Genomic DNA, 104,238 nt, shown 5'->3' on the forward strand with positions numbered 1-104,238 from the left:
CGCCTTCCCTTTCCCAGCGCTCGACGGACAAGCGCGCAATCTCCTCAAGAGGCGTGAATGTGACGTCGCCGAAATCCGCGAAGGTGCGGGATGGGTCGAGAAGAATAGAGGGTGCATCATCGGGGCCGAGGGGCTTCACCTCGGGCTCGGGATAATCGTTGAGCTTCATCGCCTTCACGACGGCGTCATAGAGCTCCTTGATCGCGACGTCCTTGCCGGACGAGAAGTGGTAGGTTCCGTTGCCCTTGCCGTCAGCGGCCTGCACCACGACCTTGGCGAGGTCGCCAGCGAAGCAGAAATCGCGGCGGGCTGGAGTGACGAAGCACTTCTTTCCCTCGGCAAGGCGGCCGTAAAAGATTGGGAGCGGTCCGGAAACGTTGCGCGGTCCGATAACATTGGCGAGTCGAAAGGTCACCCAGTCGACCCCCGAAAACTGGACGTAATGCTCACCGGCCGTCTTCGAGATGGCGTAGCTCGAATTCACGGGGTTGATCGGATGATCGAGCTGGATCGGCTGCTGAAGCGGTTTGGTTCCATAGCACAACGCCGTCTGGAAATAGATCAGGCGGCCTACCTTGTGGGTCTTACAGGACTTGGCGACATTGGCGCCGCCGACTGCGTTGACGAAGGCATCGGTCTCCCAGTCTTCCGGGTCCTTGTAGGATGCCGCCGTATGAACAACGACGTCCGGCTTGAACTCGGAAAAGAGCTGGTCAAGCAGCTTTCCATCCGTGATCGACCCTTCAACCTGGGTCAATCCGTCCTTGTCGAGCAGGTTGTCGCGACGCCCCGTCGCAAAGTTGTCTAGCGACATCACAGTATCGCCGCGCTCGAGGAACATGTCCGCTGCTGTCGAGCCCACTTGGCCCGAGCCACCGGTAATGAAGACCTTCATGGTAAAGTCCCTATGATATCTGAAGTTATTGAGCGGCGACCTGTGCAGGCTCGATCTCGTCGAGCATGCGCCGATAGTCGGTCGCGCGATCATGGAAGAGCTGATGCCAGAGCTCGAGGCTCATCAGCCCCCAGGTCTTGCGTGAGAAGCGCTCGGCCTTGTCGAAATTGGCAAGGATCGCATCCGAATTGAAGAACTCGCGGTGCCGGTTCTTCTGGGTAGAGAAGACGTCCGAGACCATATCCTTCAGTTCTCCGGAGAACCACTCGTTCAGCGGGACTGGAAAGCCCATCTTGTCACGCCGCTGGGCGAGTTCCTGCGGTAAGTCACCCCCGAAGGTAGACTTGATGAAATGCTTCATCTGGCCGCCCTTGAATTTGATGTCCGCCGGAATTGTCGCCGCGAACTCAACGACTGAGTGATCCAGCAGAGGCACGCGCGACTCCAGGCCGTGCGCCATCGACATCCGATCCTCGACCTGCAGCAACGCAGGCAGCAGGCATTTGAAGTCGAAATGCGTCATGGAGTCGAAATAGGCTTCCTTCTTCACATTTCGCTCTGAATTGAAGATGGCCTGGAAACGCGAGAACACCCCCGCCCGATCCAGCGCCGACCAGTCGACCTCGTCGGCCATATCGGCAGAGCGGTCGATCAGCCGGAAATAGCGCTCGTCGAGCGGGCCGAACAGCCCCTTGGAGAAGAGCTGCCGGATCAACGGCTTGTATTCCTGGAGCACCGTCAGGTGCGGAATGATCGATTCGGGCGTAACGACAAAGTTGCCATTCTTCTGGGTCCCGTCGATCGACGCCTTCAGGGCCTGTTCGAGATAAGCTATCAGGTATCTTGCATAGCCCCCGAAGATCTCGTCCCCGCCCTGCCCGCCGAGCACCACCTTGACATGCCGCGCAGCCAATCCTGACACCATATACTGCGGGAACGATCCTGGTCCGCCTACCGGTGTGTCGAGGTGATAGAGAACCTTGGAAATGTTGTCTCGAAAGTCTTTCGCCGTGATTTCGATCTGATGGAGTTCGATCCCACCGTCCCGGCAGGCCGACTCGGCATAGGAGCTTTCGTCATAACCGGGGAACTCGGTGAACTTGCCATGAAACCCGATACGACCAGAAGCCTCCTCCCGTCCCGCCAGGATGCCGATCAAACTTGAATCGATACCACCCGAGATATAGGCGCCGACCGGCACATCCGAGCGCAGATGAACGTTGACGGAATCGGTCAGCCGACTCCGCATTTCCTCACCGAACCAGCGCGGCGTATGGTCCCAGTCGACGTCGTAATGCACATCCCAATAGCGGAAGACACGCAACTCACCGTTCTCCACCGTCAGAGCGTGGCCAGGCAGCAGCGTGTGGATGTGTTTGAACAGCGTCTTTTCGCCGATCGTGTACTGGAAGGTCATGTACTCGGCCAGTGCGTCCGCCTCGGTCGCAATCTCCGGCAACAGTGGCAGCAACGCCTTCATTTCCGAGGCGAAATACAGGGTACCCTCGATCACCGCATAGTAAAATGGCTTGATGCCGAAGCGGTCGCGCGCCGCGAAAAAGCGCTCGCCGTCCCACAGCCCGAAGGCGAACATGCCGCGCAGATGAGTCAGGCAGTCTACGCCCCACTTCGCATAGGCCGCCAGGACGGTTTCCGTGTCCGAGGACGAGCGGAAGTCCCAGCCCGACTTCAGCTCCGCCATCAGCTCGACGTAGTTATAAATCTCGCCGTTGAAGGTGATGACCGCGCCATTGCCGCCGATCATCGGCTGGCGGCCGCCGGGCGACAGGTCGATGATGGCGAGCCGGCGATGGGCGAGTCCGCAGACATCGCCCGGCGCCTGCCAAACGCCCTGCCCGTCCGGACCGCGATGCGCGATCAGGTGGCTCATGGTCGCGAGCGCATTACCAAGCTTAGCGACAGGCTGGCGAACCAGCGACACCGCTCCTGCAATTCCGCACATGGCAAACCTTCTGAAACTTCTCCGGACCGAGGGTGAACCTCGTTTCCCGAAACCAGGGGCACAAGCTACTGGCTGAACGCAGACGGCCTTTATCAGGAGTACCGCCAGTTGTCAGCATTGTGTGGACCCCCCTCAGAGGGTCGCGCCCGTGCGTTCCCCCCACAAGCCGAGATTCACGATGCGCCAAAGCGTGAAGTCGAGCGGACGATCGCCGTCCAGCATTTCCTTCGCTAGCGCCCGCACCCCTGTCGCATTCATCAGCCCGGGGTAGCGCGACAGTGTCTTCTCGATCCCGTCTTCAACCAGACCACGCAGTGGCCCCCGGAACCAGATTTGCTCCGGTGTCGCGAAACCGAGCTTGTCGCGCCGCTCGCGCACGGCTTCGGGCAGGATGCCTTTCATCCCCTGGCGCAGAACCCGCTTGGTGTCGCCACCGACGATCTTGTGGTCGTTGCCCAGAGCGAGGCTGAACTCGACCAGCGGATGATCGAGGAAAGGGACACGCGCCTCGATAGAATGCGCCATCGAGTTGCGGTCTTCCCAGTGGAGCAGCATGGCCAGATTGGAACCATAGGTCAGCGTCATGCACAGCGAGCGGAGGTCGGTGACGGCAGGCAGGCCGAGCTCATCCGTGGCGAGCTCAAGCGCCGTCCGCGGATTGCCCTTCTGTCGCAAGGTATCGGTGCCGAGCCAATCATGTTGCGTCAACGCCCGATGCTGCCGGCGCAGCAGGCCTGCTAGCCCCCGCGGTAGCAACGGAACGAGATGATTGCGAATCTGCTCGTAGATGGGGGTGCCGTGATAGCGGTTGCGCTCGATAATCGTCGTCAGCAACTGGCCGAATTGCCGTCGGCGCGTGAGGTCTGCCATGTAGTACGAGAAGCCACTGTGATACCCGGACAACTGCTCGTCAGCCCCTTGCCCGTCAAGCATGACCTTGACGCCGACGCGGCGGGCCTCCTCGAACACGCACCACTGCGCGAAGATCGAAGTTGAACCGAAGGGTTCATCCTGATGCCAGGTGATATCCGAGGCCCGCTGGAACACGTCGTCGGCCTTCGGAAAGATAAAATGCGGCTCAGTATGGGCATGCGCAACGACCGCGTCCATGAACGGCTTCTCATCGACACTCTTCTCAGCATAGCAGGCAGAAACCGTGTTGACCCTCGAACCGCCGGAACCGGAGCCCATCATGCCTGACATCAGACAGACGATCGCAGATGAATCGAGGCCGCCCGATAGGCACGATCCGACCGGAACATCAGACCGCAGATGAAGCTGCACTGAATCCGTCAGCAGTTCGCGGAAGCGCTCCGCGGCCTCGCTCTCCGAAATGGAAAGCTCGCCCGCCGATGCCGGATACCACCGCTGCAATTTGACGGTCACGGTGTCCGAGGCGCTCGCATCGATCATGGCGCACTCGCCGCCGCGCACCTGCGTCACGCCTTCGAACATCGTCTCAGCCGTGTGGTCGGCGATGCCGGAGGCAAGAAAATCGTGCACCCGCGCAATGTTCATGCGGCCGCTCAGCCCTGGCAGGCCGAGCAGCTGCTTGATTTCCGAGGCAAAAGCCGCACCGCGCGGCGTCGTGAACAGGTAGAGCGGCTTGATGCCGTAACGATCACGAGCAGCGAAGAGCGTCTTGTCACGCTCGTCCCATATCAGGAAGGAAAACATGCCACGTAGACGCGGCAAAGCGTCCTCGCCCCAGAGCATATAGGCACGCAACAACACCTCTGAATCCGATTCAGAGACGAAAGCCTCGCCTTTCGCCCGCATCTCTTCGCGCAGCTCGATATAGTTATAGATCTCGCCATTGAACACGAGCCAATAACGGCCCGACGGATCACACATCGGCTGCAATCCAGCATCCGTAACGTCGATGATCGCAAGCCGGCGATGCCCGAGCGCTACGGGGCCAACCCGGCTGGCAAAGGTCGTCCAGCCGCGACCGTCAGGACCACGATGTGCGACAATATCGATCCGTTGGGGGTCCGGCTCAAAGCCAATCGACCCGAAAATCCCACACATCAGCCAACCTCGTCGGTGCAGATCCGGCTACCGGATCCCCGCCAAAAACAACCATTCGTGATGGCTTATATTGATGGTGCCCCGATTGGTCGAGAGGAGCACTGCCTATGGCACGACGCGATGTTGACACGTCGGTGTTGAGCGGCGGGCTCTGGAACACGTCATTGCATCTGATGACCGAGGAACGCGCCTCGGTACGCAGACGCCGGCTGAACAACGCCTCCGCCCTCTCGCGATAAGTGCGCTTGTGGCGCGAAACAGTGGAGCCGGCGGGCAGAAACTGGTGCGGCCTATAGGCCCACTCGAACACTCAGATGGAGATATGCGGGGTGCTGCAACGCGCTGCACTCCCGCACATCGATGACTGTTACGCCACCTTCGCCACCACAGCCGGCTTTTCCCATTCCTCGCCCCAGATCATCACGGCGTGGCCGGGTGAGACCTCGCGGAACTGGCGGACCGGCGGGACGTAGTCGGGCGCACGCACCGGGCTCTTGATCTCGTCGTTCGAGACCGGGCGCTTCTCGAGGCGCCGTGCCGGATCCGGCACCGGCACTGCCGCAAGCAGCCGCTTCGTATAGGGGTGCTGCGGATTGCCGAAGATCGCCTCGCGCGGGCCGATCTCGACGATCTCGCCGAGATACATCACCGCCACCCGGTGGCTGACGCGCTCGACCACCGCCATGTCATGCGAGATGAAGAGATAGCCGAGCTTCATCCGCTCCTGCAGCTCGAGCATGAGGTTGATCACCTGCGCCTTGACCGAGACGTCGAGCGCCGAGACTGATTCATCCGCCACGATCAGCCGCGGCTCGACCGCGAGTGCGCGTGCAATGCAGATGCGCTGGCGCTGGCCGCCCGAGAACTCATGCGGGAAGCGGCTTGCCATATCGGGCTGAAGCCCGACGCGGCGCAGCAGCTCGGCGACCTTGTCGCGGGCCTCCGAGCGGGTCGCGAGCTTGTTGATCAGCAGCGGCTCGGCAATCGCCGCGCCGACATTCATGCGCGGATCGAGGCTGGCGAAGGGGTCCTGGAAGATCATCTGCATGCGCTTGCGCCGGTCGCGCAGGGTCCGCTGGTCGAGCTTCAGCACATCCTCGCCGTCAAGCAGCACCGAGCCGGAGAGCGGCTCGATCAGCCGCATCACCGAACGCCCCGTCGTCGACTTGCCGCAACCGGATTCGCCGACCAGCGCCAGCGTCTCGCCCGCCTGCAGGCTGAAGGAGACGTTCTCGACCGCATGGACCCGGCCCTTGACGCCGCCGAGCAGCCCCGCGCGGATTTCGAAACGGGTGGTGAGCCCGCTGACCTCGAGCACCGGCCGCTCAGCATGAGCCACGGTGTCGGAGGTCTCCGTCGGCACATCGGACAGGCCCGTCGCCCGATCGACGACCGGGAAGCGCATCGGCCGCTTGTGGCCGATCATCGAGCCCAGCTTCGGCACCGCCGAAAGCAACGACCGGGTATAGGGGTGCGTGGCGCGGGCGAAGATGTCCTCGGTGGCGCCGGTCTCCACCGCCTGGCCGTTATACATCACCACCGTGCGGTCGGCGATTTCGGCGACTACGCCCATGTCGTGGGTGATGAAGAGGACGGACATGCCCTCCTCGTCCTGCAGGCTCTTGATAAGCTCGAGGATCTGCGCCTGGATCGTCACGTCGAGCGCTGTCGTCGGCTCGTCCGCGATCAGGAGCTTCGGCTTGCAGGCCAAGGCCATCGCGATCATCACGCGCTGGCGCATGCCGCCGGAGAAGCGGTGCGGGTACTCGTTGAAGCGCGACTTCGCCGCCGGAATACGGACCTTCTCGAGCAGCCGGATCGTCTCGGCCTCGGCCGCACTGCGCGACAGGCCGCGGTGCAGGATCAACGCCTCGGCGATCTGGAAGCCGATGGTCAGCACCGGATTCAGGCTGGTCATCGGCTCCTGGAAGATCATCGCGACTTCATTGCCGCGAATATGGCGCATATCGGCATCGGGCAAGGTCAGCAGTTCCTTGCCGCCGAGCTTGATCGAACCTTCGATCTTGCTCGAGCCGGGCGGTGTCAGCCGCATGATCGAGAGCGCCGTCACGCTCTTGCCGGAGCCTGATTCACCAACGACGGCCACCGTTTCCTTCGGTCCGATATCGAAGGAGACGTCGCGGACCACGGAGCGCCACTGCCCCTCGACACGGAACGAGGTGGTCAGATGCGAAACGGAGAGAATGGGAGAGGTCATGCTGAAGCTTTCCAGTCTTTCCTAGATCACGCGGCGCGGGTCGAGCGCGTCGCGCAAGCCATCGCCAATGAAGTTGATCGAGAGAACGGTGAGGAAGATCGCGGCACCAGGGAACAAGGCCCAGTGCGGAGCGACATCGAGATGATCCTTGGCGTCGAACAGGATCCGCCCCCAGGTCGGGATGTCCGGCGGGAAGCCGAGACCAAGGAAGGACAGGGTCGATTCGGCGATGATCGCGGACGACACCTCGATGGTGCCGGCAACGATGACCGGTCCCATCGCGTTGGGCAGGATGTGGCTGACGACCTGCCGCCATTTCGTCGCGCCCGACGCACGCGCCGCCTCGACGAACTCCTTCTCGCGCAGCGAGAAGAACTGGGCCCGGACCAGGCGGGCGACAGGCATCCAGCGCAACCCGCCGATGACGACGACGATCAGGACGAAGACGCCGCCCTCAAGCCCGAAAACGGCCTTGAGCTGTTCGCGGAACAGATAGATCACCAGCAGCAGCAGCGGCAGCTGCGGCAGCGACAGGAAGAGGTCGGTGACCCACATCAGGAAGGAGTCGACATAGCCGCGCGACATGCCGGCGATCGCCCCGACGACGACGCCGACGAACGTGGCGACCACCATGGCGGCAAGACCGACTGCGAGCGAGATGCGCCCGCCATAGATCATCCGCGCCAGAATATCCTGGCCGAGATCGTCGGTGCCGAACGGATGGCTCCAGGACGGCGTCTGCAGCTGTGCCGCGAAGTCGATATCGTTGATCGCCACAGGCCAGAGCCATGGGCCAATGACGACGCCGAGCACAAGCAGGCCGAGCACGATCGTGCTGATCATTGCCAGGCGGTGTCGGCGGAAGCGGCGCCAGGTCTCGCGCGCTGGCGAGACCGACACGCTCCGCGCCGGCGAGCCGGAAGTCGGCTCAGCGGAAGGAGATACGAGGGTCGAGCCAGCCATAAAGGAGATCCGCAATGAGGTTGAAGAAAACGACGAGGCAGGCGAAGACGAAGGTCACCGCCATGACGACAGGGGTGTCGTTGGCGAGAATCGCCGTGATCAGCAGCGAGCCGATGCCGGGCACACGGAAAATCTGTTCCGTGACGATGGCGCCGCCGAAGACCGCCGGCATCTGCAGCGCGACCAGCGTGACGACCGGGATCAGCGCGTTGCGCGCCACATGCCGGATCGTCACCTTCGTCTCGCTGAGGCCCTTTGCCCGGGCGGTGGTGACATAGTCGAGCCTGACGACGTCGAGCACCGCGGAGCGCACATAGCGCGTATAGGAGGCTGCCTGAAAGAGACCGAGCACCAGGATCGGCATCAGCGCCTGCCGCATCATCTCCCAGTACCAGCGCCAGCCTGTCGCCGCGATATCGGAGCGATAGACGAAGGGCAGCCAGTCCAGCTTGATCGAGAACAGCAGGATGAAGAGCAGGCCGGTGAAGAAGGTCGGCAGCGAGAAACCGACGAAGGCGAGCGTGTTGGCGATCTGGTCGAAGACCGAATAAGGCCGCGTCGCGGCATAGATGCCGACCGGCAGCGCGATCGCAAGCGCCAGCAGCTGCGAGCTGCCAACGACGAAGAGCGTCGTCGGGACCCGCTGCAGGATGAGATCGTCGACATTGATTCGGCTGGCGAAGGAAAAGCCCCAGTCGCCCTGCACCATGGCCGTCAGCCAGCGCACATAGCGCACCATGATCGGATCATCGATCCCGAACTTCGCGCGCAACGCCATTCGGACTTCGGGAGGCACATTGGGATTGGTCGCGAGCTCCTCGAACGGGTCGCCAGGCGCCAGCGCAAGAACCGTAAACAGGATCAGGCTGATGCCTAGAAGGCTCGGAATGGCGATGAGCAATCGCCTTATGAGGTAACTCGCCATGTACAGGTCTCTGTCAGCGTGCGGATCGGGACCGTAAACCGGAACCGAAGGATGCAGGGAGCGACGAAGACGCCCCTGCGATGATCCGGCTCCGGCCGGTCAATGAACGGTCGGTACTCACCCTTAGCGAGAGCGCATTGCGCTTTCGCTAAGGGATTGGCCGCTTCTACTAGCTGCGATACCAGCTCGCCAGTCGCCAGACGTCACTGTCCCAGCCGCTGTATTTCGGCACCAGGTTGTTGGCCGCGGCGGCGACGCGCGTACGCGACAGAAGCGGCAGGATGACGTTGGCCTCGCAGAAGGCCTCATCGACCTTGATCAGCAGCGCGGCGCGCTTGGCTGGGTCGAGCTCTTTCTGCGCAGCCTTGTAGGCGTCGTCCGCTTCCTTGCTGGCGTAGCGCGAGACGTTGCGACCGAGCCACTTGTTCTCCTTGTTGGCGACCTCCCAGGAGGTGAACTGGTTGAGGAAGCGCTCCGGATCCGGCTGCGGCTGCGTCGTGGTGTACATCTCCATGTCGCAGTAGAGCTTGGTGTAGGTGTCGGGGTTGGCGACGTCAGAGGAGAAGAACACGGACGCGGTCACCGACTTCAGTTCGAGATCGATGCCGGCGCGCTGGCAGGCCTGCTTGATGATGGCCTGGGTCTTCTGGCGCGGCGCATTGATCGAGGTCTGGAAGACGTATTTCAGCTTCTTGCCATCCTTCTCGCGGATGCCGTCGGCGCCCTTCTTCCAGCCGGCGTCGTCGAGGACCTTGTTCGCCTTGTCGACGCTGAACTCGTATTTCAGCTTCTTCGATTTGAACATCTTCGGCTCGTTGACGAAGCTCGCCGTCGCGGTGCCGCCGCGGCCATAGATGAATTTCTGGATCGAGTCGCGGTCGATCAGCAGGTTGATCGCCTGGCGCACGGCCGGATCGCTGAGCGTCGGATGCTTGGTCTTGACGCTCGAACGCTCGCCATCGACCTCGGTCCACGGATCCGTCGTGTTGAGGATGATGAACTCGATATTGCCGCTAGGAACCGCCAGCACGCGCCCGCGCCCACCGGTTTCCATGCGCTTGAGGATCTCGTCCTCGACCAGCATGTTCCAGGCATAGTCGAACTCGCCGGTCTGCAGCACGGCGCGCGCCGCCGAGACTGCGTCGCCGCCGCCCTTGACCTCGATCGTGTCGAAATGCGGCTGGTTCTTGACGTGATAATCGGGGTTGCGCTCGCCGGTGACGATGTCACCTGGCTTGAAGTCGACGAACTTGTAGGGGCCGGTGCCGACGGGCTTCAGATTGGCCGGAGCCTCGCGCGACTTGGCCCCCTTGAACTCGCCGAAATGGTGCTTCGGGATGATCAGGCCGGCGACGCCGACGAAGGCATCGGCCCAGAACGGCGTTGCCTCGGCGAAAATGACCTTGACGGAGTGGTCGTCGACCTTCTCGACCTTGATGTCCTTGTAGGAGCCGGTGGTGTAGGCGGCGGTGGCCGGATCGGCAGCATATTCCCAGTTGAAGACGACGTCATCGGCCGTGAACGGCTTGCCGTCATGCCATTTGACGCCCTGCTTCAGTTTCCACGTCACCGACTTGCCGTCGGCCGAGAGACCGCCATTCTCCTTGGAAGGGACTTCGGCAGCGAGGCACGGAATGAGATTGCCTTCGGCATCCCAGCCGGCGAGCGGTTCATAGAAGACGCGCGAGGCCTCCTGGTCCTTGGTGCCAGAGGCGAAATGCGGGTTCAGCAGGGTCGGCGCCTGCCAGAGCAGGATCTTCAGCGGCCCGCCGCCACCGGCCTTGGTCGGCTTGTAATCGTCGACCGGCTGCGCCATCGCGACGCCGTTCCAGGCCAGCATCTGGGTTGCGATCGGTGCGCTCAGTCCCAGCGCCACCATCTTCTGCACGAAGGAGCGCCGCGACAGGCCACCTTCCTTCACATCCGCGATCAAACCTCGCAGGCCGTGTTCGTTCATACATACCCTCCGCCAATCGGCAACCGACAAAACTCCGGAGGTCTTGCGCCCCCTGCTTTTCCCTCAAGCTGCTCCCAGCAAGGCATGTGCCAAAGAGCGCGTCAACCATGCAGCGCAGCGCCTTGCAGTCCCGCTTGGAACTGACTGGACGAGACTCTCCTGGCTTGCTCAAATGCGGAAACACTTAGAAGCGAGATAAAAATGGACAATCGAAACGACCTCTGGCGCCAGGTTGACGCAAGCAAGGAGCGCTTCATCGCGCTGAGCGAACGGGTCTGGGGCATGCCCGAGGTCTGCTATACCGAACAGCGCTCCGTGGCCGAACATGTCGCCGAGCTCCGCCACCAGGGCTTTCGAATCACCGAGAACGTTGCCGACATCCCGACGGCCGTCATCGGCGAGGCCGGAGAAGGCGGCCCGGTCATCGCCTTCCTCGGCGAATATGACGCACTCCCCGGCCTCAGCCAGGAGGCGGGTGTTGCCACGCACCAGCCGCTCGAGGATGGCGGCCATGGTCATGGCTGTGGGCATAACCTGCTCGGCTCCGCCGCACTGCTCGCCGCCACCGCGATGAAGAACTGGCTGGCCGAGAACAAGATCCCGGGGCGCGTGCGCTACTATGGCTGCCCTGCTGAGGAAGGCGGCGCAGCCAAGGCCTTCATGGTTCGCTCGGGTGCCTTCGACGACGCCGATGTTGCGATTTCCTGGCACCCGTCGAGCTTCTGGGAAGTCACCCCTCCCCTCTCGCTCGCCAATACGCGTGCCGATTTCATCTTCACCGGCCGCGCCGCCCATGCTGCGGCCTCGCCCCATCTCGGCCGCAGCGCGCTCGACGCCGTCGAGTTGATGAGTGTCGGCGTCAACTATATGCGCGAGCACATGCCAAGCGACGCGCGCGTGCACTACGCGCTGCTGGATACGGGCGGCATCGCCCCCAACGTCGTGCAGGCGCATGCGCGCGTCCGCTACTCGATTCGCGCGCGCGATTTGCCCGGCATGCTCGAGCTCGTCGAACGCGTCCGCAAGATCGCCGAGGGCGCGGCATTGATGACCGAAACCAAGATGGAGATGCGCATCATCAGCGCCGTCTCGAACGTCGTCGGCAACACCCCGCTCGAGAAGGCGATGCACGACATTCTCGAGGAGCTCGGCGCTCCGCATTTCGACGAGACCGACCGCGCCTTCGCCCGGGATATCCGCTCGACGCTCTCGCCTCAGGAGATCGCGTCCTCCTGGCGCTCGATCGGCCTGCCTGAGACCGAGGCTCCGCTTGCCGATTTCGTCGTCCCGCTCGACGCGCCGCGCAATCCGATGATCGGCTCGACGGATGTCGGCGACGTCAGCTGGGTCGTGCCGACGGTTCAGGCTCACGCGCCAACCGTCGCGATCGGCACGCCTTTCCACACCTGGCAGGTGGTGGCGCAGGGCAAAAGCCCGGCCGCGCACAAGGCCATGGTCCAGGTTGCCAAGGCGATGGCAGCGGCCGGAGCCGCCGTGCTCTCGGACCCTGCCCTGATGGCTGCGGCAAAGGCCGACCTGAAGACCCGCGTCGGCAAGGATGGCTATGTCTCGCCACTGCCGGGGGAAGTGCAGCCGCCGCTGAACATGTCGCGCGGCTGAGACATAAAACAATCCCCAGCCGCCACTGGCGGCTGGGGACAGCTTTCGGTTTCAATTCGCCGCGGCAGCACGCCGCGACGAACGATGACCTCAGAGGACCGGAGCGGCCTGCTGGCCCAGTTCCTCGGCTGAGGGAATACGGCCGTCCTCGAACCAGTAGGCCGCTGCGGCACGCGACATCGCCGCGCCGTCATGGCCGATTCCGTTCACCGTGATCAGCTGCCAGTTGCAGGGCAGCCCGAGCCGGGCCGCCTCGCGCTTGGCGAAGTCGAGCATGAAGTGGGCCCGGCCGTAGCGATGCGGCCCCTGAGCCAGCGCCTCGGCCTGCGATGGCAGGTTCGGATCGGCGGTGGCGATGTCCTGGTCACCGGCGAAAATGATCATCGGATAGGCAAGCCAACGCGCCAGCGCCGCTTGATCCAGCCCGAGCTCACCGAGGCCTTCCGGGAAACTCCTGTCAAGGCAAGGCAATGTGTACCAGCCCGGATTGGAGGCCATCGCCGCCTCGAAGGGTTCCGAGCCTTGCGTCACCAGCATCCGATGGACGAACTGACCGCCGGCCGAATGGCCGAAGATGCGGATCACCGGACGGTCGATGACGCCACCGGCACGCAGCGCCTCGAGCACACGCTGCGGCACGGAATAGAGCCAGGTGTCGCGTGCAGCGATCGCGCCGCCGGCCCCGAGAACGAGCCCGTTATTATAGCCTTCGGCCTGCGGATAATGCTCGTTGGAGAAGGTCGGGGCGACGATCAGGAGGCCGTGCTTCTCCGCAGCATCGATCCAGAAATCGCGGTACTCGTCGCCATTGCGCAGCATGCCGTGCTGCACGACCACTACCGGGTCGTTCGGCTTGTGGCCGGCGGGACGATAGATATTGACCTCGAGCGGCCTGTCGGGATGAAAGCGATCGACGAAAGGCAGAGTGCTGCGGCCGATAGCGGGCGTAAGCGAAGCGGTGGTCATGCGGTCTCCGGGGCCTTGTGCAAATGGCAGGCGGCGCTGCGGCCGGGCGCGATCTCGGTCAGCTTTGGCCGGACCTCACGGCAAACGGGCATCGCGAGCTCGCAGCGCGGGTGGAACGGGCAGCCTGGCGGCGGTGCGAGTGGCGACGGCAACTCGCCCTTCAATGGCTGGAAATCACGCTTGCGCCCGGCCGCCGACGGGATCGCCTTGATCAGGGCCGCGCTATAGGGATGCGCCGGCTCGGCGAAGATGGCAGTGGCAGATCCGATCTCGACGATCCGGCCGAGATACATGATCGCGACCCGGTCGCTGATATGGCGCACCAGCCCAAGATCATGGCTGACGAAGAGATAAGTCAGCCCGTGCCGCTCCCGCACATCCATGAACAGGTTGATGACCTGGGCCTGGATGGACACGTCGAGCGCCGACACCGGTTCGTCGCAGACCAGGAAGTCAGGCTTCACCGCGAGCGCGCGGGCAATGCCGATACGCTGGCGCTGGCCGCCCGAGAACTGGTGCGGATAACGCTCCCGATAGGCGAGATCGAGCCCAACTTCGGTCAGCGCCTGATCGACAGCGGCCTCGATCTCAGCCTTCGGCAGCAGCTTATGGACGCTCAGCGCCTCGCCGACGATCCGGCTGACCTTCATGCGTGGATCAAGCGAGGCGTAGGGGTCCTGGAAGATCATCTGGACCTTGAGCAGGAACTCGAGCCGGTCCTTGCCCTTGAGCCCGGCCACCGGCTTCTGTTCGTAGATGACCTCGCCCGTGCTCGGCTTAAGGATGCCGGTGGCGACACGCGCCAGGGTCGACTTGCCGCAGCCGGACTCACCGACGAGCCCGAGGACTTCACCGCGCTTGACGCTGAGATCGACGCCGTCGACAGCTCGCAGCGCCGGCGGCGCCTTCCCGCGACCGGTCGCCATCAGGATGCGTTCCGCCAGGGTGGGGCTGCGGCGGAAGTGCTTGGTCACACCCTTCAGTTCGAAGACGGGCGCACTCATGCTGCCTCTCCCTGCGGAACCGGGTTATGGCAACGGAAGCTGCGTTCGGCGGTCCCGGTCGGCGTCGGATCCTGCTCCGCGCAGATCGGCTGGACCCGGTTGCAGCGGGGGCGGAATGGGCAGCCGCTCGGGCGCCCATCGATCCGCGGCGCGACGCCGTCGATCTGGTTCAGGCGCTCACCCGGCTCGACCATCGCGGCCGAGGAATTCAGCAGACCAAGCGTATAGGGATGCCGCGGCTGGTCGAGCACGGAGTCGACCGGACCGATCTCGACGACCCGGCCGGCATACATCACGGCGACCCGGTCCGCGAGCTCGGCGACGACCGCGAGATCATGGGTGATCCACAGCACCGCCGTACCGGTTTCACGGCTGAGCTTCTGGACCTCGAACAGGATCTGGCTCTGGATCGTGACGTCGAGCGCCGTGGTCGGCTCGTCGGCGATGATCAGGTCGGGTGCATTCAGCAGTGCGGTCGCGATCGCGACACGCTGGCGCATGCCGCCCGAGAACTCATGCGGGAACTGCTTGAGGCGTGCCTCCGGCGAGGAGATGCCGACACGTGCCAGTGCCTTGGCCGCCTCGCTCAGCGCTTCCGCGCGGCTGCACTGGCGATGCTCCAGGATCGCCTCGCTCATCTGCTCGCCGATGCTGAGCACCGGGTTCAGCGTCATCAGCGGATCCTGGAAGATCATGGCGATGCGATCGCCGCGCAGCTTGCGCAGCCGCTCTTCGGACGCCTCGCGAAGGTTCTCGCCGGCGAAGGTGATCTCGCCCGCAACGATCTCGCCCGGCGGATCGATGAGCTGGACCAGCGAGAAACCGGTCACCGACTTGCCGGAACCGGATTCTCCGACCAGCCCGAGCACCTCGCCGCGCGCGACGCTGAGATCGACGCCATCGACGGCCGGCCAGGCGCCATCGAGCGCGTGGAAGACGGTCCTGAGTCCCCGGACCTCTAGAAGCGGAGCACTCATGAGCGCACGTTGAAGCTGCGGCGCAGGCGGTCGCCGACAAGATTGAGCGACATGATGAGCAGCACCAGCGCGATGCCGGGGAATACTGCGATCCAGTATTCGCCGGAGAGGAGGAATTCGAAGCCGTTGGCGATCAGCAGTCCGAGCGAAGGCTGCGTCACGGGCACGCCGACGCCGAGGAAGGACAGGGTCGCCTCCAGCGTAATTGCGCTCGCAATGCTGATCGAGGCCACCACGAGCACCGAGCCGACCGAGTTCGGCAGGAGATGGGCCAGCATGATATGTCGGGTCGGCAGACCGAAATTCAGCGCCGCCTCGATATATTCCTTGCGACGCTCGACCAGGGCGGCGGCACGCATCAATCGTGCATATTGCGCCCATTGCACCAGCACGATCGCAAAGATCACCTTGTCGACGCCACGGCCGATCGAGGCGAGCAGCACGAGCGCGATCAGGATCGAGGGAAAGCCGAGCATGAAGTCGACGACGCGCATGATCACGGCATCGACCGCGCCGCCGAACTGAGCTGCGAGCAGGCCGGCGGTAATGCCGATGACGAGCGCGCCCGCGGTCGCCGTGAGACCAACCATCAGGCTGGTCCGAAGCCCGTAGAGGATCGCGCTCAGCATGTCGCGACCCTGGGCATCGCTACCAAGCCAGTAGGTGATGCCGGTCATGCCGCTGTCTCCCGGAGCCAGCCGGTTGTCCATCACGCTCAACGAGGCGAGGTCGTGCGGGTTCTGCGGCGCGATGACGGGAGCAAGTACGGCGAGCAGGACAAGGATACCGAGCAGGATCGCGGCGCCGCGCGTCGTCGGCCGGTTCCGGATCCGGCGCAACACCTTCTCGCGCAGGGGCGTATCGGCATAGGCCGGCACGACTGGAGCTTTCGCCGGCGCGCTCATGCCATGTCTCCGGTCAGCTTCACGCGCGGATCGAGCGCGGCATAGAGAATATCGACGAGGAAGTTCACCGTGACGAAGAGCAGCGTCGCCAGCAGCACATAGGCGACGACCACCGGCCGATCGAGCTGGTAGATCGAATCGATCAGGAGCTTGCCCATGCCGGGCCAGGCGAAGACCGTCTCAGTGATGGTGGAGAAGGCGACGAGGCTGCCGAACTCGATGCCGACCACCGTCACGACCGGGATCAGGATGTTGCGCAGCACGTGCCGACCGACGATCCGCTTGCGGCGCACGCCCTTGGCACGGGCATATTTCACATAGTCCTGCGTCATCGTCTCGGTCGTGCCGGCCGCGACGAGGCGGATCATCAGTGCCGTATTAGGGATGGCGAGGTTGAGCGCCGGCAGGATCAGATGCTGCAGCCCGTCCAGCGTGAGCAGGCTGGTCTGTACGCCGAGCACGGAGACGGTCTCGCCGCGGCCGGCCGTCGGCAGCCAGCCAAGCACGACCGCAAAGAGCAGGATCAGCATCATCCCCTTCCAGAAATTCGGAAGGGAATAGCCGAGCACGGTACTCGCCATGATGATCCGTGACGGCCGGCTGTCAGGATCGAGTCCCGCGAACAGCCCGAGTGGCACACCGACCGTGACGGCCAGCGTCATCGCCAGCAGCACCAGTTCGAAGGTCGCGGGCAGACGGGCGAGGATCAGTTCGATCGCGGGCACGCCATGCACGAAGGAGCGCCCGAGATCGCCCTTCAGGGCATTGCCCATGAAGGTGAAATATTGCTGCCAGACTGGCAGGTCGAGGCCGAGCCGCTTGATCAGGGCCGCGCGCTCGGCGGCACTGACCTGTGGCGAGACCAGGAGCTCGATCGGGTCTCCGATGCCATAGACGGCGAAGAAAACCACGACCGAGACCGCGAGCAGAACGATGACGCTCTGGATCAGCCGCTGCAAAACATAGGCGGTCATTGCGTTTGATCGACTCTGCTACGCTTACTGGATGACTGGACTTACTTGGCGACCGGCTTCACCGACATCGCCAGCATGAACTGGTCGGCGCGGCCGGTGACGCTCAGGTCGGACTTGAACGCCCAGATGCCGCTTTCGAAGTGCAGCGGGATGAACGCACCGTCTGCGAGCACCAGCTTGCCGGCTTCCTGCAGCAATTCGGCCCGCTTGGCATCGTCGAGCGTCGTCACGGCAGTGCGGATCACCTTGTCGAACGCGTCGTTCTTGTAACCGCCATAGTTCGAGCCGCCGAGGGTCTTCTCGTCGTTCGGGGTCGGCGGCCACTGACGCAGGAAGGACGCAGCCTCACCGGTGCCGGAACCCCAGCCGCCGAGCGCAACGCTGAATTCCTTCTTGGCGCGGCGCGGGAAATAGATCGCGCGCGTCATCGCATCGACCTCGGTCTTGATGCCGATCTGGGTCAGGTACTGCGCGACAGCCTGGGTGATCTGGCTGTCATTGATATAGCGGTCATTGGTCGAGGACAGCGTCAGCTGGAAGCCCTTGGCATAGCCTGCCTCGGCCATCAGCTTCTTGGCGGCAGCCGGGTCATAGGCCAGCTTCGGCGGGTTCGGCAGCGTGCCGAACATACCGGTCGGCAGGAACTGGTAGGCCGGCTCTGCCGCACCGTCCATGATCCGCTTGACGATCGCGTCACGATCGATAGCGAGCGACATCGCCTTCCGGACGCGGGGGTCCTTGAGCGGGTTCTTGCCGTCTTCGGACTTGACGAAGGGGCTCTGGTCGCGGGCCACGTCGAGCTGAAAATACATCACGCGGGTCGAGGGCGTGACGACATGGCCAAAGCGCTTGTCACCCTTGATGCGGCCAAGGTCGCGCGCCGCGGGATTCTCGATGACGTCGTAGTCACCGGCAAGCAGCCCGGCCAGGCGCGGACCGGCATTGGTCACCGGCAGCAGGCGCACGGTCGCCCAAGGCTCCGCCTTGCCCCAGTAGCTCGGGTTGCGCTCGAGCTCGATCGACGAACCGCGAACATAGGACTTCAGCTTGTAGGGGCCCGTGCCGATGGCGAGGCTGCCGTCATTGAAACCGCTCACGGCCGGCCAGGCGCCGGTCACGCCGCAGTTCTTGGGAACGTCATAGCTGATGGGGCCATGCTCGACGATCGAAGCCGAGAGAATGCTGAGGCTCGAAAGCAGGTTCGGCATCAGCGGTTCGGGGTTGATCGTGTTGATGATCAGCGTGTGGGCGTCGGGCGCCTCGACCGAGGCGAAGTTCCCGGTGATATCGGCGAAGGAATCGGAGACCTTGGTCTCGTTCTTCAGCGTGCGGCAGAACGTGAAGACCACGTCTTCCGCAGTGAAGGGCTTGCCGTTCGAGAAGGTCACGCCCTGGCGCAGCTTGAAGGTCCAGCGGTTCTTGCCGTCATTCTCCCAGGAATTGGCGAGGCTGGGATGGAGCTTCTGCTTCTCGTCCTGACGCACGAGCGAGTCGAAGATGTGCTGGGCCAGCGCATTGTTCGGCGTGAGATCATGGTAATGCGGATCGACAGCTGTCGGTTCCGAAGCCAGCGCGATGCGCAGGGTCTGGGCCCAGGCCGGCGCGGCGCCAAGGCAGGTTCCGGCCAAAGCCGCAACCATTAAGGATTTACGCATGGTCATCTCCGCTCCCAATGTGAACCATTTTGACAGCTTCATTTTCGTTGGGTAGCAAACATGAAAATATTCGAACGTCAATCGGGTGGAGACGCATGTCCCAAGGCTTGAAGCCGACGACCGATCTCTCGAACCGGATCGCCCGGGTCTACCCGTCCTTGAGCAACGGGCATCGGCGTGCGGCCGATTTCGTGCTGCAGCACCCACTCGACGTCGCCACCATGACGATCGAAGGACTGGCTGAAGGCAGCGGGACCTCCAACGCCACCGTCACGCGCTTCGTCCGCGCTCTTGGCTATGGAAACTATGCCGAATTCCGTGCAGCCCTCTCCTCGGCCCTGAAATTCGCGCTCGATCCGGTCGACAGTTTTGCAGGCGCACGCTCGGCCGCGGGCTCGACCTTCGCCACCTTTGTTGACGCCCTTTCCGACCAGTCGGCCAATCTGCAGGCCGCGCGGGACGCCCTCGACGAGGCGACCACGACACGGGCGATCGAGGCGCTGCTCAAGGCGCGCCGCGTCTTCATCGCCGCGTCGGGGGCGAGCCATCATGTCGCATCTTTCCTTGAGGACGGGCTCGCGCTCTATCTCGACGCCGACGTGACCTTCGCGTCCTCACGCGCTGGCCCTGAACGAGCCATTCGCCACATGCTCTCGGCCAGGCCGGACGACCTCGTCGTCGCGATCTCAGTGCCGCGCTATTCGCGCACCACGCTCGACCTCGCCTCCTTCGCGAAGAAGCGGGGGTCGACTTTGCTTGCGCTGACGGACGGCCCCACCTCCCCACTCGCCAACATCGCCGACATCACGCTCTTCGCCCCGGCCCGGAATCGGCTTCTGCCAAATTCGCCGACTGCGATCTTCGCGCTGGCGGACGCCCTGATTACGGCGATCGCCCGCGAGCGACCTGACGCAGTCGAAGCACTGAAGGGCTTGAGCGAAAGCCTGCTCTGGACATTTCACCACTGAGGTGAGCTTGCCATGCCCCCCCGTCAACAGACGGGGTGTAGCAACAAACCCGTGTACCGGCGCCGATCATGGCGCTTCGCGCTACTGAAGGAGCGTCGCAAGACGAATTCAACTGAAGCGAGAGCGATTCAGGCTCTTGCACAGCAGCGCGATGACAGTGCCCCCGCTCTATCGGGTTATGTCACGGTGTATCCGCCGACTTGTCGACAGGTAACCAAGGCAAGAGTCGAACCCGAAGAGGTCGTTCATGGCGCAGGATTTCTGCGCTATTTTGAAAACTATCTGATTCAAAATCTTAAAATTTACGAAGAATTCTCGTCTATCGGCAGAACATTGGCCTTGGCGCAAGAGTGCACAAATTGCTATTCTTCCAATCTGGAATACGCGGAAGACACGGCCTAGCACCGAGACGATCGCGCACTGGATCGAAGCCACGATGGATTGTGGATGAACGACCGGGTGAATGACAAGTACGCAGGCGCTTCCCAGGCGCAGGGCGGAGGAACTGACACGACGGGTGGGGACGGAAAGAAGTGGCGCTGGCCCACCGCATTCCGCAACGCAATCCTGCAACGCTGGAACGCCCTGACCCTCGAACGCCAGTTCCTCCTCACCGCCGCCTTGGCCGTCGGCCTGTCCATGGCTGCTCTCGGCTATTGGGTCGAGAGCCGGATTCGCTCCGGCTGGATTCAAGGCATGGCGGAAACGGGAGCGCTCTATCTCGAGGGATTTCTGGCACCCCATGTGCAGGGGCTGGATGCCTCGAACACATTACCGCAGGAAAGCCGTGAGAAGATCGAGGCCCTGCTGGTTAATACCAGCCTCGGCCGCCACGTCGCGATCATCAAGTTATGGGACCTCAACGGGAACCTGATCTTCAGCACGAGCAAGGTCGTGTCTCACGGGAAGCTGCCGGCGGGCGACATCAAGCGGATCATGGCAGGCAACGTCGTCGTCGACACCGATCTCGACGATGACGGCGATGAGCTCAGGGCTCTGAAGTTAAAGCCAAAGCTGATCGAGATCTATGCGCCGATCTACAGGGAGAAGACCAGGGACATCATCGCGATCGGAGAATTCTACGAGTTCAGCCAGTTCATGAACCGAGAGATCTCCAGCGTCCGATACGCGACATGGTTCCTCATCGCGAATGTCGCCATCGTCATCGTCATCCTGCTACATGTCATCGTCAAACGCGCGAGCCGGATCATCAGTAGCCAGCAGGCTCTTCTCGAGCAGAACCTGGCGCGGGCTGAAGCCCTGGCGAAGCGGAACAATGCGCTCAGGCGGGCAGCGGACCGGGCCAGGCTCAACGCCACCGTTCTCAACGAGACCTATCTTGCCAGCATTGGCGCCGACATCCACGACGGGCCCATCCAACTCCTCAGCCTGATGATGCTGAAGCTGCCCTCTGCAGCAGATCGGGCGAGCGGGACCGTGGCGCCCGCAGCCCATGCTCACGGCGAACTCGAACCCCTGATCCAGCAGGTCCTCTCGGATCTGCGCAACCTGTCGTCAGGGCTGGCACTGCCCGAGGCGGAGAATCTCTCTCTCGCGGAGACCATCCATCTGGCCATTACCCGCCATGAGCAGCAGACAGGCACACATGTGCTTCGCAACATCGCCGAACTGCCCGCACAGGTTCCCGTCGCCATCCGCTTCTGTTCTTACCGGGTCGTGCAGGAGGCGTTGACCAACGCCTATAAACACGCCGGGGGGCGGGGGCAGAAGGTCGAAGCCCGCATTGGCGACGACATGCTCGAGATCTGCGTGTCGGACAGTGGCAGCACCTTGCCCGTCCAGCACCGTGACACGACACTCGCTGGTGGCGGCCTCGGGGTGCGGGGCATGGACAGCCGCATCAAGGCATTGCGAGGCCAACTCACAGTGAGTCGGCTGCCTACAGGTGGAACCGAAGTGCGCGCCACGCTGCCCATGCGATCCTGACGGCGCGATCCCGCCCCTACCGAGGCCTCGCCGGATCACGCGTATCAGATGCCGGAGGAACGAGCCTTTGCGCCGCGATCACAACCTCGAGACGATTCCTGGCATTCAGCTTGTGCATGAGATTGGTCATATAGCCCTTGATAGTCTTCTCGCTCAGCGAGAGGGCCCGGGCGATCTCTCGATTCTGCTTCCCGCACAGGAGAAGCCTCACGATCTGGTCCTCCCGCACACTCAGCCTGGTGCTCTGCGCCGCCCTCTTCTCCAGCGCCTTGCTTTGCAGCGCACCGATCACCTTGGTGGCGAAAGCAGGCGTGATATAGATCTCGCCTCGCCGCGCCGCCTCAATCGCGTCGAAGAGATCATCGGCGGGACTGCCCTTGAGGACGTACCCGCTGGCGCCGGCGTCGAGCGCCTGAATGGCATGGTCGGTACTGGTCGATGCGGTGAACACCACCATTTTCATGTGAGGCGCAGCCTTGGATGCGTCCGAAATCGCCTGGAAGGCATCGCCCGCCATGTTCAGATCGACAATCATCGCGTCAGGCTGGTGAGTTTCCGTGATCGTGGTGATGTGATCAGCAGCGGAACCGGTCGCAACGAGCGAGAATCCACCTTTGCGTTGCAGCAGTGCAACGATCCCTTCGGTCAGAAGCGGGTGGTCGTCTACAACCGCAATCGATATGCCATCCATCGCTGACCTCCCCCAATTCTATGCCGCGACGCTGAGAGCATGCTGGCTCATTTACAGCCTCGTGTAAATGACTTGGTGAACGAAGGGTTAACTTATGTTGTCTTCGCGCCAAACGCTCGCCCAGGAACCGCCGTATGGCTAGATCTTGCACGAATACCTGGTGATTAATGTGATCCAGGTCACAGACCGCACCCGGATTGCGTTGATCGTTCAGTCAAATGGATCAACCCCGCGCCTCGGCATTCCCATTGGCTTGCCGCCATCGTCTCGTGTATCGTATGCAGACATTATCATACAATGCATGGAACCCGGAGAGCCGGCATGGCGCGGAGCGACGAGACAATGCAGTGGATCCGCCAGCTCGATCCATCTGCAGGCCCGCGTTACCTCCAGATCGTCGAACTGATTGCCGAGGCCGTCGCGAACGGCACCCTGCGCCCTGGCGACAGACTCCCACCGCAGCGGCAACTCGCCAAACTTGTTGACGTCGATCTGACGACGGTTACTCGCGCCTATGCAGAGGCAAGACATCGCAATCTGCTCGATGCGGTAACCGGGCGCGGCTCCTTCATCTCGACGCGGAAGGAACAATCGGGTCCGCTCATCGACCTGAGCATGAACATTCCCCCGCCCCCGAAAGGCATACGCCTTGCTGAATTGATGCAGCGCGGTCTCACAGAGGTCCTGTCGCGATCGAGTGCCGATTTGCTGATGACCTATCATGTCGGAGCGGGTTCGCTGGCGGACCGGGCGGCCGGCTGTGCCTGGCTTGAGCCCGTTCTCGGACGGATCGAACCCGCCAGATTGCTCGTCGCCCCCGGCGCGCAGCCGGCGCTCGTGGCACTGGCCAGCCTGCTCGCAAAACCGCGCGAGGCCATCCTGGTCGAGGCCCTCGCCTATCCCGGCCTGCTTGCAGCGGTGAGGCTGGCGGGGCTACGGCCTGTCCCCGTCGCGACGGACGAAGAGGGTCTTCTGCCGGGCGCCCTGGAGCGGGCCATTGATGAATCCGGCGCAAAACTGCTCTGCGTGACGCCGACGATCCAGAATCCGACCACGGCGACGATGCAGCCTGCACGACGCGATGAGATCGTGCGGATCGCGCGGGCAAAACACCTGAGGATCATCGAAGACGATCCTTACAGCCTGCTCGCCGGCGATGCTCCGCCACCGCTGGTCGCCCTCGCTCCGGAGCGGACCTATCATGTCGCGACCCTGTCGAAGGTCCTGACCCCGGGGCTGCGTACCGCCTTCGTCGTCCTGCCACCGGACGAGAACCGTGACGCGCTCGTCGCGATCCTGCGAAGCATTGCACTCATGCCGCCCCCGCTGATGACGGCTCTTGCAACCCATTGGATCCGGATCGGCGCCGCTGGCGACCTGCTCGACGGGGTGCGCCGCGAGGCTGCGGCGCGCCAGGAGCTGGCCCGCTCCATCCTGCCGGCCTCGGCCCGGCATCATCCGAACGGCCTGCATATCTGGCAGCCGCTGCCAGCGCATTGGGATCGTTACCGCCTGGTCGAGGCAGTCCGTCAGGAAGGCCTCGGGGTCACGCCATCGGATGCATTCAGCGTCGAAGGCGAGGCCCCGGACGCGGTCAGGATTTCTCTGGGCGGCGTGCCGGAACGCGGCCGCCTCGCCCATGCCCTGAAGGCGCTGGCCGCAATCATGGGCAATGAGCGCTCGCAGCATCAGGGGATCGTCTGACGAGACCAGGAGCGCGCAGGCACGGCCTCCTCAACGCGCTCCGTTCCTCGGGGTCAGGCCGGCGTCTTCTCACCCTTGGGGCGAGCCAGCCGACCTTCCTCAGCCTTGTGGAAGAACTGTGCTGCGACGAGCCAGCCCTTCAACGGCTGCAGCGGCGGGATGCAGGTCAGCAGGATCAACGGCAAGGTGGTGACGAGATGAACCCAGGCCGGCGGCTCATAGGCCATTTCGAGCCAGAGCGGGAACACCACGGCCGGAATGCAGACAAACATCATTACGAAGAAGGCCGGCCCGTCGGCAGGGTCAGCAAAGGAATAGTCGAGACCGCAGACCTCGCATTTCGGCCGCAGCTTCAGAAAGCCCTCGAACAGGTGCCCCTGTCCGCAACGCGGACACCGTCCGCGCAGGCCGGTCTGGGCAGGCGAGAGGGGTGGCCATTCTTGGTCGGACACGGGAACAACTCCTTGAAGCCAGCTCTGAGCGGCCAACGTCGCCCACTAAATGGCAACAGAGACGTACAATGTCAAGATTGTACGCATACACAGATGGAAAGCGACGGGCCAATCCTCGCGACAGACACATCGCGCCGCCAACAGGCTTCTGCCGCGCGATGGAGCAAGTCTAGAGGCGTTGAAGTCGCGGGTACGGCGCGAGATCGGGACTGACACTACAGCGTGCCTGGGCGGCGAGACGGGTGAGAAGCGAGCGCCGAACGGTTAGCCGCGCCGCGATGCCCCAGCCGGCTTGGCGATCGAAGCAAAATGCAGGTTCACGATTTCGGCTCCGGCACATCGAGCTTCAGCTCGACATGAACCGTATCGCCATCGGCATGCGTGACGCGGAAGCCCAGATCGCTCGCCATCTGTAGCATCGGAACATTATGCGCCAGCACTTCGCCGAAGAGCCGCTGGTAGCCCTGCTCCCGCGCATGCGTGATGATTTCGGTCATGAGGCGATAGCCGAGGCCCCGCCCCTTCATGTCGGAGCGGACGAGGATCGCATATTCCGCCGTCTTGCGCTCCGGGTCGCCCGAGATCCTGACGACGCCGAAGATCGGCCCCACCCCATAGGGCGCACCGGGCTCCCCAGCGACCAGGGCCATTTCCCTGTCATAGTCGATCTGTGACAGCCGGGCCGCCGTTGCATGCGGAAAGATCTTCACCGGTCCCAGGAAGCGCATCCGCAGATCGTCCGGCGTACACAACGCGACCATCTCGGCGAGAGCGCTCTCGTCCTCGGGCCGGATCGGGCGCAGATGGAGCTGCGTGCCGTCGCCGAGTGCGATCTCGCGCTCGAGCTGGTGCGGATAGGCGCTGACCGCCAGTCCAAGACGGCGCCCTTTCTTGCCGGCGATGACGATCCGGGCATCGAGCGCAATGCAGCCTTCGTAGTTGGCGAGAAGCGGGTTGATGTCGAGCTCGATGATCTCGGGCAGCTGCACGACCAGCTCCGACAGGCGAACGAGAATATCGACGACCGGTTCGAGCGGCACGGCGGGAACGTCGCGAAACCCCGCCAGTAACCGCGCAACCCGCGTGCGCGAGATCATGTCGCGCGCCAGGACCGAATTCAGCGGCGGCAACCCGATGGCGCGGTCCCCGATCACCTCCGTCGCGGTGCCGCCGCGTCCGAACAGGATCACGGGACCGAAGGTTTCATCCTGAGCAATGCCGAGGATCAGTTCGTGTGCCTTCGGTCGGGAGATCATGGGCTGGATCGCAAAGCCATCAATCCGCGCCGTGGGTCGAATCCGGCCCACGCGCTCCAGCATCTCGCGCGCCGCAGCCTCGACCTCCACCCTGCTCTTCAGGCCCAGGACGACGCCGCCGACATCGGATTTGTGGATAATGTCATGCGAGAGAATCTTCAGCGCCACCGGAACCGCGATCCCCTCGAAACATGCTCCGGCCTCCTCCGGGGTCGCCGCCAGTTTCGTCTCGACGGTGGGTATCCCGAACAGCCCAAGCAGTTGCTTCGATTCCGGTTCCGTCAGCGACGTGCGTTTCTCGCGCAGGGCTGCCCGGATGAGTTTGCGCGCCGCCTCGACCTGCCTGGGCGCAATCGCGACGCCAGCTGTCGGGGTTTCCAGCAGAAGCTCCTGGTTTCGCCGGAAGGCGGCGAGATGACTGAAGGCCCGGACAGCCTCTTCCGGTGTCGCAAAATTCGGAAGTCCGCCTTCACGCAGATGCGCCCTGGCGGCCTGCGCGAGCGTGCCGCCGAGCCAGCTCGTCATGACGGGAACATGCTTCTGCCGCGCGACAACCCGGGACACGGCACGTGCCGTCTCCGCGCCGTCGGCGACCGCGGAGGGACAGTTGATGACCAGGACGGCATCGCTCTCGCGCTCTTCCAGCAGGGCTTCCAGCGCAGCCGCGTAACGATCTCCCGTGGCGTCGCCCAGGACATCGACGGGGTTCCCGCGCGACCAGCCTTCAGGCAGCACGCTGTCGAGCTTGGCGATCACCGCCGGGCTGAGGGTCGCGACGCGGTTTCCCCGCTCTCCGACGGCATCGACGGCGAGGATGCCGGCGCCGCCGCCATTGGTCAGAATGGTCAGCCGGTCGCCAGTGACGCGAACTCCTTTTGCCAGGATCTCGGCCGCGGCGAAGAGCTCATCGAGTTCGGCCACCCGCAACAGGCCGGCGCGCCGGAAGGCAGCGTCATAGACTGCGTCCGCGCCCGCAAGTGCGCCGGTATGCGACAGCGCCGCCCGCGCTCCGGCGGCACTGCGCCCGGCCTTCACCACGATGACAGGCTTCATGCGCGCCAGCGCCCGGGCTGCCGACATGAACTTGCGGGCGTGGGAGATGTTCTCGATATAGAGCAGCACTGAGCGCGCCGCCGGATCCGTGCCGAGGTAATCGAGCATGTCGCCCGCGTCGACATCGCTGGTGTCGCCGAGCGCAATCGCGTGCGAAAGGCCGATACTGCGCCGGTCAGCCCAGTCGAGCAGCGCCGACATGATGCCGCCGGACTGGCTGACGATGGCGATATGGCCTGGCCGCGGCGTCAGATGCGCAAAGCTCGCATTGATCGCGCGGGCGGAGGAAATCAGGCCGAGGCAGTTCGGCCCGACGATGCGCATCAGATGCGTCTTGGCCGCATCGAGCATCCGTTGCCGCAGCCCATCCGTGGCCGCACTGTCGCCAAAGCCGTTGCTTATCACGATTGCGGCGCGGCAACCACGTTGTCCGAGTTCGGATATCAGCTCGGGAACCGCCGCTGCCGGCGTCGCCAGGACGGCAAGGTCGGGCGTGACCGGGAGCTCTGTTACCGAGCGATAGCTCAACGCCGCGCGGATCGCCGTTTCATGCGGGTTGACCGCCATGATCGGCCCCTTGAACCCCGCGCCATAGAGATTGGCGGCAAGCGTCGCCCCGACCGAACCGGGCTGATTGCTGGCCCCGATCAGGGCGATCGCGCGAGGATTGAAGAGCGCGTCGAAATTCCGAATGCTCATGAGCGGAAACCGGGCTGAACGCGCCCGATCTCAAGCCGGGAGTGGCTCAACCGCGCGTTTGCAGAGTTGAGCCATTTTCCCCGCAACGATCAATGGCACATGAAGAGCGGCACCTTGCTGTTCTTGAGCAGGGACTGCGTCACCCCGCCGAGCAGCCATTCGCGCAGGCGGGAATGGCGATAACCACCCGACACGATGAAGCCGGCACCGAACTCTGCCGCCTCGTCCTGGAGTGCGGTCGCGACGTCGCGCCCCTTGCCGAGCGCCACCGTCTTGACCGTGACGTCGACGCCATGACGCGCGAGATGAGGTGCCAGCTCGACGCCGGGCACCGCGTTGGACAGGTCCTTCTCGCCGGTGACCGAGACGATCTCGACAGCCTTGGCGGCTCGCAGGAACGGCAAGGCATCGGCAACCGCACGCGCCGCGCTCGCCCCGCCGTCCCAGGCGATGACGATGGTCTCTCCGGAGAAGCCGGGATGGCCGGGCGGAACCACCAGGACCGGCCGGCCGCTCTCGAACAGCGCCGTCTCGATCAGGCCGCGGTCGATGGCGAGCGTCGTCGGCTCCGCATCCAGGATTGAGAGGTCGTTGACGCGGGCATGGTCGAGAAAGCGCTGCAGCAGGCTGCTGTAGATCAGTTGAGGGCTCTCCACCGTGCTGACCACGCCGGCAAGATTGGCCGCGAACCGGGCGTCGGAGGCAAGCTTCTGCGCGAGACCGGCGATGCGCCGATTCTCCGACGCAACGATCGCGCCGCTGAAATCATCGATCATCGAATAGGGCACGGAAAACCGGCTTGCCGCCGCCTGAACCGTAAGATGCGCATTCGTCTGCCGCGCCAACGAAAGCCCGTAGCCGACAGCAAGGTTCTCCTCGGTCTGCCCCTCCTCCGTCACCGCCACCAATATGCTCTTGATGCCTTCGATCATGTCATCCTCCAGTACGCGAAAGAACCTCCGCCAGTCCGGCCAAAACGTCCTTGCGCCAGATCAAACCGGACGCGCCCGAAATATGCGCGATTGATCGTGGCCTGCATATCCAAGCGGCAGAAAGGACGGACGACCATCATGCTTTATGTCATCACCCTTCATCTCGCCCGGACGAGCGGCTATCCCGAGGGAAGCCCACGACATGGCTACGAGATCACCGCGCCGCTCGACCCTGACGGACATATCGATGCGGCCGCCTGGCAGGAGCAGCGCGATCTCTGCCGCGTCAGGCGCTTCTCGGCGGGGGAGCCGGATCGTCACGGCTGGCTCCTGCGCCGGGCCGGAGGCGCCGGCGGCGCGACCTGGTTCATCGACTATGACGATTCCGGCAGCGATGACGACGAGGCCGGCTACCGGCTCGACCGGCACCGCTTCGTCGTCGGCGACTATGTCTCTATCCGCGACGGTGACGGCGACTTGCAGCCCTTCCAGATCATTGCCGTGAAACCGAGGGCCCCGGTCAAACCAGTCATCGCCTGAAGGCATCTACGGCATCTGCGCGGTGCCGGTGTGCAGGGGGGCGCCTTGCTCCATATCAATGCGTCCCTGCACACTGGGCTCGATCATAGATGCCACGGATGCGTCGAGATGTGGGGGACATGCGATGACAGCAACGGTGAAAGCGCAGGCGGGCTACGCGAGCATAATGGTGCCGCTGAACCTCGGCGGCGGGGCCGCCGATCGGGTCAAGCTGGCCGCGTCCCTGGCGGATCGTTTCGGCAGCCGGCTGATCGGCATCGCCGCAGAGGACTTCGTTCTCCCCTATGTCGGCGACGGCCTGGCGAGCGTCGACGCGCTCCTGATTGAGGAGAGCAAGCGCGCAGTCTCAGCAGAGCTTGCCCGCGCCGAAGCGATATTCCGCAAGGCCGCCGGCGACATGAAGCACCTCGTCTGGCGCAGCGCCATCGAGACACCGCGAAACTTCGTTCTCGACCAGGCCCGCGCAGCAGATCTCGTGGTGCTGGCGCGCCAAGCCCATCACGATCCCGTCCAGGGAGGGATGAGCCTCTCTCCGGGCGATCTGGTCATGTCGCTTGGCCGGCCGCTCCTCGTCGTACCGCCCGACGTCAGCTATCTCTCCGGCAAGCATATCCTGGTCGCCTGGAAGGATACGCGGGAAGCGCGGCGTGCCGTGCGGGATGCCCTGCCGCTTCTGATGCAGGCGGAATCCGTGACTGTCCTGTCGATCGGCCCGGATGCCGAAGATCAGGGCGCCGAAGACGTGCGCGACTATCTCACCTTGCACGGTGTGGCGGCAAAGGCAGTCCTGCAGACCGACAGTGCCAAGCATGCAGTCAACGAGTTGATCGACTTTGCGACCGAGCACGGCGCCGATCTCATCGTTTCCGGCGCCTATGGCCACAACCGCATGCGGGAATGGATGTTTGGCGGCATGACGCGCGATCTGCTGCAAGCTTCACCGGTCTGCTGCTTGATGTCACATTGAGGCTTTGCCGGCTTCGCAGGCGTCCACCGTCCGCATGACATCCCTGCTCCCATCCGGCTCGCATAGGAGGTTTCGGGGTGCCCCAGTCTCAGGCGGAGGCCCTGACACAGCCCGACAGTGAAAGCTGGGCGGCGCGGACCTCCCGGCTCTATCGCCAGCATCTTGACCTGATTCTGGTCGGCATTGCTTTGGCCGGGCTCATTGCCGGCGGCTGGTTCTGGTGGAGCGGCATGGCGAACTCAGCCAGTCGCGCCTGGACTGTTGCGACCATCCCGGTGCTGCTGGCGCTCATCATACAGATCGTCAGGTCGCTGCGGCGCGGCGATGTCGGTCTCGATATCGTCGCTGCCCTGTCGATGTCGGCGGCGCTGGCCTTCGGCGAAAGCCTGGCCGGCAATGTCGTCGCGCTGATGTATGCCGGCGGCCAGTTGCTCGAGAATTTTGCCCAGGGGCGTGCGCGCCGGGAGATGTCGGCCCTCCTCGGCCGGGTCGCCTTCAATGCCATGCGTTATCGCAGCGAGACACTCGAGGAAGTGCCGATTGCCGCGATCCGCCAGGGCGACCGCCTGCTGATGCGCACCGGGGAGGTGCTGCCGGTCGACGGCCATGTCGCAAGCGGCACCGCCGTGCTCGACCTTTCGGCTTTGACCGGAGAATCCGTGCCGAAGAGCCTGAGCCGCGGCGCCGAGGTGCTCAGCGGAGCAACGCTGCTCGGAGCCCCGTTCGATCTGATCGCGAGCCGGCCGGCGTCCGAGAGCACCTATGCCGGGATCGTCAAGCTGGTGGAACAGGCGCAGGCGAGCAAGGCGCCGATGGCTCGCCTGGCGGACCGTTACGCCATCGGTTTTCTCGTGCTGACCCTCGCGATCGCGGGGGCCGCCTGGCTGCTGAGCAGCGACCCGATCCGCGCCCTGGCAGTCCTCGTCGTGGCGACGCCCTGTCCCTTGATCCTCGCCGTGCCGGTCGCGATCATTTCAGGCATCTCGAAGACCGCGCGGGGCGGCGCACTGGTCAAGGATGGCAGCGTGCTCGAAGCCCTGGCGCGAGTGCGAACAGCCATTCTCGACAAAACCGGTACGCTCACCCAGGGGCGCCCGACGATTACCGAGATCCGCACCTGCAACGGCTTTGCCGCGACGGAGGTACTGACCCTCGCCGCGAGCCTCGATCAGGCCTCCGCCCATGTCGTGGCCATTTCACTGATTCGGGCCGCGTCCGAAGCCGGACTGCCCCTTCTGCCCCCCTCGGATATCTCCGAAACGCCGGGAAAGGGCATCGAGGGACAGGTCGGCACCAGGCGCATCGCACTGGGCGGCGGTTCCTATGTGCGCAGCCGCAGCCGCGGCGGTGATCCGGACGCGCTGGTTGCGGACGCCCCCCCGGACGCTCTGACCGTGGCGGTGGCCGCGGACGGGCTGCTCGCCGGCGTCATTCTGCTTCGCGATCAACTGCGCGACGATGCGCGTTCGACGCTTCAATCGCTCCGCACCGCCGGAATCGAGCGGATCGTGCTGGCTTCCGGAGATCTTGACCAGATTGCCCGGACAGTGGGCGCGGATCTCGGCGTCGATCAGGTTTTGGGAGACCTGACGCCGGAGGGCAAGGTCGCCGTCGTGCGCCGCGAAGCCGAGAGCCGGGCGGTGATGATGGTGGGGGACGGCGTCAACGACGCGCCCGCACTTGCCGCCGCGGATGTTGGGGTCGCGATGGGCGCGCGCGGCGCCGCCGCGTCGTCGCAAGCAGCGGGCGTCGTCTTGCTGGTCGACGAACTGCAACCGCTGGCGAAGGCACTCGCGGTCGCCCGGCGCACGCGCGGCATCGCTCTGCAGAGCGTCTTCGTCGGCCTCGGGCTGTCCCTCGTCGGAATGCTTGTCGCTGCCCTCGGCTATCTTCCCCCGGTGCAGGGAGCCCTGTTCCAGGAAGCGATCGACATCGTGGTCATCCTGAACGCGCTCCGGGCCCTGCGCTAACGCGAAATGCACATCCGTTGAGCGGTTTCCTGGCCGGTGAGGTATTTGCGCGCGCCTCCGCTCCAGCTTCCACGCTGGCCGTCGCGCTCCCCGCGCCAGCTGCCATCTGGTCATGAATGCCAGGTCTTCTGACGCTGCCCCTCGGAATTCAAAACCCAATCCGCCCCCCGCAGCCCCCTTCGTCCAAGACGTGACAGCAATGCTACCCTGGTGCGCTACGCAATCCGCGACTGGCTGCCGTGCTCTAGTCTGGTCCCTCGTGACGCCCGCCCGCCCCCGCCCCGAACTCACCCGGCAGGCAAACCTTTAGCCGGCTCTGCTCCAGGACCGGCAAACCAACATTCGAGCGCGACTTTCCGCGGGTTGTCAGTATCCTGCACGTTCGATGTCATGGCCTACCGGCCGCCGGTGCAGGTCGAGAGTAGACGGAGGCCCATGAGCCCGCTTGATATATTCGCCTGGATTGTCCTCGTCGTGCTCGTTTGCAGCACGGTTTTCGTCATCGTCTTCATGGCCATGCTTCCGGGCATGATCGCCAAGCGACGCAATCATCCCTGGGCCCAGGCGGTGGCCGTCGGCGGCTGGGTGACGCTGTTCCTGGGATTCGTGCTGTGGCCTGCCGTCCTGATCTGGGCCTATGTCGACGTGCCCGCGCGTGCTGACGCGCCCGCGCGCCCGCAGGAGCTCGCCCGATGATCGTCGTCCTGCTCAATGTCTATCTCGCCCTGCTGTTCGTGCTGGTAAAACTCCGGATCGTGCCGTTCAACCTGTTCTGGAAGGTCTCGCCGGTCCTTGTCCTGCTCCTCTTGCTGATCGGCCTGTTCATCCCGATGAACTGGGGCGCGCCGCAAGGCGCGGCGCTGGCCATCCGGCAATCCGTCGCCATCGTCCCTGATGTCGCCGGCGAGGTGATCGACGTCCCTGTCGAGCCGAACACGCCGTTGAAGGCGGGCGCTGTGCTGTTCAAGATCGACCCCGTGCCCTACGAGGCCCAGGTCAAGGCGCTTGGAGCGCAGTTCCAATTGCAGCAGCAGCGCCTGGCTCAGATGACCCAGCTGCAGAGCACGGGGTCCGGCCGCAGCTTCGATGTCGAGCAACGCCAGGCCGAGGTCGACCAGCTCAAGGCGCAACTCGAGGGCGCCAGGTGGAACCTCGAGAAGACGGTGGTTCGAGCTCCGGCCGCCGGTTACGTCACCAATGTCGCGCTGCGGAAGGGCGCACGCGTCGCCAACCTGCCGCTTGCGCCGGTCATGGCCTTCGTCGACACCGCGGAGACGGTCATCGGCGTCGAGATCCAGCAGATCGATGCCCGCTACATTGCGGCCGGCCAGCCGGTCGAACTGACGTTCAAGTTCGCCCCGGGGCAGGTCTTTACCGGCAAGGTCGAGAGCGTGCTGCAGGCGATCTCGACCGGTCAGGTGCAGACATCCGGGGCGGCGGTGACGCCGAAATCCATCCAGGCAGCCCCCTTTGCCGTGCGCGTGAAACTCGACGACCAGGCCTTTGCCGACAAGCTCCCGGCGGGTGCTGCCGGCGATGCCGCCATCTTCACCGATCGCGTCACGGCCGCACATGTCATTCGCAAGGTGCTGCTGCGGCAGATCGCGATCACCAACTACATCAACCCCTTCTGATGCGAACGATCCGGCCCGCGGAGCTCGGCGCGCAACGGCCGCCAGCTCCCCGAGCCGGAGCGTCTCGGGATCACGAGCAACGAGTTGGCCCGATCGGATCGCCCGGCTCGGCTGATCGGTCGGGCGTTCGCCGTCCACATGATCTCGCGGCGGCGCGTTGACGCCGGCTGCTGCCGCCGGCTTTGATGCAGCGACACTATACGACCGGCATCGCCCGCTCACGCGGCGGCGGGTTGTTCATCCACACGAAGGGTTATCCAGATGCCTAGCGGCGGCTCCATCATCACAATCAGCGCCGCGAGGCCCCCCCTTCTTCGGGCCTCCGCGGCCCTCATCCTGCTCGCCGCTCTCGCCGGCTGTACGCAACGCGAGCCCATCGCGGCGAACGAGGGGCCAGGAATCCCGATCCGTACGCCGCAGGAGCGCAGCTATCTCGATCCCGGCCCTGCACCGAGCGAAGGCAGCGGGCCGGCTTATGTGCGCGAGAACCGCCGCTCGCCCAATTTCGGCGATCGTTTCGGGGGCGATGTCCTGTCCCGCGCGCCGTACTGACCCCAGCCATTGCTGAATGATGCGCAGAGCGGCCATGACCGCTCTGCTGCCTGGCCCCGCGACCTGGATGGCTTCTGCATGAGACGGCATGGGATGAGGATCGCTGCTGGGGCACTGGCATTGTTGCTCGCCGGCTGCGCCGGCGACGTGCAGGGCGTGCTGGCGCCGGTTGCGCATGGCGCACCCGACGCCAGCAAGGTCACCATGCTCGTGGCAACGACGCGCTCGCCCGACCCGGATAGCGGCATCCTGTTTTCCGGCGAGCGCGGGGCGAAATCATCCTTCGCCGAGATCACCGTCTCGATCCCGCCCGCGCGCGCCCGGAAGGTTGGCGAGGTCCAATGGCCAAGCCGCCTTCCCGGCGACCCGGAACGCGAATTCGTGACGCTGAAGGTTGACCGTCTCGACCAGCAGGCCGCCTTCGCCCGCTTGCACTCAGCAGCGTTGAAAGCCCCGAAGCGGCGCGTTCTCCTCTTCGTCCATGGCTTCAACAACCGGTTTGAGGATGCGGTCTATCGCTTCGCTCAGATCGTCCACGATTCCGATGCCAATGTCGTGCCGCTGCTCTTCACCTGGCCCTCGCGCGGTTCGCTCTTCGCCTATGGCTACGACCGCGAGAGCACGAATTATTCCCGCCATGCGCTCGAGGCCACGCTGCAGGCGCTGGCGCGCGATCCGGCCGTCGGCGAGGTCTCGATCCTGGCCCATTCCATGGGCAACTGGCTCACGCTCGAATCGCTGCGCCAGATGGCGATCCGCAACGGCCAGATCGCACCGAAGATCGCCAATATCATGCTCGCCTCGCCTGACGTCGATGTCGATGTCTTCCGGACCCAGATCGCCGAGATCGGCAAGAGCCGCGCGAAATTCACCCTCTTCGTCTCGCAAGACGACCGGGCACTGGCGGTTTCCCGCCGGGTCTGGGGCAGCACGGCACGGCTGGGCGCGATCAACCCGGAAGCCGAGCCCTATCGCGACGAACTGGCTGCCGAAGGCATCACCGTGCTCGACCTGACCAAGCTCAGATCGGACGACCGGCTCAACCATGGCAAATTCGCGGAGAGCCCCGAGGTCGTGCGGCTGATCGGGACCCGCCTCGTCGCGGGCCAGTCCATCACCGATTCACGCGTCGGCCTCGGCGACCGCCTGATGGCTGTCACCGCCGGTGCCGCGGCAACGGTTGGAACTGCGGCCGGTCTTGCGATTGCAGCACCGATCGCCATTGTCGACCCCCATACTCGCCGCAATTTCAATGGCCGCATCGAGCAACTCGGAGACTCGATCAGCGACGCGGCGAGCACGACCGGCGAAGTACTGACCACGCCGCTGGTGAACACGGGCCAGAAACAATAGCCGGATCGCGTGCACCAATCTCCAAGCCGCCGAACGCCAATTTCATTCGGCCGCCCGGGCAAGCTGCGACGGCAAGTGCCGCGGAGCACCTGTCAGATCACAGACGGCAACATCGTCGGCTTCGGCAGGTTCACGGTCACCAGCAGGCCCTCCGGCTGGGCCGAAGCGAGGGTGACGTCCCCGCCATGCGCCCGGATGACGTCCCGGGCAATCGTGAGCCCGAGGCCGGTGCCACCGGTCGCACGGCTGCGCGAGCCATCGAGGCGTTGAAACGGAGCGAAGGCACGCTCGATCTGGTCCGGCGCAATCCCTGGCCCGCCATCCCTGAGAACAATGACAAGCGCCTGAGCTTCGTCGCGCAGTTTAACGCTGACCCGCTCTCCATAGCGCAGGCCATTGTCGATGAGGTTTGACAGAGCACGGCGCATCGCCACGGGCTGACATGACAGCTGCGCATGATCGGGGCCGACATAGGTGACATGCCCCCCCATATCCGTGAAATTGTCGCAAAGGCTGATCAGCAGCGAGGCGATATCGACCACGCTGTGCGGCTCGCGCCGGGCATCGTCACTCCCGAAAGCGAGCGACGACTGGATCATGGTTTCCATCTCGGAAATATTGGACAGGACCTCCTGCCGCTGATCCTTGTCGCGCACATACTCCGCCATGAGCCGCAGCCGCGTGAGCGGCGTGCGCAGGTCATGCGAGATGGCCGCGAGCATAGTGGTTCTCTCATCCACGAAATGCGTGAGGCGCGCCTGCATGTCGTTGAAGGCGTGGGCGATCGCGGCATATTCCGGCAGGTCCATGTCACCGATCGGAGTCAGCGCCCGCTCTCGGCCGAGCCGTTCGGCCGCTCCGGCAAGCTGCGTCAGCGGCTTGACCAGGCTGCGCGCCATCCAGATGGATAGCATGCCGACAAACAGCGCCCCGCCGATCAGGTCCGCCGCGTTCCGCACGTAGCGCGCGCTCGCCAGATCGCCGGCGCGCTGCGTCACGATCAGCCAGGACCGATCCGAGAGGCGGACGCCGATCTCGATTTCCGATGCCACGAGCGGATAGTGCTCGACAGAATCCGCGGCGACATTGGTCATGAGCGCCGGCAGGCCGGACAAGAGAACGACACCGGTCCTGACCTGACTGAGCAGGTTGCCGTAGGGCGTGATGTTGACAACGACAGCATCCGCATCGACGCCCAGTTTCTTGCTGATCTGGGCCTGGAGCGTCGCGCTCGATGCAGGCGAAGGACCGCCCGGCGCTGCGGGTTGACCTTCACGGATGACGAAATCGAGCCACTCCTTCGATCTCAGCGAAGACAGCGCCAAATCACGCTGGCTGGCATCAGCCGCCGTCACGGTCCGTTGAGCATCGACTGTCGTATCGACAAGCCACTGCGTGTCGAACAACGCGAAATCCGAGGGTGGCACCAGCGCGCGAAGCGCTTCGCCCAGCAGTTGCGTCCCGATGAAGGTGAGGACCACAACAATGGCGATGCGGGGGGCAAAGCCCACCCGCGACCACAGCCTTACCCTCATGGCGTCGCTTCGGGCGCATCGGCAACCACGTCCGCAGTCATGACATATCCCTCGCTCCGCACGGTCTTGATGAGCAGTGGTTCCTGCGGATTGATCTCGATCTTGCGGCGCAGCCGGCTGATCTGGACGTCGATGCTGCGATCGAAGATCTGGCTTGCCCTGCCATGGGCCAGATCGAGCAGCTGATCACGGCTGAGAACACGCTGCGGATGCTCGACGAATGCCAGAAGCAGATCGAACTCGCCGCTGGTCAGGTCGGTCAGCACATTGTCGGGAGACAGGAAGACGCGGCGTTTCGCATCCAGAGTCCATCCCGCAAACCGAAAGTTCGACCGCACGTGATCGCGCGCAGCGGCGGGAGAGACGCCGGTCCGGCGCAGAACAGCCCGCACCCGCGCCAGAAGCTCCCGCGGGTTGAAAGGCTTCGTCACGTAATCGTCGGCACCGAGTTCGAGCCCGACGACCCGATCCGTATCGGATGTCATCGCCGTCAGCAGGATGATCGGGATGTTGCTCGTGGCACGGACGCGCCGGCAAAGGCTGAGCCCATCCTCTCCCGGCATCATGATATCGAGGACGATGAGGTCGAAGCGCCCTGCTTCCAGGGCTTCGAGCATCTGCGCCCCGGCCTGGGCCTGCGTCACACGCACCCCATGCTCACTCAGGAATCGCGCGAGGATCCTAAGTATCGTGGCGTCGTCATCGACGATGAGGAGATGAGGGCTGTTCGAGCGGGCCACGCGATGAAGCTCCGGCAGAGGAGTACCCTTGGCCTTCCACATGCCCTTTGGGCAAGCATCATTCTGCAACAGTCTGTTGCAAACCGAAATCCCGGCGACATCGCCCCGCGCGCCCGCGGCCCTAGAGATGAGCGTCTCGCGCACGCGTTTTGCGCCATTGGGGTTGATGAATGACGTCGTTGGAGGCGCTTCGGCGCATTTTGTCCGGCCGCGTGGCCCTGGCCGCATCTGCCCTGGCGCTCATCTGCACGACAGTTCCTGGTGATGCCCATGCGCAGAGTCTTTTCGATCGCATGCCAACGATCCCCGGCGATTGGACCATCACCCTGGGTGCTCAGGGCAGGTTTCTCCCCGAATTCGAAGGCGCTAGCCGCTTCCGCTTCGAACCCCTTCCGATCGTCTCCATCCGCCGGGCCGGCAAGGCTGCGCGCTTTCGCGCCCCTCTGGACGGTGCCGGTATTTCGCTGATCGACATCGGCGGCTTCCATGGCGGTCTTGTCGGCAAGTACAAGGGCGGTCGCGACGCTGGCGACTACCCCAGACATTTGCGCGGGCTCGGCGATGTCGACGCGACGATCGAAGCTGGCCTCTTCGCCGAGTTCTGGCCCCGGGATTGGTTCCGGACGCGAATCGAAACGCGCCGTGGTTTCGGCGGGCACAGGGGCTTCGTCGCCGATCTTTCCGCCGATGTCGTCGTTCCCGTCGGCGAACGCTGGACGCTGTCCGGCGGGCCGCGCCTCTCGCTGGCCGACAACAAGGCGACCGCACCGTATTTCGGCGTCGACGCCGCCCAATCGCTGGCTTCCGGGCTTCCCCTCTTCAATGCCAAGGGCGGGCTGCATTCGATCGGCGCCGGCCTGCAGGCGCGCTATCAACTGACGCCGCGATGGGAGGTCCGTGCCTATGTCGAATACGCCCGCCTCAGGGATGATGCGGCATCCAGCCCGCTGGTGACCCGCTATGGATCGCCGGACCAGACGACCGTCGGCCTCGGCGTGAGCTACTCGTTCGACATCAAACTCTGGTGAGGGGATGCCCCTTGGACAGGCGTGGCGAGGGCGCGGCGTATGTGAGGCAGATGGAAGCGCCGGCTCCGGCCGCTAAAGCGTAACGGAGGAAAAGGCATTTACGTTTGCAACGGGCGCAGGGTGGCTGGCAGTGATGATAGAACTGGCGAGCGCGCGAGTGTCGTGCAAATCTCCGGGACCTCGCGATCATACTGCCCCCATTGCAGGCATCTACCGTGCCGGTTCACGCTCCGAGACCAGACAAACCTAGTTTCGCGGGTCGGCGCAGGGGCGTTCTGCGCATTCTATTGCTGGTTGTTGCATCAGCAGCCATTGCAGGCTTGGCTCTGTCCTACAGCACGGTGCGCGACTACGGCTCATTTCGAGCGTCGATACTGACCGGAGCGCCAGGCGGCGCCTATCATTCGCTCGCTTCAGATCTGGCGCAGCTGGCCAGGCGCGACCGAGGGCATCTCGAGGTTATCCCGACGGCGGGTTCGATCGAGAACGCCAAACGCCTGATGGCAGACCAAAAGTCCTGCGCCGAGAAATTTGCCTTCGTTCAGGACGGCACTCCAGTGCCTGCCGAATCCGAACTGGAACTATTGGGGCGCCTGCCCGAGCCGGAGTCGCTGCTTTTTCTGACCCGGCGCGATCGGTCCTTCGGTAGCTTCTCCGACCTACGGGGCGCCTCCATCGGAATAGGCCCCGAGAATTCGGGAACGGCCTATCTCGTGCTCCAGCTGCTCGGCGATCCCGACCTGAAGAAGCTCGACATTCGAACGTCCTATCGCGAGCTCGAGGAGCAGGCTCAGCTTGTGGCGCAGGGCAATCTCGATATTGCCGCCTATGTCATGCGAAATGATGCCGAGTTCCTGCGGACGATCATCGGCCGCTATGATCTGGAAATCATCGAACTCCGAGATTTAAGAGGTTTGACCGACCGCTTTCCATGGCTGACTCTTGGGCGCGTGCCGGCTGGCCGATACGACTTGATGCGCCTGGCCCCTGCGACCGACAAAATGGTGCCGCAGGTCAATACGCTGGTCCTGGCCAACGCGTGCGCGAAGAGAGCTGACCGCATTGAATTGCTGGTGCTCCTGGCGGCTGCGCTTCCGACTTTCGTGCGCAGCAACCCGCCGACCTCGACGAGTTCGGCGACCGCGGTGCCGCTATCGTCCGAAGCGAGGCAGTTCTTTCTGACTGGCGAGCCGGAGTTCGTAGACCGCTATTTTCCGTGGCTCGTGAACCTCATGTCGCCCGCCTATTGGATCTACCTCGTCATGGCCGTTACGGCCCTTTTCAACCTGCTGAAGGGCATCAGCCGCTTTCGTCTTTGGCGACTTGATTCCGCGCGCGAGAAGCTTGAGGCGGAAGCAAGGCTCGTGGCGGGGGAGGCCGTCAGCCATGCGCCAGCACTGCATCCCATCGCGAAGCCCGCCTTGCCGGATGCGGATGAACGTGAAGCGATCAGGGACATGCTGGAGCGCCTGGCCGGGCTGCGCGAGCGGTGTCAGCGCTACGCCAACTCGTTCGCAACGCCGATGGGCGAGGAAATGTTCTATCGCTACCAGCAATTCCTGATCGACCGCACGACTGTCGAACTGAAGGCGCGTCTTGGAACGGGCTCATAACTCGTAGCTGCACCGATGCCAGTGTCTCGTGCCCAACATGTGCGCCGACTATCGCCCCCGACACTGCCCAGCCCCTCTCGTCTGGTCGATGAGATGACACGGCACCGCTCGTTACAGACGTGCTTGTCAGACCGTGCACAAAACCGGCAGCAGGCCAGTTGTTGGATCAGAGGATGGCGGCACCACGTGTTCGATCAGGCGGCGCGACTGGGTGCCTTCTCAGACGGCATGCCATCTTTGATGGCGGCTTTGATTTGGTTCCGCAGCTCAGGCGTATCTTGATGCCCATGCACGGCAACGGCGTGCTGCACCGAGGCCTCCACCAGTTCGCTCTCATTGTCGGCGATGATCGTGACTGAGCAATTCATCTCGCTCGGGAATTCACGGCAGTCGATGAACTTGCGTCCCATAACGTCCTCCCCGATTGGGAGATCAAGCAACCTTCCATCACGTCGAATGAAGGCCGCCTACTTCACGCACAGTACGCTTACGCCCGGGGCCTGGCAAAAAGATCCGGCGCCCGACGATCGGGTGTAGCTGAGATAATCGAAGCCTGCTGATGCGGGAGAATGTCGTTCGCCCCTGTGGGTCTCGACCCTACCAACCCGTTCGCCACTTCAGGCTAGCAGCCAAGGGCGTCACGTCCGGCTGCTATGGACAACGGTTACAGAAATCTTGGAAAATCGTTTAAAATCAATACTTTATGATAATGGCTGGGGCGCCAGGATTCGAACCTGGGAATGGCGGTACCAAAAACCGCTGCCTTACCACTTGGCGACGCCCCAACGCGCTGCTGCGTTCTAGTGTGCGTCGCGCCTCTGCGCAACCGTCGACAAGCGCTTCTCACAGGTGGCTGCATCCGATGCGACAGATCCTTCGGCGAGGCTCTGGAGAAATCCACACAAGAGGTGCTTAGCCCTGTTGCGCTGCGGCGCGACGCTGGCTATAAGCCGGCCACCAGTTGATCGGAGTGTAGCGCAGTCTGGTAGCGCACCACGTTCGGGACGTGGGGGTCGCAGGTTCAAATCCTGCCACTCCGACCAAAATTTCCCGAGATATTTCAAGCCGTTACAGATCAAGCCCTTCGGGGCTTTTTTGTTGCCCGGACCGTTTCAGCGCGGTTTGATCCTCAGGCGGGCCTGCCTTGGCCCGATTAACGCATCCACGACTTCTCCCGGTACAGCGATGGTGTCGCGCGCGAGGCTCCTGTAGTCTCGCCCAAGGACAATGGGGCTCACTCTATGACGCGCTTTTCCCGAATCATCGGAATCATGAGCCTCGCCGTGCTGCTTTCCGGCTGCGACAAATGCGGGGAGCTGATGAAGCTCGATATCTTCGGCCAACCCGTGAAGACATGCTCCGGCAATAATCCGCAAGGCTGAGCGCAGGCCCGTCTGCCTGACGCGAATCGGTGGACTATCGGACCGGATCTTGTATGCGGCCCGATGCTTTCACCTTGTGCGGCTGCATCGGCCTTGCCGAAAACCGCAATCCCCTTTTCGGGCCGATGCCTTCCCGGCCGGCGCCAAAGAAAAAGCCGAGGCAAAGCCCCGGCTCGTTCGTCTCTACCGTTGCAGCGCGTCTCAGCCGCGGCGGCGCAGGAAGGACCAACTGGCCCCGACAAGGCTCGCAGCCAGCGCCATCTTGACCGCATCGCCGAGCAGGAAGGGCTGCACGCCGAAAGTGTAGGCCTTGGCGAAGCCGACACCCGTGGCACCGCTCGCCATCTGCGCCCCGAGCGCGAGCCACAGGCCGCCGAGGCCAAGAATCAGCGCTTCCGCGGCAATGAATCCCGCGATCAGGCGGATCACCGAGGCGCCACGCTCGGCCGCCCAGCCAGCGAAAGCCGCCGCAAGCACGAAGCCGACAAGGAACCCGCCGGTCGGACCGGCAAGATAGAGCAGCCCGGCTGCAACCGGCGGCGTGTTGGTGAAGACCGGCAGCCCGGCAAGGCCATAGGCAATATAGAGTGCGACAGTCGCAGCGCCGAGGCGCGAGCCATAGGCGGCGCCCAGGCCGAGCACCGCCAGCGTCTGCAGGGTCATCGGCACCGGCCAGAACGGCACCTTGATCTTGGCCGCGAGGACGAGCAGCAGGCTGCCGGCCACGGCAAGGGCGACATTGCGCGCCAGCGCGGCGCGACGTCCCGAGACCTGGGGAAGGATCGCGTTGACCAGGGTCGGAGCGGAAAGGGGAAGCAGATCGGCCATGCGCTCTCATCCATTTTTCGAGGGCCGCGCTGCGCAGCCGGTTTTCCGTCTATAGAAAATGCTGCAATGCCCTACAAGGCGCGCGGCGGTGCGCGAAGCGGCAAGGCCGGGGCGCAACCTGCCCCCGTGACGCGACTGGACCAGGCGACGGAACCCGCATGAGCGAAGACATCGAATTCGATCGGAGCGCCACGGCTCCCTCCGGCGACGTGGTTGAACTGTCGCCGCTCGTCCGGCGCATCATCGCCGGAAATAGCGGGCCGATGACCTTTACCGGCACCTGCACCTATATCATCGGCCGGGGCACTGTGGCGGTGCTCGATCCTGGCCCCGACGACCCGGCTCATGTCGCGCGCGTCCTTGCCGCACTCGCTGACGAGAGCGTCAGCCATATCCTTGTCACACACACCCATCGCGATCATTCGCCCGCCGTTCCGGCACTGCAAGCGGCGACAGGCGCCATCGTCGCCGGCTGCCTGCCGCATCGCGCGGCGCGCGAACTGGCGCTTGGCGAGATCAATCCGCTCGATGCCGCGGCCGACCGCGATTATGCCCCCGATCTGCCGATGTATGACCGTGACACGGTCACGGGCCCCGGCTGGACGCTCTCGGCGGTCGAAACGCCGGGGCACACCGCCAATCACCTCGCTTTCGCGCTCGCGGAAGAGACAAGCCTGTTTTCAGGCGACCATGTCATGGCCTGGTCGACGAGCATCGTTGCCCCGCCCGACGGCTCGATGGCGTCCTACATGGCTTCGATCGAAAAACTGCGCGCGATGGAGCACGCCATCTACTGGCCTGGCCATGGCGGGCCGGTGAACGAACCGCAGCGCTTCCTGCGCGCGCTCGTACAGCACCGCCGGCTGCGCGAAGCCGCGATCCTCAACCGCCTCAGGGCTGGCGACGAGCGCATCGCGGAGATGGTGCCACCAATCTATCAGGGCTTGCCGGTCGCATTGCATGGCGCGGCCTCGCTCTCGATCCTCGCCCAACTCGAGGATCTGGTCCTCCACGGCACTGTCATCTGCGACGAGGCACTGCCGATGCTGGCGAGCCGATACAAGCTGGCCCGGACCTGATGCAGCGGCGTCGATTTCTTCGGATCGCATCACGCCGTCGCACATGACCTACCGTGCCTCGACCAGCAGCTCGACCTCTGCAGCAAAGGCGGCGATGCGGGCAGCATTTGCGCCGAGATCGTGGCTTCCGATCCGCGAAGCCGAGCGGATGTCGATGCGGCTGCCGTCGGCACGCGGTCGCACTCGGATCGTGATGTCCTCGGCAAGGCGCAGGATTCGGGTGCGCGCCACCGCCTCGATCCGCCCTGCCCCGCTGCGTCCGCCGGGGCGCGACGCTTCGAGCACCTGCCAGCCCAGTGCAGTGGCGGCCCGGCGCGCGATTGTGAACGCCGTTTCGGCCGGGACCTCCAGCACGATCGGCAGCGTCTTCGGATAGGCTTGGCGCTGGATGCGCCGCTCTCCAGCCGGTACGTCGGGCGGCACCAGGCCGTGGCGCACGGTCAACGCGGCCTGCGAGCGGCTGAAGGTCGGGGGATCATCGATATCGGTCGAGATATCGCTCAATCGCGGCAGCGTCAGCCATTTGAAGCCACCATAGAGCACTGGGGCAAGCATGATGAGCGCAAGCACGAAGGCCTGTGCCGCCATGCCGACCCCGCGATGCCCCACCTGCCAGATCCGCATGAAGGCGAGCACGGCCAGCAGCAACGCCAGCAGAACGAAGCCATAGGCACCGGCGATCGGCGCGAGTCCCTGCGCCGAAGGCTCGCCGAGCCGGGCGACGAGAATGGCCAGCAGCAGCACCGCGACGGAAAACCAGGCCAGCCGCCGGCTCCAGCGTGCGGCGCGCGAGACAGGTTCCTCGAAGACGATGCGACGATGCATGATGATTACGTGGCGGGGTCTGGCACCGAAGGCAAGCCTCGCGGCTCAGCCTGTCGGCAGGCGATAGTCCTTGAACTGCTCGCGCAGCGCGGTCTTCTGGATCTTGCCCGTAGCGGTATGCGGTATCGCCTCGACCAGGACGACATCGTCCGGCAGCCACCATTTTGCGATCTTGCCGGTCATATAGGCCAGCATCTCGTCGCGGCTCGGTGAACGGCCGGGTTTTGGAACGATGACCAGCAGCGGCCTCTCGTCCCATTTGGAATGGGCGACGCCAATCACCGCGGCCTCCGCCACATCGGGATGGCCGACCGCGAGATTTTCGAGATCGATGGACGATATCCACTCGCCGCCCGACTTGATCACATCCTTTGAGCGGTCGGTGATCTGGAGATACCCCGCGGCATCCAGCGTGCCGACATCGCCCGTATCGAAGAAACCGTGCTCGTCGAGGATCGCTTCATCCTCACGCCTGAAATAGGCGCCGGCGACGGACGGTCCGCGCACCTTCAGGCGCCCGAAGGTCTTGCCATCCCAGGGCAGGTCCTGGCCGGCATCGTCGGTGATGCGGAATTCGACGGTAAAGGGCGGATGCCCCTGCTTGACCTTGAGATCGTAGAGCGCATCGCCCTGCAGATGCCCATAGACCGGCTTGATCGAGCAGAACGAGCCGATCGGGCTCATTTCGGTCATGCCCCAGGCATGTGCGACCGTGACGCCATATTTGCGCTCGAATGCTTCCGTCATCGCCCGCGGGCAGGCTGAACCACCGATCACCACACGTTTCAGCGTCGAGAGGCGGGCGTTGGTCGCCTCCAGATGCTGCAGCAGGCCAAGCCAGACCGTCGGCACCGCAGCGGTGCAGGTCACGCCCTCGCCTTCCAGCAATTCGAGCAGCGATGCACCGTCGAGCTTCGCACCCGGCATGACCAGCTTGGCTCCGGTCATCGGCGCGGAATAGGCCAGCGACCAGCTATTGGCATGGAAGAGCGGCACGACCGGCAGCACGCTGTCGCGCGAGGACAACCCGATATAATCCGGCGCCGAGCAGGCCATGGCATGCAGCACGTTCGAGCGGTGCGAATAGAGCACCCCCTTCGGACCGCCGGTGGTGCCGGAGGTGTAGCAGAGCCCGGCGGCGGTGTTCTCGTCGAACTGCTTCCAGGCGAAATCATCATCGGCTTCAGTGAGCCACTCCTCGAAGGCGGCTGCTCCCTTCAGGCTGGTTTGCGGCATATGTGCCGCATCGGTCAGCACGATGTAGCGCTCGATGCTCGGCAGCCTGTCCTGGATCTGCTCGATCAGCGGCACGAAGGTCAGGTCGAGGAATAGCATCCTGTCCTCGGCATGGTTGATGATCCAGGCGATCTGCTCCGGGAACAGCCGCGGATTGACCGTATGAGTGATCGCGCCGATCCCGCTGATCCCGTACCAGAGTTCGAGATGCCGGTCGGTATTCCACGCCAGCGTCGCGACCCGGTCGCCGAGCCGCATCCCTTCCCGCTCGAGGCGCCTGGCCACCCGCAGGGCGCGGCGGCGGATATCGGCATAGGTCGTGCGCCGCAGCGAGCCGTCTTCCACCGCGCGGCTCACGACCTCGCGGGTGCCGTGCTGGACGGCGGCATGGTCGATGATCCGGTGCAGCAGCAGGGGCCAGTCCTGCATCAGGCCAAGCATAGCGTCTCTCCCCACGATCATTCTTGCTGTTGTTGGGAGCAGCATAGACAGGCTGCTCCCCGGCAGGGAAGCAGGAGTTGAGCCGGAGCGGGAATGAAGGGCTCGCCTGGAGCCACGCGATAGTTTAGGGCAGAACTGATAGACCCTGAGAGTTGGAACCGTGTCAGCGCCCGACGCCCTACGCACCGATCCAGACCGCGTCTGGTTCCGCTTCATGCGGTTGCACCAGCGCATGCTCGGCCAGATGACGGCGCGCATCCGTACGCTCGGGCTCTCGATCCCTCAATTCGATCTGCTCTCCACGCTGACCGAGCGCGAAGGCATCAGCCAAAGCGAGCTGGCCGAGCGGCTCTACGTCACCAAGGGCAACGTCTCCGGGCTCGTCGATCGCCTGGTGCAGGCCGGCCTCGTCGAGCGCCGCGCCATCGCGGGCGACCGGCGTTCCTATGCGATGCATCTGACGCCCGAGGGGCGCAGGCTGGCGGAAGCCGGCATCGCGGCGCAACGCAGCTATGTCGCGACCACGCTCGGCAAGCTGCCGGCCGGCGATCTCGCAGATCTCGACCGGCTCGTCCTGGCCTGGCGCGACCTCGCTCGCGCCGCGGACGCCGAATAGCGCCTTTATGTTCGCCGGGTTCGCCTTCGCTGGCGGCGGCAATCGCTGCTACTGGCAGGGTGGCTTCCATGAAACCGTGGCGCCACGCCTCGCGTTGTCGCCGCGCCGGGTCGTCGGTGTCAGCGCCGGCGCCTTCGCGATGCTCTATACGGCACTCGGTCTCGGCCCGACCGTACGCGAGCAGGTCAGGCAAGCCTGTCTCGACCGAACATCCGAAATGGATTGGGCGGCCTTTCGCCGGGGTGGGCGGCTCTTCCCGGTCGGCGAGCTCTATCAGCGCCTCCTCACTCAGCTCTTCACGCCCGAGGCCCTCTCAACCCTGCGGCTGATGAGCGATTTCCGCATCGCGATCTCGCGCCCGCCACGCTTCTGGCCCCTGCCGATCGCCGCGATGCTGGGGATCGGCGCCTATCAGCTCGAAAAGCGCCTCCGCCGGCCGGTCCATCCCACCGCCGGGCGCCGCCTCGGTTTCGTGCCCGATCTTGTCCGGCTCGCCGATTGCGCAACCGCAGAGCAACTGGTCGCGGCCCTGATGGCGAGCGCTGCAGTGCCTCCCTTCATGCCGGCCGGGCTCGTCGGGCAGCGCGCTGCGCTCGACGGCGGGCTGGTCGACAGCGCCCCCGCCTGGGCGCTCGCCGATCTGGAACAGGCCGGCGAACGGACGCTGGTCCTGCTGACGCGCCCCTTCTCCGCGGTGCCGCAGGTGCCGGGCCGGACCTATGCGCGCCCGTCCCGGACCATTCCGGTCTCGCAATTCACGATCCGCGACTGGGAGGGGATCCGCTTCGCCTACGAACTCGGCATCAGTGACGGCGAGAGCTTCCTTCGGCGGATGGAAGTCGAAGCGCGAACCGGCTAGGCATGAGGCTGGTTCCTGCGAACTGGTTCTTGCCAACCGACCGGACGTACCGATGCCTGCGATCGATCTGACCGCCTCCGCGACCGACCTCCGCGAAGCCCTGCTCGCGCGCCGCTTCAGCGCGAGCGACCTGCTCGAGGCCAGCTTCGCCCGCATCGACTCGCTGAACCCATTGCTCAACGCCATCATTGCCCAGGACCGCGAGGCCGCGCGCGCCATGGCGGCAGAATCGGACAGGCGCCTCGCCGATGGCAGCGCCCGCCCGCTTGAAGGGCTGCCGATCACGATCAAGGACGCCTTCGACGTTGCCGGCCTGCCCTCCTCCGGCGGGCTACCCGCCTACAAGGAGCGCATTCCCACCGATGATGCCGCCCCCGTCGCTCGCCTGCGCGCTGCCGGCGCCGTCATTCTGGGCAAGAGCAACGTCCCGGTCTTCTCAGGCGATTTCCAGAGCTACAACCCCATTCACGGCGTCACCAACAACCCCTGGAATGCTGCTTTCTCGCCCGGCGGCTCGTCCGGCGGAGCGGCAACCGCGGTCGCGACCGGCATGTCTGCTTTCGAGCTCGGCTCCGATCTCGGTGGCTCCGCGCGCTGGCCGGCCCATGCCTGCGGCGTCTACGGCCTGAAGACGAGCTGGGGGTTGATCTCGACCTGGGGCCACCTGCCGCCGCCGCCCGAGCGCCGCACACCGCGTAATGCCGACCTTTTGGTCGCCGGACCGATCACGCGCGCGCCCGAGGATCTTGCGCTCATCCTTCCGGTGCTGGCCGGCCCGCGCGATTCCCGAGTCGCGGGCGCCACACTCACCGCTCCTCGGCTGGAAGAGCCCCGCGGCCTGCGTGTCGCACTCTGGGCCGACGATGCTTTCGCTCCGACCGACCGGGAGGTCGGCGCAGTCGTGCATCGGGCCGCGGATCTGCTTGCCGCGCAGGGCGCGATCATCGACGAGACGGCGCGCCCGGCGATCCGCTTCTCCGAAGCCTTCGAGGTCTATGCGCTGCTCAACCATGCCGTCGTCGCCTATGGTCTGCCGCCTAAGGTCAGGGCGCGTATCCAGGCCATGGCATCGCGCTTCAGCACCAACGATCTCTCGCATCAATCGCTGCAAGCGCGCGGCGCGCGCATGACGCCGGGGCTCTACCAGCAGATCTCGCAGCGGCGCATGGCTCTGAAACGGCAATGGGCCCGCTTCTTCCAGTCCTATGACGTCGTGCTCTGCCCACCTGCCCCCGTTGCCGCGATCCCGCATGATCACACGCCGGATATTCACGCGAGGCGCCTTGTCGTGAACGGCGAGCCTCGCCCCTATCTCGATTTCCTGCTCTGGGCCTCGCTCGCGACTGGCGCAGACCTGCCTTCGCTGGTTGCGCCAATCTCGCAGTCGGACGCTGGTCTGCCGCTCGGCGTGCAGATCATTGCGGCGGCCGGCGAAGACCTGACGGCAGTCGCCGTCGGCGGCATGCTGGCAAGGGCGGGCGCAGGATATCGCGTTCCCCCCGGCTCGGCCGGACAATCCTGAGCAGGCGCAACCCGATACGCGCCAGAGTCTGCGTCGATCTGCGTGAAAATCGCTCAGTGCTTGCGCTGATCCCGGTCTATGCTCGCATAAAGGCCGCATAAAAACCTGGAGATTGCGCCATGCTATCCAACCTCGCCGTCCGCGACATTGAGACCCTGGTCCACCCATACACGAACCTGGCGACGCATCGCGAGACCGGCCCGCTGGTGCTGGAAAGCGGCAAGGGCGTCTTCGTCTATGACAGCGCCGGCAAGGAATACATCGAGGGCATGGCCGGGCTCTGGTGCACCGCGCTCGGCTACTCCAACCAGGAGCTGATCGACACGGCGACGGAGCAGATGAAGAAGCTGCCCTTCACGCATATCTTCGGCGGGCGCAGCCATGATCCGGCGATCGAGCTGGCGGAGAAGCTGAAGGAGATCGCACCGGTTCCGATCTCGAAGGTGTTCTACGGCGCCTCCGGCTCCGACGCCAACGACACCCAGGTGAAAATCGTCTGGTACATGAACAATGCCCTTGGCCGGCCGCAGAAGAAGAAGATCATCTCGCGGCTGAAGGGCTATCACGGCGTCACCGTGGCCTCGGCCTCGCTCACCGGCCTGCCCAACAATCATATCGATTTCGACCTGCCGCTGCCGGGCATCCTGCACACCTCCTGCCCGCATCATTATCGCTTCGCCGAGCCTGGCGAGAGCGAGCAGGATTACTCCTCGCGCCTCGCAGCCGAACTGGAGGAGATGATCCTGCGCGAAGGGCCGGACACGGTCGCCGCCTTCATTGCCGAGCCGGTAATGGGCGCTGGCGGCGCGATCACCCCGCCGGATGGCTATTTCGAGAAGATCAACGCCGTTCTCGCCAAATACGACATCCTGTTCATCTCGGATGAGGTCATCACCGGCTTCGGCCGCACCGGCAACATGTTCGGCACCACGACCTATGGCATGAACGTCGACACGATCTCGCTCGCCAAGCAGATCACCTCGGCCTATTTCCCGCTCAGCGCCGTGTTGATGAACGACAAGGTCTACGAGGTCCTCGTCGACCAGAGCCGCAAGATCGGCACCTTCGGCCACGGCAACACCTATGCCGGCCATCCCGTCGGTTGCGCGATCGCGGTCAAGACGCTGGAAATCTATCAGCGCGACAAGATCGTCGAGCACACCCGCAAGGTCTCCCCGACCTTCCTGCGGCGGCTGGAGAAGCTTGCCGAGCATCCGCTGGTCGGCGAAGCGCGCGGCGTCGGTCTGATCGGTGGCGTCGAGATCGTCAAGGACAAGGTGACCAAGGCCCCGTTCGAGACCAAGAAGGGCGTCGGCCCGAAATCGGTCTTCTTCGCGCAGGAAGAGGGCCTGATCACCCGCGCCATGGGCGACCGTGTCGCCTTCTGCCCGCCGCTCGTGATCACCGAGGCCGAGATCGAGGAGATGTTCGACCGCTACGAGCGGGCCCTGAACAAGACGCTCGCCTGGGTCAAGGCCGAAGGCTTGCTCGCGGCCTGAGCCTGCATGCTTAAGGGGAGATTAACCGAAGCGGCGACATGATTGCGATCGAGGCCGAAAAGCCACGAAGAAATCACGATCACGCCGCTTCGTCGTCCCGATCGGACGTCACCTTCCCTGTGTCGACGGCCAGGAACCGCCGGCACCGTGCAACAAGTAAAGTCAGGACCGATGCCTTCCGCCAACAAGCGTCAGACGACGCAACGAAGCGCGAGCTTCCATGATGCCTCGGCCAAAGAGGCCTACGCATCGCACTTCCGCCCGATCGCATTTCGCGCGATCGCCGCGGGAACGAGACGTGCCTCGCCTGCGTCGGACAGGACGGCAGAGAGGAAACCGGCTCATCTTGTGCCGGCCGTTCTCCGCAACGGTTTTGACGATTGACTTGACGACTGCCAGACTGACTTTCGAGACCCTCCATGATTGACCGGCGCAGAGCTCTCCAAACTCTCGCCGGTCTTTTTTTGGCCGGCTTCGGCACTGGCGGCTATGCCTATGCTTGGGAGCCAACCCATCAGCGGGTGACGCACTACCGGTTCACGCCGAATGGCTGGCCCCAGTCAGGCCGCCTCAAACTCGCAATCATCTCGGATCTGCACATTGGCGGGCCGCATATGCCGGTATCGCGTGTGCGCGATATAGTCGCGATGACCAACGAGCTGAAACCGGATCTCGTCCTGCTGCTCGGGGATTTCGTTGCGAGCCGGACGCGCCGCGCCTCCGACCCTCCCTATGCCGAATGGGCTATGGCACTCGCCGCGCTCAAGGCGCCGAGCGGGGTCTACGCCGTACTCGGCAATCACGACTGGTGGCAGGACGAACCGACACAAAGGAACCGCAGCGGGCCGACACAAGCGGGCCTTGCGCTCGAAGCGGCCGGGATCACGGTTCTCGAGAATCGGGCGGTGCGCCTGGAGACCGCTGCAGGTCCGCTCTGGCTTGCCGGCCTCGGCGACCAGATCGCCTTCGTCAAACGGTTGCGCGGACAGAAGAATGGCGTCGACGATCTGCCCGGCACCCTCGCCCAGATCGCTGATGATGGCGCGCCCGTCATCATGCTGGCGCATGAGCCGGATGTCTTCGCCCGGATGCCGGCGCGGGTTGGGCTGACACTGTCAGGCCATACCCATGGCGGACAGGTAAGGCTGTTCGGCTGGTCGCCGATCGTGCCGTCACGCTATGGCAATCGCTACGCCTATGGCCATGTCCGCGAGAACGGGCGCGATCTGGTGGTTTCTGCCGGCCTCGGCACCAGCAAACTGCCGCTCAGGTTCGGAATTCCGCCGGAGGTTGTGCTGGTGGAGCTAGGCTAGGGCATCGGACCGAAAAGTGGAATCCGGTTTTTGGAAAAATCCGATGCTTAAACAAGGAGCTAGATCGCCGCCGCATGCTCGGATGCCCCGAGCATCTTGCTCCGCTCGATCTGAAATGCTGTCAGACCCTGGCCGGGCGAGGCCCGACCAGAACCGGCGGGGGCCGTCAGACCACCACCACCTTGGTGCCGACCGTGACCCGATTATAGAGGTCGATCACGTCGATATTGCGCATCCGGATGCAGCCGGAAGACGCCGAACGGCCAATGGTCTCGGGCTCGTTCGTGCCATGGATGCGGTAGAGCGTGTCCTTGCCGTTCTGGTAGAGATACAGAGCGCGCGCACCGAGCGGGTTGTCCGGACCGCCCTCCATGCCACCGGCGCGGGGCGCCAGATGCGGCCAGCGCTTGATCATCTCGGCCGGTGGGGTCCAGCGCGGCCACTCGGCCTTGCGCTGCATCGTGGCTTCACCCGTCCAGCCGAAGGCTTCGTCGCCGGTCGCGACGGCGTAGCGAATCGCCTTCTTGTTCGGCAGCACGAAGTAGAGAAACTTCTCGACCGTATCGACCTTGATGCTGCCGGGCGGCAGACCGGTCGGGTCCGTGATCTCGTAGGGCAACTGCGTGATCTGGTGCTCGAATTTCGGCACCAGCGCGATGTATTCTGCATCGCGCTCGGACAGTGCGGGAGCATTCACGCTCTTGTATTGGCACGCACCGAGAAGGGTCGACAGCGCCAGGGCAACGATTACGGTCTGTTTCATGCCTACCACCAGCGACGCCGCGAACGCGCCATTTATGATGAATGAAAAGTTAATATTCTATTCCCGCCCCCGGGGTTGGGGCGACGTCGAGACATGCCGCTGCTCTATGCGGCAAACTGACATGGCGCAATGAAGTTCCAGCCGTGATGCGTGTTTCGTCGACTTCGACCGCGACCGTGGTAATCGCGCAACGGCAGTGCAACATGACGCGCGGCGGCAGGCCCCGCAATGAGGGTGAGAACCAGTGACGACGCTTCTGATTACACACCCGGCGAGCCTCCGGCACCTGACTCCGCCCGGCCATCCCGAGCGCCCGGACCGCATCCGCGTCGTCGAGCAAACACTCGAAGATGAACGATTCGCCCATCTCGCCCGGGTCGAGGCTCCGCGCGCCGATCTCGAACTCGTCACGCTCTGCCACCCGCGCCACTTCGCGGAGGCACTGATCGCCGCCTCACCGGCAACGGGACTCGTCGAGATCGAAGCCGACACCACGATGTCGCCCGGCTCGCTGGAGGCTGCGCTGCGCGGCGTCGGCGCAGCCGCCCATGCCGTGGACGAAGTGATGCAGGGCAAGGCGAGAAATGCCTTCTGCGCCACGCGCCCGCCCGGCCACCACGCCGAGAGCGTCAAGGCGATGGGCTTCTGCTTCTTCAATCAGGCTGCCATCGCCGCCCGCCACGCCCAGAAGGCCTATGGCGCGGAGCGCGTCGCGATCATCGACTGGGACGTGCATCACGGCAATGGCACGCAGGAGATCTTCTGGAACGACCCGAGCGTGCTTTACGCCTCAACCCATGAGATGCCGCTCTATCCCGGCACCGGCGCCGCCTCGGAACGTGGCGAGCACGGCACGATCGTCAATGCCCCCCTGCGCGCGGGCGATGGTTCCGACACCTTCCGGGATGCGTTCGAGACTGCGGTATTGCCGCGCGTCGACGCCTTCCAGCCCGACCTCGTGATCATCTCGGCCGGCTTCGATGCGCATTGGCGCGACCCGCTCGCCAATATCAATCTGGTCGAAAGCGATTTCGCCTGGGCAACCCAGAAGCTGATGGCGATTGCAGACCGCCGCGCCGAGGGCCGTGTCGTCTCGATCCTGGAAGGGGGCTACGATCTCGAAGCCCTGTCGAAATCGACCGCAAGCCATGTCCTGGCACTGATGCGAGGCTAAAGCATCAGCCCGAAAAGTGGATTGCGGTTTTCGGGAAAGCCGATGCAAAGACAAAGGGTTAGATCATCGGACTGGATGCGATGTCCGGTCCGATGATCTAGCCGCCCTTGCAAGTCGCCCAGCGGCGACCCAATCCGGGCAGGGCAGGCATCCCCGGGGGCTGCGTTTCGTCGCGCTGATGGCGGAGCCGCTCACTCCAGCGGCTGCGTCTCCGCGATTTCGATGCCGAAGCCGCTCAGGCCCACGAAGGAGCGCGGCGAGGACGCGAGGTTGACGATCGAGGCGACCCCGAGATCGCGCAGGATCTGGGCGCCGAGTCCGACCTCGCGCCATTGCTGCGAGCGCTGGGCGTCGGAACCCTCCTCGACGCTCTTGATCGGCACGCCGGCGGAGCCGTCGCGCAGATAGATCAGCACGCCGCGACCATCCTGCTGGAAGCGCCGGAGCGCGCACTGGATCGACTTCGCGCCTCCGAGCACATCCGCCACGACATTCGCACGATGCAGTCGCGCCGGGACCTTCTCGCCGTCACCGACCTTGCCCATGACGAAGGCAAAATGCTGGGTGTCTTCGAAGGGCGTGACATAGACATGGCCGGTCATCTCGCCGAACTCGGTCTTGACCGGGAAGGAATGCACCCGCTCGACGAGCTTCTCGCGCGCCTGGCGATAAGCGATCAGCTCGGCGACCGTGATCTGCTGCAGCCCGTGCGTCTTGGCGAAGGCGGTGATCTGCGCGCCCTTCATCACGGTGCCATCATCATTGGCGAGCTCGCAGATTACGCCGACCGGCGGCAGATTGGCGAGCTTGCAGAGATCCACCGCCGCTTCGGTATGGCCGGAGCGCATCAGAACGCCGCCATCCTTGGCGATCAACGGAAACACGTGACCGGGCCGCACGAAATCCGTGGCGCCCATATTGCCATTGGCCAGCGCCCGCACGGTATTGTTGCGCTGCTCGGCCGAAATACCGGTGGTCAGCCCGTGCTTGACGTCGACCGTCACCGTGAAGGCCGTGCCGAGCGGTGCGTCGTTTGACGAGACCATCGGGTCGAGCCGGAGCCGCCGCGCCTCGTCAGCCGTCAGCGGCGCGCAGACGATGCCGCAGGTATTGCGGATAATGAAGGCCATCTTCTCCGGCGTGCAGAGCGAGGCCGCGATGATCAGATCGCCCTCGTTCTCGCGGTCATCGTCATCGGTGACGATAACGATCTCGCCGCGGGCGAAGGCTTCGATGGCCTGAGTGACGTTCTGCTGCATGACAGCCTCCCGCGGCCCTTGCAGGCCCAGAAAATCATTGGGGGTGACGGCACCGTTCGTGGCGGCGGCGATGCGCTCGGCACTTTCGCGCGAGATCCAGGCACTCTGATCGTTGCAGAGCGCCGACACGCTGGCCGGCGACAGGCCGACCTGCCGCGCGAAGGCGCTGCGAGCCATGCCATTCTGCCGGAGCCAAGTTTCGAGCTTCATGGCCGCAAGCTAATACGCCCCCGCTTCACTTGCAATGAAGCAGGGAATTAATTTCAGTAACACTGAAATTCACCGAGCAAAGGGCCAGCGCGGCTCGACCACGCCGACCTGGGCGCGATGGCGCAGGAACTGGTCGGCCAGCACGCAGGCGACCATTGCCTCCCCGACCGGCACGGCCCGGATGCCGACGCAGGGGTCATGGCGCCCCTTGGTGAACATATCCGCTTCCCCGCCGGTCCGCGTCACGGTCGCGCGCGTGGCGAGGATCGAGGATGTCGGCTTCACCGCGAAACGGGCGACAATCGGCTGCCCGGTCGAGATGCCACCCAGGATGCCGCCGGCGTGGTTGGAGAGAAAGAGCGGCTTTCCGTCATTGCCGGCCCGCATCTCGTCGGCATTCTCTTCGCCCGAGAGTTCGGCCGCAGCGAACCCCTCGCCGATTTCGACACCCTTGACGGCATTGATGCTCATCAGGGCCGAGGCCAGCTCGGCATCGAGCTTGCCGTAGATCGGCGCGCCCAGGCCGGCAGGAACGCCCTCGGCGACAATCTCCAGCACCGCGCCGATCGAGGATCCGGACTTGCGGATGCCATCGAGATATTCGGCGAAGAAGGCCGCCGCCTTGGCATCCGGGCAGAAGAACGGATTATTGCCGACCTCGTTCCAGTCCCAGTTGTTCCGGTCGATCTTGTGCGGCCCCATCTGCACCAGCGCACCGCGCACGATCATGCCTGGCACGACCTTGCGCGCAATCGCGCCGGCCGCGACCCGCATGGCCGTCTCGCGCGCCGAGGAACGCCCGCCACCGCGATAATCGCGAATGCCGTATTTCACGTCATAGGTGAAGTCGGCGTGGCCGGGCCGGTACTTGTCCTTGATGTCCGAGTAGTCCTTGGAACGCTGGTCGACATTGTCGATCATCAGCCCGATCGAGGTTCCCGTCGTCACCTGCTGGCCGCTCGCCTCATCGGGAAAGACACCGGAGACGATGCGGACCTGATCAGGCTCCTGGCGCTGCGTGGTGAAGCGCGACTGACCGGGCCGGCGGCGATCGAGTTCGAGCTGGATTTCGGCTTCGCTCAGCGGGATCAGAGGCGGGCAGCCATCGACGACGCAGCCGATCGCCGGCCCGTGGCTTTCCCCAAAGGTGGTGACGCGGAAGAGATGGCCGAAGGTGTTATGGGACATGGCAGCCTGACGGGTTTCGCTCCGGGCTCATAAGCCGGATCGCGCCCGCGCGAAACCCCGCTGCGCGCAAACCATGCCCCAACGCCCGCCGCGTCGCGTCCCGCGCTCCGCATCCCCGGCAATGCTGCGCGGCAGCGCAAGTCTTGACAGCCGTCCGATCCGGCGGCTTCTAGGCCCGATGAGACGCAGGCCTGTCACCCAGCCGCGCTCCTGGCGCCCCGGGAGTGTCATCATCGCGGGCGCCTAGCCCCGAACCTTCCGAAGAGGAGCGGGTTCGGGGGGAGTGGCCTCAGGTCGGCCACGACGCCTGCCACGGCGTGCCGTCTCGGACCTGGCACAGCAACCTATCCCGGACGAGGTTCGCGCAGACGGTTTCGCACCGCAAGGCGGCTTGTCCACGGTAGCCCGTCCCGCGCCTCGACATGATGGCCCCGGAGCCGGCGACCGGTCTTTCGCATTCGGAATGCCCAGACCATGTCGAGACAATCCGGCCCCGGCACGCCGGGGTCCGTCAGCCTCGCGCGCGCCCTTTCCAAGCTCGGCTATTGCTCACGCACCCAGGCCGAAGGCCTGATTCTCGGCAGGCGCGTCCGGGTCGATGGGCGTCTTGCCCTGAACCCGAGCCTGCGCCTGGATCTCGCGCGTGCCCGCATCATCGTCGATGGCGAAACGGTCTCGGCCGAACGCCGTGTCTATCTGATGGTCAACAAGCCCCGCGGCGCGCTCACGACCCGGACCGACCCCGAAGGCCGCGCCACGGTCTATTCCTGCCTGGACGGACTGGAGCTACCGTTCGTCGCCCCGGTCGGGCGGCTCGACAAGGCGAGTGAAGGGTTGCTGCTCATGAGCAACGACACGCGCTGGGCGCAGCGCATCCTGGACCCGGCCTCCGGCGTGGAGAAAACCTACCATGTCCAGATCGACACGGTGCCCGACACCGCCTTGATGGTGCGGCTGCGCGCCGGTGCCGTCGACGGCGACGAGGCGCTCTCGACCAAGGCGGCGACGCTCCTGCGCCATGGCCAAAGGAACGCCTGGATCGAAATGGTGATCGACGAGGGCCGCAACCGACAGATCCGGCGCATCGTCGAAGCGGCCGGCGCGCGGGTGCTGCGCCTGGTCCGTGTCGGCATCGGGGCCTTGCCGCTGGGCGAGTTGCCAAAGGGCGCGGTCCGCGCATTGCAGCCTGACGAGATCGCACTACCGCTCGATAATGGCTGCGTCGGCGCTCCGCGACCTTCGGCCGAGGGCCGCCTCGACGGGTAGAACCGCCGGTCAGCTTTGGCCCTAGTGCGCCGCCGCCTTGGCCGGCACCGCCGGCGCCCCCTCCCAGCGCGTATTCGCCGGCAGGTTCTCGCCCTTCATGATCACGGTCAGCAGGCCGATCTGCGCGTAGTCGCCGACATGGGTGTCGTAGAGCACCGTCGCTGCCGCGCCCACACAAACGCCCTTGCCGAGATGCACGCGGCCGACCTTCATGACCCTGTCCTCATAGAGGTGGGTCTGCAGGGCCGAATGCGCGTTGACCGTGCAGTAGTCGCCGACCCTGATGCAGTCGAACTCGGTGATATCGGTCGAGTCGAGCCAGACGCCCTTGCCGTATTTCGCACCGAACAGCATCAGGAACCAGGGCAGGAAAGGCGTGCCGCGCAGATAGTCGAACAGCACCTTGCCGCCCAATCCCCAATAGAGCACGGCGACCGCCTCGGTGCGCATCGCCCAGAACGACCACATCGGCTTCATCACCGGCTTGTAGACGCCCATCAGCAGCCATTTCATCGCGGCGCAGATCAGCGCCTGCGTCACCGCGATCAGGATGGACACGCCCATGAAGCTGAGCGCGAGCCCGCCCCAGTCGCGATCGAAGATCTTCTGCTGCAGCACGAGATCAACCGCGATGGTGCCGAAAGTGATGAACAGCATCGCCGGGAATGAGGTGTGCAGCGCCTCGAAGCCCGCCCGCGCCAGCCTCTTCCCCAGCGACGGCTTGTAGGTCCAATCCGCCCCAAGGTCGACCTTCTGCCGCGTCGGCAGGCGGATCGGCGGCGAGCCGAACCAGGTATCGCCCGGCTGCATCTTCTCATTGGCAGGCGGCTTCGACTTGATGCCGATCAGCACCCGGTCGGGGATCACGGCGCCTGGCGCCACGACCGCATCATTGCCGATGAAGACCTGATCGCCGGTCTTCGTCATGTCGAGACGCATATAGCCGCGGCGCATGTCCTCGTCGCCGAAGACGACCTCGTCGGCGATGAAGTTGCCGGCCCCGATCGCCGTCAGATCGTAGCGACCCGACAGATTGGTCGAGATCTCCGCGCCCTTGCCGATGCTGGCGCCCATCAACCGATACCAGAAGCGCATATAGATCGTCGCGAACAGCGAGGAGAGTGTCTCCAGCGTCACCTCGGTCGCCAGCGCCACCGTCCATTTGCGGGCATAGAAGCCGGAATGGATCGACCACGAGCCCGAGGTCACGCGCGGCAGGATCACCCAGCGCAGGCCGGCCATCAGCAGCACGGTGAAGGCGATGAGGCCCATCGCCGTCGGCCAGGTCAGGATCGGCAGATACCAGAGATAGCTGATATCGGACCATGTCGCGATCTGGTCGTCGATCCTGTCGAAGAGCCAGAAGGCCGGGAAGATCGGCAGCAAGCTGATCGGCGGCAGCACGATCAGCATGAACACGTAGAAAACCGTCATCGCGAAGCGACGGCGCATGCTCGCCTCGGCCTGCGGCGGCAACGCGTCGAGATCGACCATGCCGATCTTCCGGCCAGGCGTGCCGTCCCAGATTTCGGCCGCGCCGACCGTCGTACCGGACGGTATCGCCGTCAGATCGCCAATCTCGGCATGGTCGCCGGTGGTGCTGCCATGACCGAAGACCACGGAGGCGCCAGCGTTCACGTCCCGCCCGATCTTGATCCGGCCCAGGATCAGCTTGTCGCCGATGGCTTCGCCATTGGCGAAAGTGGTCTTCGAGCCGAAGGTCGTGTAGTCGCCGATCTCGATGAGATCGAGCGCACCGGCCTCGTAATCCGAGATGATGACGTCGCGGCCGACCTTGGCACCGAGCAGGCGCCAGTAGAAGCGCATCACCGGCGTACCCTGCAGCCATTTGATATGGACAAGGCCTGCAACGCGCGCGGCGAACCACCAGCGGAAATAATAGACGCCCCAGAGCGGATAGACGCCGGGCTTGGTCCGGCCGAGCACGATCCATTTCAAGGCGATCGAGATCAGGCCGGTGACGATGGTAATCGCGACATAGACGCCGAGCAGGGTGAAGACCTGCGCCGGCAGCGACAGGTCCTCGCCGGAAATCAGCAGATAGGTGACGAAAATTCCGAGCCACTGCGCCGTCGCCAGGCTGATGATGATCGGCAGCGCGGCGGCCTGCGCCAGCCCGCACAGGAAGCGGCGCCGAAAGGAGGGCGGAGTGAAAGAGAGATCCTCGGCCTCCGCGATCCCGCGCCCATCGAGCACCGCCGCCATGCCACGCAACGTACGGGCACCATAGACGTCCTGCAGCGTGATGCCGGCATAGGCAGGGGTTTCGCGCACGATCGAGATGAAGCGCGCGGCCAGCAGCGAATGACCACCGAGATCGACGAAGAAATCGGCCTCGAACGGCAGGCTCGACGCACCCAATACGCGCTTGGCCGCCTCTAGAAGGGCGGCCTCCGTCTCGTTGCGCGGCGGCTCCTGCTCGCCGGCTGCGGCCGGCGCCGTCAGCGGCGCAGCCCTCAGCATCTTGCGGTCGACCTTGCCCGAGACCATGCGCGGCAGCGAGCCGACAGCCTCGAAATGGGCAGGGACCATGTAGGGAGGCAGCTGTTCTCTCAGCGCAGCGCGCAGCACTCCCGCATCGACCGCGACGCCGGGCTCGCTGACCACGAAGGCGACGAGCCGTTCGATGCCGTCATCTTCGCGCAGCACGACCGCCGCCTGGTTCACCCCCGGCTCGTCTGCGAGCTTCGACTCGATCTCGCCGAGTTCGACCCGGAAGCCGCGGATCTTGATCTGGTCGTCGATACGGCCATGGAAGACGATGTTGCCGGCCGCATCGAGGCTGACCGCATCACCGGATCGGTAGAGAATGGGGTCGTCGATCCCACCAAACGGATTGGCGATGAATTTCTCCGCCGTCAGTTCGGGGCGGCCGTGATAGCCCCGGGCAACGCCCGGGCCGCCGATCAGGAGTTCGCCCTGCTGGCCAGGCGGCAGCAATTGCAGCTCTTCGCTGACGACATAGGCGGTATAGTTGGGGATCGGCCGGCCGATGGTCACCACCTCGCCGGGTTTCACCTCGGTCGCGGTCGCCACCACGGTCGCCTCGGTCGGCCCGTAGGTGTTGAGGATGCGCCTTTCCGGCTTCGCCCATTTCTGCACGATCGAGGGCGGGAGCGCCTCGCCGCCGAGCAGGATGAGCCGCAGCGAAGGCACGTCGGAAGGCAGGATACCGAGCAGCGTCGGCACGGTGTCGATCACGGTGACGCCGGCACCGTTCAGGATTGCCGGCAGCTTCTCGGCATCGCCCATCATCTCGGGCGAAGCGACGAACAGCGTCGCGCCGACGAGATAGGGTGTCCAGATTTCCTCCATCGACAGGTCGAAGGCGACCGACGCGCCCTGGAAGACGATGTCGTCTGGCCCCATCCCGTAGAAGGCGTTCCCGGAGCGCAGGAAGTGGCAGATGTTGTGATGGCTGATGACGATCGCCTTCGGCGTCCCCGTCGAGCCCGAGGTATAGATCAGGTAGGCGGGATGATCCTTGCTCAGCCCGGCTGCGCGCGCCGGCAGGAGTGCGCCATCGTCACGCGCCACGAGATCGGCAGGCGACCAGACCGGACGCCCGATCGCGGTCGCCTTGCCCTGCCAGGCGGCGCAGGTCACGAGCCCCTTGGCCTCGGCATCGTTCAGGCAGGTCGCGATGCGATCGACAGGCGCCTCGGCATCGAACGGCACCCAGGCCGCGCCGCTGAGCGTGATCGCGATCTGCGCGACAAGGAGGTCGATGCCGCGCGGCATCCACAGGCCGACCATGCTGCCGGGGCCGACGCCCGACAGGACAAGGCCGCGCGCCTGACTGCGCGCCGCTGCCCAGACCTCGTCATAGCTGAGCCGGCGCTCGGCATCCGTCAGAGCCGGGTGTGCGCCGCGCGCGGCCACTGTCGCAGCGAAGATCTCGCCCAGAACCTCATCGCGGATCAGGTCAGGCCGCTTCTCGCCCGCGATCATGGCGAGCGGGGTGGCGCTCCGGGCGGTCTCGTCCGCCGACAGAATGCTGATGTCGTTCATGGTGCCCCGCTGCGGATCGGCCAGAGCAGCCCCGGCGGCACTCACCCCAAGGCGACCCTGCGGCGAACCGCACCTCTAAAACTGCCCCGGAAACCGTATCGTTCGATCCGGATTCCGGCTGCCTCCCCCCGGCCGAGCATGTCGCTGTTGTGTGCATCCCTGCTAGCACAACACTCCTTAAAGAGCACCCCTGAACCCACGATGAATGTCTGCGACCGAACCTCGCGCTAGACCCAGGAGACGCGTCCGTCCGAGACCATCAGGATCTTGCCCTGCCAGATATCGACCATGGCGGCTTCCCCCGGCGCGACGGCCCCGACAAGCGCGAGCACGGCGCGCGCCACACCGCCATGGCTCACCATCACCGTCTCGCCCGTCAGCCCTTCCAGCACCGGCCTGATCCGCTCGGCCAGCATCCGGTAGCTCTCGCCTTCAGGGGGAACGAAGCCCCATTTGTCGCGCTCGCGCGCCAGCGCCAGCTCGCGCTCGGACTTGCGGACCTCGCGCCAGGTGAACCCTTCCCAGGCGCCGAAGGTCAGCTCGCGCAGGCGCTCATCGATACGGTAGCCCTTGGGCGGCAACCCCAGCCGGTAGCGCAGGATTTCCATGGTCTCGCGCGCCCGCTCCATGGGAGAGGCCACGAAATCGAGCCCCTCATAGCCCTGCACCAGGTTGCGCAGGCGCCCGGCGGCTTCGGCCGCCTGCTCGCGCCCGAGCTCGTTCAGCGGGATGTCCTTCGAACCCTGGAGACGACCCTCCCGGTTCCAGTCGGTTTCGCCGTGACGGACGAGGAAGAGGCGGTGAGAGATCGTGAGCGGCAGCATGCTCCGGCTCATGCACGCTCCGCGCCCGCAGGTCAAAGCGTCAGAGGGGCACAGGGGCATGCGTATTGGCCATGGCAACCTGTCATCGCTTTCTGATGGCAGAGCGCGAGTGCGCTGTGTATAGGCGGCTCTCCGCTTCGGATGGATCCATGTCCCCGGCTCTCACTTTGCCAGACGGTCGCAGGCTTGCCCTCGGCACGACGCCCCTGCTCATGGGCGTCGTCAATGTCACTCCCGATTCCTTCTCGGATGGCGGCATGCTGAAGAGCGCCGACGAGGCGATCGCTCATGCCGAAACGCTGATCGCGGAGGGCGCCGATATCGTCGATATCGGCGGCGAGTCGACCCGGCCAGGCCATGCAGAAGTCGATGCGGAGACCGAGCGTGCCCGGGTCATCCCGGTGATTTCGCGACTCGCCACCCGAACACGCATCCCGATCTCGATCGACAGCTACAAGGCCGAGGTCGCCGAAGCCGCGCTCGGCGCCGGCGCAGCGATCGTCAATGACGTCTGGGGCTGCCAGCGCGAGCCGGCCATTGCCGATGTCGCTGCCCGCTTCGGCGCCCCGATGATCCTGATGCACAACCGCGACAGCATCGATCCCGCGCTTGATATCCTCGACGACGTTCTGCGCTACCTCGAACGCTCCATCGCCATCGCCATCGCAGCCGGCGTGCCACGCGAGCAGATCGTGGTCGACCCGGGAATCGGCTTCGGCAAGACGCCGGCGCAGAACCTCGCGATGATCCGCGACCTCCGCCAGCTCGAACAGCTTGGCTGCGCCATCCTGCTCGGCGCCTCACGCAAGTCGACCATCGGTCTGATCACCGGCCAGAAGGTTCCGGCCGAGCGACTGGCCGGCACGCTGGCAGCCCATCTCTACGGCGTCTCGCAGGGCGCCTCGATCATCCGCGCGCATGACATTCGTCCACATGCCGACGCCTTCAAGGTCTGGACCGCCATCGGAGACGCGCCATGAGCGAGACAGGCAGCATCCTGATCGAGAAGCTCGACATCTATGCCTATCACGGCTGCTTCTCCGAGGAGGAACGGCTCGGCCAGCGCTTCACGCTCGATATTGCGCTGGCGACCAATATCCACGCCTCGGCCATCAGCGACGACCTCGCGGATACGGTCGATTACGGCAAGGTCGTCGCCGTGGTGAAACAGACCTTCACCACCCGCCGCTACAATTTGCTGGAAGCGGCAGCGCGCGCCGTGGCGCAGGCCATCCTGGCCGAGTTCCCGCCGGTCAGCCGTGTCTGGATCACCCTGCGCAAGCCCGCGCCGCCGATTCCGGCAACGCTGGCAGCTGTCGGCATCCGCCTGGACTTCCGGCGTGAAGACTGAGGCCGCTCTCTGCTTCGGCGGCAATCTCGGCGATCCGGTCATTGCCTTCGCCGCCGCGATCGAAGCCCTCGCGCGCCATCCTGCCGTGACCGTGCTGCGGATTTCGTCGGTCTATCGCACCGCGCCCTGGGGCAAGCTCGACCAGCCCGAATTCAAGAACATGGCCGTGATGATCGCAACCGATCTCGCGGCGGCCGACCTGCTCGCCTTCTGTCTGAGGATCGAGCGCGAGCAAGGCCGCGAGCGCAAGGAGCGCTGGGGGCCGCGCACGCTCGATATCGATCTTCTGACTTATGGCGAGGCTATCATCGACGAGCCGGGTCTTCAGGTTCCGCACCCGCGCATCGCCGAGCGCGCGTTCGTCCTGGCGCCGCTCGCGGAAATCGCGCCGACGCTCGTCATCGGCGGCGGGAGTGCGTCCGAGCTGCGCGACGCTCTCGCGAGCGAGGAAGTCAGGCGCGACGATACGGAAACGGCGCGCCTGCGGAACGCCGGCGCCGGCTGAAGCCGGCGCTCCGGATCACTCGCCCTTGTCGAGCGTGATATCGGGGGCAGACGGCACCTTCATGCCGACCACGTGGTAGCCGGCATCGACATGCATGATCTCGCCGGTGATGCCGCGCGACATGTCGGAGACCAGGAAGACTGCTGTCTCGCCGACTTCCTCGATCGTCACGGTGCGACGGAGCGGTGAATTGTACTCGTTCCAGCGCAGGATATAGCGGAAATCGCCGATACCAGAGGCGGCGAGCGTCTTGATCGGCCCAGCCGAGATCGCGTTGACGCGGATCTTCGAGGGACCGAGATCGGCGGCAAGATACTGCACGCTCGATTCCAGCGCCGCCTTCGCCACGCCCATGACGTTGTAATGCGGCATCCATTTCTCGGCGCCGTAATAGGTCAGCGTCAGCATCGAGCCGCCATTGGTCATCAGCTTCTCGGCGCGCTGCGTGACGGCGGTGAAGGAGTAGCAGGAGATCAGGAGCGACTTGGTGAAATTCGCTTCAGTCGTCTCGACATAGCGGCCGGTCAGCTCGTCCTTGTCGGAGAAGGCGATGCAGTGAACGACGAAATCGAGCTTGCCCCAGAGCTTCTCGACCTCGGCGAAGACGGCATCGATCGTCGCCGAGTCGGTGACGTCGCAATGGCCGACAACCTGTCCGCCAAGTTCCTTCGCCAGGGGTTCGACGCGCTTCTTCAGCGCATCGCCCTGATAGGTGAAAGCCAGCTCCGCACCAGCATCGGCCGCAGCCTTGGCAATGCCCCAGGCAATCGAGCGATTGTTCGCGACGCCCATGATGAGGCCCCGCTTGCCCTTCAGGACATTGGCGGTGGAGGAGGCAGCGCTGGATTCGGGCATCGGGGACCTGCGAACTGGACGAAGCGGAAGGTCTCTTAGCCGAGCCAGCGCCTCAACGAAAGGCTCAGTTGCTCGCTTACTCGCTCCGCGCCTTCATCAGCGCCATCAGTTCAGGATCCTTCTCCGGCATCTCGATGTCGATTGCGACGAAGAGATCGCCGTGATGACCCTTCTCGCCCTTCAGCCCTTTGCCGCGCAGGCGAAACTGCTTCGTCGTACCGGTCAGCGGCGGAATCTTCATCTCCACGGCTCCGGTGAGGGTCGGCACATGCAGCGGCCCGCCCAGCACGGCCGTCGCCAGCGGAACCGCCACGCGGGTACGCAGATCATGGCCCTCGATCGTGAAGCGCGGATCGGGCTTGACCTTGATCGTCATCAGCAGGTCGCCAGCCTCGCCCGAGAAGGGATCGGTCTGGCCAAGGCCGCGCAGCCGCATGACCTTGCCGTCCGCAACACCCTCGGGAATCGTGACCTCGACCTCGCGCCCATGCGGCAGCTTCACACGGCGGGTAGCGCCCGTGGCGGCCTCGGCAAGCGAGACGCTCAGCGAAAAGCTCTGCTCCGGCGGTTTCTGGGGCTCATGGCGAGCCCGGCCGCCGCCGCGGCGGGCCGCGTCACCGAAAAGCGAGCCGAAAATATCGGCAGGATCGAAGCCCTGATCGGCCCCGCCACGCCCCGAGGCCGCGCCGCCGCCATGGCCGAAATTGAACTCGAACCCGCCGGCACGCCCGCCCCGACCGGCGCCCATGCCCTCGAAGCCCTGGAATTTCGGCTTGCCGTCGGCGTCGATCTCGCCGCGGTCGAACTGTTTGCGCTTGGTTTCGTCACCCACGATCTCATAGGCGCTGTTGAGCTCCGAGAAGCGGTCCTGCGCCTTGGGATCATCCTGATTGCGGTCGGGATGCAGGTCCTTGGCGCGACGGCGATAGGCTTTCTTGATTTCAGCTTCGCTGGCACCACGGGCGACGCCCAGGACCTGATACGGATCGCGCATGCATGAACCCCACTCTTCGACGAGACGCTGTTTCCCGCGCCCGATACGGCACGCCGGAACAGCTCCGCCCGCTATGTGGGGAGACTGTGGCGGGAATGCAACGTTTTCCTTCCCGGCGCGGCCGCAGGCCGGATCCGGCAGCCTATGCTAGCTCAACCCCTTCCAGGGTTGCGTTTCCTTGACTGCCCATTCTCCACCGGACGGACGGCAGGCCGTGCCCTGAAGCCGAACCGGGCTGGTCTGCGTCTGGACATTGGCGATGAAGGCACGACAAATCTCGTCCGAGCGCAGGAACGGCCCACCGACCGGCGTGAACGATCCCTTCATGCCGCTCTGCGGATTATCCCAGTTGACCGCTGCGCCATTGCCCTGGGGGTCGAGGGCCAGCGCCATCGCCCCATCGGCACGGCGCAGATCCTCGGGACCAAGCTCGGTGGAGAGGGCGCCAAGCACGCTCGGCTTCGTCGTGCCGCGCGCCGGCAGGGTCGAAGTCGTCGTCATCGCCACCTCGTCTTCGGACTTGCTCGACAGGCCGAGGATCGGAAAGGAGACCGAGCAGCCGGCGCTGGCAACGGCGAGCAGCAGCACGGTGGCGACCGCAGCCGGACGCATGGGCGCAGCGCGCCGATCGAGGCTTTGGTTCGCCGCCCGGGCTGGCCTATATAAACTCGCAGTCCAACACCAAATCACAGATTGCGCTCGCCCGACGCTTAACCAGAACTTGCCGAGGATTAGACACGTGGAACGGTTAACGCCGGGTGACTTCACCGAAGTCGATGAACCCTTCGCCCTGTTCGCGAGCTGGCTGGAGGAGGCCGCGCGCTCCGAGCCGAACGACCCCAACGGCATGGCACTCTCGACGGTCGACGCCGAGGGCCTGCCCAATGTCCGCATGGTCCTGCTGAAGGGGCACGACCGCGACGGCTTCGTCTTCTACACCAACACCCAGAGCCAGAAGGGCGAGGAGCTGCTCGGCCAGGGCAAGGCGGCCGCGTTGTTCCACTGGAAGAGCCTGCGCCGACAGGTCCGTATTCGCGGACCCGTATCGATCGTCAGCGACGCCGAGGCCGATGCGTATTTCCAGTCTCGCCCGCGCGACAGCCGCATCGGAGCCTGGGCCTCGCAGCAGTCGCGCCCGCTCGAGAGCCGCTTCGCGCTCGAGAAGGCGGTGGCGAGCTATGCCGCGAAATTCGGTCTCAGCACGATCCCGCGCCCGCCGCACTGGACTGGATTCCGCATCGACCCGGTCTATATCGAGTTCTGGCGCGATGGCGCCTTCCGCCTGCACGACCGTGTGGTCTTCCGCCGTGCCTCGGCCGCCGAGCCGTGGACGCGAACCCGCCTTTACCCCTGAGGATCTGACCGCATGGCCATGCCGAAATTCGACTTCCCCAAGACCGAGGCAGGCAAGCGCCCGGTCATGCTCCTGACCGGAGCGAGCCGCGGGATCGGCCACGCCACGGTGATGCAGTTCGCCATGGCAGGCTGGCGCATCCTGTCGTGCTCGCGCCAGGCCTTCTCGGATAAATGCCCCTGGCCCTCAGGCGCCGACGATCATGTCCAGATCGATCTCGGCGACCCCGAGGACACGATGCGTGGCATAGCCGAGATCAAGAAGCGGCTGGCGGCCGAGGGCGGCAAGCTCAATGCGCTGGTCAACAATGCCGGCATTTCGCCGAAGGGGCCGAAGGGCATGCGCCTGGGCGCTGCCACGACCTCCTTCAATGACTGGCACCAGGTCTTCCAGGTCAACTTCTTCGCGCCGATCATGCTGGCGCGCGGCCTGTTGGACGAGCTGACCGCCGCCAGGGGCACGATCGTCAACGTCACCTCGATCGCCGGCTCCCGCGTCCACCCCTTCGCCGGTGCCGCCTATGCCACCTCGAAGGCGGCGCTCGCCAGCCTGACGCGCGAGATGGCCGCCGATTTCGGCCCGCTCGGCATCCGGGTGAACTCAATTTCGCCCGGCGAGATCGACACTGCCATCCTCTCGCCCGGCACCGAGAAGATCGTCGCGACGCTGCCGCTCGGCCGGCTCGGCAAGACGGAGGAAGTCGCGAAGGCGATCCATTTCCTCTGCACCGACGCCTCGTCCTATGTCACGGGCGCCGAGTTGCACATCAATGGCGGGCAGCACGTGTGAAGAGCCAAAGCGGCCAGGTCATCCGTTTTCCGACGCAGGCCAAGGCGGCGCGCCCAACGCTTGCCGCGTCCCTCGCGGTCTTCCGCGACGGCAAGGTGCTGCTCGCAACCCGCACCAAGCCGCCGGCCGACCAGCTCTGGTCACTCCCCGGCGGCAAGGTCGAAGCAGGCGAGACGCTTGAAGCGGCCGCACTGCGCGAGCTCGAGGAGGAGGTCGGGGTCAAGGCCGCCATTCTCGGCTTCAACCGGCATGTCGAGATTTTCGGGCGTGATGCGGCAGGCTCGGTGACGCATCATTTCGTCATCGCCTCATTCGTCGGCGAATGGATTTCCGGCGAGCCGCAGCCCGGCCCTGAGGCAGGCGCCGTGATGTGGGCCGATCCGCTCAAACTCGGAGGCTTGGCGACGACGCGCGAACTCGGTGACGTGCTGCGGAACGCGCATGCCATCCTGCAGAACGGCGGGCAGCGGCCGTGACCTGCGCCCGGCTCGCGCTCCTGTTCGCCTGGACATTGGCGGTTGCGCCGTTCGGTCACGCCGTTGCACAGGGGCAACGCCAGCAGTCGGCGCCGCAGCCGCCGACCCAGGCCACGCCGCCCCCCGAGGCGCCGCCTCCGCCTTACGAACCGCAACTGCTCGAACTCGCCGAGATCATGGGCTCGCTCGCCTATTTGCGGACCTTGTGCGGCGGCAAGGAAGCCGATGTCTGGCGTGAGCGCATGACTGCGCTGATCGAGGCCGAAGGACGCACGCCACAGCGGCGGGAACGGCTGATGAGTGCTTATAACGGCGGTTTCCGGGCTTATTCGGCGACCCACCGGAGCTGTTCTGGCGGCAGCCAGGAGGCCGCACGGCGACTCGCCGCCGAAGGCGACCGCCTGGCGCGGTCCCTCGCCGGCCGCTATGGCGGATAGGTCACATCGGGACGAAACTGTGTCTTTCTCAAAACTCGCGCGGTCAAATTAACCTTTCTTAAACACCGCGGTAGCGCCAGCCTCCCCTGATGCGTATGAATCTGAGGCAGTCGATCGCCCCGGCGCAGGCCTGATTCTCGGGTACGCGCCGGTCCTTTGTGACCAGCCGCAGAGTCCGTGCCTTCATGTCCATCCGTCCAGACGATCTGCAGCTCGATCCCATGCTCACCGACGAGCCGGGAGATGCACGCCGCGTCGCCTATGGCTATGTCGAGGACGCCTTCAACGAGGCGCAGCAGGACGGGCTCGACAGCGATGCGCTGGCCCACGCCGCTCTCTTCGCGGCCTTTCGCACGCTGGTCGAGACCTATGGCGAAGAAGCCACAGCTGTTTTCGCCGAAACCCTGGCGGAAAAGGTGCGCTGCGGCGCCTTCACGATGGGCACACGGCACTAGATCGCCGTGCGTCCGACCGGACGTACTGTGGCGGCCCATCTCTTTGCCCCGCATCGGATTTCTCCGAAAAGTGGATCCCACTGTCCGGTCTGATGCTCTGGATTTGCCTAGGCGCCGCTAGCGGCCCGGCGGGCATTCTCTGCGCGAGCGAGCAATAATGTTCGCTCCTGCACATTCCTCGTCATCGCCGCCGCGCGCTCGAACTCGGCCTGCGCCTCGCCATGCCGATCGAGCTTGCCGAGCAGATCGGCGCGTACGCTCGGCAGCAGATGGTAGTTTTTCAGCGAAGGTTCCAAGACCAGTCGGTCGACCGCGGCGAGCCCGGCTGCCGGCCCCTCGGCCATGCTGATCGCCACCGCCCGGTTGAGTTCGACAATCGGCGACGGGTTGATCGCGGCCAGCGCACCATAGAGCACGGCGATGCGGACCCAATTCGTCTCTTCCGCGGTGCGCGCCCGCGCATGGCAGGCGGCTAGCTCGGCCTGGAGCAGATAGGGACCGATCACGCCGCCCGTCGCGCGCGCCCGCTCGATCGCCGCAAGACCCCGGCCGATCAGAAGATGGTCCCAGCGTGCGCGGTTCTGGTCGAGCAGCAGGATCGGCTCGCCGCTCGGGCCGACCCTGGCCCTGAGGCGCGACGCCTGGATCTCCATCAGCGCCACGAGTCCATGGACCTCGGGCTCCAGCGGTGCGAGCTCGGCCAGGATGCGCCCCAGCCTGAGTGCTTCTTCGCACAGGGCCGGCCGGATCCAGTCCTCGCCGGCTGTTGCCGCATAGCCCTCGTTGAAGATCAGGTAGACGACCTCGAGCACCGACTCGAGTCTCTCGGCCAAATCCGCGCCATGCGGAACCTCGAAGGGCACTTTGGCGTCGGCAAGCGTCTTCTTCGCCCGCACGATCCGCTGCGCCATGGTTGGCTCAGGCACCAGGAAGGCCCGCGCGATCTCTTCGGTGGTGAGTCCACCGAGCAGTCGCAGCGTCAGTGCAAGGCGCGCCTCCGTCGAGAGAACGGGATGGCAGGCCGTGAAGACAAGCCGCAGCAGATCGTCGCCGACATCGTCATCGAGCGCGGCGTCGAGATCGGGCGTCGTCTCGGTTTCGAGTTGGTGGCCAAGCTCCCGATGCTTGCGGGCGAGAAGCTTGTCGCGGCGAAGGCCGTCGAGGGCGCGGTGCTTGCCCGCCTGCATCAGCCAGGCGCCCGGATTGCGCGGTACGCCCTCTTGCGGCCACTGCTTCAGGGCCGCGACCAGCGCATCCTGCGCCAGTTCCTCGGCGCGCCCGACATCACGGGTGATGCGCGTCAGCCCGGCGATCAGCTTGGGAGCCTCGATTCGCCAGACCGTTTCAATGGTGCGGTGTGCATCGCTCGCCGACATGACTGGCGATACACACCATTTCGTCCCGTGCTGCGCAAGCCGCCCGGTCTGCCGTCAGGCCGCGAGAAAGCGTTCCAGCTCCGGCGCCAACACCGGCAGCGAGACATTGTGCGTCTGCCCCTTCAGCACGGCGTGGCTGGCTCCCGGAACGGAATCGGCCGCAGCCTGCGCCGCCATCCTCAGCGAGCGCGGGCTCTTCTCCCCTGCAAGCAACAGCGTCGGAACTGCGACCTTGGCGAGGCGCTCGGCCGGCACCGTGAAATCGCCCATGATCGTGGTGTCGTAGACCAGCGTATGGGCGACTGCCTTGAGCTTGGACCAGCCCGGCATCAGCCGCATCAGCCAGCCGACAAATGCCGGCATGCCGACGATATCGACCATGAAGAAGCGCACAGCGGCGCTGCGCCGGCCCGCGGCGATCAGCGCCTTGAGCTTGCCGGGGCAGTCCTGCGGCGGCTGCCGGCCCTCCTTGTCAGCGGCGAGATAGGGCGGTTCGTACAGCGCGAGCCGGCGGATCGGCACGCCTGCGGCGGCAGCTTCAAGCGCCAATGCGGCGCCGGATGAGAGGCCGACAGCCGCTGCCTCGCCGCCCGCCTCGGCGACGAGCGCAGCGATGTCCTCGATCTCGCGCTGCTTGGCATAGGTCGGCGAGTCGCCGCTGTCGCCGCGCCCGCGGCGGTCATAGACGAAGACGGTGAAGCGCTCCGCCAGCAGCGGCGCAAGCTTCGGCATCGGCCCGAAGGCGCGGCTGCAGAGCGCGCCGTCGACGAGGATGACCGCCGGGCCGGAACCGAAGCGCTGATAGGCGATGGCGGTGCCATCCTTGGACAAGACCGTATTCATGAAAGCCTCCACAGACCGATGGCGCAAGACGCAGCGGCAGGTATCGTCCCGCCGTCACTCACCGCCGATGCCCATTTCCCGGAAGCGCTCGACCGATTCGAACTGCTCGAAATCCTCCAGCTCATAGAGTTCGCGGATCTCGATTTCGCACTCCTGCCCCAGCTCGAAGGGCCTGGGAAAGCGCCGCGTCCATTCGAGCGCTTCCTCGCGGGACTTGGCCTTGATCACGGTGTAACCGGCGACCAGTTCCTTGGTCTCGGCGAAGGGGCCGTCAACGACGCGGTTCTTGCCGTCGGCCGAGTACTTGATCCTCCAGCCCTTCGAGCTCGGTTTCAGGCCGGAGCCGTCGAGCAGCATGCCGGCCTTGGCAAGTTCCTCGTGATAGGCCGCCATCGCGGCCATCAGACTGTCATCTTCCGGGAAGATGCCCGCTTCGCTGTCCTTGGTCGCCTTGACCATGATCATGTAACGCATGGATTTGCTCCTGGTGTCGGTGGTCCGAAGCCGGTCGGGGCCTGGTGCCCCGCCGCTCCTGAGGACACGTCGATCGACGCGTCGCGAAATCGACAGGTCAGCCGGACTTTTTCGCGGCCTCGGCGCGGATGCGCTCTTCCTGCTCGCGCAGCTCCGGGGTGAAGGCCTCTCCGAAATCCTCGGCCTCGAAGATCCGGCGGATCTCGATCTCGGAATCGCCCAGCATCGGGTTGGGACAGCGCTTGACCCACTCGACCGCCTCTTCCATCGACTTGCACTGCCAGATCCAGAAACCGGCGATCAGTTCCTTGGTCTCGGCGAAAGGTCCGTCGACGACTGCACGCTTGGCGCCTGAGAAGCGGATGCGTGCGCCCTTGGAGCTGGGATGCAGCCCGTCACCGGCGAGCATGATGCCGGCCTTTACCAGTTGCTCGTTATAGGCGCCCATGGCGGTCAGCATTTCCTCGCTCGGCATGATGCCGGCTTCGGAATCCTGGGTCGCCTTGACGATGATCATGAAGCGCATCGGTCTTCTCCTGATGGGGTAGGTGGATTCTGACTTTGGTTCGGAGAGGGGAGAATTCCCGCTCTCTGTCCTCACGTCGAACGGCGCGCTCCGGAATCGACAACGCGCCGAAACTTTTTTCAGGCAGCGCTTAGATTTTTCTCGCGGCGGGTGATCTCGCCCTCGCTCGGCGCCTCAAGCGCGAAGGAACCGGTCGTAACCGCACCGGTCCGACGATAGGTCGCCATGACCACGCCCGTACTCGAAACCCTGCTCTCGACCAGCGTAAATGCACCCGGCATCGTGCCCGCGCCGAACAGCCGCTTGCCTGCGCCGAGCACCACCGGGAAGATCATTAGGTTGAACTCGTCGATCAGGTCCTTCGCCAGCAGCAGCTGGATCAACTCGCTGCTGCTCTGGAGCAGGAGCTTGGGGCCGTCCTGGCGCTTCAGCGCCGCGACCTCGGCGGCGATCTCGCCACGTAGCGCGACCGAATTCTGCCAGTTCAGCGTCTTCGGCGCAGAGGTCGCGACATATTTGATGCAGGCGTTGAACTTCATGGCGACCGGGTCGTCGCCGGCATGCGGCCAATGCGCCGCGAAGATGTCATAGGTCTTGCGGCCGAGCAGCAGGTCGAATTCCTCGGCGAAGGCCTTTCCCATGACCTCGCCCATCGGCTCGTCCCAGTAGTGGAAGGTCCAGCCGCCATGGCTGAAGCCACCTGAGCTATCCTCCTCCGGGCCGCCCGGCGCCTGCATCACGCCGTCTAGGGACAGGAATGTGGCGGCAACGACGTTTCTCATCTTCGGATCTCCCGTTGGGCGGGAGCCGTGCCCCCACGCGATTGTCAGGAGCTCCGGAGAAGCCGCAACGACCTGCGGCCTCCCCTGCTCCTTGACAATACGTCGAACGGGGCAGCGCAGGATCGACACGATCGCGCGAAAAAAATCACCCGCGCGGCAGCGCCTCCAGGAAGCGCGCCGGCTCGCCCTGCGCAGGCGTCACCACTTCGCGCTCCCACATCACCTTCCGGCCGCGGACATAGGTGCCGACGGGCCAGCCGGTCACGGTGACGCCGTCATAGGGCGTCCAGCCGCAGCGCGAGGCGATCCAGTCATTGGTGATGGTCTCGCGGCGCTTCAGGTCGACAATGGTCAGGTCGGCATCATAGCCCGCCGCGATCCGCCCCTTGCCCTCGAGCCCGAAGATCCGTTGCGGGCCATGGCTGGTCAGATCGACGAACCGTTCCAGTGAAAGCCGCCCGGCATTGACATGGTCGAGCATGATCGGGACCAGCGTCTGCACGCCCGGCATGCCGGAATGGCTCGCAGGGTAGGCATGATGCTTCTCCTCATGCGTATGCGGCGCATGGTCGGAGCCGAGCACGTCGACGATGCCCTGCTCCAGCCCCCACCAGATCGTCCGGCGATGGCTGTCGTCGCGGATCGGCGGATTCATCTGGGCATAGGTGCCAAGCCGCTCGTAGCAGTCCGGCGCGACCAGCGTCAGATGGTTCGGCAGCACCTCGACGGTCGCGACGTCCTTGTGATCCCTGAGGAAGATCATCTCCTCGCCGGTCGAGATGTGCAGGATGTGAACGCGCGCGCCGGTCTCGCGTGCAATCCGCACCAGTCGCCTGGTGCAGGTCAGGGCGACTTCGGGCGAGCGCCAGACCGGATGGCTCGACGGATCCCCCTCGACGCGCAGGCCCATGCGCTCGCGCAACATCATCTCGTCTTCGGAATGGAAGGCGGCGCGGCGGCGCGTGCGCTTCAGGATTTCACTGACGCCCTTGTCGTCCTCGACCAGCAGCGAGCCGGTGGAGGAACCCATGAAGACCTTGATGCCCGCCGCACCCGGCAGGCGCTCGAGCTCCGGCACATCGGCAATATTCTCATGCGTGCCACCAACCCAGAAGGCGAAATCGCAATGCATCCGGTGCCGACCGCGCCTGACCTTGTCGGCCAGCGACGCCTCGTCGGTGGTCTGAGGGATCGTGTTCGGCATCTCGAAGACGGTCGTGACGCCGCCGAGCACCGCGGCGCGCGAGCCGGTCTCCAGATCCTCCTTGTGGTCGAGCCCCGGCTCGCGGAAATGCACCTGGCTGTCGATGACGCCCGGCAGAATATGCAGGCCGCGGCAATCGACCGTCTCACCTGCGGAAGCCTGCGACAGATCGCCGAGCGCCAAGATCTTGCCGCCGGTAATCCCGAGATCCCGCTGGACACGGCCATCGTGATTCACGACGGTGCCGCCCTTCAGAATGACATCATAGCTCTGCGGCATCGGAGGCGTCCTGCTGGTTGAGGATGAGGCTGAAGCGGCCTACCTATCGAACGGACCCGCGTCCAGCCCTTGGCAGCGATCAGAAACGAGCTTCACCATGCCTGCAACCCGATTGGTCGATCGCGGCATCATTCGCGTCAGTGGCGAGGACGCGCGCGACTTCCTGCAGAACATCGTCACCAACGAGATGGACGCGGTGACACCGGACCATGCCGGCTACGGCGCGCTCCTGACACCGCAAGGCAAGATCATCAGCGATTTTCTCGTGGTCGCGGTGCCGGAGGAGGAACGCGGAGGCTTTCTCCTCGACGTGCCGCTCCTGCAGGTTCCCGATCTGATGAAGCGGCTGAAGCTCTACAAGTTGCGCGCCAAGGTCGCGCTCGACGATCTTACCGAGGTGGCCACCGTGGTCGCATCGAGCGGCGGTTTCTCGCTCCCCGACGATGCCGGCCTCGTCTATGCCGACCCGCGCCTGCCGGCGCTCGGCGAGCGCGCGATCACTGACCGCAACGACGTCGGCTCGCTCGCCAGCGCCGAACCCGATGCCTACCACGCCAGGCGCATCGCGCTCGGCATTCCCGATGGCGGCAGGGATTTCGTCTATGGCGACACCTTTCCGCATGAGGCGCTGCTCGACCAGCTCGGCGGCGTCTCCTTCAAGAAGGGCTGCTATATCGGCCAGGAGGTGGTGTCGCGCATGCAGCATCGCGGCACCGCCCGGACGCGCATCGTGCCGGTGGTCTTTACCGAGGGACTGGTTCCCGAGATGGGCGTCGAGGCGACCGCCGGCAGCAAGGTGCTCGGCCGCATCGGTTCCTGCGCCAAGGGGCGCGGCCTCGCCATGCTGCGGCTCGACCGTGTCGCCGACGCCATGGCCGCGGGCGAAAGACTCGAAGGCGGCGGCGTGGCCTTTACCCTAGCGAAGCCGGACTTTATCCGCTTCCCCTTCCCCGGCGAGCCCGGTTTTGGAGCAGCAGCATGAGCGGACGCGCAGCAGTCGAAGGCCCGGACGGCAAGTTCCGTTGCATCTGGCCGGGGACCGATCCGCTCTATCTCGCCTATCACGACACCGAATGGGGCGTGCCGGAATATGATTCGCGCGCGTTGTTCGAAAAGCTGATCCTCGACGGCTTTCAGGCTGGCCTCGCCTGGATCACCATTCTGCGCAAGCGCGACAGTTTTCGCTCGGCCTTCGCCGGTTTCGAGCCGGAGGCGATTGCTCGCTTCACCGAGACCGATGTCCAGCGGCTGCTCGGCGATGCCGGCATCGTCCGCCATCGCGGCAAGATCGAGGGCACGATCAAGAGCGCTCGCGCCTATCTCGAGATCAGCGAACGGCGCGAGTTCTCGGATTTCCTCTGGCGCCATCTCGACGGCCGCGTCCTCCAGAACGCTTTTCGGACTCATGAGGAGGTGCCGGCCGAGACGGCAGTCTCCAAGGCGATCTCCAAGGAGCTGAAGGCCGCCGGCTTCACCTTCTGCGGCCCGACCATCGTCTACGCCTTCATGCAAGCCTGCGGACTGGTCAACGACCATCTGACTGGCTGTTTCCGCTACGAGGAATGCGCCGTGCTCGCCCGCGACACCCGCGTTCCGGCCTGAGCATGGCCAAGGCGCCGCTTCCACCCCGCGCCTGGCAGCGCATGCTGTCGGGCCGGAGGCTCGATCTGCTCGACCCCTCCCCGCTCGATATAGAGATCGAGGATATCGCACATGGTCTGGCTCGCGTCGCGCGCTGGAACGGCCAGACGCGCGGCGAGCATTCCTTCTCGGTGGCGCAGCACTGCCTGCTGGTCGAGGCGATCGCGAGCCAGCTCAATCCGGACTGGTCAAAGCCCTGGCGGCTGATGGCGCTGCTTCACGACGCTCCGGAATATGTCATCGGCGACATGATCTCGCCCTTCAAGGTGGTGATGGGCGACGCCTATAAGAGCGTCGAGCTCCGGCTGCTTGCCGCGATCCATCTGCGCTTCGGCCTGCCGGCGGCGACGCCCGCCATACTGGCGCGGAAAACCAAGGACGCCGACAAGATCTCGGCTTTCCTCGAGGCGACCGAACTCGCCGATTTCGACCGCGAGGAAGCTCTGATCTTCTTTGGCCGGCCGAAGCCGCTGCCGCGCGAGGTCACGGACTGGCTGAGGCCACTATCGACCGAAGTCGCGCAAGCGCGCTTCCTGGAGCGCTTTCAGGCCCTCGTTTAGCGATCTCGGCTCAATCCGCCCCGGCGACCAGGCGCATCATGAAACGCGCCTCGCTGCCATAGCTCGCAAGCTTGGCCTCGAGCCGCGGGTCGGCGACGACCGAAAAACCCTGCTTGCCCCAGAAGCCGACAGAGGCATTGACCGCGACGAGCGACAGGCTCGGCAGCCCGAACTTTTGAGCGAGCCTGAGTGCATCCGCGACCGCCAGGACAGCGGCGCCGGTGCCTCGCGCCTGCGGCAGCAGCGCGAGATCATGGATGTAGAAGGTCCCGGGAGCGGGCGGCAGCGCGCCGAGCGGCGCGTTCAGGGCTGGGGGCTCGAGCTCGCGCCAGGGATGGCTGAGCAGATAGGCGGCGATCCCGCTCCCCATGTCCAGGACCCGGCAGCCATCGCCAAACAGCTTCAGCCGCTCGGCGAAAATGGCGGCCTCCTCCGGAAAATCCGGATGAACCTCGGCCGCCACTGCGACGACAGCGTCGAGATCGGACACGGTCATGGTCCGCCAGTGAGATCCTGCTACCTTGGTCATCGTCGATCCGTCCTGCCTTTCCGCGCTCCGATATTGCACGCAAGCGGACAGAGGGTGAATGCCGATTTATTCCATTTTGGCAAAAGTCATCAAGCATTCCCGCGGCTACAGGAGAAAGCGATTTCCTCCGATACTGCGCCTCACCTCATCCCTGCCGAATGCGAAGGAGACCGCCATGTCGGACACCAAGACCCTGCCGAAGGGTGTCGTCATCAAGGGCGCAATGGGTCCGCGCTTCGACGAGATCCTGAGCCATGATGCGCTCGCCTTCGTTGCCGACTTGCAGCGCCGCTTCAACGAGACGCGCAAGCGCCTGCTCGCCTTGCGCAAGGAGCGCCAGAAGCGCTTCGATACCGGCGAGACGCCCGATTTCCTGACCGAGACCAGGCATATCCGCGAAGGCGACTGGAAGGTGGCGCCGATTCCCGCCGATCTGCAGGATCGTCGTGTCGAGATCACCGGTCCTGTCGACCGCAAGATGATCATCAACGCGCTGAACTCCGGCGCCAAGGTGTTCATGGCCGATTTCGAGGATGCCTCCTCTCCGGTCTGGGCCAATATGGTCGAAGGCCAGATCAATCTCAGGGATCGCTGGGCCGGCCGGATCGACTTCACCGAGTCGACCACCGGCAAGGCCTACAAGCTCAAGGACAAGCCAGCCGTTCTGATCATCCGCCCGCGCGGCTGGCATCTGCCGGAACGCCATATCGAGATCGACGGTGAAATCGCCTCGGGCTCGCTGGTCGATTTCGGCCTCTATGTCTTCCACAATGCCAAGGCGGCGCTGGCTGCGGGCTCCGGCCCCTATTTCTATCTGCCGAAGCTCGAGAGCCATCTCGAGGCCAGGCTCTGGAACGATGTCTTTGTCGCCGCTCAGAACGCGCTTGGCCTCAAGACCGGCACGATCAAGGCCACCATCCTGATCGAGACCCTGCCCGCGGCCTTCGAAATGGACGAGATCCTCTATGAGCTGAAGGATCACATGGCCGGGCTGAACTGCGGCCGCTGGGACTACATCTTCTCCTTCATCAAGAAGCTCGCCCGCAACCCGGCCTTCGTCCTGCCCGATCGCTCGCAGGTGGTGATGACCAAGGCCTTCCTGCGGGCCTATTCGCTGCTGCTGATCAAGACCTGTCACCGCCGCGGCGCCTTCGCCATGGGCGGCATGGCGGCGCAGATCCCGGTCAAGAACGATCCGGCCGCCAACGAGGCCGCCTTCGCCAAGGTCCGGGCCGACAAGGAGCGTGAGGCCGGCGACGGCCATGACGGCACCTGGGTTGCCCATCCCGATCTCGTGCCGGTGGCGATGGAGGTCTTCAACCGGCTGATGCCGCAGCAGAACCAGCTCGACAAGAAGCGCGAGGACGTCTCCGTCGGCCGCGAGCAACTGCTCGAGGTCCATGAGGGCACGCGCACCGAGGCCGGCTTCCGCGAGAACATCCGCATCGGCGTGCAATATCTCGAAGCATGGCTGCGCGGCCGCGGCGCGGTGCCGATCTACAACATGATGGAGGATGCCGCGACGGCCGAGATCAGCCGTGCCCAGATCTGGCAGTTCATCCAGTACGGCGTCACCGTTGACGGAGGCACCATCGTCACCGCGGATCTCTTCAAGCGCTGCCTCACCGAGGAGATGGAGCGCGTGAAGGGCGAGGTCGGGCCTGAAAACTACGCAAAGGGCCGTTTCCCGGAGGCGATCGAGCTGTTCTCGACCCTCTCGCTCGCGCCTGAATTCGAGGAATTCCTTACCGTCCCGGCTTACGACAAGCTCGGTTGAGTCCAACGACCGGCGCCGCCTGGGCGGCGCCGGTCGTTGCCTATGCCCCGGCGATGCGGATCAAGCGATATGATCGCTCCGTCGCAAGGCGACGTTGATTTCGCGCAGGAACTGGACAAGCGAAGCGCCGAAGAGCCCAACAGCCACGATGAAGAGCACGGCCACACCCCGTTCATGGGCCGACCCGACGAACGCAAACATGAACGCGAGCATCATCAGCAGGATCGTCGAAACACCGCTCGAGATGGCAAGACGCATCGCGCTGTTGATCAGATGGGCTCGCCGCTCGAGGCGGGGGAGATCAGCCTTGAGTTCGTGAACGACAGGCCCCTCGCCCTGCAGGCTGCTCAACATGCGCGACCGGTCGAGAATTCGCTCCAGGCGACTGATCAGGACCGATATCAGGCCGACGACCGCGCCGAGCAGGAATGCTGGTGCGGCAGCCTGGCTGATGACCAATGAAAGCTGGTTCACGGACGGAAGCTCAGGAATCATGGTTTCTTCGCCTCGTCGCGAACGCCGCCGGCCGCCGAGCGAATTGACCAACCGGGTGCGATAGACAGCCCCCAATCCCATCCCGGGCCCAAGCGATCATGCGTGGTTAGAGCGTGGATTCATGAAACTCGCGGCCGACGCGCCTGTCTACGGCTATCCGCTGGTGACAATGGAAATGCCCCGACGGATCCTCATTCATGTCGCGGCACCAACCTCAGCCCGAGCGCAGCCGGATTCCATCCTCAAGCAGCGGGAGTGCCCGAGCGGCTCGCGATGGCAAGGGCCATGACGATCATTGCTCCAGCCAGGCCAAAGGTGACGTGCAATCCGGTCGCGACCATGTCCGGAGATGCGACCGCGCTGCCGTCCGTCCCCGCGGCGAGAGCGAACACCGCACCCATCACCGAAGCACCGGTGATCAGGCCGAGATTGCGGGCGAGGCCGAGCATCCCGGAGACAAGCCCGCGCCCTTCCGGACCAGCCTCTCGCATCACGGCCGTGTTGTTGGCGGCCTGGAACAGCGCATAGCCTGGGGTGAGAACGATCAGGGGGACGGCATAGCCCGCAATCCCGATCTGCAGCGGCACGAGCGCGAAGAGAAGCGATCCGACGGCCATGGCGGCCAAGCCCACCAAGCTCATGCGTTGCGCGCCGAACCGATCGACCAAGCGGCCAGCCGGTACGCCCGAGAGCGCCGCGACAACCGGCCCGATCGCCATGACCAGGCCAGCGCCCGATGCATCGAGGCCGAGCGCCATGGTGAGATGGAAGGGGCCAACGACCAGTGTTGTCATCATCACCGCCGCGACCAGCGCGGTTGTGGCGAGGCCTTTCCGCAGCCCGGGCTCGCGCACCATCGAGAGCCGGATCAGGGGCTCCGCGACCCGCGCTTGTACCAGTACGAACAGGAGCGCGGCGACTGCTGCGGCTAGCAGGAGCCCGCCATTGAGCAAGCCGAATGCACCGCGGTTCCAGGTCATGGCGAGCGCATAGGCGACCAGCGCAGCGGCCAGCAGCAGCGTGCCGAGCATATCGAAGCGCGGCTTGTCTCCCCTCTTCTCGAGGCGATCGACCGGAAGGCTCCGCAAGGCGATCATGAAGGCAACGACGCCGAACGGGACAGTGACAAGGAATATCGCCCGCCATCCGAAGCCGTCGATGACAGCACCACCGAGCGAGGGGCCGAGTGCCGTGCCGACCGCCGACATGGTGCCGAGCAACCCCATGGCACTGCCGGTCCGGTCCCTCGGCAGGGCATCGCCGACAAGGGCCAGGCTCAGCGTCATCATGACTGCGGCGCCCGCCCCCTGCACCGCCCGCGCGGCGATCAAGCCGGCGAGGCCGGAAGCAAGGCCGCACCCCGCCGAGCCCGCTGTGAAGAGGGCTATGCCGGCCAGCAGAAGCGAGCGGCGTCCGACGAGATCGCCAAGTCGTCCGACCCCGACGCTCAACGTGGTGATGACAAGCAAATAGGCGAGGACCACCCACTGCACCTGCTGGAAGGAGGCTGCGAAGGCCTGCACCAGCGCCGGCAGGCCGACATTGGCAATGCTGGTGCCAAGCGAGGACAGCAACATGCAGAGGGACAGGCTGGCGAGAGCCAAACGAGGCGCGCCACGCTGGGCCGTCGTGGCTTCGGTGGGGAACGGCGGGTCAAGCATAGCCTTCATCATCGTGGGGGGCTCCGAAGCACGGTTCGAAGCAGGTAGCCACATATGACACCCGGCGGAAGACGCAGCATTTGCACTGATTCAGTGCATTTGACGCCATGTCATGCTGGCGAGCCGTGCTAGTCTTGCCAGCATGACGAGAGCCGACCTCAACTTGCTCATCACCCTCGATGTCCTTCTCACCGAAGGCAGCGTGGCCCGCGCTGCCCGGCGCCTGCGGCTAAGCCCGTCCGCGATGAGCCGAGCCCTGGCGCGGCTGCGCGAGACGATCGGCGACCCGTTGTTGGTAAGGGCGGGGCGCGGCCTTGTACCAACGCCGCGTGCACTGGAATTGCGGGAGCGCGTCGGTCCGCTCGTTCAGGAAGCGGAGGCAATCCTGTGGCCGGCCGAGGCGCTCGATCTGCAACGGCTTGTCAGGACCTTCTCGGTTCGGGCGAGCGACGGCTTCGTCGAGGCCTTTGGGCCTGAACTCATCGCGCACATCCAGGCGGAAGCGCCCGGCATACGGCTCCGCTTCGTCCAGAAGCTGGACAAGGATAGTACGCTGCTTCGAGAAGGCAGTGTCGATCTCGAAACCGGTGTCATCGGGGCGGCGCAGAGCCCGGAAATCAAGACGCGGGCGCTGTTCTCGGATCACTTCGTCGGGGTCGTGCGGCGGGGACATCCATTGGCCACAGGCGAGATCACCGCCGATCGCTTTGCTGCTGGCCGGCACATCCTCGTCTCGCGGCGCGGTCTCGACAAGGGACCGATCGACGACGCGCTGGAGGCGATCGGACTGCGGCGAGACATCGCCACGATCGTCACCGGCTTCTCGCCTGCGCTCTCGCTCGCGCGTGGATCCGATCTCGTCGCCATTGTGCCCGAACGACACACTCGGGCCCTGCGCGACGGCATGGTCACCTTTCCGCTGCCGGTTTCTGTGCCTGAGATCTCCGTGTCCCTGCTCTGGCATCCCAGGCTGGATGCCGATCCTGCGCACCGCTGGCTACGCGAGTGCGTCCGCCGGGTCTGCGGGATGCAGAAATCGCACGATGATATGGGTGGGGTGCCGGCTGAAACAGGGAACAACCGAGGGCGCCGTCCGCAGGCTGATCTCCTGCCCGATTACTGACGTCCGATGGCAGCGGCAGCCGCCCTGTCACAATCCGGCTGAGACACCGGGCCCCCGCGGCGACAGGTTCAGCGCGCCATCATTGCCCCGCAGAGCCTGGTCGCAAAGCGGTTGAAGCAGTGCGCATATGGCATCTGGTTCGCGCCCGCCGGACCGCAGCATGTGGAACACGGCAAAGCTGGTCAGCGCGAAGAGCAGGTCGACGGCATCGCGCTGCAGCTGTTCGTCGCGCCCACCCTGGCGGCGCACGAGCGCGGCCAGCGCCAGCCGACGGCGCTCATTGCGTTCTGCCAGGCTCTCCGTCAGTTCGGTGTCGCCGGCCGCTGTCGCGAACAGCCCAACCAGTCCGTCATCGGAACTCCAGAAGCCGCAGAACACCGTGACCAGCGCCGCCAAGGCCTCCTTCGGGTCAGAAATGGCCATTGCGTCTGCAAGATCAGCGATCCCGCCGGCAGCCGCCAGGGCGTCGAAGGTCGCCTCGAGCAGCCCACGTCGCGAGCCGAACTGATTGTAGACGGTCAGTCGAGTCACGCCCGCCGCGGCCGCCACGGCCTCTAGCGAGAGCGTCCTTCCAGCCGGCTCCCGAAGCAATGCCGCTGCCGCAGCGAGGAGCCGGCCGCGCGTTTCTGCGGTTTTGGCCTCTCGTTTGGCACTCGAATAGGGCCTTGACGTTCTCTCGTGACTCATGATTATACAGATTGTATATCCAATTTTGCCCATTCAAATGGGCGCTGTTTCGGAGCCTAGCCTATGGAACCCTTCCTGATCAGTATCATCGCCATGCACGTTCTCTCCTCGGTGTTCTGGGCCGGCACGACATTCGTGCTGGCCCGTACTGGTGCAAACGACGTCGCCCGCCTCTTCCGCCCGCAGTTCGGTGCCGCCGTCGTCGCGATGATCTCTGGCGCGCTCCTGTGGAGTTTCATCCATGCCGGGAACGTCGGAAACGCAGAAATGCTGCTTGCGCTCGGCGCCGGCACCGCGGTGGCGGCGTTGGTGATTCAGGCTGTCGGGGTGCTGCGCGGTTTGCGCAGGACCGGCCAAGCTGCGCCCTGGCTGGGTCTCCTCTATCGGATCTCAGCCGGGCTGCTGCTCGTTACCGTGATCTGCATGACGGTCGCACGTTATGTCTGAGCAACCGTCGACCGTGTCGCACATCCCGACTTTCCCCGACCTCGCCGGCAAAACGGCGCTGGTCACCGGCGGCTCCGGCGGGATCGGCGCCGAAACCGCGCGTTGGCTGGCGCATAACGGGGTTTCCGTGACGGTTGCCGGCCGCGACCAACCCCGGCTCGACACCGTGCTGCGCTCCCTGGAGGCGATCTCCGACGGGCATGCCGCCGTCCGGATCGACTGCACCCGGCACGACGAGTTGGAGACCGCGCGTGCCGCGTTCGTTGCACGGCGCGGCAAGCTCGACATTCTCGCCGCCTTCGCCGGCGGTGGGACCAGCAGGCCCGTTGCGCTGGAGGATGTGACTGAGGCGGACTGGCACTCCAGCCTTGATCACAATCTGACCGCCACGTTCTTGACGCTCAAAACCTTCCTGCCAAGCCTCAAGCAGGGCCGCGGCGGCGCCGTCATCACCATGGCCTCGACAGCCGGCCGCGCGCCTTCGCAGGCGCCGCTCGGCTATGGGGTCGCCAAGGCCGGCGTCATCATGCTCACACAGCAAGCCGCACACGACCTCGGGCCATCCAGCGTGCGCGTGAACTGCATTTCACCATCGGCCGTATTGACCGACCGGACCGCAACACACATGCCTCCCGCCGTCAGGGCGCAGGTGGTCCTCGCTCATCCGGTCCGGCGGCTCGGCTCGCCGGCAGACGTGGCGGCGGCCACGCTGTTCCTCGCTTCGGAGAGTTCGGGCTGGTTGACCGGCGCAACCCTCGACATCGCCGGCGGACGGCTGATGCACTGATCACCGGCGCCAAAGCCGGCGAACCAGGCCAGTTGGGCTGGCAAGCGATCGCCTCGCCCCCCTGCCCCGCCCAAGAAGGCCCTTGGACAAGGACTCGCATTGAGCCCGTCGGGGCGCTTCGGTCGCCTGTATGCGTCTCAGCTGTCCCTGTCGGGCGCGAACATGGTGCCTTGCTGGAGACAGTCGCAGAGATCGCGATAGACCGCGGCCAATCGCTCACGTGACGGGCTGGCCCCCACTGCATCCTCGATGCGGCGGGCAAGGCTGCCATGCTTCAGGATGGTTGCCCAGATTGGTGTCCAGCGCGCTGGATCAATGCCCGAGCTGTCATCCATGTTCTCCAGAATGTGTCGCCAGAGATCGCCGGCGCGACAGGACTGACCGGAATAGTCGAACAGCCTGAGATAGGCCCCATCATCGATCATGGCGTCCTCGGCGGATATCACGCAGCTGTCGAATATCCGGGCCAGCTCCTCGGAGGCCATGTCGCCGCTGAGGCGCTGGAGATCGCCGTAGAGGCGATGGACTGCTCCAACGACAGCGGCGGCAACTGCGAGATCGGCTTCGGGGCACTCCTGGGTATCGATGACCCGAATTTCGATTGTGTTTCGGTCGAAACGGGGGATGCAGCCCCTGGCATTGAGCCAGGGGTGCCTGAGGATTCCGCCGGGATCTGCAGACGCCATGACGGCATAGATCGGCTCGAGAATCGTGTCTTCGTACGCGCGTTGACTGGAGACGCTGTCGGGAATGATCAGGCCGTTGATCAGGGGATAGGCCTTCGCATTGGTTCTGTAGGCCCTCATGCGGAAATCGCGGTAGGCGGTGCGCTGGCCGTCGGCAATGGGCGAGCTTGCAGCCAATGCTGGAATGATCGGCAGGACGCGACGGATCGCTTCGTGGAGCCGCGCAAATTGATCGTCGTCGGCAAAGGGGAGATTGAGATGGACGCTCTGCAGATTGGTCCACCCATGCGATCTGGTTTCGAAGATGCGCTGATAGGTGCGGTAGATTCCGTGGGGATCAATCGGCCACGGCTGAGCATCATATCGGGGATCCAGCCACGGATGCATTGCCGTCGGCATCAGGCGCGCTCCGTGGCCCAGAAGGGTCTTGTTCAATGCGATGACCTCGCCTTGCAGGGGCTGGGCGAGGTCTTCCAATCTGGCCGCTGGAGCGAGATTCTTCGCTTCCAGGACATGAAGCACGAACTCGTTGGACCAGCCGATCAAGCCTCGCTCCATAGCTACGGCGCCCGTGCCGGCGGCATGCGCCAGGACGATATCTGCAATGGAGCGGCATTCCAGATCGGCGGTTCCGACGATCGCGTATTCAATCTCGATTCCGAACCCTTCGAACGCATTGAGCGGCCTCATCCCAGGGACTCCGAAGAGCGAGGCGTCATCTGACATGTGCGCGGGGCTTGAACGGGATCGAGTGTGGCAGACAGCATGGGAGGGCCTTCCTGGGAGCGACTCCCGGAGACCCTAGGCTTGCAATCACCAGCAATTGCTTTCGCTGAAGCAGAAAGAGGCGCGCAGGACAGGACCAGGCAGTGGCATTCCGTCCACGGGAGATCAAAGGACGAGCCGGGATTTCGAGAACGGCTGCTGCCGCTCGCACGAAGGAACTGGCGAACGCGATCGCAACAACGAGACGCCGGCGCCCCTGCGGTCCTTGAAGGCCAGCTCTCCAGATGATGAACCCAGCGCAGGCGAGCCGCTCGCTCAAAGTCTATGAGAGTAGACGCTGAGTCCACCGTTGCCAATCTACAGGTCGGGCGTCCACATCCGCATATCCAGCGCATCGACGTTGGAGAAACGACATGAACCCGATATCTGAACCGATCCTCACCTCCGGCTTTCCGCTCGGCAGTTCCGCAGGGCTGGTGACCGCCTTCGAATGGCTCGGCCAGCCATATCGCCTCACCAGGGTGGATATGCTGGGAGAAATGCGCACCGACGCCTACAAACGCCTGAACGGCCGCGTGGAGACGCCCGTGCTGATCACCGGCGAAGGCCGTGTCCTCACCGAGACGATGGCGATCGCCCTGTGGCTGGAGGCGCGCGACCTTGACCGCCGCATCAGCTTCGAACCCGGCACGCCGGAGGCCGACCGGCTGCATCAATACGTCGCCTTCCTCAATACCGGCTTCACCGGTGCGTTCGTCCCGATGTGGGTGGCGCTGGAAGCGGAAGGTGTAACGGAGGAGTATCGCGAAACGCTGCGCAAGTTCGGCCGCAGCTTTGTCGCCGAGCGCCATGGACAACTCGAGGCGATGATCGGCGACAGCGACTACCTGCTCGGCGACAGACCGACGCTGGCCGATGCGGTGTTTGCCGGCGTTGCGCGCTGGGTGGACTTCCACAAGGCCGTCGACCCACGCGACTATCCCCGCATCCTGGCGCTGCGCAAGCGCATCGAAGCCGATCCCGCGTTTCGCTTCGCGGTATCCATCGAGGACGGCAAACAGGCGGCAGGCAGTGGCGCGATGAAGGGTCTCGTTCCGCTCGCCGATGTCCTGCGCAACGCAGACGGCGTACTCGCGGCCTGAGACGCATGAGAACTGACTGCGCGCCATGGGTGGTGGCGCGCAATCCCCCTCTCCGCTCAGGGCGTGCGGGGGCTTTCGTTGAAGGCCCGGACTGCTGCAGCGGCGAGGTCGCCGACCGATCTTGAAGGATCTGACATCAAACGAGCCACGATCCCTCCAAGCCTCGCCTTCGCAGCTTCGGCCTCATCTCCGGCAAGATCTGGGTCGCTTCTTACAGTTTCCCATGCTCGGGCGTGGATGGCCTCTGCGATAAGCATCTCTTTTGAATTCAAGACGCCGGGAACACGGAAATCGAGGGGCAGCATAGAAAGGGTCTCGGTGAACCCGCGCTAGATAGTCCTCGCATTCCGAACGGCAAGGGCTCCGCCCTCCGTCGCCGGGGCGGGGCTCGACTGGATTCCGGCTGTCTGCCGCGACCAGCGCGGTGAGAGTGCGAGAAGCACGTCAATCGCACACAAGGGCGAGCCTGACCGGCCCCGAATGTGCATGATGCGGACTAATGCTTTGACAGCACCGGGCGCGACGCGCTCAATCCCGCGGCAACCGGAAACCCTGCCATGCCTCGCCTTGCCTTGACGTCGACTGCTCTCGCCACAGCGCTGCTGCTCGCGCTACCGGCGTCAGCCAAGACGCTGAAGCCCGTCCGCAATGTCGAAGCGACCGAGGATTTTGCTGGCAAGAAGCCCGACAAGGCAGCCAAGGATGTCAGCGGCCTGGCCTGCCTGCCGGCGAATGGCGAGGAGCGGCGCTGCCTCCTGGCGAATGACGAGAACCGCTCGGCCCAGTTCGCTATCCTGACCAAGGGGCGCATCAAGCCTGCCGGCGTGGTCGAGCTGATCGGGGACAGCCCCTCCCCGACCGCGCTCGGCGCGATCCCCGCGTCTCCTTGTCCGACGATCGGCGGTTATGGCGAGTTCGACGGCGAGGCGGTCGCCTACGCCGCGCCCTATTTCTACATCGCCGGTTCGCATGGCTGCTCGCGCAGCAGCAGCGAGTTTCGCCTCTCGTCGTTCCAGCTCGCGCGGGTCAAGGTCGATACGGCCGGCACCCCCATCGGCCAGGTTGAACTGACCTACCGCCTGAGTGATCTGTTGCGTCGTGCCGGCGAGGTTGCGCCCTTTTTCGGCAAGCCCCTGACGGATGGCAACGGCCTGAACATCGAAGGCATAGCGACCGCTCATGACAGGCTCTGGATCGGGCTGCGGGCGCCGTCGCAGAACGGTCGCGCCTTCCTGCTAGAAACAAATCCGGACGAGCTCTTCGCGCCCGGCAATGAACCCGCGCAGGGCACTCCGACTGTGATCGCTTTCCCGGCTGGCCCGAATCGCGGCGTGCGCGACCTTGCTGCACTGCGGGACGGACGCCTGCTGGTCCTGGTCGGCCCTGCGCAGGAACAGGACGTTCCCTATGGCCTGCTGCTGCTTGACCCTGCCGCGCCCCAGTCACCGAGGGATCTCGGCACACTTGCACCGCCCAAGGATGCCAAGGCGGAGGTCGTGACCATTCTCGAGGAAAGGCCTGGTCGCCTGCGCTTCCTGATCGGTTATGATGGCATCAAGAATGGTCGATTCCAGGAATACGAGCTGCAACTGCCATGACTATTTCCTTCCGGTCTCGCCTTGAGGGCGTAGTGACGCGCTATCGCGCCGAGGTCGCCTCGCGGCGTGAGCATCTGTCGCTGTTGCGCTGGCAGATTGCCGCAGGCCATGCGCTCGACGAGCGCGACACCTTTCCGGGCCATGTCACGACCAGTGCGATCGTCCTGTCGCCGGATCACGCCCAGGTACTGCTGATCGACCATGTCGTCATCGGTCGCTGGCTGCAGCCTGGCGGCCATTACGAAGAGGCCGAAGCATTCAACCTTTCCGCTGCGCGCGAGGCCATCGAAGAGACCGGCGTCAGTAGGCTTGCCCTGCATCCCTGGCATCGCGGCGACGATCTGCCCTTCGTCATCGACAGCCATGACGTCCCCGGAAAACCCTCGCGCGGAGAGCCGGACCATATCCATCACGATCTGCAATATCTCTTCGTCGCCGATCCCGCGGTGCCGCTCGTCGCGCAGCTCGAGGAAGTTCACGCCGCCGCCTGGAAGCCTGCCGCCGAACTCGCCGGCATTGCGCCGCTCGTTGCGGCCCGCCTCGCTTCGGTTGCGGTGCGATAGCGGTGTCGCTGCAAAGATGTAACTTTATTATATTTTGGGAAGCCGGCGCAGTCTCGCCATTCCCGACCAATTTCGCGAGGATTCTCCCCGCAACGATTCTGGCAGCCAGCTAACGCTCTTGCAAATCATTTGCATCTGATCGATCTTGGGGCATCGATACCCGAGGACTGACCGATGCTGCCGAAGATTGCCGCCGCTGCCCTTGCCCTGAGCGCTCTTTCCGCCAACGCCTTGGCAACCGACCTGCCTACCCGCAAGAGCGCACCTGCCGCCCAGCCGACGCTCTCAGCCTGCACCGAGAGCGAAGGCATCCCGACCGACGCTTTTGGCTTCACAACCGGTTCGGACGTAGCGGATCTCGGTTCGTTCGGGCCGAGCCTGACCTATGGCGGCGCGTTCGGCACGCGCAGTGGCCAGTCGAACGCCCACGGCGCACAGCTCCAGGGCTCCTATGGGCTCTTCCCCTGCTTCGAGCTCGGCCCCTATCTGCTCGGTGGCTACACCAATGCCTCAGCCGAGGGGATCAGTGCGAACTCAAGCAATAATGGTGCCGGCGTCGAGATGAAATACCGCCTGCTCGGCCGTAACTTGCACGGCATCGGCCTGACGGTGGTGCTCGATCCCAGCGTCAACGGCACCGATCCGGACGGCGCCGGCCGCTTCACCACTTTCAATACCGGCATCCGTCTCTTCGCCGACAAGGCGCTGCTGCCCGGCAAGCTCTATGCCGCGCTCAATCTCTCCCAGGACATGACCTGGACCGGCCCCGACCGCTACGGGCGCTCGTCGACCTTTACGGCCTCAGGATCACTGGCCTGGCAGGTCATCGACGGCCTCTATGTCAGCGGCGAGGTCCGCCATCTGCGGCGCTACAACGATCTCGGCTTCGGCAACGAAGCGGGTTACGCCACATTCGCCGGCCCCGGCATCTACTGGCAGGCGACGAAACAGCTCGCGCTCTCGGCCGCCTACAATATCCAGGTCGCCGGCAAGGCCAAGGGTGAACCCCGTAATCTGGACCTCACCAATTTCAGCCAGCATCCCGTCAAGGTGAAAGCCGCCTACAGCTTCTGATCAGCCTACATTGGTCAGCGCAGCAGCGAGCGGCCGGTCATCTCGTCCGGCTGCTTCAGCCCCATCAATGCCAGCAGTGTCGGTGCGACATCGGCGAGCCTGCCATCGGCCAACGCCTTCGCCTCACTGCCGATCAGCATGACGGGCACCGGAAATGTCGTGTGGGCGGTATGCGGTTTGCCGGTCACCGGATCAACCATCAGTTCGCTGTTGCCGTGGTCGGCTGTGACCAGCAGCGCGCCGCCCATCTGCTCGATTGCCTTGGCAATCCGGCCCAGACCCGCATCGACGGTTTCTACCGCCTTGATCGCCGCCGAAAGCACTCCGGTATGCCCAACCATGTCGGGATTGGCGAAGTTCAGCACGACGAGATCGTATCGCCCCGAAGTGATCGCCGCGACGGCGCGTTCCGTCAGATCCGGCGCCGACATTTCGGGCTGCAGATCATAGGTCGCGACCTTGGGAGACGGCACCATCACCCGGTCCTCGCCGGGATAGAGGCGCTCTTCGCCACCATTGAAGAAATAGGTCACATGCGGATATTTCTCAGTCTCCGCCATGCGGACCTGCATCCGCCCTGCCTTGGCGACGGTCTCTCCGAGACCGTTCGAGAGCGTCTGCGGCGGAAACAGCGCCGGCATGATCTTGTCGAGTTCGGCGCTGTAGGAGGTCATGCTGACCGCCCTGGAAAGCTTCGGCACGCGAGCCCGAGCAAAGCCCGTGAAATCCGGGTCGAGTACCGCGGCCAGAATCTCGCGAATCCGGTCCGAGCGAAAATTGAAGCTGAGCAACCCGTCGCCGTCCCGCATGCCGGCATATCCAGCGATCACGGTCGGAACGATGAACTCGTCATTGACGCCCTCCGCATAGGCGCCGGCGACCGCCTCCCCGGCCGTCGCGAAGGCCTTGCCCTCGCCCAGCACCATGGCGCGCCAGGCCTGCTCGACGCGCTCCCAGCGATTGTCGCGATCCATCGCGAAATAACGGCCCGACAGGCTGCCGATCACAGCCTCCTTCGGCAGGGCCGCGGCGAAATCGCGTACATACTCTGCCGCCGATTGCGGTGGGGTGTCTCGTCCATCCGTGAAGACATGGACGCAGACCGGGATACCCTGCCCGGTCAGAATCCGGGCCAGCGCCACGGCGTGATCCTGATGGGCGTGCACGCCGCCAGGCGAGACGAGGCCGAGCAGGTGGCAGGTGCCCCCTGTATCCCTGAGTTTCGCGACAAGCCCGGTCGCGTCCAGCGCCTGCGCGATCGACTTGTCCTGGATCGCCTGGTTGATCCGCGGCAGGTCCTGCATGACGACGCGCCCGGCGCCGAGATTGAGATGGCCGACCTCGGAATTACCCATCTGGCCTTCCGGCAAGCCGACATCGAGCCCCGAAGTCTTCAGGAAAGCGCGCGGCGCACTGGCCCAATAGCGATCGAAATTCGGCGTGTTCGCCAGCTTCACCGCATTATTGGTTTCATCCTCGCGCCAGCCCCAGCCATCGAGGACCATCAGCATCACGGGGCGGTTCGACATGCGGCAACCTGTGGGCATCAAGGAGAAACTGCTTGTGCGGATATCACGCACCGCGCCGCCAACGCGAGTGCTAAGAAGAAGCACCGATCCCCGACCCCACGGCAAGGGAACCGCCCATGGCGCTCAAAGCCCTCGTTTTCGACGCCTATGGCACCTTGTTCGACGTCCAATCCGTTGCCGGCGTCACTGACGAGGCGTTTCCCGGCCATGGCGAAACGATCACCCAGATCTGGCGGCTGAAGCAGCTCGAGTACACCTGGCTCAGGGCGCTGATGGGCCGCTATGAGGATTTCTGGACGGTCACGCGCGACTCGCTCGACTTCACGTTGGCGACATTCGGGCTGGCGCCGCCGCCCGATCTGATCGCCAGAATTGCGGCAGCCTATGACGCGCTCGCGCTCTACCCGGAGGCAAGGCAAGCACTCGAGGAGCTTGCGGGCTTCCGTTTCGCCATTTTCTCGAATGGCAGCCCGGCCATGTTGAAGCGCCTCGTCGCCCAGGCCGGCATCGACGAGTTGCTGGAAGCCGTGATCAGCGTCGACGAGATCGGCGTCTACAAGCCGGATCCCCGCGGCTATGAGCTGGTAGAGAAGCGACTGGGCCTTGCCCGCGAGGAGATCCTCTTCGTTTCCTCCAACGGTTTCGATATCGCCGGCGCCAAAGCCTATGGCTTCACCGTCGCGCGCATCGAGCGCATTCCCGCAACGGCCTTGCGTGCCGAGCTGGCGGCCCCCGGCGGGATCGGCCCCACGGCACTGTTCAAGGCTCTGCGCATGCAACCGGAACGGCTCGGGGCGGGCGCCGACCTCACTATCGCCAGGCTGACGGATCTTGCAGCTTACGCGACGAAACAGCGGTAAGACCCGCTCGATCACCCTGCGCCAGGAGACCCAATCGATGATCAAGTTCTACTATCATCCGTCGCCGAACCCCGCGAAGATCGCGCTCTTCCTTGAGGAAGCCGGGCTGCCCTACGAGATGGTGCCGGTCGATACCCGGCGTGGCGACCAGTTCAAGCCCGAGTTCCTGGCGATCAATCCCAATGCCAAGACGCCAGCCCTGACTGATGGCGACGTCACGATCTTCGATAGCAACGCGATCCTGCTTTATCTCGCGGAGAAGACCGGCAAGTTCCTCCCCGAGAGCACACCGGCGGCACGAGGCCAGATGCTCTCCTGGTTGATGTTCGTCGCCACCGGCATCGGCCCCTATTGTGGACAGGCCGTGCATTTCACCCGTTTTGCGCCTGAGAAGATCCCCTACGCAATCAACCGCTACTCGCGCGAGGCCGAACGGCATTGGGGCATCATCAACGACCAGCTCGGCAAGCATCGTTACATGCTGGGAGACAGCTACACGCTGATCGACATGTCGGTCTGGGGCTGGTCGACGCGCGCGGCCTTCGCGCTCGGTGAAGAGGCCTTCGGCAAGCTGACCAACGTCAAGCGCCATCTCGATGAGATTTCCGCTCGCCCCGCCGCTCAGCGCGCGGTGGCATTGAAGGATCAGTTCGCCTTCAAGACGGAATTCGACGAGGAAGCGCGCAAGTTCCTGTTCCCGCAGAACGCCCATCTCGTCGCGTGAGCCAAAGCCCGAGCGGGCCGGCTCACGCCGGTTCGCTCAGGCCGCGATCACGAAATCGAACCGGCCGAGACGCCCACCTTCGGCAGCGCGGATATCCATCAGCAGCGCACGATCGAAGATACCGTCGCGCGCATTGCCGGGCTCGCTCGGGAAATAGAGCTGGGTCGTCAGGACCGGCCCCTGTCCCGCCCGAACCTTCACATGAAAATGCCGTGTCCGGCCGGGATAGAGGCCGGGCATGCGGGTGATGAACTGGTACCGGCCCTGCGCGTCGGTGAACTGGTGGCCTCGGAAGAGAAAGCCCGCATTGTCGTAGTCGCCGTTCGCATTGGCATGCCAGAGATCGACCAGGGCTCCGCCGACCGGGCGGCATTGCGGCTTCAGCACGAAACCGGACAGCACAAGCATCTCGCCTGGCCCATCTCCGCGCAGATCCCGCTTGAGCGGGGAGGACGGCGTGAAATACGGCCCCTCGGTCTGGCGCCTGGTAACCGCCGCCCTACCCTCGCAGGCAGGCGTCATCGGAAGTTCCGCTCCTTGGGCCCGGGCAGGTTCGGGACGAGACAGCCCCGCGAGCCCGGCCGCAGCGAGCGCGGAAGCGACGAGATCACGGCGGTTGAACCCAATTTGCTGCATCGCACACTCCCATCCCGGATCCCAGTTTGGTGCCCCTCCCCTTGGGGTGAAGACCGGAGCCTTGCCAAAATATGGACGCAGCGTTCCGGGAAAGCAGTGGCAGAATGGCCCGTTTCACGGCACTGTGACCGCCGATTCCGCGTGCTCCGGTCTGGGTCGCGACGCGGCGAAGGAAACCGTATGCCGACCGATATCGAAATTGCCCGCGCAACCGAACTCACGCCCATCGCCAGCATCGCCGAAAGGGTCGGGATTCCCGAAGAGGCCCTTCATCCCTACGGCAAGTACATCGCAAAGATCGATGGCGCCGCGATCCCGGATTTCGAGCAGCGTCCGAATGGAAAGCTGATCCTCGTCACGGCGATCAGCCCGACGCCCGCCGGCGAGGGCAAGACCACCACGACGGTTGGCCTCGGCGACGGCCTGTCTCGCCTCGGCAAGCGCACCATGATCGCGCTGCGCGAACCGTCGCTCGGTCCCTGCTTCGGCATGAAGGGCGGGGCCGCCGGCGGCGGCTATGCGCAGGTCGTGCCGATGGAACAGATCAATCTGCATTTCACCGGCGATTTCCACGCCATCACCAGCGCCCACAACCTGCTCGCTGCGCTGGTCGACAATCATATCTATTGGGGCAATGCGCTCGACTTCGATGCCCGCAATGTCGCTCTGCGCCGCGTCATGGACATGAATGATCGCGCCTTGCGGCAGATCGTGTCGTCGCTGGGCGGCAATGGCAACGGCTATCCACGCGAGGACGGCTTCGACATCACTGTCGCCTCGGAAGTCATGGCGATCTTCTGCCTCGCTCGCGACCATGCCGATCTCGAGGACCGGCTCGGCCGCATCGTGGTCGGCCGCAGCCGCGACAAGCGCGCGATCACTGCCGCCGAGCTGAAGGCGACCGGCGCGATGAGCGTCCTGCTCAAGGATGCGCTCATGCCGAACCTCGTGCAGAGCCTGGAAGGGACGCCCGCCTTCGTCCATGGCGGCCCCTTCGCCAATATCGCCCATGGCTGCAACTCGGTGATCGCCACGCGCGCCGCACTGAAGCTCGCCGATTATGTCGTGACCGAAGCCGGATTCGGAGCCGATCTCGGCGCGGAAAAGTTCTTCGACATCAAATGCCGCAAGGCCGGCCTCAAGCCGGCCGCGGCGGTCGTGGTGGCGACCGTCCGCGCGCTGAAGATGCATGGCGGCGCAGCCAAGGATGCGCTCGGCCAGGAGAACCTGAAGGCGCTCGAAGCCGGGCTCTCCAACCTGACGCGCCATGTCGTCAACATCCGGAAATTCGGCGTTCCGCCGATCGTCGCGATCAACAATTTCGACAGCGACACCCATGCCGAGCATGAGCTGATCCGCCATTATTGCCGCAACCATCTTGGCGTCGAAGCCGTGATCTGCCGGCACTGGGCCGAAGGCGGCGCGGGCGCCGAGGAGCTGGCGCGCAAGGTCGCCGCACTGGCCGACGATGACGAGGCGGATTTCGCGCCGCTCTATCCAGACGCCATGCCGTTGCGCGACAAGCTGCAGACCATTGCCGAAGAGATCTACGGCGCGGCTGGCATCTCCCATGACGCCAAGGTGGGCGCGCGCTTCGCGGAACTCGAAGCTGCCGGGCATGGACACCTTCCCGTCTGCGTGGCCAAGACCCAATACTCCTTCTCGGCCGATCCCACGTTGCGCGGCGCACCCTCGGGCCACATCGTCCCGGTCCGTGAACTTCGCCTCTCGGCCGGGGCCGGCTTCGTCGTCGCGATCTGCGGGGACATCATGACCATGCCCGGTCTGCCCCGGGAGCCCGCCGCAGAACGCATCCATATCGATGCGGAAGGACAGATCGAAGGCCTCTTCTAAGCTTTTGCGGCTGGATCAGACACTGGCACGGGTGATTTCTAGCTTCACCCGTGCAAGCATCGTGACAGAAACAAGCCGAATCAAACGCGTCGAATCACGACATCCAGTTAGGTTCGGCGGACGCTGTCGGGGCACTGCTCGGGATGAGGGCGAATATCGCGCGGCCGGCCTTCACCTCGGGGTTGAGGGGCCGGGTTCTCGTCTTGACCCTGGCCGCCCTGCTTGCAGTCGCCATCCCCTCGACCGCAGCTCTTCTCTGGATCGTCAACGCGACGGTCGAGAAACTCGGCACGCTCTTCGCCGAGAAGCAGATCCTGTTCGATCGCTATCGCGGGCTGGAATCCCTGATGCGGGAGGTCTCGCTGGCCGAAACGGTGGCGCGCTCCCCAGCCATTCTTGCCTGGGCGGCAGATGAGAACGATCCCGAGAAATCCGCGCGCGGGCTCGCCGAACTTGAGCATTACCGGCTCTCGTTCAAGGATCGCAGCTATTTCGTCGTGCTCGACGGCTCCGGCAACTACTACTTCAACGACAAGCAGAACACTTACGAGACCGCCCGCAGGCGCTACACCCTCTCACGCGAGAACCCGCGCGACGGCTGGTACTACAAGACGGCGGCGCTCGGCTCCGGCTGCCACCTCAATGTCGACCACGACGACAATCTCAAAGTCACCAAGGTCTGGATCAACTGCATCATCAGCAAGGGGACCAAGCAGCTCGGCATCATCGGGACCGGCGTCGATCTCAGCCAGTTCATTCGCGAAGTCGTCGATATCCCGCAGGTCGGCGTGCAGAGCATCTTCGTCGACCGCAACGGCGCGGTGCAGGCGCATCGCGATCCGCGCCTTGTCGACTTTCATAGTCTGACAAAGGACCTCAAGGCCAAGAAGACGATCTTTGCCCTTGTCGACGAAGAAGCCGACCGTGCGGCGCTGACCGGCATGATGGCTGAGGTCGCGCGGGGTGAAGCCCCCGTCCGCTCACGCTTCATGACCGTCAGCGGCCGCGAAACGCTCGTCGGAGTGGGCTATCTCGACCGCCTGGGCTGGTTCAACATCAGCCTGATGGATGTCGACCAGATCATCGATCGAAGGCTGTTTCTTCCGATCGCATTGCTGCTGGCCACCATCCTGATGACTGCCGCCACACTGATGACCTTGCTGTTCAAACGCAGCGTTCTCGACAGGCTGGCGCGGATGGAAGCCTCCGTGATGCGCGTCCGCGCCGGCTCGTTCACACCTTCCGATACTGACGCCGGCCATGATGAGATCGGCCGCCTGTCGCGCGCCCTCGAGGAGATGGCACGCGCGGTTGGCGACAATACCGACCGACTCGAGGCAATGGTACGGGAGCGCACCGAGACGCTCGAACATCTCGCCCATCACGACCCGCTTACCTCGGTGCTGAATCGACGTGGCTTTGAAGGGGCCTTTGCCCAGGAGCAGAACCGGGCTCTTCGCACCGGGCGCCCGACGGCGCTCGCCCTGGTCGATCTCGATGACTTCAAGACGATCAACGATACCTATGGCCACCAGGCCGGTGACCGGGTCATCATCGAGGTCGTACACCGCATGTCCGCCGTGCTGCGCAACTATGATATTTGTGCCCGCTGGGGCGGCGACGAGTTCATCCTGCTGATCGCCGACAGTTCGCTTGCCTCGCTTTCGGCGATTGCCGCCAAGATCGTCAGCGAGATCAGGGCAGCCCCAATCGAGCTTAATGGGGCGCAGGCGATCACCGCGACCGTGAGCATCGGCGCCTGCATCGTCGGCCCGCTGGAAACCCTGTCGAGCGCGGCCGCCCATGCCGATGCCGCGCTCTATGCCGCCAAGCATGGCGGCCGCGACACCTTCGTCGTCTACGACCCCGCGCTGCACGGCCAGACGGGCCATCCGACGCTGCGGCTCGGCTGATCAGGCGAAGGCGAGCTGCACCTTCATCGCCCGCGACTTGTCGCCAGCCAGCTCGAAGGCCTCGACGGCCCGCTCGACCGGGATCGACGCTGTCAGCAGCGGAGAGAGATCGACGCTGCCCGAGCCGATCATCGCCACGGCCCAGTCGAACTCCTCATGGAAGCGGAATGAGCCCCGCAGATCGAACTCCTTGGCGACCAGCACGTTCATCGGCAGGGTGAAATTACCGCCGACGCCGATCTGTACAATGACCCCGCCGGGCCGCACCACGTCGAACGCACCCGTCAGCGCATGCTGGTTACCCGAGGCCTCGAACATCACGTCGAAGGCCCCCTTCTCCGCGCCGTACTCCGCCTTGAGCCGCTCCGGCTCCGCCATGACGTTGATCGCGCCCGTCGCGCCCATCTTCAATGCCGTCGGCAGCGGACCGTCGACAACGTCGGTCGCGACGATCTCGGAGGCCCCCGCTGCCCTGGCAGCGACCACGGTGAGCACGCCGATCGGCCCGGAGCCGGTCACCAGGACTCGCTTGCCGAGGAGCGGACCAGCGCGCTTGGCGGCATGGAGGCAAACCGAAAGCGGCTCGGCAAAGGCGGCCTGCGCCGCCAGCACATGCGCAGGCAGCTTCACCGCCTGCCGCTCCTCGACGACGAGCACATCGCGAAACCCGCCCTGGACATGGGGGAAGCGCATGGCGCTGCCATAGAACAGCATGTCGGTGCAGTGTTGCTGCTGGCCTGCCTGGCAGTAGCGGCAACGCCCGCAAGCCCGGCTCGGATTGACGGCGACACGGTCCCCCGGCCTGACCCGCGAGACCTCGCCGCCGACCGCCTCGACCGTCCCGGCGATCTCGTGGCCGAGGATCATCGGCTCGCGCACGCGAATCGTACCGAAGCCACCATGCTGGTAGTAGTGCAGGTCCGAGCCGCAGATCCCGCCCGCCTCGATCCGCACGCGCACATCCAGCGGTCCGAGTTCCGGCACGGGCCATTCCTCGACCCGCAGGTCCTTCGCGGCGTGGATGACGACTGCGCGCATGGCGGTTCTCCCAGGGAAGGCCTTGTCGGATTCGGCCGATCTGCAATTGTCTAATCGATTGAAAGATGCTTACCCAAGCTATGCGGGCCTGCGCAAATCGAATTTCTTCGGCCATACCTGCGCCATCGAGGATACGCCATGTCGCTTTCGCTGTTCAGCCTTGAAGGCAAGATCGCACTCATCACCGGTTCGGGCCAGGGCATCGGCCTCGCCATGGCCGAAGGTCTGAGCGAAGCTGGGGCACATGTCGTGCTCAACGGCCGCGACAAGGCCAAGCTCGAGACCGCACGCGCCGCGATCGCCAATTCCGGCCGCAATGTCTCGATCTCTGCCTTCGACGTGACCGAGCAGCAGGCCGTCGAGGCGGCCATTGCCGCGATCGAGGCCGAGGTCGGGCCGATCGACATCCTGATCAACAATGCCGGCACGCAGAAGCGGGCGCCCTTCACCGAGTTCCCCGCCGAGGACTGGCATTACCTGATCAATACCAATCTCCATTCGGTCTTCTATGTCACGCAGGCCGTGACGAAGCGGATGGTGCCGCGCGGCCGGGGCAAGATCGTCAATATCGGCTCGGTGATGAGTGAGCTCGGCCGGCCCACCATCGTGCCCTACACCGCCACCAAAGGCGCCGTGAAGATGATGACACGCGGTCTCGCCGCCGAGCTCGGCAAACATAACATCCAGACCAACGCGATCGGCCCCGGCTACATCGTCACCGAGCTCAACAAGGCGCTGATCGCCGACGAAACTTTCTCAGGCTGGGTCAAGAGCCGGACGCCCGCCGGGCGCTGGGGCGAGACTAAGGAACTGGTCGGCGCCGCGATCTTCCTCTCATCGGCAGCGTCCGACTATGTCAACGGCCATCTGCTGATGGTCGATGGCGGCCTGACATCGGTGGTCTGACCTCCGGTTCAGCCCGCAGCATTAGCCTCGCTCTGCCGCATCCGGCTCGGCGGCAGACTATGGAAGCGCCCCCAGGCCCGCCGCAATTGCCGAGGTGAAGCAAAGCCGGCGCGTTCAGCGACCGCCTCGATGTCGAGGCGGGAACCGGTCAGCAACTCTCGCGCAACGGCAACCCGCATCCGATTGACATATTCGGTGACGCTCATGCCCGCATGTTCGTTGAACAGGCGCGAGAGATTGCGCGGGCTCGTTGCGGCGGCATCGGCAAGCGTACTCACCGACCAGTCGCGCACCGGGTCGGCCGCCACCGCATCCTGTGCCCGGTGCACGGAAGGGTGGATGTGGTTGCGGCCTTCGAGCCAGGGCGAAAGCTGCGGATCGGCGCCGGCACGCCTGAGATAGACGACGAGATAGCGTGCAACTGCAAGCGCGCAGGCATGCCCCGCCATCCCCGCCACGACATGCAGCATCAGATCGATACCGGCTGTAATCCCGGCACTGGTCAGGCGCTCGCCATCCTCGACATAGAGCCGGTTCTCAAGGATTCGGGCCGCCGGCGCAGCCTCGGCGAGTTCGCTGAGGCAGTCATAATGCGTGGTGCAATCATACCCGTCGAGAAGCCCGGCGCGGCCCGCGAGCAGGGCTCCGGAGCAGATCGAGATGAAGCGGATGCCCGGACGAACCGCCCGCCGCAGCCACGCGACGATCTGCCCCTCCTGGACCGCATCCTCCTCCCGGCTCGACCCCTGATGACCAAGAGGCGCATCGGCACTGCCGGGCAGGACAAGCAGCGAGCCGTCTGGCAGAGAGGCTGGTAAGGGACCGATGGCTGTCATGCCAAGGCCGATAGAACTCCAGACATCAGGCAGCGGCCCGACATAGGTCACGGTGAAGCGCAAGGCGTCCTGTTCCAGATTGGCCCGGCGCAGCACCTCGATCGGCCCGGCGACATCGAGCAGCAGCACGCGCGGTGGTACGAGCACATAGACCGGCACCTCGACGGGCTGCTGCTCGCGCGTCATGCTGCCCGCTTCTTGCTGCGCTGAGTGAGAGCGTCCTCGACGGTGGCGATGCGCGCAAAGCGATCGGCCAGAACAAGCTCCGTCCGCGCCCGTATTTCGGCTGCGCTCCACGGGCGGCCGGCGGCATCGGTCATCGGGAAGGTCAGGGTCGCCTCGCCGACATAATCGACCTCATAGCCTAGGTCCGACGCGTGGCGCGTCGTGGTCTCGCAGCACTGCTCGGTGCGGATGCCGGAGACGATCACGCGGCGAATGCCATTCTCGGTCAGCCAGACATCAAGCCCACTGCCGACGAGTGCGCTGTGCCGCCCCTTGCGAAAGACGGCATCTGGTTCGAGCGTGAGCGGCGCGAGGGTCTTCACGTAGCCGGAACTCTCGGCGAAGGGGCCGGTCGGGTCGACGTGGAAAACCTGGACGACAGGGATGCCAGCTTCCTTGGCTCCGTCGACGAGCGCCTGAAGCCGCGTGATGAAGGGCGACACATAGGTCTCTTCAAAATAGGCACGCTGCCGGAAGGATTCCTGGACATCGATCACGAGCAAGGCGGTATCAGAGGACATTCTGCATCTCCCACTTGAGGTATGGACTCATGCTAAAGCTCTGAGTAATTGGCGAAATACCAGATCGAGACGAAGGGCGGACAAATCACGCCATGACGATAGACGATGCCTCGCTCTCCCGGCAAGCCGGAGCTAGTCACCGTTTTTCTCCCTCGCCTTCCTCGCCAGCCTCTCGAACTCCGCGCGCATCGCCTCGAGCTTCTCCTCGTCGAGTTCCTCAAGGTCGAGCAGCTCCTCCCGAGCCCCCTCAAGCCGAAGAATAAGCTCGTCGAGCTTGATCTGCATCGCTGCGGTGTCGCGGTTCTGGCTGTTCTGGATGATGAAGACCATCAGGAAGGTGACAATCGTGGTCGAGGTGTTGATCACGAGTTGCCAGGTGTCATTGAAGCCGAAGAAGGGCCCCGACACTGCCCAGACGATGATGATCGCCAGCGCCAGGAAGAAGGTCTGGGGCTTGCCGGCCAAATGGGCCGTGCTCTGGGAAAGGCGCGTGAAGAAGGAGCGTTCCGCGATCGCAGAGCGGCTCGATGGCATGATTGCTTCCCCCGCATGCGGAACGGTTACGTTCATCAACACGGGGCGGGCCAGTCCGTTCCCGGCGCCAGGGAACGGCTGCGATCCACGTCAGGGGGTCAGGCGCTGGGCGTGCCAGGAGATGTGCTGCGCCATGAAGGTGGAGACGAAATTGTAGGAATGGTCGTAGCCATCCCGCATGTGGAGCTCGAGCGGAATCCCTGCGCTGACGCAGGCCACTTCGAGCAGCCAGGGCCGCAACCCCTCCTGCAGGAAGCCGTCCGCCGTGCCCTGGTCAACCAGGAGGTCCTTGACCCGGTGGCCGTCCGCGATCAGCGCAGTACTATCGTAACGCCGCCAGCCCGCCTCATCGGAGCCGAGATATTTTTCAAAGGCCGGCCGCGACCAACCCGCCGTCGAAGGCTGCGTGATAGGTGCGAAGGCCGAGACCGAATGAAAGCGATCGGGATTTTTCAGCGCGAGGGTGATCGCGCCATGCCCCCCCATGGAATGGCCAAAGATGCCCTGCCTGCTCATGTCGACGGGAAAGTTGTGAGCGACGATCTCGCTCAGCTCTGTGAGGAGATAGCTCTCCATCCGGTAGTTCCGGGCATAGGGCTCCTGGGTCGCATCGAGATAGAAGCCCGCACCGGAGCCGAACTGCCAGTTGTCGGGCTCATCCGGCACGCCGTCGCCGCGTGGCGACGTGTCCGGGCATATGATCGCGATGCCGTTCGCGGCCGCGGCAGCGCGGTACTCGCCCTTGTCCATGACGTTCTGGTGCGAACAGGTCAGCCCCGACAGATACCAGAGCACCGGAACCGGGCCATCTTCGATCTGTGGCGGCAGGAAGATCGCGAAGGTCATCGGACAGGCGCAGACCGCGCTCTCGTGTCGGAAAACGCGCTGCGAGCCGCCGAAAGCCTTGGAGTTCGAGAGGAGTTCCATGATGTCCCTTTCGGTCGTTCGCGACGCGCAGTCCAAGCCTGATCCACATCATCATCCCTGCCGCGGTGAAGCGGAGATCAGGGATGATGACGGGTTTCCATGGAGGGTCGATGCGGCGGAAGAGCGGCCGGCTCAGTACACGACGACCGAGCGAATCGACTTGCCCTCATGCATCAGGTCGAATCCGTGATTGATCTCGTCCAGGCTGAGCTTGTGGGTGATCAGGTCGTCGATATTGATCTTCCCCTCCATGTACCAGTCGACGATCTTCGGCACATCGGTGCGCCCACGGGCGCCACCGAAGGCCGTGCCCTTCCAGACCCGCCCGGTGACGAGCTGGAACGGCCGGGTCGCGATTTCCCTGCCGGCTTCGGCAACCCCGATGACGATCGATTCACCCCAGCCGCGATGGCAGCATTCCAGCGCCTGGCGCATCACGTTGGTATTGCCGGTCGCGTCGAAGGAGAAATCGGCGCCGCCGCCGGTCAGATCGACGATCGCCTGCACCACCTTGTCGTTGCCGATCTCGGCCGGAT

Annotated in this window: 96 protein-coding genes and 2 tRNA genes (1 of these 98 cut by a window edge); 47 read left to right on the forward strand and 51 right to left on the reverse strand. The window is 64.7% G+C overall.

Annotation, left to right across the window (positions count from 1 at the left end):
* The 7 genes from AC1DIO_RS18655 to AC1DIO_RS18685 form a co-directional block, all read right to left on the reverse strand.
* Positions 1-895 carry the 5' portion of an NAD-dependent epimerase/dehydratase family protein gene (locus tag AC1DIO_RS18655; RefSeq protein ID WP_476853862.1) on the reverse strand. Its footprint begins 65 nt before the window's first position, so the window shows 895 of its 960 coding nt (coding positions 1-895); its start codon is at positions 893-895; the stop codon falls past the left edge of the window.
* Between the two features lie 25 nt (positions 896-920).
* Complete coding sequence (asnB, locus tag AC1DIO_RS18660) at positions 921-2,858, reverse strand: asparagine synthase (glutamine-hydrolyzing) (RefSeq protein ID WP_476853863.1); 1,938 nt, start codon at positions 2,856-2,858, stop codon at positions 921-923.
* Positions 2,859-2,990: 132 nt separating this feature from the next.
* On the reverse strand, positions 2,991-4,889 hold the full coding sequence (asnB, locus tag AC1DIO_RS18665; protein ID WP_476853864.1) for an asparagine synthase (glutamine-hydrolyzing): 1,899 nt from the start codon (positions 4,887-4,889) through the stop codon (positions 2,991-2,993).
* Positions 4,890-5,256: 367 nt separating this feature from the next.
* Positions 5,257-7,107, reverse strand: a complete 1,851-nt coding sequence (locus AC1DIO_RS18670; RefSeq protein ID WP_441488310.1) for an ABC transporter ATP-binding protein — start codon at positions 7,105-7,107, stop codon at positions 5,257-5,259.
* A 21-nt stretch (positions 7,108-7,128) separates the two neighbouring features.
* Positions 7,129-8,070 (reverse strand): ABC transporter permease, encoded by a 942-nt coding sequence (locus AC1DIO_RS18675; protein ID WP_113510930.1) that lies wholly within the window; start codon positions 8,068-8,070, stop codon positions 7,129-7,131.
* On the reverse strand, positions 8,036-8,995 hold the full coding sequence (locus tag AC1DIO_RS18680) for an ABC transporter permease (protein ID WP_476853865.1): 960 nt from the start codon (positions 8,993-8,995) through the stop codon (positions 8,036-8,038). Before AC1DIO_RS18680 ends, AC1DIO_RS18675 begins: the two co-directional genes overlap by 35 nt.
* 169 nt (positions 8,996-9,164) lie before the next feature.
* Entirely contained in the window at positions 9,165-10,952 is a 1,788-nt protein-coding gene (locus tag AC1DIO_RS18685) for a peptide ABC transporter substrate-binding protein (RefSeq protein WP_476853866.1), read from the reverse strand.
* Between the two features lie 201 nt (positions 10,953-11,153).
* Between AC1DIO_RS18685 and AC1DIO_RS18690 the strand changes: the two genes are divergently transcribed.
* Positions 11,154-12,572 (forward strand): M20 family metallopeptidase, encoded by a 1,419-nt coding sequence (locus AC1DIO_RS18690; protein ID WP_476853867.1) that lies wholly within the window; start codon positions 11,154-11,156, stop codon positions 12,570-12,572.
* A 90-nt stretch (positions 12,573-12,662) separates the two neighbouring features.
* Here the strand turns inward: AC1DIO_RS18690 and AC1DIO_RS18695 are convergent, their stop codons facing one another.
* The 6 genes from AC1DIO_RS18695 to AC1DIO_RS18720 are packed head-to-tail and all read right to left on the reverse strand — an operon-like array spanning position 12,663 to position 19,053.
* Positions 12,663-13,538, reverse strand: coding sequence for an alpha/beta hydrolase family protein (locus AC1DIO_RS18695; protein ID WP_476853868.1), 876 nt, complete (start codon positions 13,536-13,538; stop codon positions 12,663-12,665).
* Entirely contained in the window at positions 13,535-14,542 is a 1,008-nt protein-coding gene (locus AC1DIO_RS18700) for an ABC transporter ATP-binding protein (protein ID WP_441488306.1), read from the reverse strand. Before AC1DIO_RS18700 ends, AC1DIO_RS18695 begins: the two co-directional genes overlap by 4 nt.
* Positions 14,539-15,519 (reverse strand): ABC transporter ATP-binding protein, encoded by a 981-nt coding sequence (locus AC1DIO_RS18705; protein WP_069879500.1) that lies wholly within the window; start codon positions 15,517-15,519, stop codon positions 14,539-14,541. The genes AC1DIO_RS18700 and AC1DIO_RS18705 overlap by 4 nt, the downstream gene beginning before the upstream one ends.
* Positions 15,516-16,424, reverse strand: coding sequence for an ABC transporter permease (locus tag AC1DIO_RS18710; RefSeq protein ID WP_069879499.1), 909 nt, complete (start codon positions 16,422-16,424; stop codon positions 15,516-15,518). The genes AC1DIO_RS18705 and AC1DIO_RS18710 overlap by 4 nt, the downstream gene beginning before the upstream one ends.
* Positions 16,421-17,398, reverse strand: a complete 978-nt coding sequence (locus tag AC1DIO_RS18715) for an ABC transporter permease (RefSeq protein ID WP_441488305.1) — start codon at positions 17,396-17,398, stop codon at positions 16,421-16,423. Before AC1DIO_RS18715 ends, AC1DIO_RS18710 begins: the two co-directional genes overlap by 4 nt.
* A gap of 41 nt (positions 17,399-17,439) precedes the next feature.
* Entirely contained in the window at positions 17,440-19,053 is a 1,614-nt protein-coding gene (locus AC1DIO_RS18720; RefSeq protein WP_476853869.1) for an ABC transporter substrate-binding protein, read from the reverse strand.
* Between the two features lie 95 nt (positions 19,054-19,148).
* Between AC1DIO_RS18720 and AC1DIO_RS18725 the strand changes: the two genes are divergently transcribed.
* Genes AC1DIO_RS18725 through AC1DIO_RS18735 form a run of 3 tightly spaced genes read left to right on the forward strand, consistent with a single transcriptional unit; the run spans position 19,149 to position 21,968 of the window.
* Positions 19,149-20,021, forward strand: a complete 873-nt coding sequence (locus AC1DIO_RS18725) for a MurR/RpiR family transcriptional regulator (protein ID WP_441488303.1) — start codon at positions 19,149-19,151, stop codon at positions 20,019-20,021.
* Positions 20,022-20,033: 12 nt separating this feature from the next.
* The gene (locus AC1DIO_RS18730) at positions 20,034-20,423 is read left to right on the forward strand and encodes a hypothetical protein (RefSeq protein ID WP_476853870.1); all 390 of its coding nucleotides are present in this window, start codon (positions 20,034-20,036) and stop codon (positions 20,421-20,423) included.
* A gap of 45 nt (positions 20,424-20,468) precedes the next feature.
* A complete protein-coding gene (locus tag AC1DIO_RS18735; RefSeq protein WP_476853871.1) occupies positions 20,469-21,968 on the forward strand; it encodes a sensor histidine kinase in 1,500 nt (499 codons plus the stop codon).
* A 16-nt stretch (positions 21,969-21,984) separates the two neighbouring features.
* On the opposite strand, the gene AC1DIO_RS18740 is transcribed toward AC1DIO_RS18735, so the two are convergent.
* Positions 21,985-22,659: a response regulator gene (locus AC1DIO_RS18740; protein ID WP_441488301.1), complete on the reverse strand. Its 675-nt coding sequence runs from the start codon at positions 22,657-22,659 to the stop codon at positions 21,985-21,987.
* A 321-nt stretch (positions 22,660-22,980) separates the two neighbouring features.
* On the opposite strand from AC1DIO_RS18740, the gene AC1DIO_RS18745 reads away from it, so the two are divergent.
* Entirely contained in the window at positions 22,981-24,363 is a 1,383-nt protein-coding gene (locus tag AC1DIO_RS18745) for an aminotransferase-like domain-containing protein (RefSeq protein WP_476833489.1), read from the forward strand.
* Between the two features lie 53 nt (positions 24,364-24,416).
* Here AC1DIO_RS18745 and AC1DIO_RS18750 read toward each other — a convergent pair whose 3' ends face one another.
* From AC1DIO_RS18750 to AC1DIO_RS18760, 3 genes are all read right to left on the reverse strand, one after another.
* Positions 24,417-24,815, reverse strand: coding sequence for a DUF983 domain-containing protein (locus tag AC1DIO_RS18750; RefSeq protein WP_043238048.1), 399 nt, complete (start codon positions 24,813-24,815; stop codon positions 24,417-24,419).
* A 317-nt stretch (positions 24,816-25,132) separates the two neighbouring features.
* Entirely contained in the window at positions 25,133-27,823 is a 2,691-nt protein-coding gene (locus AC1DIO_RS18755; protein ID WP_476768501.1) for a bifunctional acetate--CoA ligase family protein/GNAT family N-acetyltransferase, read from the reverse strand.
* 89 nt (positions 27,824-27,912) lie between these two features.
* The gene (locus AC1DIO_RS18760) at positions 27,913-28,755 is read right to left on the reverse strand and encodes a universal stress protein (protein ID WP_069879493.1); all 843 of its coding nucleotides are present in this window, start codon (positions 28,753-28,755) and stop codon (positions 27,913-27,915) included.
* A gap of 138 nt (positions 28,756-28,893) precedes the next feature.
* Between AC1DIO_RS18760 and AC1DIO_RS18765 the strand changes: the two genes are divergently transcribed.
* The 7 genes from AC1DIO_RS18765 (at position 28,894) to AC1DIO_RS18795 (ending at position 35,771) form a co-directional block, all read left to right on the forward strand.
* Positions 28,894-29,295, forward strand: a complete 402-nt coding sequence (locus tag AC1DIO_RS18765; RefSeq protein ID WP_476768500.1) for a hypothetical protein — start codon at positions 28,894-28,896, stop codon at positions 29,293-29,295.
* Positions 29,296-29,419: 124 nt separating this feature from the next.
* Positions 29,420-30,262 (forward strand): universal stress protein, encoded by an 843-nt coding sequence (locus AC1DIO_RS18770; protein WP_476768499.1) that lies wholly within the window; start codon positions 29,420-29,422, stop codon positions 30,260-30,262.
* 77 nt (positions 30,263-30,339) lie between these two features.
* Positions 30,340-32,232, forward strand: coding sequence for a heavy metal translocating P-type ATPase (locus tag AC1DIO_RS18775; protein ID WP_476853872.1), 1,893 nt, complete (start codon positions 30,340-30,342; stop codon positions 32,230-32,232).
* 435 nt (positions 32,233-32,667) lie between these two features.
* On the forward strand, positions 32,668-32,928 hold the full coding sequence (locus AC1DIO_RS18780) for a DUF3302 domain-containing protein (RefSeq protein WP_476768497.1): 261 nt from the start codon (positions 32,668-32,670) through the stop codon (positions 32,926-32,928).
* Positions 32,925-33,866, forward strand: a complete 942-nt coding sequence (locus AC1DIO_RS18785) for an HlyD family secretion protein (RefSeq protein ID WP_476853873.1) — start codon at positions 32,925-32,927, stop codon at positions 33,864-33,866. The genes AC1DIO_RS18780 and AC1DIO_RS18785 overlap by 4 nt, the downstream gene beginning before the upstream one ends.
* Positions 33,867-34,127: 261 nt before the next feature.
* Complete coding sequence (locus AC1DIO_RS18790; protein WP_441488292.1) at positions 34,128-34,418, forward strand: hypothetical protein; 291 nt, start codon at positions 34,128-34,130, stop codon at positions 34,416-34,418.
* 93 nt (positions 34,419-34,511) lie between these two features.
* Complete coding sequence (locus AC1DIO_RS18795) at positions 34,512-35,771, forward strand: alpha/beta hydrolase (RefSeq protein ID WP_476853874.1); 1,260 nt, start codon at positions 34,512-34,514, stop codon at positions 35,769-35,771.
* 92 nt (positions 35,772-35,863) lie between these two features.
* Here AC1DIO_RS18795 and AC1DIO_RS18800 read toward each other — a convergent pair whose 3' ends face one another.
* Together AC1DIO_RS18800 and AC1DIO_RS18805 are read right to left on the reverse strand one after the other, a co-directional pair.
* A complete protein-coding gene (locus AC1DIO_RS18800; RefSeq protein WP_476853875.1) occupies positions 35,864-37,306 on the reverse strand; it encodes an ATP-binding protein in 1,443 nt (480 codons plus the stop codon).
* The gene (locus AC1DIO_RS18805; protein ID WP_476769621.1) at positions 37,303-38,088 is read right to left on the reverse strand and encodes a response regulator; all 786 of its coding nucleotides are present in this window, start codon (positions 38,086-38,088) and stop codon (positions 37,303-37,305) included. The genes AC1DIO_RS18800 and AC1DIO_RS18805 overlap by 4 nt, the downstream gene beginning before the upstream one ends.
* A gap of 251 nt (positions 38,089-38,339) precedes the next feature.
* Here AC1DIO_RS18805 and AC1DIO_RS18810 point away from each other — a divergent pair, with 251 nt between their 5' ends.
* Together AC1DIO_RS18810 and AC1DIO_RS18815 are read left to right on the forward strand one after the other, a co-directional pair.
* On the forward strand, positions 38,340-39,074 hold the full coding sequence (locus AC1DIO_RS18810) for a MipA/OmpV family protein (RefSeq protein ID WP_476769620.1): 735 nt from the start codon (positions 38,340-38,342) through the stop codon (positions 39,072-39,074).
* A gap of 341 nt (positions 39,075-39,415) precedes the next feature.
* The gene (locus AC1DIO_RS18815; RefSeq protein WP_476776115.1) at positions 39,416-40,687 is read left to right on the forward strand and encodes a TAXI family TRAP transporter solute-binding subunit; all 1,272 of its coding nucleotides are present in this window, start codon (positions 39,416-39,418) and stop codon (positions 40,685-40,687) included.
* A 194-nt stretch (positions 40,688-40,881) separates the two neighbouring features.
* Here the strand turns inward: AC1DIO_RS18815 and AC1DIO_RS18820 are convergent, their stop codons facing one another.
* Both AC1DIO_RS18820 and AC1DIO_RS18825 read right to left on the reverse strand, forming a co-directional pair.
* Entirely contained in the window at positions 40,882-41,097 is a 216-nt protein-coding gene (locus tag AC1DIO_RS18820; RefSeq protein ID WP_441488286.1) for a DUF1059 domain-containing protein, read from the reverse strand.
* Between the two features lie 300 nt (positions 41,098-41,397).
* Positions 41,398-41,472: transfer RNA gene (locus AC1DIO_RS18825), tRNA-Gln, on the reverse strand.
* Between the two features lie 181 nt (positions 41,473-41,653).
* On the opposite strand from AC1DIO_RS18825, the gene AC1DIO_RS18830 reads away from it, so the two are divergent.
* Positions 41,654-41,730, forward strand: a tRNA-Pro gene (locus tag AC1DIO_RS18830).
* 540 nt (positions 41,731-42,270) lie between these two features.
* On the opposite strand, the gene AC1DIO_RS18835 is transcribed toward AC1DIO_RS18830, so the two are convergent.
* Positions 42,271-42,897: a biotin transporter BioY gene (locus tag AC1DIO_RS18835; RefSeq protein WP_476853876.1), complete on the reverse strand. Its 627-nt coding sequence runs from the start codon at positions 42,895-42,897 to the stop codon at positions 42,271-42,273.
* A 158-nt stretch (positions 42,898-43,055) separates the two neighbouring features.
* On the opposite strand from AC1DIO_RS18835, the gene AC1DIO_RS18840 reads away from it, so the two are divergent.
* Positions 43,056-43,976, forward strand: a complete 921-nt coding sequence (locus AC1DIO_RS18840; protein WP_476769617.1) for an MBL fold metallo-hydrolase — start codon at positions 43,056-43,058, stop codon at positions 43,974-43,976.
* A 48-nt stretch (positions 43,977-44,024) separates the two neighbouring features.
* Here the strand turns inward: AC1DIO_RS18840 and AC1DIO_RS18845 are convergent, their stop codons facing one another.
* Together AC1DIO_RS18845 and AC1DIO_RS18850 are read right to left on the reverse strand one after the other, a co-directional pair.
* Positions 44,025-44,801 (reverse strand): DUF1499 domain-containing protein, encoded by a 777-nt coding sequence (locus tag AC1DIO_RS18845; RefSeq protein WP_476769616.1) that lies wholly within the window; start codon positions 44,799-44,801, stop codon positions 44,025-44,027.
* 45 nt (positions 44,802-44,846) lie between these two features.
* Positions 44,847-46,478, reverse strand: a complete 1,632-nt coding sequence (locus AC1DIO_RS18850) for a long-chain-fatty-acid--CoA ligase (RefSeq protein WP_441507687.1) — start codon at positions 46,476-46,478, stop codon at positions 44,847-44,849.
* A 214-nt stretch (positions 46,479-46,692) separates the two neighbouring features.
* Here AC1DIO_RS18850 and AC1DIO_RS18855 point away from each other — a divergent pair, with 214 nt between their 5' ends.
* The 5 genes from AC1DIO_RS18855 to AC1DIO_RS18875 all read left to right on the forward strand — a co-directional run bounded on the left by AC1DIO_RS18855 (position 46,693) and on the right by AC1DIO_RS18875 (position 52,287).
* A complete protein-coding gene (locus AC1DIO_RS18855; RefSeq protein ID WP_084652251.1) occupies positions 46,693-47,094 on the forward strand; it encodes a MarR family winged helix-turn-helix transcriptional regulator in 402 nt (133 codons plus the stop codon).
* Positions 47,095-47,101: 7 nt separating this feature from the next.
* Positions 47,102-47,953, forward strand: coding sequence for a patatin-like phospholipase family protein (locus AC1DIO_RS18860; protein ID WP_476853877.1), 852 nt, complete (start codon positions 47,102-47,104; stop codon positions 47,951-47,953).
* Positions 47,954-48,005: 52 nt separating this feature from the next.
* Positions 48,006-49,475 carry an amidase family protein gene (locus AC1DIO_RS18865; protein ID WP_476776050.1) on the forward strand — a complete coding sequence of 490 codons (1,470 nt, stop codon included), beginning with the start codon at positions 48,006-48,008 and terminating at the stop codon, positions 49,473-49,475.
* 119 nt (positions 49,476-49,594) lie between these two features.
* The gene (locus tag AC1DIO_RS18870; protein WP_113517787.1) at positions 49,595-50,974 is read left to right on the forward strand and encodes an aspartate aminotransferase family protein; all 1,380 of its coding nucleotides are present in this window, start codon (positions 49,595-49,597) and stop codon (positions 50,972-50,974) included.
* Positions 50,975-51,393: 419 nt separating this feature from the next.
* Entirely contained in the window at positions 51,394-52,287 is an 894-nt protein-coding gene (locus tag AC1DIO_RS18875; RefSeq protein ID WP_476776051.1) for a metallophosphoesterase, read from the forward strand.
* Between the two features lie 166 nt (positions 52,288-52,453).
* Here AC1DIO_RS18875 and AC1DIO_RS18880 read toward each other — a convergent pair whose 3' ends face one another.
* A complete protein-coding gene (locus tag AC1DIO_RS18880) occupies positions 52,454-53,050 on the reverse strand; it encodes a L,D-transpeptidase (RefSeq protein WP_476769612.1) in 597 nt (198 codons plus the stop codon).
* Positions 53,051-53,294: 244 nt separating this feature from the next.
* Between AC1DIO_RS18880 and AC1DIO_RS18885 the strand changes: the two genes are divergently transcribed.
* Positions 53,295-54,224 carry a histone deacetylase family protein gene (locus AC1DIO_RS18885; RefSeq protein ID WP_441488276.1) on the forward strand — a complete coding sequence of 310 codons (930 nt, stop codon included), beginning with the start codon at positions 53,295-53,297 and terminating at the stop codon, positions 54,222-54,224.
* Positions 54,225-54,415: 191 nt separating this feature from the next.
* Here AC1DIO_RS18885 and ribB read toward each other — a convergent pair whose 3' ends face one another.
* Together ribB and aroC are read right to left on the reverse strand one after the other, a co-directional pair.
* Positions 54,416-55,693 (reverse strand): 3,4-dihydroxy-2-butanone-4-phosphate synthase, encoded by a 1,278-nt coding sequence (ribB, locus tag AC1DIO_RS18890; protein WP_476769610.1) that lies wholly within the window; start codon positions 55,691-55,693, stop codon positions 54,416-54,418.
* A 69-nt stretch (positions 55,694-55,762) separates the two neighbouring features.
* Complete coding sequence (gene aroC / locus AC1DIO_RS18895) at positions 55,763-56,881, reverse strand: chorismate synthase (RefSeq protein WP_069879474.1); 1,119 nt, start codon at positions 56,879-56,881, stop codon at positions 55,763-55,765.
* A gap of 474 nt (positions 56,882-57,355) precedes the next feature.
* Here aroC and AC1DIO_RS18900 point away from each other — a divergent pair, with 474 nt between their 5' ends.
* A complete protein-coding gene (locus AC1DIO_RS18900) occupies positions 57,356-58,147 on the forward strand; it encodes a pseudouridine synthase (protein ID WP_476832106.1) in 792 nt (263 codons plus the stop codon).
* Between the two features lie 21 nt (positions 58,148-58,168).
* Here the strand turns inward: AC1DIO_RS18900 and AC1DIO_RS18905 are convergent, their stop codons facing one another.
* Positions 58,169-62,179, reverse strand: a complete 4,011-nt coding sequence (locus AC1DIO_RS18905; RefSeq protein WP_476832105.1) for a Pls/PosA family non-ribosomal peptide synthetase — start codon at positions 62,177-62,179, stop codon at positions 58,169-58,171.
* 227 nt (positions 62,180-62,406) lie between these two features.
* Complete coding sequence (locus AC1DIO_RS18910) at positions 62,407-63,015, reverse strand: histidine phosphatase family protein (RefSeq protein WP_441488272.1); 609 nt, start codon at positions 63,013-63,015, stop codon at positions 62,407-62,409.
* Between the two features lie 137 nt (positions 63,016-63,152).
* Between AC1DIO_RS18910 and folP the strand changes: the two genes are divergently transcribed.
* From folP to folK, 3 genes are read left to right on the forward strand one after another with little or no spacing between them, the layout of a single operon-like run.
* On the forward strand, positions 63,153-63,983 hold the full coding sequence (gene folP, locus AC1DIO_RS18915) for a dihydropteroate synthase (RefSeq protein WP_476769607.1): 831 nt from the start codon (positions 63,153-63,155) through the stop codon (positions 63,981-63,983).
* On the forward strand, positions 63,980-64,354 hold the full coding sequence (gene folB / locus AC1DIO_RS18920; RefSeq protein ID WP_069879469.1) for a dihydroneopterin aldolase: 375 nt from the start codon (positions 63,980-63,982) through the stop codon (positions 64,352-64,354). Before folP ends, folB begins: the two co-directional genes overlap by 4 nt.
* A complete protein-coding gene (gene folK, locus AC1DIO_RS18925; protein ID WP_476776055.1) occupies positions 64,344-64,859 on the forward strand; it encodes a 2-amino-4-hydroxy-6-hydroxymethyldihydropteridine diphosphokinase in 516 nt (171 codons plus the stop codon). The genes folB and folK overlap by 11 nt, the downstream gene beginning before the upstream one ends.
* Positions 64,860-64,874: 15 nt before the next feature.
* Here the strand turns inward: folK and fabI are convergent, their stop codons facing one another.
* From fabI to AC1DIO_RS18940, 3 genes are all read right to left on the reverse strand, one after another.
* Entirely contained in the window at positions 64,875-65,714 is an 840-nt protein-coding gene (fabI, locus tag AC1DIO_RS18930; protein ID WP_476832104.1) for an enoyl-ACP reductase FabI, read from the reverse strand.
* A gap of 76 nt (positions 65,715-65,790) precedes the next feature.
* On the reverse strand, positions 65,791-66,708 hold the full coding sequence (locus AC1DIO_RS18935; RefSeq protein ID WP_476776056.1) for a DnaJ C-terminal domain-containing protein: 918 nt from the start codon (positions 66,706-66,708) through the stop codon (positions 65,791-65,793).
* 147 nt (positions 66,709-66,855) lie between these two features.
* Positions 66,856-67,320 carry an RT0821/Lpp0805 family surface protein gene (locus tag AC1DIO_RS18940; protein WP_441507677.1) on the reverse strand — a complete coding sequence of 155 codons (465 nt, stop codon included), beginning with the start codon at positions 67,318-67,320 and terminating at the stop codon, positions 66,856-66,858.
* Positions 67,321-67,447: 127 nt separating this feature from the next.
* On the opposite strand from AC1DIO_RS18940, the gene pdxH reads away from it, so the two are divergent.
* The 5 genes from pdxH to AC1DIO_RS18965 all read left to right on the forward strand — a co-directional run bounded on the left by pdxH (position 67,448) and on the right by AC1DIO_RS18965 (position 70,219).
* Positions 67,448-68,062 carry a pyridoxamine 5'-phosphate oxidase gene (pdxH, locus tag AC1DIO_RS18945; RefSeq protein ID WP_441488267.1) on the forward strand — a complete coding sequence of 205 codons (615 nt, stop codon included), beginning with the start codon at positions 67,448-67,450 and terminating at the stop codon, positions 68,060-68,062.
* A 12-nt stretch (positions 68,063-68,074) separates the two neighbouring features.
* Entirely contained in the window at positions 68,075-68,851 is a 777-nt protein-coding gene (locus AC1DIO_RS18950; protein ID WP_052514014.1) for an SDR family NAD(P)-dependent oxidoreductase, read from the forward strand.
* A complete protein-coding gene (locus tag AC1DIO_RS18955; RefSeq protein ID WP_476832103.1) occupies positions 68,848-69,327 on the forward strand; it encodes an NUDIX hydrolase in 480 nt (159 codons plus the stop codon). Before AC1DIO_RS18950 ends, AC1DIO_RS18955 begins: the two co-directional genes overlap by 4 nt.
* Complete coding sequence (locus AC1DIO_RS18960) at positions 69,324-69,764, forward strand: TIGR02301 family protein (protein ID WP_476853878.1); 441 nt, start codon at positions 69,324-69,326, stop codon at positions 69,762-69,764. Before AC1DIO_RS18955 ends, AC1DIO_RS18960 begins: the two co-directional genes overlap by 4 nt.
* A gap of 185 nt (positions 69,765-69,949) precedes the next feature.
* A complete protein-coding gene (locus AC1DIO_RS18965) occupies positions 69,950-70,219 on the forward strand; it encodes a hypothetical protein (RefSeq protein ID WP_441488264.1) in 270 nt (89 codons plus the stop codon).
* Between the two features lie 107 nt (positions 70,220-70,326).
* Here AC1DIO_RS18965 and AC1DIO_RS18970 read toward each other — a convergent pair whose 3' ends face one another.
* The 6 genes from AC1DIO_RS18970 to AC1DIO_RS18995 form a co-directional block, all read right to left on the reverse strand.
* Positions 70,327-71,595: an RNA polymerase sigma factor gene (locus AC1DIO_RS18970; protein ID WP_476853879.1), complete on the reverse strand. Its 1,269-nt coding sequence runs from the start codon at positions 71,593-71,595 to the stop codon at positions 70,327-70,329.
* Positions 71,596-71,649: 54 nt separating this feature from the next.
* Positions 71,650-72,438, reverse strand: a complete 789-nt coding sequence (locus tag AC1DIO_RS18975; RefSeq protein WP_476853880.1) for an alpha/beta fold hydrolase — start codon at positions 72,436-72,438, stop codon at positions 71,650-71,652.
* 54 nt (positions 72,439-72,492) lie between these two features.
* A complete protein-coding gene (locus tag AC1DIO_RS18980) occupies positions 72,493-72,912 on the reverse strand; it encodes a YciI family protein (protein WP_476853881.1) in 420 nt (139 codons plus the stop codon).
* Positions 72,913-73,009: 97 nt separating this feature from the next.
* Entirely contained in the window at positions 73,010-73,438 is a 429-nt protein-coding gene (locus AC1DIO_RS18985) for a YciI family protein (RefSeq protein ID WP_476853882.1), read from the reverse strand.
* Between the two features lie 119 nt (positions 73,439-73,557).
* Positions 73,558-74,220, reverse strand: coding sequence for a dihydrofolate reductase family protein (locus tag AC1DIO_RS18990; RefSeq protein ID WP_476853883.1), 663 nt, complete (start codon positions 74,218-74,220; stop codon positions 73,558-73,560).
* A 145-nt stretch (positions 74,221-74,365) separates the two neighbouring features.
* On the reverse strand, positions 74,366-75,703 hold the full coding sequence (locus AC1DIO_RS18995; protein ID WP_476776060.1) for a dihydroorotase: 1,338 nt from the start codon (positions 75,701-75,703) through the stop codon (positions 74,366-74,368).
* A gap of 97 nt (positions 75,704-75,800) precedes the next feature.
* Here AC1DIO_RS18995 and ygfZ point away from each other — a divergent pair, with 97 nt between their 5' ends.
* Genes ygfZ through AC1DIO_RS19010 form a run of 3 tightly spaced genes read left to right on the forward strand, consistent with a single transcriptional unit; the run spans position 75,801 to position 77,904 of the window.
* On the forward strand, positions 75,801-76,685 hold the full coding sequence (gene ygfZ, locus AC1DIO_RS19000; protein WP_476853884.1) for a CAF17-like 4Fe-4S cluster assembly/insertion protein YgfZ: 885 nt from the start codon (positions 75,801-75,803) through the stop codon (positions 76,683-76,685).
* Positions 76,682-77,305 (forward strand): DNA-3-methyladenine glycosylase I, encoded by a 624-nt coding sequence (locus AC1DIO_RS19005; RefSeq protein ID WP_476832095.1) that lies wholly within the window; start codon positions 76,682-76,684, stop codon positions 77,303-77,305. The genes ygfZ and AC1DIO_RS19005 overlap by 4 nt, the downstream gene beginning before the upstream one ends.
* 2 nt (positions 77,306-77,307) lie before the next feature.
* Complete coding sequence (locus AC1DIO_RS19010; RefSeq protein ID WP_476853885.1) at positions 77,308-77,904, forward strand: YfbR-like 5'-deoxynucleotidase; 597 nt, start codon at positions 77,308-77,310, stop codon at positions 77,902-77,904.
* A 10-nt stretch (positions 77,905-77,914) separates the two neighbouring features.
* Here the strand turns inward: AC1DIO_RS19010 and AC1DIO_RS19015 are convergent, their stop codons facing one another.
* Positions 77,915-78,433 carry a GNAT family N-acetyltransferase gene (locus AC1DIO_RS19015; protein WP_476832093.1) on the reverse strand — a complete coding sequence of 173 codons (519 nt, stop codon included), beginning with the start codon at positions 78,431-78,433 and terminating at the stop codon, positions 77,915-77,917.
* A gap of 175 nt (positions 78,434-78,608) precedes the next feature.
* Here AC1DIO_RS19015 and aceB point away from each other — a divergent pair, with 175 nt between their 5' ends.
* The gene (gene aceB, locus AC1DIO_RS19020) at positions 78,609-80,210 is read left to right on the forward strand and encodes a malate synthase A (protein WP_476832092.1); all 1,602 of its coding nucleotides are present in this window, start codon (positions 78,609-78,611) and stop codon (positions 80,208-80,210) included.
* A gap of 60 nt (positions 80,211-80,270) precedes the next feature.
* Here the strand turns inward: aceB and AC1DIO_RS19025 are convergent, their stop codons facing one another.
* Positions 80,271-80,786, reverse strand: a complete 516-nt coding sequence (locus AC1DIO_RS19025; RefSeq protein WP_476768923.1) for a DUF2721 domain-containing protein — start codon at positions 80,784-80,786, stop codon at positions 80,271-80,273.
* A 161-nt stretch (positions 80,787-80,947) separates the two neighbouring features.
* Positions 80,948-82,366 carry an MFS transporter gene (locus tag AC1DIO_RS19030; RefSeq protein WP_476853902.1) on the reverse strand — a complete coding sequence of 473 codons (1,419 nt, stop codon included), beginning with the start codon at positions 82,364-82,366 and terminating at the stop codon, positions 80,948-80,950.
* 142 nt (positions 82,367-82,508) lie between these two features.
* Between AC1DIO_RS19030 and AC1DIO_RS19035 the strand changes: the two genes are divergently transcribed.
* Entirely contained in the window at positions 82,509-83,489 is a 981-nt protein-coding gene (locus AC1DIO_RS19035; RefSeq protein ID WP_476853886.1) for a LysR family transcriptional regulator, read from the forward strand.
* A gap of 27 nt (positions 83,490-83,516) precedes the next feature.
* Here AC1DIO_RS19035 and AC1DIO_RS19040 read toward each other — a convergent pair whose 3' ends face one another.
* Positions 83,517-84,209 carry a TetR/AcrR family transcriptional regulator gene (locus tag AC1DIO_RS19040; protein WP_476853887.1) on the reverse strand — a complete coding sequence of 231 codons (693 nt, stop codon included), beginning with the start codon at positions 84,207-84,209 and terminating at the stop codon, positions 83,517-83,519.
* Between the two features lie 30 nt (positions 84,210-84,239).
* On the opposite strand from AC1DIO_RS19040, the gene AC1DIO_RS19045 reads away from it, so the two are divergent.
* Together AC1DIO_RS19045 and AC1DIO_RS19050 are read left to right on the forward strand one after the other, a co-directional pair.
* Complete coding sequence (locus AC1DIO_RS19045; protein WP_476853888.1) at positions 84,240-84,623, forward strand: hypothetical protein; 384 nt, start codon at positions 84,240-84,242, stop codon at positions 84,621-84,623.
* Positions 84,616-85,410: an SDR family NAD(P)-dependent oxidoreductase gene (locus tag AC1DIO_RS19050; protein ID WP_441507023.1), complete on the forward strand. Its 795-nt coding sequence runs from the start codon at positions 84,616-84,618 to the stop codon at positions 85,408-85,410. The genes AC1DIO_RS19045 and AC1DIO_RS19050 overlap by 8 nt, the downstream gene beginning before the upstream one ends.
* A gap of 137 nt (positions 85,411-85,547) precedes the next feature.
* Here the strand turns inward: AC1DIO_RS19050 and AC1DIO_RS19055 are convergent, their stop codons facing one another.
* Positions 85,548-86,786, reverse strand: a complete 1,239-nt coding sequence (locus AC1DIO_RS19055) for a carboxylate-amine ligase (protein ID WP_476853889.1) — start codon at positions 86,784-86,786, stop codon at positions 85,548-85,550.
* A 449-nt stretch (positions 86,787-87,235) separates the two neighbouring features.
* Here AC1DIO_RS19055 and AC1DIO_RS19060 point away from each other — a divergent pair, with 449 nt between their 5' ends.
* The 4 genes from AC1DIO_RS19060 to AC1DIO_RS19075 all read left to right on the forward strand — a co-directional run bounded on the left by AC1DIO_RS19060 (position 87,236) and on the right by AC1DIO_RS19075 (position 91,199).
* Positions 87,236-87,964: a glutathione S-transferase family protein gene (locus AC1DIO_RS19060; protein WP_476853890.1), complete on the forward strand. Its 729-nt coding sequence runs from the start codon at positions 87,236-87,238 to the stop codon at positions 87,962-87,964.
* A gap of 557 nt (positions 87,965-88,521) precedes the next feature.
* Positions 88,522-89,562: a DUF3616 domain-containing protein gene (locus tag AC1DIO_RS19065; RefSeq protein ID WP_441488245.1), complete on the forward strand. Its 1,041-nt coding sequence runs from the start codon at positions 88,522-88,524 to the stop codon at positions 89,560-89,562.
* Positions 89,559-90,125 carry an NUDIX hydrolase gene (locus tag AC1DIO_RS19070; RefSeq protein ID WP_476768929.1) on the forward strand — a complete coding sequence of 189 codons (567 nt, stop codon included), beginning with the start codon at positions 89,559-89,561 and terminating at the stop codon, positions 90,123-90,125. The genes AC1DIO_RS19065 and AC1DIO_RS19070 overlap by 4 nt, the downstream gene beginning before the upstream one ends.
* 174 nt (positions 90,126-90,299) lie before the next feature.
* Positions 90,300-91,199, forward strand: coding sequence for a hypothetical protein (locus tag AC1DIO_RS19075; protein WP_476853891.1), 900 nt, complete (start codon positions 90,300-90,302; stop codon positions 91,197-91,199).
* Positions 91,200-91,213: 14 nt separating this feature from the next.
* Here the strand turns inward: AC1DIO_RS19075 and gpmI are convergent, their stop codons facing one another.
* Positions 91,214-92,728 carry a 2,3-bisphosphoglycerate-independent phosphoglycerate mutase gene (gpmI, locus tag AC1DIO_RS19080; protein ID WP_476853892.1) on the reverse strand — a complete coding sequence of 505 codons (1,515 nt, stop codon included), beginning with the start codon at positions 92,726-92,728 and terminating at the stop codon, positions 91,214-91,216.
* 116 nt (positions 92,729-92,844) lie between these two features.
* On the opposite strand from gpmI, the gene AC1DIO_RS19085 reads away from it, so the two are divergent.
* Both AC1DIO_RS19085 and AC1DIO_RS19090 read left to right on the forward strand, forming a co-directional pair.
* Positions 92,845-93,588 carry a haloacid dehalogenase type II gene (locus AC1DIO_RS19085; RefSeq protein WP_476853893.1) on the forward strand — a complete coding sequence of 248 codons (744 nt, stop codon included), beginning with the start codon at positions 92,845-92,847 and terminating at the stop codon, positions 93,586-93,588.
* Positions 93,589-93,625: 37 nt separating this feature from the next.
* Positions 93,626-94,312 carry a glutathione S-transferase family protein gene (locus tag AC1DIO_RS19090; RefSeq protein ID WP_441488240.1) on the forward strand — a complete coding sequence of 229 codons (687 nt, stop codon included), beginning with the start codon at positions 93,626-93,628 and terminating at the stop codon, positions 94,310-94,312.
* Positions 94,313-94,348: 36 nt separating this feature from the next.
* Here AC1DIO_RS19090 and AC1DIO_RS19095 read toward each other — a convergent pair whose 3' ends face one another.
* Entirely contained in the window at positions 94,349-94,948 is a 600-nt protein-coding gene (locus AC1DIO_RS19095; protein WP_476853894.1) for a dioxygenase family protein, read from the reverse strand.
* 180 nt (positions 94,949-95,128) lie between these two features.
* Here AC1DIO_RS19095 and AC1DIO_RS19100 point away from each other — a divergent pair, with 180 nt between their 5' ends.
* Together AC1DIO_RS19100 and AC1DIO_RS19105 are read left to right on the forward strand one after the other, a co-directional pair.
* Positions 95,129-96,802, forward strand: coding sequence for a formate--tetrahydrofolate ligase (locus AC1DIO_RS19100; protein ID WP_441507015.1), 1,674 nt, complete (start codon positions 95,129-95,131; stop codon positions 96,800-96,802).
* 143 nt (positions 96,803-96,945) lie between these two features.
* Positions 96,946-98,715: a sensor domain-containing diguanylate cyclase gene (locus AC1DIO_RS19105; protein WP_476853895.1), complete on the forward strand. Its 1,770-nt coding sequence runs from the start codon at positions 96,946-96,948 to the stop codon at positions 98,713-98,715.
* Here AC1DIO_RS19105 and AC1DIO_RS19110 read toward each other — a convergent pair whose 3' ends face one another.
* Positions 98,716-99,753, reverse strand: a complete 1,038-nt coding sequence (locus AC1DIO_RS19110; RefSeq protein ID WP_441488236.1) for an L-idonate 5-dehydrogenase — start codon at positions 99,751-99,753, stop codon at positions 98,716-98,718. It lies immediately after the preceding gene.
* Positions 99,754-99,891: 138 nt separating this feature from the next.
* Between AC1DIO_RS19110 and AC1DIO_RS19115 the strand changes: the two genes are divergently transcribed.
* The gene (locus AC1DIO_RS19115; protein ID WP_476853896.1) at positions 99,892-100,659 is read left to right on the forward strand and encodes an SDR family oxidoreductase; all 768 of its coding nucleotides are present in this window, start codon (positions 99,892-99,894) and stop codon (positions 100,657-100,659) included.
* 8 nt (positions 100,660-100,667) lie between these two features.
* Here the strand turns inward: AC1DIO_RS19115 and AC1DIO_RS19120 are convergent, their stop codons facing one another.
* The 5 genes from AC1DIO_RS19120 to AC1DIO_RS19140 form a co-directional block, all read right to left on the reverse strand.
* On the reverse strand, positions 100,668-101,681 hold the full coding sequence (locus AC1DIO_RS19120; RefSeq protein WP_476853897.1) for a GlxA family transcriptional regulator: 1,014 nt from the start codon (positions 101,679-101,681) through the stop codon (positions 100,668-100,670).
* Positions 101,678-102,241: an isochorismatase family protein gene (locus AC1DIO_RS19125; protein WP_476853898.1), complete on the reverse strand. Its 564-nt coding sequence runs from the start codon at positions 102,239-102,241 to the stop codon at positions 101,678-101,680. The genes AC1DIO_RS19120 and AC1DIO_RS19125 overlap by 4 nt, the downstream gene beginning before the upstream one ends.
* A gap of 132 nt (positions 102,242-102,373) precedes the next feature.
* Entirely contained in the window at positions 102,374-102,775 is a 402-nt protein-coding gene (locus tag AC1DIO_RS19130) for a low affinity iron permease family protein (RefSeq protein ID WP_476853899.1), read from the reverse strand.
* A gap of 90 nt (positions 102,776-102,865) precedes the next feature.
* The gene (gene fghA, locus AC1DIO_RS19135) at positions 102,866-103,702 is read right to left on the reverse strand and encodes an S-formylglutathione hydrolase (protein ID WP_441488231.1); all 837 of its coding nucleotides are present in this window, start codon (positions 103,700-103,702) and stop codon (positions 102,866-102,868) included.
* 132 nt (positions 103,703-103,834) lie between these two features.
* The coding region (locus tag AC1DIO_RS19140; RefSeq protein ID WP_476853900.1) for a zinc-binding dehydrogenase at positions 103,835-104,238 on the reverse strand (404 nt) is incomplete at its 5' end.

The organism is Allobosea sp. 05T439, assembly GCF_056396005.1.

Bases quoted from the DNA above. Each gene is read 5' to 3' on its own strand.
- asnB (WP_476853863.1), bottom strand. From the start codon at position 2,858: ATGTGCGGAATTGCAGGAGCGGTGTCGCTGGTTCGCCAGCCTGTCGCT.
- asnB (WP_476853864.1), bottom strand. From the start codon at position 4,889: ATGTGTGGGATTTTCGGGTCGATTGGCTTTGAGCCGGACCCCCAACGG.
- AC1DIO_RS18670 (WP_441488310.1), bottom strand. From the start codon at position 7,107: ATGACCTCTCCCATTCTCTCCGTTTCGCATCTGACCACCTCGTTCCGT.
- AC1DIO_RS18675 (WP_113510930.1), bottom strand. From the start codon at position 8,070: ATGGCTGGCTCGACCCTCGTATCTCCTTCCGCTGAGCCGACTTCCGGC.
- AC1DIO_RS18680 (WP_476853865.1), bottom strand. From the start codon at position 8,995: ATGGCGAGTTACCTCATAAGGCGATTGCTCATCGCCATTCCGAGCCTT.
- AC1DIO_RS18685 (WP_476853866.1), bottom strand. From the start codon at position 10,952: ATGAACGAACACGGCCTGCGAGGTTTGATCGCGGATGTGAAGGAAGGT.
- AC1DIO_RS18690 (WP_476853867.1), top strand. From the start codon at position 11,154: ATGGACAATCGAAACGACCTCTGGCGCCAGGTTGACGCAAGCAAGGAG.
- AC1DIO_RS18695 (WP_476853868.1), bottom strand. From the start codon at position 13,538: ATGACCACCGCTTCGCTTACGCCCGCTATCGGCCGCAGCACTCTGCCT.
- AC1DIO_RS18700 (WP_441488306.1), bottom strand. From the start codon at position 14,542: ATGAGTGCGCCCGTCTTCGAACTGAAGGGTGTGACCAAGCACTTCCGC.
- AC1DIO_RS18705 (WP_069879500.1), bottom strand. From the start codon at position 15,519: ATGAGTGCTCCGCTTCTAGAGGTCCGGGGACTCAGGACCGTCTTCCAC.
- AC1DIO_RS18710 (WP_069879499.1), bottom strand. From the start codon at position 16,424: ATGAGCGCGCCGGCGAAAGCTCCAGTCGTGCCGGCCTATGCCGATACG.
- AC1DIO_RS18715 (WP_441488305.1), bottom strand. From the start codon at position 17,398: ATGACCGCCTATGTTTTGCAGCGGCTGATCCAGAGCGTCATCGTTCTG.
- AC1DIO_RS18720 (WP_476853869.1), bottom strand. From the start codon at position 19,053: ATGCGTAAATCCTTAATGGTTGCGGCTTTGGCCGGAACCTGCCTTGGC.
- AC1DIO_RS18725 (WP_441488303.1), top strand. From the start codon at position 19,149: ATGTCCCAAGGCTTGAAGCCGACGACCGATCTCTCGAACCGGATCGCC.
- AC1DIO_RS18730 (WP_476853870.1), top strand. From the start codon at position 20,034: ATGCCCCCCCGTCAACAGACGGGGTGTAGCAACAAACCCGTGTACCGG.
- AC1DIO_RS18735 (WP_476853871.1), top strand. From the start codon at position 20,469: ATGAACGACCGGGTGAATGACAAGTACGCAGGCGCTTCCCAGGCGCAG.
- AC1DIO_RS18740 (WP_441488301.1), bottom strand. From the start codon at position 22,659: ATGGATGGCATATCGATTGCGGTTGTAGACGACCACCCGCTTCTGACC.
- AC1DIO_RS18745 (WP_476833489.1), top strand. From the start codon at position 22,981: ATGGCGCGGAGCGACGAGACAATGCAGTGGATCCGCCAGCTCGATCCA.
- AC1DIO_RS18755 (WP_476768501.1), bottom strand. From the start codon at position 27,823: ATGAGCATTCGGAATTTCGACGCGCTCTTCAATCCTCGCGCGATCGCC.
- AC1DIO_RS18760 (WP_069879493.1), bottom strand. From the start codon at position 28,755: ATGATCGAAGGCATCAAGAGCATATTGGTGGCGGTGACGGAGGAGGGG.
- AC1DIO_RS18765 (WP_476768500.1), top strand. From the start codon at position 28,894: ATGCTTTATGTCATCACCCTTCATCTCGCCCGGACGAGCGGCTATCCC.
- AC1DIO_RS18770 (WP_476768499.1), top strand. From the start codon at position 29,420: ATGACAGCAACGGTGAAAGCGCAGGCGGGCTACGCGAGCATAATGGTG.
- AC1DIO_RS18780 (WP_476768497.1), top strand. From the start codon at position 32,668: ATGAGCCCGCTTGATATATTCGCCTGGATTGTCCTCGTCGTGCTCGTT.
- AC1DIO_RS18785 (WP_476853873.1), top strand. From the start codon at position 32,925: ATGATCGTCGTCCTGCTCAATGTCTATCTCGCCCTGCTGTTCGTGCTG.
- AC1DIO_RS18790 (WP_441488292.1), top strand. From the start codon at position 34,128: ATGCCTAGCGGCGGCTCCATCATCACAATCAGCGCCGCGAGGCCCCCC.
- AC1DIO_RS18795 (WP_476853874.1), top strand. From the start codon at position 34,512: ATGAGGATCGCTGCTGGGGCACTGGCATTGTTGCTCGCCGGCTGCGCC.
- AC1DIO_RS18800 (WP_476853875.1), bottom strand. From the start codon at position 37,306: ATGAGGGTAAGGCTGTGGTCGCGGGTGGGCTTTGCCCCCCGCATCGCC.
- AC1DIO_RS18805 (WP_476769621.1), bottom strand. From the start codon at position 38,088: ATGTGGAAGGCCAAGGGTACTCCTCTGCCGGAGCTTCATCGCGTGGCC.
- AC1DIO_RS18810 (WP_476769620.1), top strand. From the start codon at position 38,340: ATGCCAACGATCCCCGGCGATTGGACCATCACCCTGGGTGCTCAGGGC.
- AC1DIO_RS18820 (WP_441488286.1), bottom strand. From the start codon at position 41,097: ATGGGACGCAAGTTCATCGACTGCCGTGAATTCCCGAGCGAGATGAAT.
- AC1DIO_RS18835 (WP_476853876.1), bottom strand. From the start codon at position 42,897: ATGGCCGATCTGCTTCCCCTTTCCGCTCCGACCCTGGTCAACGCGATC.
- AC1DIO_RS18840 (WP_476769617.1), top strand. From the start codon at position 43,056: ATGAGCGAAGACATCGAATTCGATCGGAGCGCCACGGCTCCCTCCGGC.
- AC1DIO_RS18845 (WP_476769616.1), bottom strand. From the start codon at position 44,801: ATGCATCGTCGCATCGTCTTCGAGGAACCTGTCTCGCGCGCCGCACGC.
- AC1DIO_RS18850 (WP_441507687.1), bottom strand. From the start codon at position 46,478: ATGCTTGGCCTGATGCAGGACTGGCCCCTGCTGCTGCACCGGATCATC.
- AC1DIO_RS18855 (WP_084652251.1), top strand. From the start codon at position 46,693: ATGCGGTTGCACCAGCGCATGCTCGGCCAGATGACGGCGCGCATCCGT.
- AC1DIO_RS18860 (WP_476853877.1), top strand. From the start codon at position 47,102: ATGTTCGCCGGGTTCGCCTTCGCTGGCGGCGGCAATCGCTGCTACTGG.
- AC1DIO_RS18865 (WP_476776050.1), top strand. From the start codon at position 48,006: ATGCCTGCGATCGATCTGACCGCCTCCGCGACCGACCTCCGCGAAGCC.
- AC1DIO_RS18870 (WP_113517787.1), top strand. From the start codon at position 49,595: ATGCTATCCAACCTCGCCGTCCGCGACATTGAGACCCTGGTCCACCCA.
- AC1DIO_RS18875 (WP_476776051.1), top strand. From the start codon at position 51,394: ATGATTGACCGGCGCAGAGCTCTCCAAACTCTCGCCGGTCTTTTTTTG.
- AC1DIO_RS18880 (WP_476769612.1), bottom strand. From the start codon at position 53,050: ATGAAACAGACCGTAATCGTTGCCCTGGCGCTGTCGACCCTTCTCGGT.
- ribB (WP_476769610.1), bottom strand. From the start codon at position 55,693: ATGAAGCTCGAAACTTGGCTCCGGCAGAATGGCATGGCTCGCAGCGCC.
- aroC (WP_069879474.1), bottom strand. From the start codon at position 56,881: ATGTCCCATAACACCTTCGGCCATCTCTTCCGCGTCACCACCTTTGGG.
- AC1DIO_RS18900 (WP_476832106.1), top strand. From the start codon at position 57,356: ATGTCGAGACAATCCGGCCCCGGCACGCCGGGGTCCGTCAGCCTCGCG.
- AC1DIO_RS18905 (WP_476832105.1), bottom strand. From the start codon at position 62,179: ATGAACGACATCAGCATTCTGTCGGCGGACGAGACCGCCCGGAGCGCC.
- AC1DIO_RS18910 (WP_441488272.1), bottom strand. From the start codon at position 63,015: ATGAGCCGGAGCATGCTGCCGCTCACGATCTCTCACCGCCTCTTCCTC.
- folP (WP_476769607.1), top strand. From the start codon at position 63,153: ATGTCCCCGGCTCTCACTTTGCCAGACGGTCGCAGGCTTGCCCTCGGC.
- folB (WP_069879469.1), top strand. From the start codon at position 63,980: ATGAGCGAGACAGGCAGCATCCTGATCGAGAAGCTCGACATCTATGCC.
- fabI (WP_476832104.1), bottom strand. From the start codon at position 65,714: ATGCCCGAATCCAGCGCTGCCTCCTCCACCGCCAATGTCCTGAAGGGC.
- AC1DIO_RS18935 (WP_476776056.1), bottom strand. From the start codon at position 66,708: ATGCGCGATCCGTATCAGGTCCTGGGCGTCGCCCGTGGTGCCAGCGAA.
- AC1DIO_RS18940 (WP_441507677.1), bottom strand. From the start codon at position 67,320: ATGCGTCCGGCTGCGGTCGCCACCGTGCTGCTGCTCGCCGTTGCCAGC.
- AC1DIO_RS18950 (WP_052514014.1), top strand. From the start codon at position 68,075: ATGGCCATGCCGAAATTCGACTTCCCCAAGACCGAGGCAGGCAAGCGC.
- AC1DIO_RS18965 (WP_441488264.1), top strand. From the start codon at position 69,950: ATGTCCATCCGTCCAGACGATCTGCAGCTCGATCCCATGCTCACCGAC.
- AC1DIO_RS18970 (WP_476853879.1), bottom strand. From the start codon at position 71,595: ATGTCGGCGAGCGATGCACACCGCACCATTGAAACGGTCTGGCGAATC.
- AC1DIO_RS18975 (WP_476853880.1), bottom strand. From the start codon at position 72,438: ATGAATACGGTCTTGTCCAAGGATGGCACCGCCATCGCCTATCAGCGC.
- AC1DIO_RS18980 (WP_476853881.1), bottom strand. From the start codon at position 72,912: ATGCGTTACATGATCATGGTCAAGGCGACCAAGGACAGCGAAGCGGGC.
- AC1DIO_RS18985 (WP_476853882.1), bottom strand. From the start codon at position 73,438: ATGCGCTTCATGATCATCGTCAAGGCGACCCAGGATTCCGAAGCCGGC.
- AC1DIO_RS18990 (WP_476853883.1), bottom strand. From the start codon at position 74,220: ATGAGAAACGTCGTTGCCGCCACATTCCTGTCCCTAGACGGCGTGATG.
- AC1DIO_RS18995 (WP_476776060.1), bottom strand. From the start codon at position 75,703: ATGCCGCAGAGCTATGATGTCATTCTGAAGGGCGGCACCGTCGTGAAT.
- ygfZ (WP_476853884.1), top strand. From the start codon at position 75,801: ATGCCTGCAACCCGATTGGTCGATCGCGGCATCATTCGCGTCAGTGGC.
- AC1DIO_RS19005 (WP_476832095.1), top strand. From the start codon at position 76,682: ATGAGCGGACGCGCAGCAGTCGAAGGCCCGGACGGCAAGTTCCGTTGC.
- AC1DIO_RS19010 (WP_476853885.1), top strand. From the start codon at position 77,308: ATGGCCAAGGCGCCGCTTCCACCCCGCGCCTGGCAGCGCATGCTGTCG.
- AC1DIO_RS19015 (WP_476832093.1), bottom strand. From the start codon at position 78,433: ATGACCAAGGTAGCAGGATCTCACTGGCGGACCATGACCGTGTCCGAT.
- aceB (WP_476832092.1), top strand. From the start codon at position 78,609: ATGTCGGACACCAAGACCCTGCCGAAGGGTGTCGTCATCAAGGGCGCA.
- AC1DIO_RS19025 (WP_476768923.1), bottom strand. From the start codon at position 80,786: ATGGGATTGGGGGCTGTCTATCGCACCCGGTTGGTCAATTCGCTCGGC.
- AC1DIO_RS19030 (WP_476853902.1), bottom strand. From the start codon at position 82,366: ATGCTTGACCCGCCGTTCCCCACCGAAGCCACGACGGCCCAGCGTGGC.
- AC1DIO_RS19035 (WP_476853886.1), top strand. From the start codon at position 82,509: ATGACGAGAGCCGACCTCAACTTGCTCATCACCCTCGATGTCCTTCTC.
- AC1DIO_RS19040 (WP_476853887.1), bottom strand. From the start codon at position 84,209: ATGGGCAAAATTGGATATACAATCTGTATAATCATGAGTCACGAGAGA.
- AC1DIO_RS19045 (WP_476853888.1), top strand. From the start codon at position 84,240: ATGGAACCCTTCCTGATCAGTATCATCGCCATGCACGTTCTCTCCTCG.
- AC1DIO_RS19050 (WP_441507023.1), top strand. From the start codon at position 84,616: ATGTCTGAGCAACCGTCGACCGTGTCGCACATCCCGACTTTCCCCGAC.
- AC1DIO_RS19055 (WP_476853889.1), bottom strand. From the start codon at position 86,786: ATGAGGCCGCTCAATGCGTTCGAAGGGTTCGGAATCGAGATTGAATAC.
- AC1DIO_RS19060 (WP_476853890.1), top strand. From the start codon at position 87,236: ATGAACCCGATATCTGAACCGATCCTCACCTCCGGCTTTCCGCTCGGC.
- AC1DIO_RS19065 (WP_441488245.1), top strand. From the start codon at position 88,522: ATGCCTCGCCTTGCCTTGACGTCGACTGCTCTCGCCACAGCGCTGCTG.
- AC1DIO_RS19070 (WP_476768929.1), top strand. From the start codon at position 89,559: ATGACTATTTCCTTCCGGTCTCGCCTTGAGGGCGTAGTGACGCGCTAT.
- AC1DIO_RS19075 (WP_476853891.1), top strand. From the start codon at position 90,300: ATGCTGCCGAAGATTGCCGCCGCTGCCCTTGCCCTGAGCGCTCTTTCC.
- gpmI (WP_476853892.1), bottom strand. From the start codon at position 92,728: ATGTCGAACCGCCCCGTGATGCTGATGGTCCTCGATGGCTGGGGCTGG.
- AC1DIO_RS19085 (WP_476853893.1), top strand. From the start codon at position 92,845: ATGGCGCTCAAAGCCCTCGTTTTCGACGCCTATGGCACCTTGTTCGAC.
- AC1DIO_RS19090 (WP_441488240.1), top strand. From the start codon at position 93,626: ATGATCAAGTTCTACTATCATCCGTCGCCGAACCCCGCGAAGATCGCG.
- AC1DIO_RS19095 (WP_476853894.1), bottom strand. From the start codon at position 94,948: ATGCAGCAAATTGGGTTCAACCGCCGTGATCTCGTCGCTTCCGCGCTC.
- AC1DIO_RS19100 (WP_441507015.1), top strand. From the start codon at position 95,129: ATGCCGACCGATATCGAAATTGCCCGCGCAACCGAACTCACGCCCATC.
- AC1DIO_RS19105 (WP_476853895.1), top strand. From the start codon at position 96,946: ATGAGGGCGAATATCGCGCGGCCGGCCTTCACCTCGGGGTTGAGGGGC.
- AC1DIO_RS19110 (WP_441488236.1), bottom strand. From the start codon at position 99,753: ATGCGCGCAGTCGTCATCCACGCCGCGAAGGACCTGCGGGTCGAGGAA.
- AC1DIO_RS19115 (WP_476853896.1), top strand. From the start codon at position 99,892: ATGTCGCTTTCGCTGTTCAGCCTTGAAGGCAAGATCGCACTCATCACC.
- AC1DIO_RS19120 (WP_476853897.1), bottom strand. From the start codon at position 101,681: ATGACGCGCGAGCAGCAGCCCGTCGAGGTGCCGGTCTATGTGCTCGTA.
- AC1DIO_RS19125 (WP_476853898.1), bottom strand. From the start codon at position 102,241: ATGTCCTCTGATACCGCCTTGCTCGTGATCGATGTCCAGGAATCCTTC.
- AC1DIO_RS19130 (WP_476853899.1), bottom strand. From the start codon at position 102,775: ATGCCATCGAGCCGCTCTGCGATCGCGGAACGCTCCTTCTTCACGCGC.
- fghA (WP_441488231.1), bottom strand. From the start codon at position 103,702: ATGGAACTCCTCTCGAACTCCAAGGCTTTCGGCGGCTCGCAGCGCGTT.